103 protein-coding genes and 2 pseudogenes are annotated in these 114480 nt (G+C 59.4%); 51 read left to right on the top strand and 54 right to left on the bottom strand.

Features of this window, described 5'->3' with window-relative positions:
* Positions 1–362 precede the first annotated feature (362 nt).
* From AEQ67_RS06785 to AEQ67_RS06755, 7 genes are all read right to left on the bottom strand, one after another.
* Positions 363–4475 (bottom strand): bifunctional nitrate reductase/sulfite reductase flavoprotein subunit alpha, encoded by a 4113-nt coding sequence (locus AEQ67_RS06785; protein ID WP_059403128.1) that lies wholly within the window; start codon positions 4473–4475, stop codon positions 363–365.
* 289 nt (positions 4476–4764) lie between these two features.
* Complete coding sequence (locus tag AEQ67_RS06780) at positions 4765–5673, bottom strand: MurR/RpiR family transcriptional regulator (RefSeq protein WP_059403127.1); 909 nt, start codon at positions 5671–5673, stop codon at positions 4765–4767.
* Between the two features lie 288 nt (positions 5674–5961).
* Positions 5962–6726: an ABC transporter ATP-binding protein gene (locus AEQ67_RS06775; protein WP_059403126.1), complete on the bottom strand. Its 765-nt coding sequence runs from the start codon at positions 6724–6726 to the stop codon at positions 5962–5964.
* 18 nt (positions 6727–6744) lie between these two features.
* Entirely contained in the window at positions 6745–7857 is a 1113-nt protein-coding gene (locus tag AEQ67_RS06770) for a succinylglutamate desuccinylase/aspartoacylase family protein (protein WP_059403125.1), read from the bottom strand.
* Positions 7858–7865: 8 nt separating this feature from the next.
* Positions 7866–8564 carry an ABC transporter permease gene (locus AEQ67_RS06765; protein ID WP_059403124.1) on the bottom strand — a complete coding sequence of 233 codons (699 nt, stop codon included), beginning with the start codon at positions 8562–8564 and terminating at the stop codon, positions 7866–7868.
* A 13-nt stretch (positions 8565–8577) separates the two neighbouring features.
* Complete coding sequence (locus tag AEQ67_RS06760) at positions 8578–9267, bottom strand: ABC transporter permease (protein WP_059403123.1); 690 nt, start codon at positions 9265–9267, stop codon at positions 8578–8580.
* Positions 9268–9323: 56 nt separating this feature from the next.
* Positions 9324–10100 carry an ABC transporter substrate-binding protein gene (locus AEQ67_RS06755; protein WP_059403122.1) on the bottom strand — a complete coding sequence of 259 codons (777 nt, stop codon included), beginning with the start codon at positions 10098–10100 and terminating at the stop codon, positions 9324–9326.
* Positions 10101–10422: 322 nt separating this feature from the next.
* Here AEQ67_RS06755 and AEQ67_RS06750 point away from each other — a divergent pair, with 322 nt between their 5' ends.
* The gene (locus tag AEQ67_RS06750; RefSeq protein ID WP_059403121.1) at positions 10423–12099 is read left to right on the top strand and encodes an MFS transporter; all 1677 of its coding nucleotides are present in this window, start codon (positions 10423–10425) and stop codon (positions 12097–12099) included.
* Positions 12100–12272: 173 nt separating this feature from the next.
* On the opposite strand, the gene AEQ67_RS06745 is transcribed toward AEQ67_RS06750, so the two are convergent.
* From AEQ67_RS06745 to AEQ67_RS06715, 7 genes are all read right to left on the bottom strand, one after another.
* The gene (locus AEQ67_RS06745) at positions 12273–12842 is read right to left on the bottom strand and encodes a sarcosine oxidase subunit gamma (protein ID WP_059403120.1); all 570 of its coding nucleotides are present in this window, start codon (positions 12840–12842) and stop codon (positions 12273–12275) included.
* 3 nt (positions 12843–12845) lie between these two features.
* Positions 12846–15743, bottom strand: a complete 2898-nt coding sequence (locus tag AEQ67_RS06740) for a 2Fe-2S iron-sulfur cluster-binding protein (RefSeq protein ID WP_059403119.1) — start codon at positions 15741–15743, stop codon at positions 12846–12848.
* The gene (locus AEQ67_RS06735) at positions 15740–16042 is read right to left on the bottom strand and encodes a sarcosine oxidase subunit delta (protein ID WP_059403118.1); all 303 of its coding nucleotides are present in this window, start codon (positions 16040–16042) and stop codon (positions 15740–15742) included. Before AEQ67_RS06735 ends, AEQ67_RS06740 begins: the two co-directional genes overlap by 4 nt.
* A gap of 13 nt (positions 16043–16055) precedes the next feature.
* On the bottom strand, positions 16056–17297 hold the full coding sequence (locus AEQ67_RS06730) for an FAD-dependent oxidoreductase (protein WP_059403117.1): 1242 nt from the start codon (positions 17295–17297) through the stop codon (positions 16056–16058).
* The gene (folD, locus tag AEQ67_RS06725) at positions 17279–18184 is read right to left on the bottom strand and encodes a bifunctional methylenetetrahydrofolate dehydrogenase/methenyltetrahydrofolate cyclohydrolase FolD (RefSeq protein WP_059403116.1); all 906 of its coding nucleotides are present in this window, start codon (positions 18182–18184) and stop codon (positions 17279–17281) included. Before folD ends, AEQ67_RS06730 begins: the two co-directional genes overlap by 19 nt.
* A complete protein-coding gene (gene purU, locus AEQ67_RS06720) occupies positions 18181–19047 on the bottom strand; it encodes a formyltetrahydrofolate deformylase (protein ID WP_059403115.1) in 867 nt (288 codons plus the stop codon). Before purU (AEQ67_RS06720) ends, folD begins: the two co-directional genes overlap by 4 nt.
* A gap of 491 nt (positions 19048–19538) precedes the next feature.
* Positions 19539–20138 (bottom strand): helix-turn-helix domain-containing protein, encoded by a 600-nt coding sequence (locus AEQ67_RS06715; protein WP_059403114.1) that lies wholly within the window; start codon positions 20136–20138, stop codon positions 19539–19541.
* A 282-nt stretch (positions 20139–20420) separates the two neighbouring features.
* Between AEQ67_RS06715 and glnT the strand changes: the two genes are divergently transcribed.
* The 5 genes from glnT to AEQ67_RS06690 all read left to right on the top strand — a co-directional run bounded on the left by glnT (position 20421) and on the right by AEQ67_RS06690 (position 26284).
* Complete coding sequence (gene glnT / locus AEQ67_RS06710) at positions 20421–21755, top strand: type III glutamate--ammonia ligase (RefSeq protein ID WP_059403113.1); 1335 nt, start codon at positions 20421–20423, stop codon at positions 21753–21755.
* Between the two features lie 72 nt (positions 21756–21827).
* Positions 21828–22733 carry a class II glutamine amidotransferase gene (locus AEQ67_RS06705; RefSeq protein WP_059403112.1) on the top strand — a complete coding sequence of 302 codons (906 nt, stop codon included), beginning with the start codon at positions 21828–21830 and terminating at the stop codon, positions 22731–22733.
* 11 nt (positions 22734–22744) lie between these two features.
* Positions 22745–23428, top strand: coding sequence for a protein glxC (locus tag AEQ67_RS06700; protein ID WP_059403111.1), 684 nt, complete (start codon positions 22745–22747; stop codon positions 23426–23428).
* 15 nt (positions 23429–23443) lie between these two features.
* Positions 23444–24766: an FMN-binding glutamate synthase family protein gene (locus AEQ67_RS06695; RefSeq protein ID WP_059403110.1), complete on the top strand. Its 1323-nt coding sequence runs from the start codon at positions 23444–23446 to the stop codon at positions 24764–24766.
* A gap of 192 nt (positions 24767–24958) precedes the next feature.
* On the top strand, positions 24959–26284 hold the full coding sequence (locus AEQ67_RS06690) for an ammonium transporter (RefSeq protein ID WP_059403109.1): 1326 nt from the start codon (positions 24959–24961) through the stop codon (positions 26282–26284).
* Positions 26285–26823: 539 nt separating this feature from the next.
* Here the strand turns inward: AEQ67_RS06690 and AEQ67_RS06680 are convergent.
* The 9 genes and pseudogenes from AEQ67_RS06680 to AEQ67_RS06640 form a co-directional block, all read right to left on the bottom strand.
* Positions 26824–27750: a bifunctional 5,10-methylenetetrahydrofolate dehydrogenase/5,10-methenyltetrahydrofolate cyclohydrolase gene (locus AEQ67_RS06680; RefSeq protein WP_059403107.1), complete on the bottom strand. Its 927-nt coding sequence runs from the start codon at positions 27748–27750 to the stop codon at positions 26824–26826.
* Between the two features lie 73 nt (positions 27751–27823).
* Positions 27824–29502 (bottom strand): annotated as a pseudogene (locus AEQ67_RS06675) (APC family permease).
* Between the two features lie 146 nt (positions 29503–29648).
* Positions 29649–31991, bottom strand: a complete 2343-nt coding sequence (locus AEQ67_RS06670; RefSeq protein ID WP_059403106.1) for a DUF1989 domain-containing protein — start codon at positions 31989–31991, stop codon at positions 29649–29651.
* 14 nt (positions 31992–32005) lie between these two features.
* Positions 32006–33373 (bottom strand): NAD(P)-binding domain-containing protein, encoded by a 1368-nt coding sequence (locus AEQ67_RS06665; RefSeq protein ID WP_059403105.1) that lies wholly within the window; start codon positions 33371–33373, stop codon positions 32006–32008.
* Between the two features lie 43 nt (positions 33374–33416).
* Positions 33417–34283: a formyltetrahydrofolate deformylase gene (gene purU, locus AEQ67_RS06660; RefSeq protein ID WP_059403104.1), complete on the bottom strand. Its 867-nt coding sequence runs from the start codon at positions 34281–34283 to the stop codon at positions 33417–33419.
* Positions 34284–34314: 31 nt separating this feature from the next.
* On the bottom strand, positions 34315–35445 hold the full coding sequence (locus AEQ67_RS06655) for an aminomethyltransferase family protein (RefSeq protein ID WP_059403103.1): 1131 nt from the start codon (positions 35443–35445) through the stop codon (positions 34315–34317).
* Between the two features lie 33 nt (positions 35446–35478).
* The gene (locus tag AEQ67_RS06650) at positions 35479–36495 is read right to left on the bottom strand and encodes a heme-dependent oxidative N-demethylase family protein (protein ID WP_059403102.1); all 1017 of its coding nucleotides are present in this window, start codon (positions 36493–36495) and stop codon (positions 35479–35481) included.
* A gap of 9 nt (positions 36496–36504) precedes the next feature.
* Complete coding sequence (locus AEQ67_RS06645) at positions 36505–37434, bottom strand: PDR/VanB family oxidoreductase (protein WP_059403101.1); 930 nt, start codon at positions 37432–37434, stop codon at positions 36505–36507.
* The gene (locus AEQ67_RS06640) at positions 37431–37943 is read right to left on the bottom strand and encodes a dimethylamine monooxygenase subunit DmmA family protein (RefSeq protein WP_059403100.1); all 513 of its coding nucleotides are present in this window, start codon (positions 37941–37943) and stop codon (positions 37431–37433) included. The genes AEQ67_RS06645 and AEQ67_RS06640 overlap by 4 nt, the downstream gene beginning before the upstream one ends.
* Positions 37944–38131: 188 nt before the next feature.
* Here AEQ67_RS06640 and AEQ67_RS06635 point away from each other — a divergent pair, with 188 nt between their 5' ends.
* The 3 genes from AEQ67_RS06635 to AEQ67_RS06625 are packed head-to-tail and all read left to right on the top strand — an operon-like array spanning position 38132 to position 40658.
* Positions 38132–39277: an ATP-binding protein gene (locus AEQ67_RS06635; protein ID WP_177333633.1), complete on the top strand. Its 1146-nt coding sequence runs from the start codon at positions 38132–38134 to the stop codon at positions 39275–39277.
* On the top strand, positions 39246–39917 hold the full coding sequence (locus AEQ67_RS06630) for a response regulator (protein WP_059403098.1): 672 nt from the start codon (positions 39246–39248) through the stop codon (positions 39915–39917). Before AEQ67_RS06635 ends, AEQ67_RS06630 begins: the two co-directional genes overlap by 32 nt.
* On the top strand, positions 39918–40658 hold the full coding sequence (locus tag AEQ67_RS06625; RefSeq protein WP_059403097.1) for a PAS domain-containing protein: 741 nt from the start codon (positions 39918–39920) through the stop codon (positions 40656–40658). It abuts the gene before it with no gap.
* Positions 40659–40688: 30 nt separating this feature from the next.
* Here AEQ67_RS06625 and AEQ67_RS06620 read toward each other — a convergent pair whose 3' ends face one another.
* The 4 genes from AEQ67_RS06620 to AEQ67_RS06605 all read right to left on the bottom strand — a co-directional run bounded on the left by AEQ67_RS06620 (position 40689) and on the right by AEQ67_RS06605 (position 45157).
* On the bottom strand, positions 40689–41336 hold the full coding sequence (locus AEQ67_RS06620) for an HD domain-containing protein (protein ID WP_059403096.1): 648 nt from the start codon (positions 41334–41336) through the stop codon (positions 40689–40691).
* A 385-nt stretch (positions 41337–41721) separates the two neighbouring features.
* On the bottom strand, positions 41722–42684 hold the full coding sequence (locus AEQ67_RS06615) for a LysR family transcriptional regulator (RefSeq protein ID WP_059403095.1): 963 nt from the start codon (positions 42682–42684) through the stop codon (positions 41722–41724).
* Positions 42685–42856: 172 nt separating this feature from the next.
* Positions 42857–43831 (bottom strand): D-erythronate dehydrogenase, encoded by a 975-nt coding sequence (denD, locus tag AEQ67_RS06610; RefSeq protein WP_059403094.1) that lies wholly within the window; start codon positions 43829–43831, stop codon positions 42857–42859.
* A 15-nt stretch (positions 43832–43846) separates the two neighbouring features.
* Positions 43847–45157, bottom strand: coding sequence for an MFS transporter (locus AEQ67_RS06605; RefSeq protein WP_059403093.1), 1311 nt, complete (start codon positions 45155–45157; stop codon positions 43847–43849).
* 162 nt (positions 45158–45319) lie between these two features.
* On the opposite strand from AEQ67_RS06605, the gene AEQ67_RS06600 reads away from it, so the two are divergent.
* Complete coding sequence (locus AEQ67_RS06600) at positions 45320–46108, top strand: FadR/GntR family transcriptional regulator (protein ID WP_059403092.1); 789 nt, start codon at positions 45320–45322, stop codon at positions 46106–46108.
* Positions 46109–46191: 83 nt separating this feature from the next.
* On the opposite strand, the gene dmeF is transcribed toward AEQ67_RS06600, so the two are convergent.
* Positions 46192–47124, bottom strand: a complete 933-nt coding sequence (gene dmeF, locus AEQ67_RS06595) for a CDF family Co(II)/Ni(II) efflux transporter DmeF (protein ID WP_442965631.1) — start codon at positions 47122–47124, stop codon at positions 46192–46194.
* A 19-nt stretch (positions 47125–47143) separates the two neighbouring features.
* On the bottom strand, positions 47144–47419 hold the full coding sequence (locus AEQ67_RS06590) for a metal/formaldehyde-sensitive transcriptional repressor (RefSeq protein ID WP_059403091.1): 276 nt from the start codon (positions 47417–47419) through the stop codon (positions 47144–47146).
* Between the two features lie 254 nt (positions 47420–47673).
* Between AEQ67_RS06590 and AEQ67_RS06585 the strand changes: the two genes are divergently transcribed.
* Positions 47674–48579 (top strand): NmrA/HSCARG family protein, encoded by a 906-nt coding sequence (locus AEQ67_RS06585; protein ID WP_059403090.1) that lies wholly within the window; start codon positions 47674–47676, stop codon positions 48577–48579.
* 46 nt (positions 48580–48625) lie between these two features.
* Here AEQ67_RS06585 and AEQ67_RS06580 read toward each other — a convergent pair whose 3' ends face one another.
* Positions 48626–49537 carry a LysR family transcriptional regulator gene (locus AEQ67_RS06580; RefSeq protein WP_059403089.1) on the bottom strand — a complete coding sequence of 304 codons (912 nt, stop codon included), beginning with the start codon at positions 49535–49537 and terminating at the stop codon, positions 48626–48628.
* A 125-nt stretch (positions 49538–49662) separates the two neighbouring features.
* On the opposite strand from AEQ67_RS06580, the gene AEQ67_RS06575 reads away from it, so the two are divergent.
* Together AEQ67_RS06575 and AEQ67_RS06570 are read left to right on the top strand one after the other, a co-directional pair.
* Positions 49663–50577 (top strand): pirin family protein, encoded by a 915-nt coding sequence (locus tag AEQ67_RS06575; RefSeq protein ID WP_059403088.1) that lies wholly within the window; start codon positions 49663–49665, stop codon positions 50575–50577.
* A gap of 321 nt (positions 50578–50898) precedes the next feature.
* Positions 50899–53112 (top strand): putative bifunctional diguanylate cyclase/phosphodiesterase, encoded by a 2214-nt coding sequence (locus AEQ67_RS06570; RefSeq protein ID WP_059403087.1) that lies wholly within the window; start codon positions 50899–50901, stop codon positions 53110–53112.
* Positions 53113–53255: 143 nt separating this feature from the next.
* Here AEQ67_RS06570 and AEQ67_RS33585 read toward each other — a convergent pair whose 3' ends face one another.
* Positions 53256–53531 (bottom strand): hypothetical protein, encoded by a 276-nt coding sequence (locus tag AEQ67_RS33585; RefSeq protein WP_082377787.1) that lies wholly within the window; start codon positions 53529–53531, stop codon positions 53256–53258.
* Between the two features lie 316 nt (positions 53532–53847).
* Complete coding sequence (locus AEQ67_RS06565; protein ID WP_059403086.1) at positions 53848–54801, bottom strand: diiron oxygenase; 954 nt, start codon at positions 54799–54801, stop codon at positions 53848–53850.
* 199 nt (positions 54802–55000) lie between these two features.
* Here AEQ67_RS06565 and AEQ67_RS06560 point away from each other — a divergent pair, with 199 nt between their 5' ends.
* On the top strand, positions 55001–55957 hold the full coding sequence (locus AEQ67_RS06560; protein WP_059403085.1) for an AraC family transcriptional regulator: 957 nt from the start codon (positions 55001–55003) through the stop codon (positions 55955–55957).
* 130 nt (positions 55958–56087) lie between these two features.
* On the opposite strand, the gene AEQ67_RS06555 is transcribed toward AEQ67_RS06560, so the two are convergent.
* Positions 56088–57671: a winged helix-turn-helix domain-containing tetratricopeptide repeat protein gene (locus AEQ67_RS06555; RefSeq protein ID WP_059403134.1), complete on the bottom strand. Its 1584-nt coding sequence runs from the start codon at positions 57669–57671 to the stop codon at positions 56088–56090.
* Between the two features lie 250 nt (positions 57672–57921).
* Between AEQ67_RS06555 and AEQ67_RS06550 the strand changes: the two genes are divergently transcribed.
* From AEQ67_RS06550 to AEQ67_RS06530, 5 genes are all read left to right on the top strand, one after another.
* Complete coding sequence (locus AEQ67_RS06550) at positions 57922–58674, top strand: SDR family oxidoreductase (RefSeq protein ID WP_059403084.1); 753 nt, start codon at positions 57922–57924, stop codon at positions 58672–58674.
* Positions 58675–58716: 42 nt separating this feature from the next.
* Complete coding sequence (locus AEQ67_RS06545; RefSeq protein ID WP_059403083.1) at positions 58717–59130, top strand: cupin domain-containing protein; 414 nt, start codon at positions 58717–58719, stop codon at positions 59128–59130.
* A 96-nt stretch (positions 59131–59226) separates the two neighbouring features.
* A complete protein-coding gene (locus tag AEQ67_RS06540; RefSeq protein WP_059403082.1) occupies positions 59227–60324 on the top strand; it encodes an HlyD family secretion protein in 1098 nt (365 codons plus the stop codon).
* The gene (locus AEQ67_RS06535) at positions 60321–61916 is read left to right on the top strand and encodes a DHA2 family efflux MFS transporter permease subunit (protein WP_059403081.1); all 1596 of its coding nucleotides are present in this window, start codon (positions 60321–60323) and stop codon (positions 61914–61916) included. The genes AEQ67_RS06540 and AEQ67_RS06535 overlap by 4 nt, the downstream gene beginning before the upstream one ends.
* A gap of 81 nt (positions 61917–61997) precedes the next feature.
* The gene (locus AEQ67_RS06530) at positions 61998–62408 is read left to right on the top strand and encodes an arsenate reductase ArsC (RefSeq protein WP_059403133.1); all 411 of its coding nucleotides are present in this window, start codon (positions 61998–62000) and stop codon (positions 62406–62408) included.
* 159 nt (positions 62409–62567) lie between these two features.
* Here AEQ67_RS06530 and AEQ67_RS33580 read toward each other — a convergent pair whose 3' ends face one another.
* A complete protein-coding gene (locus AEQ67_RS33580; protein WP_082377786.1) occupies positions 62568–62729 on the bottom strand; it encodes a DUF2986 domain-containing protein in 162 nt (53 codons plus the stop codon).
* Positions 62730–63050: 321 nt separating this feature from the next.
* Here AEQ67_RS33580 and AEQ67_RS06525 point away from each other — a divergent pair, with 321 nt between their 5' ends.
* Positions 63051–63512, top strand: a complete 462-nt coding sequence (locus AEQ67_RS06525) for an HvfA family oxazolone/thioamide-modified RiPP metallophore (RefSeq protein ID WP_059403080.1) — start codon at positions 63051–63053, stop codon at positions 63510–63512.
* 229 nt (positions 63513–63741) lie between these two features.
* On the opposite strand, the gene phnX is transcribed toward AEQ67_RS06525, so the two are convergent.
* The 5 genes from phnX to phnA form a co-directional block, all read right to left on the bottom strand.
* A complete protein-coding gene (phnX, locus tag AEQ67_RS06520) occupies positions 63742–64569 on the bottom strand; it encodes a phosphonoacetaldehyde hydrolase (RefSeq protein ID WP_059403079.1) in 828 nt (275 codons plus the stop codon).
* 99 nt (positions 64570–64668) lie between these two features.
* Positions 64669–65541 (bottom strand): LysR substrate-binding domain-containing protein, encoded by an 873-nt coding sequence (locus AEQ67_RS06515; RefSeq protein ID WP_059403078.1) that lies wholly within the window; start codon positions 65539–65541, stop codon positions 64669–64671.
* Between the two features lie 56 nt (positions 65542–65597).
* Positions 65598–66893, bottom strand: a complete 1296-nt coding sequence (locus AEQ67_RS06510; protein ID WP_059403077.1) for an MFS transporter — start codon at positions 66891–66893, stop codon at positions 65598–65600.
* Positions 66894–67016: 123 nt separating this feature from the next.
* Positions 67017–68108, bottom strand: a complete 1092-nt coding sequence (gene psrA / locus AEQ67_RS06505; protein ID WP_059403076.1) for an iron-containing alcohol dehydrogenase PsrA — start codon at positions 68106–68108, stop codon at positions 67017–67019.
* Positions 68109–68223: 115 nt separating this feature from the next.
* Complete coding sequence (phnA, locus tag AEQ67_RS06500; protein ID WP_059403075.1) at positions 68224–69471, bottom strand: phosphonoacetate hydrolase; 1248 nt, start codon at positions 69469–69471, stop codon at positions 68224–68226.
* A 116-nt stretch (positions 69472–69587) separates the two neighbouring features.
* Here phnA and AEQ67_RS06495 point away from each other — a divergent pair, with 116 nt between their 5' ends.
* Positions 69588–70508 carry a LysR substrate-binding domain-containing protein gene (locus tag AEQ67_RS06495; RefSeq protein WP_059403074.1) on the top strand — a complete coding sequence of 307 codons (921 nt, stop codon included), beginning with the start codon at positions 69588–69590 and terminating at the stop codon, positions 70506–70508.
* An 11-nt stretch (positions 70509–70519) separates the two neighbouring features.
* Here AEQ67_RS06495 and AEQ67_RS06490 read toward each other — a convergent pair whose 3' ends face one another.
* On the bottom strand, positions 70520–71437 hold the full coding sequence (locus tag AEQ67_RS06490; RefSeq protein ID WP_059403073.1) for a LysR substrate-binding domain-containing protein: 918 nt from the start codon (positions 71435–71437) through the stop codon (positions 70520–70522).
* Between the two features lie 365 nt (positions 71438–71802).
* Here AEQ67_RS06490 and AEQ67_RS06485 point away from each other — a divergent pair, with 365 nt between their 5' ends.
* From AEQ67_RS06485 to AEQ67_RS06465, 5 genes are all read left to right on the top strand, one after another.
* On the top strand, positions 71803–72255 hold the full coding sequence (locus AEQ67_RS06485; protein ID WP_059403072.1) for an Ohr family peroxiredoxin: 453 nt from the start codon (positions 71803–71805) through the stop codon (positions 72253–72255).
* Between the two features lie 203 nt (positions 72256–72458).
* Entirely contained in the window at positions 72459–73778 is a 1320-nt protein-coding gene (locus AEQ67_RS06480) for an epoxide hydrolase family protein (protein ID WP_059403071.1), read from the top strand.
* A gap of 429 nt (positions 73779–74207) precedes the next feature.
* A complete protein-coding gene (locus AEQ67_RS06475) occupies positions 74208–74639 on the top strand; it encodes an Ohr family peroxiredoxin (RefSeq protein ID WP_059403070.1) in 432 nt (143 codons plus the stop codon).
* Between the two features lie 77 nt (positions 74640–74716).
* On the top strand, positions 74717–75169 hold the full coding sequence (locus tag AEQ67_RS06470) for an Ohr family peroxiredoxin (protein ID WP_059403069.1): 453 nt from the start codon (positions 74717–74719) through the stop codon (positions 75167–75169).
* A gap of 168 nt (positions 75170–75337) precedes the next feature.
* Complete coding sequence (locus tag AEQ67_RS06465) at positions 75338–75796, top strand: MarR family winged helix-turn-helix transcriptional regulator (protein ID WP_059403068.1); 459 nt, start codon at positions 75338–75340, stop codon at positions 75794–75796.
* A 331-nt stretch (positions 75797–76127) separates the two neighbouring features.
* Here the strand turns inward: AEQ67_RS06465 and AEQ67_RS06460 are convergent, their stop codons facing one another.
* The 3 genes from AEQ67_RS06460 to AEQ67_RS06450 are packed head-to-tail and all read right to left on the bottom strand — an operon-like array spanning position 76128 to position 79539.
* Positions 76128–77402, bottom strand: coding sequence for an MFS transporter (locus tag AEQ67_RS06460; RefSeq protein ID WP_059403067.1), 1275 nt, complete (start codon positions 77400–77402; stop codon positions 76128–76130).
* A 55-nt stretch (positions 77403–77457) separates the two neighbouring features.
* Positions 77458–78612 (bottom strand): acyl-CoA dehydrogenase family protein, encoded by a 1155-nt coding sequence (locus AEQ67_RS06455; RefSeq protein ID WP_059403066.1) that lies wholly within the window; start codon positions 78610–78612, stop codon positions 77458–77460.
* A gap of 60 nt (positions 78613–78672) precedes the next feature.
* On the bottom strand, positions 78673–79539 hold the full coding sequence (locus AEQ67_RS06450; RefSeq protein WP_059403065.1) for an IclR family transcriptional regulator: 867 nt from the start codon (positions 79537–79539) through the stop codon (positions 78673–78675).
* A 238-nt stretch (positions 79540–79777) separates the two neighbouring features.
* Here AEQ67_RS06450 and AEQ67_RS06445 point away from each other — a divergent pair, with 238 nt between their 5' ends.
* From AEQ67_RS06445 to AEQ67_RS06430, 4 genes are all read left to right on the top strand, one after another.
* On the top strand, positions 79778–80560 hold the full coding sequence (locus AEQ67_RS06445) for an enoyl-CoA hydratase (protein WP_059403064.1): 783 nt from the start codon (positions 79778–79780) through the stop codon (positions 80558–80560).
* 3 nt (positions 80561–80563) lie between these two features.
* A complete protein-coding gene (locus AEQ67_RS06440) occupies positions 80564–82093 on the top strand; it encodes a 3-hydroxyacyl-CoA dehydrogenase (RefSeq protein ID WP_059403063.1) in 1530 nt (509 codons plus the stop codon).
* Between the two features lie 80 nt (positions 82094–82173).
* On the top strand, positions 82174–83412 hold the full coding sequence (locus tag AEQ67_RS06435; RefSeq protein ID WP_059403062.1) for a CaiB/BaiF CoA transferase family protein: 1239 nt from the start codon (positions 82174–82176) through the stop codon (positions 83410–83412).
* The gene (locus tag AEQ67_RS06430; protein WP_059403061.1) at positions 83409–84815 is read left to right on the top strand and encodes an MATE family efflux transporter; all 1407 of its coding nucleotides are present in this window, start codon (positions 83409–83411) and stop codon (positions 84813–84815) included. Before AEQ67_RS06435 ends, AEQ67_RS06430 begins: the two co-directional genes overlap by 4 nt.
* 78 nt (positions 84816–84893) lie before the next feature.
* Here AEQ67_RS06430 and AEQ67_RS06425 read toward each other — a convergent pair whose 3' ends face one another.
* The gene (locus AEQ67_RS06425) at positions 84894–85706 is read right to left on the bottom strand and encodes an acetoacetate decarboxylase family protein (protein ID WP_059403060.1); all 813 of its coding nucleotides are present in this window, start codon (positions 85704–85706) and stop codon (positions 84894–84896) included.
* A gap of 30 nt (positions 85707–85736) precedes the next feature.
* Positions 85737–86135 carry a tautomerase family protein gene (locus AEQ67_RS06420; RefSeq protein WP_059403059.1) on the bottom strand — a complete coding sequence of 133 codons (399 nt, stop codon included), beginning with the start codon at positions 86133–86135 and terminating at the stop codon, positions 85737–85739.
* A gap of 156 nt (positions 86136–86291) precedes the next feature.
* Here AEQ67_RS06420 and AEQ67_RS06415 point away from each other — a divergent pair, with 156 nt between their 5' ends.
* Positions 86292–87170 (top strand): LysR family transcriptional regulator, encoded by an 879-nt coding sequence (locus AEQ67_RS06415; RefSeq protein ID WP_059403058.1) that lies wholly within the window; start codon positions 86292–86294, stop codon positions 87168–87170.
* Positions 87171–87207: 37 nt separating this feature from the next.
* Here AEQ67_RS06415 and AEQ67_RS06410 read toward each other — a convergent pair whose 3' ends face one another.
* Complete coding sequence (locus AEQ67_RS06410; protein ID WP_059403057.1) at positions 87208–88464, bottom strand: OprD family porin; 1257 nt, start codon at positions 88462–88464, stop codon at positions 87208–87210.
* Between the two features lie 251 nt (positions 88465–88715).
* On the opposite strand from AEQ67_RS06410, the gene soxR reads away from it, so the two are divergent.
* Positions 88716–89183, top strand: coding sequence for a redox-sensitive transcriptional activator SoxR (gene soxR / locus AEQ67_RS06405; RefSeq protein WP_059403056.1), 468 nt, complete (start codon positions 88716–88718; stop codon positions 89181–89183).
* Positions 89184–89334: 151 nt separating this feature from the next.
* Here soxR and AEQ67_RS06400 read toward each other — a convergent pair whose 3' ends face one another.
* Positions 89335–89550: a hypothetical protein gene (locus AEQ67_RS06400; protein WP_059403055.1), complete on the bottom strand. Its 216-nt coding sequence runs from the start codon at positions 89548–89550 to the stop codon at positions 89335–89337.
* Between the two features lie 551 nt (positions 89551–90101).
* Here AEQ67_RS06400 and AEQ67_RS06395 point away from each other — a divergent pair.
* The 3 genes from AEQ67_RS06395 (at position 90102) to AEQ67_RS36120 (ending at position 92366) form a co-directional block, all read left to right on the top strand.
* A complete protein-coding gene (locus tag AEQ67_RS06395; protein WP_059403132.1) occupies positions 90102–91013 on the top strand; it encodes a LysR family transcriptional regulator in 912 nt (303 codons plus the stop codon).
* Between the two features lie 157 nt (positions 91014–91170).
* Positions 91171–91995 carry an MFS transporter gene (locus AEQ67_RS06390; RefSeq protein WP_236710284.1) on the top strand — a complete coding sequence of 275 codons (825 nt, stop codon included), beginning with the start codon at positions 91171–91173 and terminating at the stop codon, positions 91993–91995.
* Positions 91953–92366, top strand: coding sequence for a hypothetical protein (locus AEQ67_RS36120; protein ID WP_236710283.1), 414 nt, complete (start codon positions 91953–91955; stop codon positions 92364–92366). Before AEQ67_RS06390 ends, AEQ67_RS36120 begins: the two co-directional genes overlap by 43 nt.
* A gap of 18 nt (positions 92367–92384) precedes the next feature.
* Here the strand turns inward: AEQ67_RS36120 and AEQ67_RS06385 are convergent, their stop codons facing one another.
* The 3 genes from AEQ67_RS06385 to speB all read right to left on the bottom strand — a co-directional run bounded on the left by AEQ67_RS06385 (position 92385) and on the right by speB (position 93923).
* Positions 92385–92630, bottom strand: a complete 246-nt coding sequence (locus AEQ67_RS06385) for a cysteine hydrolase family protein (RefSeq protein ID WP_201782076.1) — start codon at positions 92628–92630, stop codon at positions 92385–92387.
* Position 92631: 1 nt separating this feature from the next.
* On the bottom strand, positions 92632–92760 hold the full coding sequence (locus tag AEQ67_RS36470) for a hypothetical protein (protein ID WP_269084717.1): 129 nt from the start codon (positions 92758–92760) through the stop codon (positions 92632–92634).
* 179 nt (positions 92761–92939) lie between these two features.
* On the bottom strand, positions 92940–93923 hold the full coding sequence (speB, locus tag AEQ67_RS06380) for an agmatinase (protein WP_059403054.1): 984 nt from the start codon (positions 93921–93923) through the stop codon (positions 92940–92942).
* A gap of 236 nt (positions 93924–94159) precedes the next feature.
* Between speB and AEQ67_RS06375 the strand changes: the two genes are divergently transcribed.
* The gene (locus AEQ67_RS06375) at positions 94160–95053 is read left to right on the top strand and encodes a LysR family transcriptional regulator (protein WP_059403131.1); all 894 of its coding nucleotides are present in this window, start codon (positions 94160–94162) and stop codon (positions 95051–95053) included.
* Positions 95054–95062: 9 nt separating this feature from the next.
* Here AEQ67_RS06375 and AEQ67_RS06370 read toward each other — a convergent pair whose 3' ends face one another.
* On the bottom strand, positions 95063–95944 hold the full coding sequence (locus AEQ67_RS06370; protein WP_059403053.1) for a LysR substrate-binding domain-containing protein: 882 nt from the start codon (positions 95942–95944) through the stop codon (positions 95063–95065).
* Positions 95945–96079: 135 nt separating this feature from the next.
* On the opposite strand from AEQ67_RS06370, the gene AEQ67_RS06365 reads away from it, so the two are divergent.
* The 6 genes from AEQ67_RS06365 (at position 96080) to AEQ67_RS06340 (ending at position 101874) form a co-directional block, all read left to right on the top strand.
* The gene (locus AEQ67_RS06365) at positions 96080–96913 is read left to right on the top strand and encodes a transporter substrate-binding domain-containing protein (RefSeq protein ID WP_059403052.1); all 834 of its coding nucleotides are present in this window, start codon (positions 96080–96082) and stop codon (positions 96911–96913) included.
* A 10-nt stretch (positions 96914–96923) separates the two neighbouring features.
* Complete coding sequence (locus AEQ67_RS06360; protein ID WP_201782075.1) at positions 96924–97604, top strand: amino acid ABC transporter permease; 681 nt, start codon at positions 96924–96926, stop codon at positions 97602–97604.
* A 33-nt stretch (positions 97605–97637) separates the two neighbouring features.
* Positions 97638–98414 (top strand): amino acid ABC transporter ATP-binding protein, encoded by a 777-nt coding sequence (locus AEQ67_RS06355; RefSeq protein WP_152974806.1) that lies wholly within the window; start codon positions 97638–97640, stop codon positions 98412–98414.
* A gap of 8 nt (positions 98415–98422) precedes the next feature.
* On the top strand, positions 98423–99154 hold the full coding sequence (locus AEQ67_RS06350) for an MBL fold metallo-hydrolase (RefSeq protein ID WP_059403051.1): 732 nt from the start codon (positions 98423–98425) through the stop codon (positions 99152–99154).
* A 184-nt stretch (positions 99155–99338) separates the two neighbouring features.
* A complete protein-coding gene (locus AEQ67_RS06345) occupies positions 99339–100397 on the top strand; it encodes an Ldh family oxidoreductase (protein ID WP_059403050.1) in 1059 nt (352 codons plus the stop codon).
* A gap of 160 nt (positions 100398–100557) precedes the next feature.
* Positions 100558–101874, top strand: coding sequence for an MFS transporter (locus AEQ67_RS06340; protein ID WP_059403049.1), 1317 nt, complete (start codon positions 100558–100560; stop codon positions 101872–101874).
* Positions 101875–102024: 150 nt separating this feature from the next.
* Here AEQ67_RS06340 and AEQ67_RS06335 read toward each other — a convergent pair whose 3' ends face one another.
* Positions 102025–103299, bottom strand: a complete 1275-nt coding sequence (locus tag AEQ67_RS06335; RefSeq protein ID WP_059403048.1) for a flavohemoglobin expression-modulating QEGLA motif protein — start codon at positions 103297–103299, stop codon at positions 102025–102027.
* 432 nt (positions 103300–103731) lie between these two features.
* On the opposite strand from AEQ67_RS06335, the gene AEQ67_RS06330 reads away from it, so the two are divergent.
* Both AEQ67_RS06330 and AEQ67_RS33575 read left to right on the top strand, forming a co-directional pair.
* Positions 103732–105051 carry a hypothetical protein gene (locus tag AEQ67_RS06330; RefSeq protein WP_059403047.1) on the top strand — a complete coding sequence of 440 codons (1320 nt, stop codon included), beginning with the start codon at positions 103732–103734 and terminating at the stop codon, positions 105049–105051.
* A 66-nt stretch (positions 105052–105117) separates the two neighbouring features.
* Positions 105118–105258, top strand: a pseudogene (locus AEQ67_RS33575) (TetR/AcrR family transcriptional regulator); the annotation flags it as partial.
* Between the two features lie 42 nt (positions 105259–105300).
* Here the strand turns inward: AEQ67_RS33575 and AEQ67_RS06325 are convergent.
* A complete protein-coding gene (locus tag AEQ67_RS06325; protein WP_059403046.1) occupies positions 105301–106173 on the bottom strand; it encodes a LysR family transcriptional regulator in 873 nt (290 codons plus the stop codon).
* A 193-nt stretch (positions 106174–106366) separates the two neighbouring features.
* Between AEQ67_RS06325 and AEQ67_RS06320 the strand changes: the two genes are divergently transcribed.
* From AEQ67_RS06320 to AEQ67_RS06290, 7 genes are all read left to right on the top strand, one after another.
* Positions 106367–107596 (top strand): cyanate transporter, encoded by a 1230-nt coding sequence (locus AEQ67_RS06320; RefSeq protein ID WP_059403045.1) that lies wholly within the window; start codon positions 106367–106369, stop codon positions 107594–107596.
* Between the two features lie 84 nt (positions 107597–107680).
* Positions 107681–108451 carry an ABC transporter substrate-binding protein gene (locus tag AEQ67_RS06315; RefSeq protein ID WP_059403044.1) on the top strand — a complete coding sequence of 257 codons (771 nt, stop codon included), beginning with the start codon at positions 107681–107683 and terminating at the stop codon, positions 108449–108451.
* A gap of 101 nt (positions 108452–108552) precedes the next feature.
* The gene (locus tag AEQ67_RS06310; RefSeq protein ID WP_059403043.1) at positions 108553–109242 is read left to right on the top strand and encodes an ABC transporter permease; all 690 of its coding nucleotides are present in this window, start codon (positions 108553–108555) and stop codon (positions 109240–109242) included.
* Positions 109239–109952: an ABC transporter permease gene (locus AEQ67_RS06305; RefSeq protein WP_059403042.1), complete on the top strand. Its 714-nt coding sequence runs from the start codon at positions 109239–109241 to the stop codon at positions 109950–109952. Before AEQ67_RS06310 ends, AEQ67_RS06305 begins: the two co-directional genes overlap by 4 nt.
* Before the next feature lie 25 nt (positions 109953–109977).
* Positions 109978–110745 (top strand): ABC transporter ATP-binding protein, encoded by a 768-nt coding sequence (locus AEQ67_RS06300; protein WP_059403041.1) that lies wholly within the window; start codon positions 109978–109980, stop codon positions 110743–110745.
* 78 nt (positions 110746–110823) lie between these two features.
* Complete coding sequence (locus AEQ67_RS06295) at positions 110824–112023, top strand: amidohydrolase family protein (RefSeq protein ID WP_059403040.1); 1200 nt, start codon at positions 110824–110826, stop codon at positions 112021–112023.
* Complete coding sequence (locus AEQ67_RS06290) at positions 112020–113480, top strand: amidohydrolase family protein (protein WP_059403039.1); 1461 nt, start codon at positions 112020–112022, stop codon at positions 113478–113480. Before AEQ67_RS06295 ends, AEQ67_RS06290 begins: the two co-directional genes overlap by 4 nt.
* Positions 113481–113571: 91 nt before the next feature.
* Here the strand turns inward: AEQ67_RS06290 and AEQ67_RS06285 are convergent, their stop codons facing one another.
* Complete coding sequence (locus tag AEQ67_RS06285; protein ID WP_059403038.1) at positions 113572–114246, bottom strand: NADPH-dependent F420 reductase; 675 nt, start codon at positions 114244–114246, stop codon at positions 113572–113574.
* Positions 114247–114480: the final 234 nt, after the last annotated feature.

Below are 114480 nucleotides of genomic sequence, written 5' to 3'. Positions count from 1 at the left end.
GATAACTGATGACGTGAACGGCCAACCGGCCTGACGACAACCCTGAGCTGCTACACGGCTGAAAGGCCGTCACCCTAATTAGGGTCGTTAGGCATCGATTCTCATCGAGGCGCGGGGCCATAACCCCACTCAGACGCCGGATAGATGAAAGCAAGCCAAACACGCATCAAAAACAGTATTGCAGAAAAGGGGGTAACCATAGATGTAGCAGCTGCCGAAGGCTGCGTTCGGCTGCGAAGCAGTCGTGAAGTCAGACGACGCGGTGTGTCAGGAAAACCGCATGTGCAGGTTTTACGACTGCTTCGCAGCCGAACGCAGCCTTCGGCAGCTGCTACAGGGGAGCGCCGCCAGACCTCAGGCCGTCAGTAGACATCACGCAAATAGCGTTTCTGCTCGCTCAACTGGCGCCAGTAATCAGTGGCGCTTTCCGGGCTCAGGCCACCATGGTTTTGCGCAACCTGGCGCAAGGCCTGGTCGACATCCTTGGCCATGCGGCTGGCATCACCACAGATGTACACCTGCGCACCTTCCTGTAGCCAGCGCCACAACTGGGCACCCTGTTCACGAATTCGATCCTGCACGTAAATTTTCTGCGCCTGATCGCGGGAAAAAGCCAGGCTGAGTTGGGTGAGCAGGCCATCGCGCTGCATGCCTTGCAATTCTTCACGATAGTAAAAATCGGTCGCAGCGTGCTGCTCACCGAAAAACAGCCAGTTCTGGCCCTTGTCGCCCCGTGCACGACGTTCTTGCAGAAACGCCCGAAACGGCGCCACGCCCGTACCGGGGCCGATCATGATCATCGGCAGGTTGCCATCGGCGGGCGCGCGGAAGTGTTTCGATGGCTGGACGAAGACCGGGACGTCAGCGCTTTCTACGCGGTCGGCAAGAAAGGTCGAGGACACGCCCTTGCGTTTGCCATAACGCACGGCGGCAACGGTGAGATGGACTTCCTCAGGATGCGCCTTGGGGCTGGAGGAAATTGAATACAGTCGTGGTTGCAGGCGCTTGAGGGTGCCGAGCAACTCGCTGGCCGAGCAGTCGAGCGGAAACTCCTGCAACACGTCCGCCAGTTGCCGACCCCACAGCCAGTCTTTCAATTGGGCCTTGCGTTCACTGCCCAGCAGCTGTTTCAACGCCGGATTGCTGCTGCGTTCGGCGATGAACGCCAGGGTGTCGTTGTTGGGCCGGGCGATTTCAAAGTGCTCGGTGAGTGCCTGGTGCAGAGGGACTTCGCCGAGCTTGTCGATGTTCACGGTGGTGTCGGCACAGAGGCGGGTCAGATCGAGCAACTCACTCACCAGCTCCGGGCAGTTGCGTGGCCAGACGCCCAAGGCATCGCCAGCCTCGTAATTCAGTCCGGAGTCCGCCAGCGCCAAGGAAAACTGGCGGGTTTCCTTGTTGGCGCTTTGCTTGTTCAGGTGACGGTTGACCAGCAGCCGTGAAGCAAACGGGTTGGCCTTGCCGGGTGTCGCAATAGGGCTGGCGACAACGCTCGGGGTGGGCTCGACCGTTACCGGCAGCGCTGGAGTCAGCGTTTGTTGGAATTGGGCCAGCCACGTGTCCGCGCGCTCCTCGAATTCCGTATCGCAGTCGACGCGGTCCAGCAGCCGGGTGGCGCCCAATTCCTGTAGACGCTGGTCGAGCTTCTTGCCGTGCTGGCAGAACTGGTCGTAATTGGGATCGCCCAGTGCCAGTACCGCAAAGTGTAGGGAGTCCAGACGTGTCTCGGTGGTGCTCAAGGTGCTCCAGAAGCCTTCGCCATTATCCGGTGGATCGCCGTCGCCGAAGGTGCTGCTGATCAGGGCAAGATGGCGGGTGCTTGCCAGTTTGCTCGCAGGGAAGTCGGCCATTGCGCTCAGTTCTACGGTGATACCGCTATCGCGCAAACGCGAGGCAAAACGCTCCGCCAACGCTTCGGCATTCCCTGTTTGCGAAGCCCACAACAAAGTCACTGCGGGTGCTGTCGGCAGAGGCGAAGATTCAACGCTGCTGCCGAGTCGTGGAGTACCCGACTCGACCCGGCTGAACAACCCGCCCAACACACCGTCAAGCCACAACCGTGTGCCGTCGGCCAGCGGCGCGTTCGGCGGCAGCGCAGGCACGCCAGCGGCCTGGCGACCCGCCGTGGATTGCAGGCCACTGAGAAAACCGGCGAGGTAGGTGCGCTCGTTCTCGTTCAATGGCGGGGGCGGCAGACTGCTGATGCCGGCGAGATCGGCGAATGCCTCGATGCACGACATGGGAAGTTCCTCTGGTGAAGGCGAAGAAGGGGGGAGGTCGACAGCGGTAGGCACAGGTACGTCGAGAAAGGCATGCTCGATCAATTCAACCCGCTGCAGCGCGACCGCGCAGAATTTGAATTCAGGCTGTAGCGAAATCGGGTCGACGGCATCGTGGGTGACGGCATTGATCGCCAGGTTTTCGCCAAACACATCGTTCCAGTGAAACGGCGCAAAACAATTGCCCTGACGCACCCGGTCGGTCACCACGGCCGGTAACACGGCGCGCCCACGCAGCGAGCGGATCTCGACGTGATCCTTGTCCTTAATGCCGAAGCTGGCGGCGTCTTCCGGATGAATCTCAACGAACGGCCCCGGATTGAGCTTGTTCAAGGTCGCGACCTTGCCGGTCTTGGTCAGGGTGTGCCATTGGTGCTGCAAACGGCCGGTGTTGAGGACGAAGGGGAATACCTCGTCCGGCATTTCCGCTGGCGGCATGTGCGGGCGGGCGAGGAATATGCCCTTGCCGCGCTCGGTGGCAAACACGATGGCCGGCTGGCTGCCATCGGCCCCGACCTTGAGCGTCTGGCTCACACCATTGTTCAGGTAGCGGATCGGATTACGAGCCTCGGCGTCATCCGAGGCGCAGGGCCATTGCAACGGTTTTTCGCGCAGGCGCGCATAACTTGCACCGCGAATGTCATAGCCGGTCTTGGGGTTCCAGGCGCGTTTGATCTCTTCAAACACCTCTGCAGAAGAGGCGTAGGTGAATGCCTGTGCGAAGCCCATTTCGCAGGCGACCCTGGCGATGATCTGCCAGTCGGGCAACGTCTCACCGGGTGGCTCCACGGCCTTTTGCATCAGCGTCAGGTTGCGCTCGGAGTTGATCATCACCCCTTCGGCTTCGGCCCAGAGCGCACCCGGCAGGAGGATGTCGGCGTAGCGATTGGTCTCGGTGTCGAGGAACGCGTCCTGGGTGATGACCAGTTCGGCGGTCTGCAATCCTTCAATCACTTTCTGGCGGTTGGGGACGCTGGCGACCGGGTTGGTGCAGATGATCCAGCAGGCTTTTATCTGGCCGGCGCACATCTGTTCGAACATCGCCACGGTGCCTGCGCCGACGTCGCGAGGCAGGCTATCGTGCGGGATGCTCCACAAGTCCTCGATGAACAGCCGATCAGCTTCGACCAGCACTGAACGTTGGCCCGGCAGGCCCGGCCCCATGTAACCCATTTCGCGTCCGCCCATGGCATTCGGTTGCCCGGTCAGGGAAAACGGCCCGCTGCCTGGCCGGCAAATAGCGCCGGTGGCCAGGTGCAGGTTGCACAGGGCATTGGTGTTCCAGGTGCCGTGGGTGCTTTGATTCAGGCCCATGGTCCAGCAACTCATCCACTCGGCGGCCTCGCCGATCCATTCAGCAGCCTGGCGAATGTCCGCCTCGGGAATGCCGGTGATGGCTGCGACGTTCTCCGGTGAATAGTCCTCAAGAAAGTCGGGCATCGCTTCCCAGCCTTCGGTGAAGGAGGCAATGAAGTCCGGGTCGGTGTGGCCGTTTTTCACCAGCAAGTGCAGCAAGCCATTGAGCAGTGCCAGATCGGTGCCGGGTTTGATCGGCATAAACAGGTTGGCTTTGTCCGCCGTGGCGCTGCGCCGTGGATCGACCACGACCAGCTTCGCCCCGGCCTTGACCCGATCCATCATGCGCAGGAACAGAATCGGATGACAGTCGGCCATGTTCGCGCCGATGACGAAGAACAGCTCCGCGTGATCGAAGTCCTGATAAGAACCGGGTGGCCCATCGGCACCCAGCGAGAGCTTGTAACCGCTGCCTGCGCTGGCCATGCACAGGCGCGAATTGGACTCGATGTTGTGGGTCCGGACAAAGCCTTTGGCCAACTTGTTGGCCAGGTATTGGGCTTCCAGCGACATCTGCCCGGACACGTAGAACGACAGGGCGTCGGGGCCGTGAGCGTCGAGGATCTCGCGCAGCCTTCTGGCGGCTTCACTGATCGCCTGGCCCATGGCGATGCGCGACGGGCCTCGATTGCGCGCCTGGCGCAGGGAAGCGGTTTCCATCCGGCCCGACTCGGCGATGGCCTGGCCGCAGGTAGTGCCTTTGGTGCAGAGTCGACCGAAGTTGGTCGGATGGGTCTTGTCTCCGGTGACCTTGATCACCCGGTTGTTTTCAACCTGCATGACGATACCGCAGCCCACACCACAATAAGGGCACACGCTGCGCACGGTTTGGTTCGCCATCCTCGCCCCTCGAATCTCAGCCAGCAGCTGACCGGTCCAGAAACAAAAAAGGCGCCATGTGACCCTCCGTAGAAAACGGGGGTTACACGGCGCCTTTGTCGTATAAATGCAATCAGCGTTGACTGCGTGTCAGGTGATTGCAAACAGCGGGCCAGAATACTCCGGGCCCGGCTGTGTCGGGGTTTTCAGGCGGGTAGCGGTTGGGGATTGCGGGGTTGCTTGCACTTTTATATAGCGATTGGCAGCCCCGTGCACCAGTCCAAGGCGAGCGCGCTCAATGAACGCGACCTCACTTTTTCGACGATTTACTGCTGGTCGGTATGTGCAGATAAGCCATCACGCTTTCGGTCAGTTCGGTCGCCAGCTTCACGGCTTCCTTGTTGCGCGCCATCACGCCTGCAACCAAACCTTCGATCAAGGCGAGCACGGCGATGTTGGAACTGGTCATGACCGGGTGGTCGGCGGGGGCGAACAGCGTGTGTTCAGCGATGCTGGTGAGCGGTGAGGCGGGTGAATCGGTGATGGCCAGCACCGAGGCGCCGCGCTCGTTGGCGAAGCGGGCGAGCTGCAGGGTGTCGAGGGAATAACGCGGCAGGGAGATCGCCAGCAACACGTCCTGGTCGGTGATCGCGGCCAGGCGATAAGCGGCGTTTTCGTTGCCGCCCTCCATGCTGATGGCGGTGGCGTCGGCGCAGAAGGGCATCAGGGTCGAGGCGGCGAGGCCGGCGAAGTAGACGCTGTTGCCGAAGCCGAGGATGTAGATTTTGCGCGCGGTGGTCAGGCGCGTAACGAACGCTTCGAAGGTGTCTTCGTGGTTGTTGGTTGCTGCGGTAGCGAGGTTGCTGGTGGCGCTCTGGATTTGTTCATGCAGGCCAGACGCACCGCCGGGGCGATGGGCCAGTTCGTTGCGCAGCTTGTCGACCGGCGAGACCATCTGCTGCAAGGTCGCGACCAGCTCGGATTTCATGCCGGTGTAGCCACCCAGGTTCAAGGCCTTGGCCAGGCGGTTGACGGCGGCGGGTGAGGTCGAGGTTTCGTGAGCCATTTCTTCAATGGTCAGCGTCGCGGCTCGCAGCGGGTGACGCAGGATAAAGTCCGCCACCTTGCGCAGCGACGGCGGCAATTCGGTCACGATCTCCGCCAGTTTGCGCATCACCGGTGCGGCATAGACCGTGGTGTTTTTCGAGGGGGTCGGCATATGCGGCTCAACTATTCCTGAGGTTAATAACGCTGGCGGGAGTGTATCCGAAGCCGCCCTTCGGTTAAGCAATTTCAGCCGCAACGCAAACTTTGTAGCCGCTGGCGCGTTCGGCTCTGTAGCAGCTGTCGAGCTTGCGAGGCTGCGCTCGGCTGCGAAGCAGTCGTGAAATCAGGCAATGCGGTCCTTCAGGAATACCTCGCGCTCAGGTTTTACGACTGCTTCGCAGCCGAACGCAGCCTCGCAGGCTCGACAGCTGCTACAAAGTCTGTGTTGCGGCGGGTTGGGTTATTTCAGGCTTCCCGCCAGAAACTGTTGAAGACGCTCGGACTGCGGGTTGACCAGCACCTCGCGCGGATCGCCGCGTTCTTCGACCAAGCCCTTATGCAGAAACACCAGTTGGTTCGAAACCTCGCGAGCAAAGCCCATTTCGTGGGTCACGACCACCATGGTGCGGCCCTCAAGTGCCAGGTCCTGCATGACTTTGAGCACTTCACCGACCAGCTCCGGGTCGAGCGCCGAGGTCGGCTCATCGAACAGCATCACCTCAGGCTCCATCGCCAGTGCCCGGGCAATCGCCACACGCTGCTGCTCACCACCCGACATATGGGCCGGAAACGCATCCTTGCGATGCGCCACACCGACCTTGTTCAAGTAGTGCTCGGCCTTTTCCCTGGCCTCTTTCTTGTCCATGCCCAGCACATGCACCGGCGCTTCCATGACGTTTTCCAGCGCACTCATGTGCGACCACAAATTGAAATGCTGAAACACCATCGACAGTCGCGACCGCATGCGTTGCAACTGCTTGGGTTCGGCCGCCTTGAGCCCGCCGAGCTTGTTGCTCACCAGTTTCAGTGGTTCACCGTTGAGCACAATGTTGCCTGCGTTGGGCTGTTCCAGCAGGTTGATGCAGCGCAGAAAGGTGCTTTTGCCAGAGCCGCTGGAGCCGATGATGCTGATCACGTCACCGGCCTTCGCTTCCAGCGATACGCCTTTGAGCACTTCGTGGCTGCCGTAGCTTTTGTGCAGGTCCTGAATTTCAAGTTTGTACATAATTTCAACTCTCTGGAATCAGTCGCTGAGCAAGCGGCCTTGGCGAATCGGGGTACTGCCGGCCACTTTGGCCAACCACAAACCGGGCTGGGCAAAACGCAGGCGTTCGCGGGCATAAAGGATGCCGTCGGTGCTGGCGCACACCACACTGTGGCGATCGGTCAGCGGGTCAAGCACTTCGAACAGCGGGTCGCCAACCTTGACCCTCGCGCCCAGCGGTTGCAGAAAACTCACCACGCCAGGGTGCGGTGCGTAGGCGTACTGGGCACCGGCAAAGGGCGTTGCTTCGCAGCCTGATTCCGGCGCGGCAGGCCAGTCACCGCTGATCAAGCCCTGCTCGGCGAGATAGCCGAGAATCGCTTCTGCGCTGTCGATGCATGGCTCGCGCTCGGTGTCAGCCATGCCGCGCAGTTCAATGGTGGTCGCCACACAGGCCAGCGGAATGTTGGCCTGCGGGAAACGCTCGGCGAGCTGCAACCACGGTATCGCGCAAGCTTCATCGAATGCGTTACCGCCCGCGGCCTCGGCCAATAGGGCAACACCCGCGTCCAGGCGAGCGGCCAGTGAACGCAGGCGCGGCCAGTTTTGCGGCATGCTGTAAAGCAGCATGATCGACTCGAAGTCGCAGTGCAGGTCCAGCACCACATCGGCGTCGCAAGCGTGCTGCATCAACAAGCAACGCAAGCCGTCGAGTTCGGATGTCGGTGCCGGCATGTCCTTGAGGGATTCGCGCATGGCATGGCGGATCAGCGCGATGTTGGCGTCGGCATCGTCGCCCAGCTGTCCTTCCAGCAACGGTGCCACGGCGTCGGCCAACTCCGGGAAGTCGCGATTGAAATTCTTGCCGCTGGAGAATTCGAAACGGCCCTGATGGGTGGCCTGGAACATCTGCCCGATGCCGATCGGATTGGCCATCGGCACCAGCTCGATCACCCCGGTCAGGCGACCTTGTTCTTCCAGTTCGCGCAGGCGCCGCTTGAGTTCGACGGCAACGCGCATCCCCGGCAGTTCATCGGCATGCAAGGAGGCCTGGATGTAAGCCTTGCGCGGCCCGCTACCAAAACGAAACAGCGACAGGTGTCGTTCAGTGCCCGAGGCACTCCACGGCAAGAGGTATTGAATGTGCTTCATAAAATTCCTTAGTGCTTGCGCGGTGCCAGGTACGCCAGCCAGCGGCGCTCGGCCAGCTTGAACAGACGCACCAGGATGAAGGTCAGGGCCAGGTAGATGAGGCCGGCGGTGATGAACGCCTCGAACGGCAGATAGAACCGCGCACTGACCGTACGCGCGGCGCCGGTGATGTCCACCAGCGTGACGATCGACGCCAGGCTGGTGGTTTGCAGCATCATCAATACTTCGTTGCTGTACTGCGGCAGTGCCCGGCGCAACGCCGAGGGCAAGAGAATCCGCCGGTACAGGGTGAAGCGCGACATGCCCATGGCCCTGGCCGCTTCGATCTCACCGTGGGCGGTGGCCTTCAAACTGCCGGCCAGCAGTTCTGCGCTGTAGGCACTGGTGTTGATCGCAAAGGCCAGGCAGGCGCAAAAGGTGGCGCTGGAGAGGTATGGCCAGAGCACGCTTTCCCGCACCGCCGCGAACTGCGCCAGGCCGTAGTAGATCAGGAACAATTGCACCAGCATCGGCGTGCCGCGAATCACGTAGGTGTAGAGCCAGGCCGGGAAGTTGATCAGCGGTGACCGCGACACGCGCATCAGGGCTAACGGGATCGCCAGCACGAGGCCAAACGCCAGGGAAATCAGCAGGACTTTGAGGGTCAACAAGGCGCCATTAAAGTACAGCGGCAGGTTTTCCCAGATCAGGTTGTAGTCGAGAATCATGGGTGGCTCCCCCTCACAGTTCGGCGGCTTTGATGCCGACCGAGTAGTGTTTTTCCAGATAGCGCAGCACCAGCAATGACAGGCTGGTCAGCATCAGATAGAGCGCCGCCACCGCAAGGAAAAACGTGAACGGCTCATGGGTCGCGTCCGCTGCGTTCTTGGCTTTGAACATCATGTCCTGCAAGCCGATCACCGAGATCAGCGCGGTGGATTTGGTCAGCACCAGCCAGTTGTTGGTGAAGCCTGGAATGGCAAATCGAATCATCTGCGGCACCAGAATTCGCCAGAACACCTGCGTGCCACTCATGCCATACGCCGCACCGGCCTCGGCCTGACCTTTCGGGATTGCCATGAAGGCGCCGCGAAAAGTCTCCGAGAGATAGGCGCCAAAAATGAAGCCCATGGTGCAGACGCCAGCGATGAAGGGATTGATGTCGATGTAGCGGGTGTAACCGAGTGCCAAGGCAATGCGGTTCACCAGATCCTGGCCGCCGTAGAAGATCAGCAGGATCAACACCAGGTCAGGAATACCGCGAATCAGCGTGGTGTAGCCTTCGCCGAGCATGGCCAGCCATTTGAGCGGCGACAAGCGAAAGGCTGCGCCGATCAGACCGAGGGCAATCGCCATGGCCATGGAGGTCAGGGCGAGGTTAATGGTCAGCCAGGCGCCATCGAGAATGCTCGATCCGTAGCCGTGAAGCATGATGAAGTTCCTCAATCGAGCGCCGCAACGGGCGGCGCCAGGGGGCAGGCAGGCGTTTATTCGCCGTAGATATCGAAGGCGAAATACTTGCCCATCACTTGCTGGTACTTGCCATTGGCACGGATCGCGTCAATCGCGGCACTCAGGCGCGCAACGTTCACGCTGTCGCCTTTACGCACCGCGATCCCGGCGCCACGGCCGAAGTATTTCGGGTCGTTGATGTCTGGCCCGACCAAGGCGAAACCGTTGCCTGCCGGGGTTTTGATAAAGCTTTCATCGGTGTTGACGATGTCGGCGAGTGTGGCGTCCAGGCGACCCGAGGCCAGGTCGAGGAAGGCCTCATTTTGTGAGCCGTAACGCACCACCATGACCCCGGCTTTTTCAAGCTGCTCGGTGGCGAAACGGTCGTAGGTCGAGGAGCGTTGCACGCCGACTTTCTTGCCTTTGAGATCAACCGTAGGGTCGTTGATCACGTTGCCAGCCTTCATCGCGAACTTGCCGGGGGTGTGGTAATACTTTTTGCTGAAGTCGACCGACTTCATCCGGTCTTCGGTGATCGACATCGACGACAGCACCGCATCGATCTTGCGCACTTTCAGCGAGGGGATCATGCCGTCGAATTCCTGGATGACCCACTCACATTTCACCTTCATCTCTTCGCACAGGGCGTTGCCGATGTCGTAATCGAAACCGCTGACGTTGCCCTCCGGCGTCTTGAAGGAGAAGGGCGGGTAGGCGGCTTCGATACCGATACGCAGGCTGTCTTCGTCAGCGTGGGCCAGCAAACTTGCGGCGCACAGTGCCAGAGCACCTAGAAGTTCTGTCTTGTTCATATTGTTGACTCCCTGGGGGCGTGTTTTTGTGTGGCTATAAATGACACGTATTATTTCAGAAATCAACACGGTGAAAAAAAAGATATCAAAACGAGCTGCGAGAAAACCCGGACAACGGGTCAGCCCGGGGTTTAGCGGGAGGGCGAGTGGATATCTGCGCGAAGGTGATTATGCTTCTAGGCAACTTGCGGCGATGCGAGGCGGGCAGCCTGTTCCCATTCTTCGCGCAATCCGCGATCCGGTGACATCAGCCCAAGGGCCTGGGTGCGGCAAAGCGGGTGAGGTACTCCGGCCTACAACAAGAGCACGACGGAGAAGACTCATGGCCACAATCGACAGCACAACCACGGGCAGCGCGCCCCACCACGGGATCACCAAGGAGGAGCGCAAGGTCATTTTCGCCTCGTCTTTGGGCACTGTGTTCGAGTGGTACGACTTCTACCTTTACGGCTCCCTTGCGGCGATCATCGCCAAGCACTTCTTCGCCGGGGTCAACGAGACAACGTCGTTCATCTTCGCGCTGCTGGCGTTCGCCGCGGGCTTTGCCGTAAGGCCTTTCGGCGCCATTGTGTTCGGCCGGCTGGGTGACATGATCGGGCGCAAGCACACCTTTCTCATCACCATTGTGATCATGGGTATCTCCACGGCCGTGGTGGGCTTCCTGCCCGGTTACGCGACCATCGGCGTGGCAGCACCGGTCATCCTGATCACCCTGCGGCTGTTGCAAGGCCTGGCCCTGGGCGGCGAGTACGGCGGGGCGGCGACTTACGTGGCCGAGCATGCGCCGAAAGGCAAGCGCGGCTACTTCACGTCGTGGATTCAAACCACCGCGACCCTCGGCCTGTTTCTCTCGCTGCTGGTGATCCTCGCCTGCCGCACGGTCCTGGGCACTGAGGCCTTCGAAGCCTGGGGCTGGCGGATTCCGTTCCTGCTGTCGATCCTGCTGCTGATCGTGTCGGTGTACATCCGCCTGCAACTCAGCGAGTCGCCGGTGTTCCTGAAAATGAAGGCCGAAGGCAAATCCTCCAAGGCGCCATTGACCGAATCCTTCGCCCGCTGGGACAACCTGAAAATTGTGATCATGGCCCTGCTCGGCGGCACCGCCGGCCAGGCCGTGGTCTGGTACACCGGGCAGTTCTATGCGCTGTTTTTCCTGCTGCAAACGCTGAAGATCGACCCGCAGACCGCCAACCTGTTGATTGCCGGCTCCCTGCTGATCGGTACGCCGTTCTTCGTCATCTTCGGCAGCCTGTCCGACCGCATTGGCCGCAAGGGCATCATCATGGCCGGCTGTATTCTCGCGGCGGTGACCTACTTCCCGATCTTCCATGCGTTGACCCAATACGGTAACCCTGACGTGTTCATCGCGCAGGAGAAGAACCCGGTCACAGTGATCGCCGATCCTGATCAGTGTTCGTTCCAGTTCGACCCGGTGGGCAAGGCCAAATTCACCAGTTCCTGCGACCTCGCGAAAACCGTGCTGGCGAAAAGAGCCATCCCCTACAAAAACGTGAAGGCTGAACCGGGCACCGTCGCGCAGGTGCGCATCGGCGACAAGGTGATCCCGAGTTTCGAGGGCACCGGCATGCCGGCCGCCGACTTCAAGACGCGCAACGATGCCTTCGCCGCCACCCTCGGCGCCGGGCTCAAGGAAGCCGGTTACCCTGAGAAGGCCGACCCCGCTAAAACCAATTACCCAATGGTGCTGTTGTTCCTGACCATCCTGGTGATCTACGTGACCATGGTCTATGGCCCGATTGCCGCGTGGCTGGTGGAACTGTTCCCCGCACGCATCCGCTACACCTCGATGTCGCTGCCGTACCACATCGGCAATGGCTGGTTCGGCGGCTTCCTGCCGACGGTGGCGTTCGCCATGGTCGCGGCCACCGGGGATATTTATTACGGGTTGTGGTATCCGATCGTCATCGCCGTGATGACGGCCATTCTGGGTACGTTCTTCCTGCCGGAAACCAAGGATCGGGAAATTCATCACACGTAAATGACTTGGCAGCAACACCGATCCTGTAGCCGCTGGCGAAGCCTGCGTCCGGCTGCGCAGCAGTCGTAAACCCTGAGTGCACGGTGAGTCTGATGCACCGCGGTGTCTAATTTTACGACTGCTGCGCAGCCGGACGCAGGCTTCGCCAGCGGCTACAGGGATCGTGTTATGGCTCAACCAAACTCTTGCATCGCATCCAGTAGTGCCTCACGAAAATAGGTTTTCGACGCCCGATCACAAAGGATGTGAAAACCCGGCTGTTGCGCGGTGCTGGAGTTGATCACGATCACATTGATGCGTGCCGCCGAGGTTTGCGCCACTGCACCGGGGCCGAACGCCAGTGGGCTCAAGTCGACGCCGCAGAGCTTGGCCATGACCTCGGCCAGGGGTTCGCCGCTCAGTTGAAAACAGGCATGGCTGTCCTGGCGCGGCAGCAGGTAATTGGCCTGATGATCCAGCTCCCAACGGGCTTCTTCGTCGGCGATGCGCTGGCCCAGGTCCGAGGGACTGCCCAGCAGCAGATACTCGGTCTGGGACAGGCGCGCCACTTGGCTGCCATCGGCCTGGATGATGGCGCGATTGGGGGTGTCCGGCAGGACAAAATCGCGGCCTTGCAGGTACGTGGCGCTGTGCGCGCCACGAAAACCGACCCGAGGCAGGTCAGTCAGATCGGTCAGGGTGCAGCTCGGCAATGGCGCGAGCGCGTGCTGCCCGACGCTGTGTTGTTCTCTCAGGCTGGTCATGGCTTAAAGCTCCTGCCGTTGGTTATCGGGATCGAAGAAGGGCAGCTTCACCACTTCGGCCTGGAGCAGAATGCCGCCTTCGACACGGATCGGAATGCGCTGGCCGGGTTGGCTCTGGTCGATGTCGGCGTAGGCCAGGCCGATGATTTTCCCCAGGGTGGCGGAATACTCGCAGGAGGTGACGCTGCCGCTGATGTCGGGGCCGTTGAGCACCAGGTGGCCTTCAAGCGGTTGCAGGCTGCCCTTGGGCAGGGCGAACCCCACCAGTTTGCGTTTCAGCGGTTGGGCTTCGAGGATGTCCACCGAACGGCGGCCGACGAAGAACGGCTTGGTGCGACTGACCGCCCAACCCATGTCGATTTCTGCCGGGTGAGTCATGCCGTCGGTGTCCTGGCTGATGATCACGTGGCCTTTTTCCAGGCGCAACAGGCGCTGGGTTTCGACACCGAAAGGGCGAATGTCGTGTGCCTTGCCGGCCTCCATCAGCGCATCCCACAGTGCCAACCCGTGCCGTGCAGGAACGTGGATTTCATACCCCAGTTCGCCGACAAAACCGACCCGCAGCAAGCGTGCCTTGATCCCGGCGACCGTGCCCTGACGCACGCCCAGATAAGGGAAGGCTTCAGCGCTCAGGTCCAGATCGCTACAGACTTTCTCAAGCACTTTGCGCGAGTCCGGCCCGGCGACGTTGACCGCGCAGATGGCCGCGGTGACGTTGGCGACGTCCACGTCCAGGCGCCACTGTGCATTCCACTTGAGCATCTGCTGATAGATCCGGTCGACGCCGCTGGTGGTGGCCGTGACGTAGAAGTGGTTTTCGGCAAACCGCGCGCAGACGCCATCGTCGATCACTACCCCGTGCTCATTGGTCATCAACGCATAACGCGAACGGCCGATCGGCTGTTTGAGGAAGGCAAAGGTGTACATCCGGTTAAGCAGTTCGGCGGCGTCCGGGCCGCGCACGTCCAGGCCGCCGAGGGTCGAGACGTCGATGAGGCCGACCTTGTTGCGCACGTGCAGGGCTTCGGCTTGCATGCAGGCCTCGCGGTCCTTGGCGCTGCCGTAATAGGCCGGGCGCTGCCAGATGCCGGCGGGCATCATCTTCGCCCCGGCTTGCAGGTGGCGAGCGTGCATCGGCGTTTGTCGGTAGGGGTCGAAGGCACGGCCGGCGACGTGTGCCAGTTTCTCCGCGACGAAGGGCGGTCGTGCCGTGGTCACCCCGGTTTCGCTGATGTTGCGTTGGGTCGCCCAGGCCACCAGGCGTGCGGTTGGTAACGCCGAGTGACGGCCCTGGGACGGGCCCATGCCGACGGTGGAGTAGCGTTTGACCAGTTGCACGTCGCGATAACCGATCCGGGTGGCGTTGACGATATCCGCCACTTGCAGGTCCTCGTCGAAATCGACGAAGTCCTTGCCCTTGGGGTGAGGGAAGATCGGCCAGTTGAAGTTGACCCGGGCTTCTGCGGCGAAAGATGCACGCTGGGTGTCAACCGCAAGGCCCAGGGCGAGCGCCGCATCGGCACCGGCGTTGACGCCATCGGCGATAACGTTGTCCAGTCCATGGCGGCCATTGACCGAGCCTGCGACCGCGAGGGTGTTTGGCAGGCCGCTGAGGGTGAACTCGGCGCGTTGGTCATCGTAGGCCAGTTTGCCGCCGGCCTGGCATAGCAGTTGATAGACCGGCATGTAACCGGCGGACATGCACAGCAAGTCGCAGTCCAGGATTAGCCCGCTCTCGGCGACCTGACCTTGCGCGGTGATTTTGCGGATGTCGACGCCAGTGACATGACGCATCCCTTTTTCGTGCAGGGCTTCGTACACCGTGCTGTTGTTCAGGCAGCGGATCTTGCGTTGCGCCAACGCTCCGAACAGCGAGGTGTTTGCCGGCGCATGGCGCAGGTCCACCACTGCCGCCACTTCCACACCTTGATCATGCAAATCGAGCGCCGCGAGGTAACCGTCATCGTTGCCGGTCAGCACCACCGCGCGTTTGCCGGGTTTGACCGCATACAGTTTCATCAAGCGTTGCGCGGCGCTGGTGAGCATCACGCCGGGCAAGTCGTTGTTGCGAAAGATCACCGGCTGATCGAAGGACCCGCTGCACACCAGGCACTGGCGAGCGCGCACTTTATACATACGTTTGCCCTGGATCACTGGCAGGTAATTGTCGGTAAACCAGGCGTTGCAGGTGGCTTGGGTCAGCACCTGAATATTGGCGTGTTGTTGCACCGCCGTGAGCAGTTCGCGGCGCAGGGATTCAGCTCTTTTACCTTCGATGTCGAACCGTGCATAGGTCAGCGAACCACCAAGAATCGGCTGCTGTTCAATGAGCAAAACTTTTGCCCCCGCGTTGGCCGCTGTCAGCGCGGCGTGCAGCCCGGCAGGTCCGGCGCCGATCACCGCCAGGTCGGTAAACAGGTAAGCCTTGTCGTAATACTCGGGCTTGAAGGTCAGGTCGAGCACACCGAGGCCGGCCTTTTTGCGAATGATCGGCTCCCAGACTTTCCACATGCCTTTTGGCTTGTAGAAAGAGCGGTAATAGAAACCCACCGGCATGAATTTGGAGAACTTGCCGAGGTAGGCATCGCGGTCGTTGTCCAGAGAGCCGTTGACGTTTTGCGCGGTCACCTGCAAACCGGCGGACAGCGCGTGAGCATCGGCCAGCACATTGGGTTCTTCAGGCAACTGCACCAGGCTGTTGGCGTCCTGGCCAGCCATGGTCAGCGGGCCGCGCGGGCGATGGTATTTGAACGAACGGGAGATCAGGAAACGTCCGTTAGCCAACAGGGCGCTGGCGATGCTGTCGCCTTGCAAGCCTTGATAACGGTCGCCGTCAAAACTGAAATCCAGCGGCTGATCACGATCGATCAACAGGCCCATGGGGGCGGGTAGGCGGTTCATCCTGCGATCTCCTTGGCGGCGGCTTTGAATTCGACACGGGTGTTGAAGAGCTCTTTGGGATCGAAGGTTCGGAGGATTTCGTCGGTGACGGTGTGCCGCTCCGCGAGAAACCAGTAGCTGGAAGGCGTATGCATCCACCACTCACGTACGACGCCGGCGAGGTTGTCGGTGTTGAACACGTAATCGGCCCATTCACCGTCACTGCACGTCAGCGGGTCGGGCATGGGTTTGAATTCACCGCCATAGGTGAACTCGCTGATATTGCGCGGCCCGTTGAGCGGGCAAATCATGATTTTCATCGTCTGCTCTCCGTCAGTGGCTGGCCGCTGTGGCGCCCATTTCGTTGACTTGCTGGAAGGTCGAGAAACGCTCCAGGCTGAACGGCTTGATCAGCTCCGGCACCTTGCCGCCGCTGGCCACCAGTTCGGCCATGGTCTTGCCGCAGATCGGCGTGGCCTTGAAGCCCCAGGTGCCCCAGCCGGCGTCGAGGTAATAATTCTTCACCGGCGACAGGCCCATGATCGGGCTGTAGTCCGGGGTCATGTCGGTGATGCCGGCCCATTGGCGCATCAACTTGGCGTTGGCCAGGAACGGGAACATCTCGATGGCGTGCGCCAGCAGGCTTTCCTTGAGGTCCAGCGTCGAGCGTGTGTTGAACAGCGGATACGGGTCGGAACCGCCACCGAATACCACTTCGCCACGGCTGGTTTGCTGCACGTAGCAGTGCAGGGCGGAGGAACTCACCAGCGGATCAAGAAACGGCTTGAACGGCTGGGTGACCATCGCTTGCAGCGGGAAGGTCTGGATCGGCGAACGGATCCCGGCCTTGGCCATCAGCAAGGAACTGTGCCCGGCAATCGCCTGCACCGCACAGCCGCACTTGATGGTGCCGCGATTGGTTTTCACCGCAGTGATGGCGCCGTTTTCGATGATCAGGTCCTGGACTTCGGTGAGCTGATGGATTTCCACACCGCGTTTAGCCGCCTGTTTGGCGTAGCCCCAGGCCACGGCGTCGTGGCGCGCGGTGGCGCCGTCGATGTGCCAAAGCCCTGCGAGCACCGGCAAGTGGCCGGGATCGAGATTGAGGCTGGGCACCAGCTCGCGAATCTGCTGGCGGTCGATCATCTCGGTGCGCCCGCCGAAGTGTTTGTTGACCTCGGCGCGCTGGCGGAACGAACGCACGGTGGCATCGGTGTGGGCCAGGGTCAGTTGGCCGCGTTCGGAGTACATGATGTTGAAATCGAATTCGTTGGACAGCGACTGGAACATCCGCACCGACTCGGCATAGAAACGCACGCCTTCGCTGGTCAGGTAGTTGGAGCGGATCACCGCGGTGTTGCGTGCGGTATTGCCGCCGCCCAGATAGGACTTCTCCAGCACCGCGATGTTGGTGATGCCGTGGTACTTGGCCAAGTAGTAAGCCGTCGCTAGACCATGGCCGCCGGCACCGATGATCACCACGTCATAGCTCGATTTGAGTTCCTTCGGCGGTGGCAAATCCACTTCCACCGGGTACTCCGAACTCAGCCCGTATTTCAATAGATTGAATGGCATACGGCCTCCGATTGGCTGCGTTGGGCCTGGTGTTGCGCAAGGGCCGCGGTCACGGTGTTTTTCATCAGGAAGGCGATGGTCATCGGGCCGACTCCACCGGGGACCGGGGTGATCGCCGCGACTTGGGTCAGGGCGCTGTCAAAGTCGACATCGCCTACCAGACGGCTGCGGCCATCGTCCTCGATCCGGTTGATACCGACGTCGATCACCACCGCACCGGGCTTGAGCCAACTGGCGTCGATCAGCTGTGGACGGCCGACGGCGGCGATGACGATGTCTGCCTGGCGGCACAGGGCCTGCGCATCGAGACTGCGTGAATGCAGCACAGTCACCGAGCAGTCGGCTTGCAGCAGCAGGGCGGCCATGGGTTTGCCGACGATGTTCGAACGGCCGATCACCACCGCGTGCTTGCCGCGCAGATCGCCGCAGGTTTGTTCCAGCAAATACAGGCAGCCGCTGGGCGTGCAGGGCGCGAGTACGCTGCGACCCTGGCTCAGACCGCCGACGTTCTGACTGTGGAAGCCGTCCACGTCCTTGTCCGGGGCGATCGCTTCCAATGCGCGCAATTCATCGATGTGCGCTGGCAACGGCAGTTGCAGGAGAATGCCGTGGATCGAGCGATCGGCATTCAGTCGGGCGATCAGAATGAGTAACTGTTCCGTGCTGGTGTCCGTGGACAGCCGATGTTCCAGCGAGCGAATGCCCACTTCTTCGGCACGCAGGATCTTGTTGCGCACGTAGACTTGGCTGGCCGGGTCGCTGCCCACCAGAATCACCGCCAGCGCCGGTTGAAGGTCTTGCTCGCGCAGGCGCTCCACGTCCTTGCGGACCTGTACCAGCACACGGGCGGCGGTGGCTTTGCCGTCGATCAATTTATGCGTGTTCACCGGAAGATCACCGTTCTGTCCTGGTTGAGGAAAACCCGATGCTCCAGGTGGTACTTGACCGCCTTGGACAGGGCCACGGTTTCGGTGTCGCGGCCGGTGGCCACCAGATCGTCGGGCAGGTAGACGTGATCGACGCGCTGCACTTCTTGCTCAATGATCGGTCCCTCGTCGAGGTCGCTGGTGACGTAATGGGCGGTGGCGCCAATCAGTTTCACGCCACGCTGGTAGGCCTGGTGATAAGGCTTGGCGCCCTTGAAACCGGGCAGGAATGAATGGTGAATGTTGATCGCCCGCCCCGAGAGTTGTTTGCACAGGTCATCAGAGAGGATCTGCATGTAACGCGCCAACACCACGAGTTCGGTGCTGGTGTCGTCGACGATCTTCATCAGCTCGGCTTCCTGCCGGGCCTTGGTGTCTTTGGTGACAGGTAGATAGATGAAACGAATGCCTTCGCGTTCGGCCATGGGCCGCAGGTCGAGGTGATTGGAGACGATGGCGGTGATGGTCATGTCCATCTCGCCCTTGTGGTAGCGGTAGAGCAGGTCGGTCAGGCAGTGGTCGAACTTGCTGACCATCAGCAACACGCGCATCGGTTCGCGGGTGTCGTGCAATTCCCAGGACATGTCGAACGCTTGGGCGACGTCGGCGAAACCGTCCTTGATCTGTTGCAGATCGCCGACGTGGCCGTCGTTGAAACGGAAGACTGCGCGCATGAAAAAGCGGCCGCTGAAGTCGTCATCGAATTGCGCCATCTCCCCGATGTAGCAACCGTTGTCCGCCAGGTAAGTGGTGACGGCAGCCACGATGCCGGACACCGCGGGACAGGTGATTTTGATGATGAAATGGTTTTTTTCGTGTTGCATGACACGTCCTCGGGATGATGGCGGCAGCTCATCGCATAGCGAAAAAAGTGTCAGCGAACAGCGGGCTCATTCCTTGAGCGCATTTTCTTGTTAGGAATAAATTATTCCTGTTGGTGACTTTATAGGGGAAGTGGGGGCGTGGCGTCTAGGGGTTTTGTGAAAGTTTTTTAACTGGGGGGAATTTTTTGGATGGCGGGTTAGCGATTCCCTGTAGGAGCGAACTTGCTCGCGAAGGACTCAAATATGTTGCGTTCATCCTGTTGAAAACCGTCATCGTTAACGTTCTTCGCTGGCAAGCCAGCTCCTACATTCGACCGCGTTGGTCCGGGCAACCCGATCAACTGTAGGAGCTGGCTTGCCAGCGAAGATCTCAAATGCACCGCGTTTATCCTGCTGAAACGCGTCATCGTTAACGAACTTCGCTGGCAAGCCAGCTCCTACAGTTTGTTTGGGGTGCATCTGCGAGAGATTGGTTGGCTGTCAGGGCGCCTTTACTCTTTGTCACTCCCATAATTCATGATCGACAAAAGCCGAATCGGCACCTGTACCAACTCTTCCGGCCCATGCGGAATTTCACCTTCAAACGTCAAACTGTCACCCGCCTCCATGCGATACAGCTGATTCCCATGGCGATAAATCAGCTCACCCTCCAGCAGATGGAGGAACTCGGTGCCAGGGTGCGAAAAGGTCGGAAACTCCTCACTCGCATCATCCATGCTCACCATGTAAGCCTCAAAACTCTTCTTCGGCCCACGCGTGTGATTGAGCAGATGGTACGTATGGCCTTTCTCCGTACCGCGGCGCACCACTTCCATTCCCTGATCGGCCTTGACCAACAACGCACTGCCATCCTGCTGATCGTATTCGCTGAACAACTTCGACAACGGCAGGCCCAGCACATCGCACAGACGGCTCAGGGTATCGAGGCTGGTGGACACCTGGGCGTTTTCGATCTTGCTCAACATGCCCTGGCTGATATCGGCGATCTTCGCCACGTCAGACAGTTTCAGATCCTGCGCCTGACGCTGGCGCTTGATCTGCAATCCCAGGTATTGCTCAAGCTTGAGGCGCGGGGCGGTTTCGGTCGACATAGTCATCAGATCCTGCACACTTTCCGTTCAGTAATATTAGTTTCGCACTGAGAAAGTGCAAATCGCGGCGCTCGGCGCGCATCCCTCGGGCGGTATTCCCACTGGGAAAAGAATATTCCCATATATACAGCACAAAAGCGCCTCTCACGGCGTATCAGCGTCGCACTCGCGAATCTGGCAAGGGCCTTGCATTCCTATTGGGAAACTAACTTTCTTTTTAGGAATAAAAAGACAGTCACGGCCAATCCACAACGTTTTGCCTTTCGCGAGGAGTGACACGCAATGTTGCCAGCAGAAACCCAGCGCATCATCGACAAGCACGAGATCAAGTACGTGCTTGCGCAGTTTGTGGATATTCACGGTGCAGCCAAGACCAAATCGGTGCCGATTTGTGGTCTCAAAGCCGTCGCCGAAGAAGGAGCAGGTTTTGCCGGGTTCGCGATCAGCGGCATGGGCATGGAGCCCCACGGCCCGGATTTCATGGCTCGCGGTGACTTGTCGACCCTGACGCCGGTGCCTTGGCAACCGGGTTATGGCCGGGTGGTGTGCATCGGCCATGTCGACGGCAAGCCGCATCCGTATGACAGCCGCTATGTGCTGCAGCAACAAGTACAGCGCCTGGAAGAAAAAGGCTGGACCCTCAACACCGGCCTGGAACCCGAGTTCAACCTGATGCGCCGCGATGAGAGCGGCAAGCTGCAACTGGTCGACCCCAGCGACAACCTCGACAAGCCTTGCTACGACTATAAAGGCCTGTCGCGCTCCCGGGTGTTCCTTGAACGCCTGACCGAAGCCTTGCAGGCGGTGGATTTCGAGATCTATCAAATCGACCACGAAGACGCCAACGGCCAGTTCGAGATCAACTACACCTACAGCGACGCCATGACCTCGGCGGACCGCTTCACCTTCTTCCGCATGGCCGCCGGTGAGATTGCCAATGACCTCGGCATGATCTGCTCGTTCATGCCCAAGCCTGACCCGAAACGCGCCGGCAACGGCATGCATTTTCACCTGTCGATCAGCAGTGCCGACAACAAGAACCTGTTCCATGACGCCAACGACCCGAGCGGCATGGGCCTGTCGAAAATGGCCTATCACTTCGCGGCCGGTTTGCTTGCCCATGGCCCGGCGCTGTGTGCCTTCGCTGCGCCGACAGTCAACTCCTACAAGCGTCTGGTGGTCGGTAACTCGTTGTCCGGCGCAACCTGGGCGCCGGCCTTCATTGCCTTCGGCGCCAACAACCGCTCGGCGATGGTGCGGGTGCCTTACGGCCGCCTGGAATTTCGTCTGCCGGACGCTGGGTGCAATCCCTATCTGGTCAGTGCCGCGATCATCGCTGCCGGGCTGGACGGCATCGACCGTCAGCTGGAAATCGACCACGTCTGCAATGAAAACCTCTACAGCCTGAGCCTGGAGCAGATCGCTGCGCGCGGCATCAAGACCCTGCCGCAATCGCTCAAGGAAGCCTGCGACGCGCTCGAAGCCGACCCGCTGTTCGCCGAGGTGCTGGGCCCGCAGATCGTTGGCGAGTTCGTCAAGCTCAAGCGCATGGAGTGGGTGGAATACAGCCGCCACGTCTCCGATTGGGAGATCCAGCGCTATACCGAATTTTTCTGATTTGTTGCATCGACAACCATTCGGGCACCCGGCACGGCGCCGGGTGCTCAGTGCCTTCGAAGGAGACTTGATATGTGTGGAATCGTAGGTCTTTACCTGAAAAATCCGCAGCTGGAATCCCAGCTCGGCAAGCTCTTTGAACCGATGTTGCAGGCCATGACCGATCGTGGCCCGGACAGCGCCGGTTTCGCCATCTACGGCGATGAAGTGGCGGATGGCTGGGTCAAGCTGACGCTGCAAGCGACCACCGATGGCTTCGACTGGAAAACCCTGATGGGCGAACTGGAAGGGCGCCTTGGCTGTTCGCTGGACTGGTTCCAGAACGCCAGCGCCGCCGTGCTGAAGATCCATGCCGAAGAGGCGCCGGTCCGTCTGGCCCTCGCCGAACTGGCGCCGAGCGTGCGGATCATGAGTGCGGGGCAGAGCATCGAAATCCTCAAGGGCATGGGCTTGCCCCAAGAGATTTCCCAACGTTTTGGCCTGGCCAGCATGAAGGGCAGCCACATCATCGGCCACACCCGGATGGCCACCGAAAGTGCGGTGACCATGGAAGGCAGCCACCCGTTTTCCACCGGCGCCGACTTGTGCCTGGTGCACAACGGCTCGCTGTCCAACCACTTCCGTCTGCGCCAGGAACTCAAGCGCGAAGGCATCCATTTCGAGACCGACAACGACACTGAAGTGGCCGCCGGTTACCTGACCTGGCGCCTGCAACAGGGCGATTCGTTGAAGGAGGCGCTGGATCATTCGCTGGAAGACCTGGACGGTTTTTTCACCTTCGCCATCGGCACCCGCAACGGTTTCGCGGTGATCCGCGACCCGATTGCCTGCAAGCCCGCGATCCTCGCCGAGACCGACGACTACGTCGCCATGGCCTCCGAATACCAGGCGTTGTCCAGCCTGCCGGGAATCGAAAACGCCAGGATCTGGGAGCCGGCACCGGCCACCCTGTACATCTGGGAACGCGAGTCAGCTTAAGGAGCGCACACATGAAAACCATCGATCTTTCCACTGCCACCGTGCGCGACCTCAATCAGGCGCTGCATGACCAGGTGAATGCTGTTGAGGACCGTGAGTGGGTCGTCACTCATTCCAATGGCAAGCACAACCTCGCGGTCGGGGTGAACCAGGCCGTGTCCATCGATATCCAGGGCCACGCCGGTTACTACTGCGCGGGCATGAATCAAAAAGCCTCGATCACCGTGCACGGCAATGTCGGTGTCGGCTGCGCCGAGAACATGATGTCCGGCTACGTCCGGGTCAAAGGCAGTGCCTCGCAGGCGGCCGGTGCCACGGCCCATGGCGGGCTGCTGGTGATCGAAGGCGACGCCGGGGCGCGCTGCGGGATTTCCATGAAAGGCATCGACATCGTCGTCGGCGGCAGCATCGGCCATATGAGTTGCTTCATGGGGCAGGCCGGTCGTTTGGTGGTCTGTGGTGATGCCGGCGATGCACTGGGCGATTCGTTGTATGAAACCCACATCTACGTCAAAGGAACAGTTGAGTCCCTGGGCTCGGACTGCATCGAGAAAGAGATGCGCGCCGAGCACCTGGAAGAGTTGCAAGTGCTGCTCAACCGTGCCGGTTTCGACCACCAGGCGGCTGACTTCAAGCGCTACGGCTCGGCCCGTCAGTTGTACAACTTCAAAGTCGATAACGCGTCCGCGTACTGATCCAGGAGCCATAACATGAGCGAGAAAACCCCTCCGGTACTGCGTGAGTCAGCTACCTTCGACCGCCTGACCATCCAGGAAATCCAGCGTGCCGCGGAAACCGGCATCTACGACATTCGCGGCGGTGGCACCAAGCGCAAACTGCCACATTTCGATGACCTGCTGCTGCTCGGTGCCAGTGTTTCGCGCTACCCGCTGGAAGGTTATCGGGAGAAGTGCGGCACAGACGTGATACTCGGCAACCGCTTCGCCAAGAAGCCGATTCACCTGAAGATTCCGGTGACCATCGCCGGCATGAGTTTCGGCGCGCTGTCGGCCAATGCCAAGGAAGCCCTGGGCCGTGGCGCGACCATCGCCGGCACCAGCACCACCACTGGTGATGGTGGCATGACCCCGGAAGAGCGCGGCCAGTCGCAGCATCTGGTTTATCAGTATCTGCCCTCCCGTTATGGCATGAACCCGGACGATCTGCGCAAGGCTGACGCGATTGAAATCGTTCTGGGGCAGGGCGCCAAACCCGGTGGCGGCGGTATGTTGCTGGGCATGAAAGTCACCGAACGTGTGGCCGGTATGCGTACCTTGCCGATCGGTGTCGACCAGCGCAGCGCTTGCCGTCATCCGGACTGGACCGGGCCGGATGACCTGGCGATCAAGATTGCCGAGCTGCGGGAAATCACCGACTGGGAAAAACCGATCTACGTGAAGATTGGCGCGAGCCGGCCGTATTACGACGTTAAGTTGGCGGTGAAGGCCGGGGCCGATGTGATTGTGCTCGACGGCATGCAAGGCGGGACTGCGGCGACTCAGGAAGTGTTTATCGAGCACGTCGGCATCCCGATTTTGTCGGCCATCCCGCAAGCGGTACAGGCTTTGCAAGAGATGGGCATGCATCGCACGGTGCAGTTGATTGTGTCCGGTGGTATTCGCAACGGTGCCGACGTGGCCAAGGCCATGGCGATGGGGGCGGATGCGGTGGCCATCGGCACGGCGGCGTTGATTGCCTTGGGCGATAACCATCCACGACTGGACGAGGAACTGAAAAAAATCGGCTCGGCGGCCGGTTTCTATGATGACTGGCAGAACGGCCGTGACCCGGCTGGCATTACCACTCAGGACCCGGAGCTGTCCAAGCGTCTGGACCCGGTGGAAGGCGGCCGACGTCTGGCCAACTACCTGCGCGTCATGGTGCTGGAGGCCCAGACCATGGCCCGTGCTTGCGGCAAGTCGCACCTGCACAACCTTGATCCTGAGGATCTGGTGGCATTGACGGTGGAGTCGGCGGCCATGGCACGGGTGCCGTTGGCGGGGACTAATTGGGTGCCAGGTTCCAGATACTGAGGTGTAACCCCGTAGGAGCTGGCTTGCCAGCGAAGGCGTCCTTACGGCTTGTGCAAGGCTCAGGAATGCCTTCGCCGGCAAGCCGGCTCCTACAGGTATGGGTGTCAGCTATTCGAAGAGACCGAAAAGGTCCGTCGCTTTGCCATTTGCTCACTGCCAGGCACTTTCCATTTTTTTGCAGGAGCTTTGAACATGGTTAATCGTCTTCTCGGCAAATCCCTTCTTGGCTTACTGGCGGCCGGTGCACTCGTGCCACTGGCGCAGGCGGCCGATGCACCAACTTTGAACACGGGTAGCACCGCCTGGATGGTTACTGCCGCGGTGTTGGTGCTGTTTATGTGTCTACCGGGTCTCGCCTTGTTTTACGGCGGACTGGTGCGGGCGAAAAACATGCTTTCGTTGTTTACCCAGTGCTTCGGTATCGCCGGTCTGGTGGGTGTTTTGTGGGTGATTTATGGCTACAGCATGGTGGTCGACAGCACCGGCATGGTCGAGGGGCAGGTGACCTTCAACAGCTTTGTCGGCGGTTTGAGCCGGGCGTTTCTGGCCGGCATGACCCCCGAGAGTCTGGTCGGGGATATACCGGAAGGCGTGTTCGTGACCTTCCAGATGACCTTCGCCATCATCACCCCGGCGCTGATCGCCGGGGCGTTCGCCGAACGCATGAAGTTCTCGGCGGCGCTGCTGTTCATGGCGCTGTGGTTCACCCTGGTTTACGCCCCGGTGGCGCATATGGTCTGGGGCGGCTCGGGGGCGTTGATGCATAACTGGGGCGTGCTGGACTTTGCCGGCGGCACCGCGGTGCATATCAATGCCGGTGTCGCGGCGCTGGCGGCGTGCCTGATTCTCGGCAAGCGCAAGGGCTATCAAAATACCCCGATGCCGGCGCACAACCTGAGTTTGACCATGGCCGGTGCGGCGATGCTTTGGGTCGGCTGGTTCGGCTTCAACATCGGCTCCGGTGGCGGTCTTAGCGGCACCTCCGGCATTGTCATGCTCAATACCCAACTGGGCGCGTGTGCCGGCATTCTCGGCTGGATGTTTACCGAGTGGTTCAAGGTCGGCAAGCCGAGTGCGCTCGGTCTGGCCAGCGGTGCCTTGGCCGGTCTGGTGGGGATCACGCCAGCATGCGCGTATGTCGGTGTTGGTGGTGCGTTGGCCATCGGCCTGCTGTGCGGAGTGTTCTGCTATTTGAGCGTCACTGTGCTCAAGCGCCGCTTCGGCTATGACGACAGCCTTGATGTGTTTGGTTTGCACGGCATCGGCGGGATGATTGGCGCAGTGTTGACCGGGGTGTTTTGTGTGCCGTCGATGGGCGGTTTGGTCGAAGGTGTGACCATGGGCGCTCAGGTTGTGGCACAGGTCAAGGGTGTGCTGTTGACGACGGTTTACTGCTTTGCCATCAGTTGGGTCATTCTCAAGGTGGTCAACGCGTTGGTTGGCTTGCGTGCGGATGAGTCGGTGGAAGACATGGGGCTGGATCTGGCTGAGCACAATGAGCGTGCTTACAACCACTGATCCTGAGGGTTGATCGACTTGCGAAAAACCCCGTCGTTGTTGACGGGGTTTTTTGCGGGTGTACACCGACCAAATTGTAGGAGCTGGCTTGCCAGCGAAGGACTCGAATGCGCCACGTTTACCCTGTTAAAACGCGTCATCGTTAACGTTCTTCGCTGGCAAGCCAGCTCCTACAGTTGATCGAGTTGCCTGGACGAACGCGGTGGAATGTAGGAGCTGGCTTGCCAGCGAAGATCTCAAATGCGCCACGTTTATCCTGTTAAAACGCGCCATCGTTAACGCCCTTCGCTGGCAAGCCAGCTCCTACAGGGGGATGCGTACCCCCAACCAGGCCGGCCCGCAGGCCGCCGAGCTGTTGATTTTGATGCAGCGAGCCCACGGAGCAGGGCCGGAGCGAGGCACCGAACGAAAGGGGTAGAAGCCCTTGGTTACTTGGGGCTTTTCCAAGTGACTCGCTGTAAAAGCGAAACCAATAGCCGCCACGACCAAAAAAACGGATATGTACTCGTTACTTCAGCGGATCTCAGCCCAACGCCAGGTCACTGACCCACCGCAAAAGCCCCCGAGCCCAAAACACCACGCTGCAACTGACTGGCAATCAGCGTGTTCTTCAGCAGATAAGCAATCGTCATCGGCCCAACACCCCCAGGCACCGGCGTGATCGCACTGGCAACCGTGCGCGCACTGGCATAATCAACATCACCCACCAGATGACTACCCGATTCGTCGGTAATACGATTAATCCCGACATCAATCACCACCGCTCCAGGCTTAAGCCAACTGGCGTCGATCAAACCCGGACGACCCACCGCTGCGACAACGATATCCGCCAATCGGCACAACGCCGGCGCATCGACGCTGCGGGAGTGCACCACACTCACCGAACAATGCGCCTGCAACAACAAGGTCGCCATCGGCTTGCCGACAATGTTCGATCGGCCAATAACCACCGCATGCAAACCGCTCAAATCACCACAGGTTTCGTGCAGCAAACGCATGCAGCCGCTGGGCGTACAGGGCGTCAGGACCTCGATGCCTTGCACCAGCCCACCCACGTTTTCCCGATGAAAACCGTCCACGTCCTTGATCGGGTCAATGGCATGAATCACCGCCGCTTCGTCGATATGCCCCGGCAGAGGCAACTGCACCAAAATGCCGCTCACCGTGGCGTCGGCATTCAATTGGGCAATCAGTTCCAGCACTTGCGCCTGGCTGGCGTCGTCCGGCAGACGGTATTCAAGGGAGCGAATCCCGACCTCCTTGGCTCGCAGCAGCTTATTGCGCACATACACATGGCTGGCCGGATCATCGCCGATCAGCAGGACCGCTAATGCGGGAAAAATTTGCTGCCCGGCGAGGACCAGAAGCTCTTCGCGGACTTCTTCCAGAACCTTGGCGGCAATGGCTTTACCGTCGATATTCCGGGCCAGTGGTGGGGTATTGCTGTTCAAATGCGTCACCGTCATTGAAAGAATATCGAGGTGATCATCGAGACGCCGTAGCGCCTCGATGGTCCATAAGCGGCATGAAACCAGGGGCTCAGGTTACCAGTTGGTGGCAACCGTACACCACCAGCACGCCGGCGATTAGCGTGACATAGGGCAACCAACCTGCACGTTTGAGCCCGGCATCCGCCTGAACGTACAGGTCGCTGAGCATCGCGTCAGGGAAGCGGCCCTTGTCCTGCACATAGTGGCGGTAGCAAAAACCGGCAGGATCAACAGCCCCCGCAACAGGCCAGGCATCAACGTCCCCGCGCCCCCGATATCGGCGCCCAGACCCATGCAGGCCAGGTTGACGAAACTCAGTACGCCACCGGCCGCCAGTAACACGGTCGGTGCCTTGTACGGGCGCACCCAGTCAGGCCGGTCGAGGCGATGGATCCAGCCGGCATTCAGATTGAGGAAGTTGAAGATGATGTAGCTGACGTTCGACGCGGCGAGCACGAAGACATAGTCGGACATCAGCAACAGCACCAGGTTGAAGCACAGGTCGGTCCACATCGCCGCCGTGGGGGCGCCGTGTTCATTGGTGCGGCCCAGGTACTTCGGCAGCCAGCCATCCACCGACGCCTGATACAGGGTGCGCGAGGAACCGGACATCGAGGTCATGATCGCCAGCAAAGTAGCCAGGACCAGCATGATCAGCACGATGTTGGCGACCAGCTTGCCGCCGCCAATGCTGTCCGCCATTACCTGGCCAACGCCCATGCCGCTGTAGATCGCCGGCGACAACAGGCCGCTGTAGACCGCCGGTGTGACCACCGCGCCACTGGCGTCGAGCACCGCCGGCGTCACCAGTTGGCCAAGACCGAGGCTGCCCTGAAACGCCAGGGGCACCAGGGTGAACACCAGAATGCACAGCAGGCCGGCATAGAAAATCGCCTTGAACGTGTCACGCTTGGGGTCTTTGAATTCCCGGGTGTAGCACACCGCCGTTTCGAAGCCGTAGGTCGACCACGCGGCCATGAACAGCCCGCCGGCCATCAGCGACCAACCGGAAATATCCCACGGCCCGTCGATGACCTGACCCGCCGCATCATGAGCCAGCGGGTACAACGGCAAGAAATTGGCCTGGGCCGCGTCCCCGGTGAACAACGGCACGACGCCCACCAGCAGCAACGGAATCAGCGAGGTCACACCGAGCACCAATGTCAGGCGCGCCGAACGCAGGATGCCGCCATGCTGCACGGCGAACACCGTCAGCAGGATCAACAGGCCGATGGCGAAGGTCGCGTTGATCCGCAGCGACAGGCCGCTTTTGATCCAGCCCAGATCGAGCAAGGTCAGTTGCCAGGTGTTGATCAGCGCATCGGCGGGAAACAGCGCGGGGAGGATGTAACCGGCTGCCAACCCTGAACCGATGGACAACACCGGCGACCAGGCCAGCCAGTTGCACCACACCGAAACCGGTGCAATCAGCTTGCTGTAGCGCACCCAGGCCACCGCGCCGTAGACCGAGGCGCCCCCGGATTTATGTGGAAACAGCCCGGCGATTTCGGCGTAGGTGAAGGCCTGGATAAACCCGAACAGGATCGACACGATCCAGACGATCCATGCCGGTTTACCCACCGTGGCGGCAATCGCGCCGATCGAAAACAGCACCAGGGCGGGCACGCCGCTGGCGACCCAGAAAGCCCCGCGCCAATCGATCTTGCGGTGCAGGCTGCCGACTGAGCTGGCAGCCTGCGGTACGGTCTCGAACGTAGTCGCTTGCATCTTCGTATTCCCATGTCTGAGTAGAGCGGGACCTGTAGGAGCCGGCTTGCCGGCGATGGCATTTTTGAGCCTTGTGCAAGCTGTGAGGGCGCCTTCGCTGGCAAGCCAGCTCCTACAAGTGCGGGTATGGGCAGTCAAAAGGTTGATCAGCTACGTACCCGGCTCTTGTCCGGGTCGTAGAAAATCGCTGCGGTGACCGTGGCGCTGATGCGCTTCTGCAGGCCATCGACTTTGCCGATCTCAAGCGTCGTACCCACGTCCGCGCACGCCACATCGACCCGGCACAGGGCGATGTTGCTGGTCAGCAGCGGTGAGCGGCAGGCACTGGTGATCACCCCGACCTGGGCCCGGCCGCGATACACCGGGTCGCCGTGATGGGCGCCTTCGTTGCCGCTCAATTGCAGCCCCACCAACTTGTGCGCAGGATGCGCGCTGCGCCGTAACAGGGCATCGCGACCGATGAAATCATCGGTTTTGCTTTTCAATGGGACGGAAAAACCGATGCCCGCCTCGAAGGGATCGGTCTGGTCGCTGAACTCGTAGCCGGCGAAAATCAGCCCGGCTTCGATGCGCAGCATGTCCAGCGCTTCCAGGCCCAGCGGCACCAGGCCCAAGGGTTGGCCCAGTTGCCAGATCCGGTCCCAGACGCGCTCGGCGTCCTCGGGCTGGCACCAGACTTCGTAGCCCAGTTCGCCGGTGTAGCCGGTGCGCGAGATCATCAGCGGGCAGCCGTCGTAGCCGTCCAGACGGCCCACCAGGAAGCGGAACCAGCCCAGGGTTTCCAGGCTCGGTTGGGTCGGCGCGGTCCAGACCATCTGTTTGAGCAATTCGCGGCTCATCGGGCCCTGCACCGCCAGGTTGTGAATCTGCTCGCTGGCGGATTTGACCCAGACCTTCATGCCGAGCGTTTGCGCCTGTTCGCGCAGCCAGACCCCGGCGTAGTCCTCGCCGCAAATCCAGCGGAAATTGTCCGGTCCCAGGCGCAGTAGCGTGCCGTCGTCGAGCATGCCGCCGTGTTCGTGGCACATCGCCGAATACACCACTTGGCCCACCGCCAGGCGCCGCACGTCGCGGGTCAGGCAGTACTGCAACAAGGCTTCGGCGTCGGGGCCGATGATTTCGAATTTGCGCAGGGCGGTCAGGTCCATCACCGCGACGCGTTCGCGGCAACCGAGGTATTCCTCGATCGCGCCATAACCGTCGTAGCGCAATGGCAGCCACCAGTTGCGGTAGTCGACAAAGCTGCCGGTCAAGGCGCTGGTGCGTGAGTGGAACGCAGACTCACGGGTGAGAATCGGGTCGGCATCGGCCGTGGTTCGAGTGCTCATGGCGATGGAAAAACGCTCCTTTTCGCTGTAGATGCGGACCTGGATATCGGTCGGGTTCCAGCCATTGGCCGGGTCGATGTCATCCGGGCACGAGGTACGGCCACACAGCAGGTCGGTCATGGCCCGCAACAACACGTAGTCGCCGGGCCGCGACCAGGGTTCATCCAGGGTCATTTGCTGGTGCGCATCGATGCCGGTGTTGAAGAACAAATTGATCGCCGGCCAGCCGCTGCGAGCCTCGACTCCATGAGGCGCCAACGCCCGGCTCAGGTTGTCGCTGCAGTTGTCGTGCCCGAAGTAGCCATGGCTTTCGTAGTAGCGCGCGGCGCAGGCCAGGGCGAAGGAATCGTGGCGGCCGACGGTGTCACGCACCACCTCCAGCATCGGCTGCATCTGCCGGTCGAAAAACTTCGAGAACAGCCCCGGTGCCGGGTAGGCGCTGCCGTTCAGTGTGCGGGTGACGGTCTGGTCCAGATCCAGTTCGACGCCGCGATCCAGTGCCCGTTGATCGAGGGCGACGAAGTCCGAGCATTGCCGACCGGCGACGTCCAGCACCTGCACGTACTGGCCTTTGCCGACGGTGTAACTGCGGGCGGTGCCGGCGCTGAGGGTGAACTCGTCGAGTAACTCGCCCAAGGGTTCGGGCAACGCCGGAAGCAGCAGCGGCGAGGGAGTGGCCCGAGTCACCCAGACCCTGAGTTCGCTGGGCCGGTATTGCCGATCAACGCTCGTTGCCCCGGCGGGCGCGGCAACGATCACCAGCAACTCATCGCTGGCGACGAAATGGCGGCTGAAGTCGGCCGGGCTGTCCTCGTCCCAGAGTGACGCGGCACTGGGCAGGCGTTGCGGATCAATCCCGCGTCGGCTCAAGGCCTGATGGATGCGCCGAGCCTGCAAGGTCGGTTCGGCGAGCCGTGCGCCGATAAAACCGCAGGCTGGCGAATCGCTCAACGCCCAGGCCGACAGCGCACTGCGACCGTTGGCATCAATCGCCAGCAATTCGCAGGGTTGCTGCCCTTCAAGGTCGATCACTTGCAGGCTGTCGCCGGGCTGCAAAGCCACCAGCGTCAGGCCTCCCGCCGCCACCCGATAGCGTTCTTGCGCCGGGGCTCGGGCAAACAGTCCGGGCTCCAAGGGGCGAGATACACGAGGTGCATTCATGATGAACCTCCGGGTCAGCCGACCGACTTGATGGACGTCGGCGGCTCAGCGAGGTACGCCGCCATTGAGTCGTCCAGCGCATGCAGCCAGGGTGTGTGATGCGGCGGTGACTGGGTGCCGGTCATCAGCGAGCGGTAGGACTTGTCGCGATAACCCATGATGTTTTCCGCCTTGTCGTGCTTCCAGTGCAGGAAGGTTTCGTTGACGGCGGCGATGTCGAAATTCGGGTAATCAGTGGCGTCCACCAGGTGCTGGATGTAGGCGCCCTGGTACTCGAACATCTGCTGGTTGGTTGCCAGCGTCTGTTCCCGCGCGTGCCATTGCTGGCTGTCGGCGACCATCTCGGCGTGGCTCGGCAACTCAATGCGTCCGAGGATTACATCGCGGGCGTACCAGGCCTGGGCGTCGAACATGTTGAAGGAGTACCACTGGTCTTGCATGCCGAGGTAGATCAGCCGTGGGTTCGGTTCCCAAAACACGCCTTTGTACAGATTCATCGGCCACAGGCGGTTGTCGGTCTTGAGGCTGAGTTCGTCCGGCAGGAAAGGGAAGTGATGCTTGTAGCCGGTGCAGAGGATCACCGCGTCGATGTGCTTGCTGCTGCCGTCGACGAAGTACGCGCGGTTGTTTTCCAGGCGCTGCAGCAGCGGTTTCTCTTCCCAATTCTCCGGCCAGGCGTAGCCCATCGGCGCGGTGCGGTAGCAACTGGTGATGCTGCGCGCGCCGTATTTGTAGCATTGCGAACCGATGTCCTCGGCGGAATAGCTGCTGCCGACGATCAGCAGATCCTTGCCCTTGAACTCCAGGGCCTCGCGGAAATCATGGGCATGCAGGATGCGCCCGGCGAACTGTTCGAAGCCTTCGAAGTACGGCACCTTGGGCGTGGAGAAGTGGCCGCAGGCGTTGATCACGTAGTCGAATTCTTCGCAGGTCAGGGTGTCGCTGTTGTAGTCGTGGGCGTAAAGAGTGAAGCGCTGGCTGGTCTCATCGAAAGTGACCTGGCGCACCACATTGTTGAAGCGGATGTAGTCGCGCACGCCGGCTTTTTCGACGCGGCCCTTGATGTAGTCCCAGAGCACTTCCCGTGGCGGATAGGAACCGATGGGCCGGCCAAAATGTTCTTCGAAGGTGTAGTCGGCGAACTCCAGGCATTCCTTCGGTCCGTTTGACCACAGGTAGCGGTACATGCTGCCGTGCACCGGTTCGCCGTTTTCGTCGAGGCCGGTGCGCCAGGTGTAGTTCCACATGCCGCCCCAATCGTTCTGCTTTTCGAAGCAGACCAGTTCTGGAATGTCGGCGCCCTGGTCGCGGGCAGACTGGAAGGCTCGAAGTTGCGCCATGCCGCAAGGGCCGGCGCCGATGATTGCCACGCGTAAAGTCATGATCGTGCCTCGTGATGGCTCTTGAAATTAAAAGCAGGGGCGCTCAGCGAAAGATCACTGTCTTGTCCTGGTTGATGAACACCCGGTGTTCCAGGTGGTATTTCAGGGCTTTGGAAAGGGCCACGGTTTCGGTGTCGCGACCGATGGCGACCAGCGAATCGGGCAGGTGCGTATGGTCGACGCGCTGGATTTCCTGCTCGATGATCGGCCCCTCGTCGAGGTCGCTGGTGACGTAGTGGGCGGTGGCGCCGATCAGCTTCACGCCCCGGTCGTACGCCTGGTGATAGGGTTTGGCACCCTTGAAACCGGGCAGGAACGAGTGATGGATGTTGATGGCCCGTCCGGACAGCTGCTGGCACAGACCGTCGGAGAGAATCTGCATGTAGCGCGCGAGCACCACCAGGTCGGTCTGGGTGTCTTCGACGATGCGCATCAGCTCGGCTTCCTGGCTGGCCTTGCTGTCCTTGGTGACCGGCAGGTAGATGAAGCGGATGCCCTCGCGTTCGGCCATCGCACGCAGGTCCAGGTGGTTGGAAACCACGGCGGTGATGTGCATGTCCATCTCGCCTTTGCGGTGGCGATACAGCAGGTCGGTCAGGCAATGGTCGAACTTGCTGACCATCAGCAACACGCGGGTCGGCTGGCTCGAGCAGAACAGTTGCCACTGCATGTCGAAGCCGCCGGACAGGTCGCCCAGGTCTTCACGCAGCGCACCGATATCGCCGCTCACGCCGGTGTTGAAACGGAACACCGCGCGCATGAAAAACTGCCCGGTGAACTCGTCGTCGAATTGCGCCAACTCGCTGATGTAGCACTGCTGGCGGGCCAGGCAGGCGCTGATCGCGGCGACGATGCCCGACGCCGCCGGGCAGTTGATCTTGAGAATGTAATGTTCGCTGGAAGTGTCCATCGAAGGTTCCCTGATTGAAAGTGAGAGGGACTCAGCCCTTGGCCGTGCGCTTGGTTTTTTCCGGGTCGTCGAAAGGCAGCACGTGAGTCACGGCGGCGCTTTCCTGACTGCCACGGACCTGCAAGGCGATGCCGGGCACCGAACAGGCGACGCTCAGGCGGGCGATGGCCATCGAGCGTTTGCTCAGGCGCGAATACATGCCGCAGGTGATCACCCCGACTTGCTGATTGCCTTGCCACAAGGTGTCGCCGGCCTCGGCGGCGCGCACGCCTTCGAGCAACACGCCGGTGATCTTGAAGCGCTCCTGGCCGCGCAGGCGGAAGTGCTCTTCGGCGCCGCGGAACTCGCGTTTGTCCGGGGAGACGGTGAAATCCAGGCCCATTTCCCAGAGCGTGTCGCCGGCCTTCTGGTCGGCGAAGGGGTACATCTGCGAGTTGTCGTAGGGGAAAAACATCAACGAACTTTCCACGCGCAACCAGTCCAGCGCGGTAAAAGCACACGGGATGATGCCCAGGCCCGCGCCGTGTTCGAGGATGGCGTCCCACAGCGCCGGGGCATCGGCGGCCTTGCAGAAAATCTCGTAGCCACGTTCGCCGGTGTAGCCGGTGCGCGAGATCATCACCGGGCGGTCGAACAGGCGGGGTTGCAGGTGATGGAAGTACGGCAACTGGCGAATCCCGGGCACGTGCTCGGCGAGAAAATCCACCGCCAGCGGGCCTTGCAGCGACAGGTCGTGCAGGTCGTCGTCGAACAGGACCGCCACTTGCCGACCCTGAGATGAACGCACGAGCATTTCGGGACCGCTGCCGGCTCCGTGCACCACCATGAACGCGTTAGGCCCGGTGCGATAGACGATGCAGTCATCGACGAATTTGCCGTCCTCGTCGAGCATCGAGGCATACACCGATTTGCCGGGGTAGAGCTTGGCGATGTCGCGGGTGGTGGCCCATTGCAGCAGGCTCTCCGCGTGGGGGCCGACGTAGTGGACTTTTTTCAGCCCGGAAACGTCCATCAGGCCGGCACGGGTGCGGATCGCCTGATGGTGATCGGCCAGGTCGCTGGCATAGGTCCAGGCGGTGCCCATGCCATTCCAGTCTTCGAGGTTCGAACCGAGTGCGCGGTGGCGCTCGGCGAGTGCAGAAATACGCCATGAATGAGCCATGTGAAGGTCCTTGTCGGGGGAAAGTGCAAAGGGTCAGGCTTGCGGATCGAAGCGGCTCAGCCACTCCACCAGGGTCTGTCGGTAACGAGTCATGCCCTTGTAGTCGGCGATGGGCTCGGGCAGGTCGCGCAGCACGCGGTGCAGGCGGCAGCCCCAGCCGGGCTGAGTGACCAGCTCGTCCATGCTGATCAGGTAGGTGCGAATGCTGAACATCACGGCATTGCTGCGCGGCAAGCGGATCATCACTTGCAGCTCGACGCGCAAATGCACCTGCTGCCCGACGTTCTCGGCGGTGATGCGACCACGGTCGGCGCCCCACTGGTGAAAGGTTTCGGGCGAAGAATCGAGGCGCGGGTTGATCGTCAGCGTCCAGTTCAAACGCCGCACCGGCTGTCCCACTTGCAGGTTGAGCAGGTACTTGAGTGCGCGGTCGAAAATGCCCATCTGATGCGCCATCGGCACCGGCGAATGCCACTGCTTGAAACTCATCCCGGCGTCGAACGCCAGGGACCAGTCGGCCGGGCTGGTGACCATGCCGGCGTCCATGAACAGGTCGCCGTCACGCTGATCGAGCAGGGCGAAATCGCCCTGGGCTTGGCGGGTAATGAACTCCAGCGGTTCGCAGGGCAGGGTGCTGGCATCGCCGAAGACAAAGCGTTGATCGATATTCAGCACCCGGTTGCACCAGTGCCAATGGTTACCGTCACGCACCAGCGTGAAGCACTGCGGGTAATCGGCGGCGAGGTTTTCCATCAGCAGTTGCAGCGCATCCCAGGCCGCCACGTGCATGTGCGGCATCACCAGGTAACGGCGCGGATCCTTGTCCAGCACCAGGGCGCGTTCGGCCATTTCCGAACGGTAGTGTTCGTCGATGTCGAAGCTGTGCTGGTAAATCGAGCCGGGATCGCGGGAGGTTGCCGGTTCGATGTTCACCGAATACAGGTAACTGTCCTCGGTGAAAGGGAAGGGGAAACGACGGATCGCCGTCGGGCTGTTGCGAAAACTGAAGTCGTCTCGATAGCTCTGCACGGGGCTTGATTGAATGGTCATGGTCGACTCCTAAAGATCCAGCGAAACGCAAGGGCCGCAGCCGCGGGAGACACAGGGCATGAGAAATTCAGCCTGCTCGGCGGGGCTCAGAAAGCTGTCGCGGTGTTCGATTTCGCCGCTCACGTGGCGGGTCATGCACTGGCCGCACACGCCGCCACGGCACAGGTTGGGGATTTTCAAACCGGCGGATTCCAGGGCTTCGAGCAGGCTTTGTTCCGCTCCGACCTTGAGGCGTTGGCCGCTGCGCAGCAGTTCCAGGGCGAAGGGTTGGCCCGGTTGCGCGGCGTTGAAGGCTTCCCAATGCACCCGGCTTTTCGGCCAGCCAAGGGCCTTGGCTTGTTGCCGAACCGCATCGAGCAACGGTTGCGGGCCGCAGGTGTACACGTGGCTGCCCAGCGGCCGATCACGCAGGATCGGGTTCAGGTCCGGGCGGCAGGCGTAGGTGTGCAGTCGCGATCCCAGTCGCTGTTGCAACTCCTCGACATAGGCATCGCTCACGCCTGGGCGATTCAGGTAATGCAGTTCAAAGTCGGCCCGTTGTTGTTCCAGCGCCGCGATGTAGGCCATGAACGGCGTGATGCCGATGCCGCCGGCGATCAGGATGTGCAGGCTGGCGGTCGAGTGCAGCGCGAACAGATTGGCCGGCGGCGAGATCTCCAGCGTGTCGCCGACCTGGACCTGCCGGTGCAGATAGTGCGAGCCGCCGCGAGAGACTTCCTGCAGGCGTACGGCGATGCGGTAATGCTGGTTGTCCGCCGGGTCGCTGGTTAGTGAATAGGCATTGCGCACCTTGCCGTCGGCCAACGGCAGATGAACCTGGACATGGCTGCCGGGTGAGAATCCTGGCAATGCATCGGCGCAAGGCTGCAGGGTGAATTCACGCACCATCGGGGTGAGCATTTTCGCCGCGCTGACCCGCACCTTGAGCGCGGCACTCATGACCGGACTCCGGCGTAAGGCTGATCGGGATTAGTGCAGACACCGAGGTAAGCTCCCAAGCGACGGGAAAAGTGTTCGCGGACTTCCAGTCCGACTTCGCAACCGATGCAGGTCAACACCGGTTGTGGCCCGGCGGGTTGGGTCAGGCCGCAGTGCACGCAGTACACCTGGCGAGGGCCGGCAATCGTGCGGGTGATGTCGATCTCGTCATCTTCCAGCCCGGCATTGCGGGCTTCACCATGGATGCGCCAGATAAACGCCTCGTCGCCCATGATGTAGAGATGGCTGCCGACGGTGGCGTTGACCAGTTCCTGATGCAGGCGCCGGGCAAAATCGGCGTGCTCGCCATTCAACACCAGAGGCCGTTCAAGTTCGCCGACAAAGGCCGCACAGGCAGCTGCCGATTGCATGACCACGATGTGCCGGGTGGCCGTTTCGCGAGTGGGCGGCTGGCCATAGCGGGGGAGGCTGTGAAGTCGCTCGGGAGCGCTGCTGTGTCTATCCGTCATGCTGGCTTTCCTGGCTGGACAGGGAATTTTGTTTCCTGGTGGGGAAGATAATTTCCTATGGGGAAAATCTTCTCAATCTGGAAAAAGGGCTATGCCTTTGGAGATAAGCCGTGCGAGACCGGTGTTCGGGGCATGGAAGTTGCTGGTCTTTGCGCAAGGCTGAGCAACCGGACGGGGAGTTATCGAGAGTGCGAACACGACCGCAGTGGTGGCCGCTCTGGTTCGGGCGTATCCGCCCCGAACAGGCGCGCAGCGTGCGCAAGCTGTTGGCCGGGTTGCCCTTGTGTCAGGTGCACGCTGACGGTGCCTTGTCAGGTTTTCTGGACCGTTTCGAAGCACTGCTGCCGGGCTGCAAACTGAATCTGATCCTCGGTGGCGAAGACCTCGGACCGGCGCGGCGCGGTTTGATTGAGGGCTGCCAGGACGTGGAGCGCTGTCCGTGGCGTGACTCGACACTGGCTGCAACGGCTCAGGCCTGTGGCCCTTGCCGGCAACGGGGCGTGCATCGCCTGCTGTGTGCCACGGCGCAAAGCGACGATGCGAACAAAGGCGTGCTGGTGCTCGATAGCGCAAAACCGCTCGGCGCCAGCTGGCGGCAGTTGCTGGAGGAGGCGGCGCAGGCTGTGGGCGTGACCGTGCACGTGCTGCGTCACACCCGTGAGCAACAGCGCAAACAGGCCACGTCCCGGCACGGCGCACTGGCCCGCGAGCTACACGATTCGGTGGCCCAGCAGTTGGGCTACTTGTCGTTCCAGGCCCGTTTGCTGCAATCGCAATTGGGCGAACCCGCGCAGGCCAATACCGCGTTGCAGGAACTGTGCGGTGGCTTGAGCCAGCTGCAACGCCAAGTGCGTGAGCTGATCACCAGCGCTCGCCTGACCATGGACGGGCGCTCGCTGCGCCAGGCCTTGGCCGATTCCGTCGCGGAGTTCTCGCGGCGCTGCATCATCGTCTTCGAACTGGACAATCGCCTGGCCGACGATGCCCTCAGCCCGGAAACCGAATTGCAGATTCTGCAGATCATTCGCGAGGCACTGGCCAACGCCGTGCGCCATTCCCATGCGCGGCATGTGCGCATCGAGTTGCGTCAAGGCCAGGACAGCGATACCTCGGTGTCGGTGGAAGATGACGGCATCGGCCTGAGCCCGGCGTCAGGCGAGGAAAACCATTTCGGCCTGGCGATTATCCGCGAGCGCGCCGCGAGCATTGGCGCCCAGTTGAGCATTGAAGCAATCCGCCCGCACGGGGTGCGCGTCCACCTTGGCCTTTGTCGCCACCCAGACCTGCCACAGGAGAATGTCGATGGATTGCACGCGCTTATTACTGATCGATGATCACCCGTTGTTTCGCAAAGGCCTGGCGCAGCTGTTCAGCGCCAGTGACGACTTCGAAGTGGTGGGGCAGGCCGCCAGTGGTCGCGAAGGCATCAACCTGGCCGTGAGCCTGGCGCCGCAGCAAGTCTTGCTTGATCTGCACATGCCGGGCTTGAGCGGTTTGCAGGTGCTCGATGAACTGCGTCAGTTACGCCTCGACTGCCAGATTGTGGTGCTCACCGCGTCGATGGATCGCGCCGAACTGTTGAGCGCGCTGCGTCTGGGCGCCAGCGGTTATGTGCTCAAGGAAACCGAGCCCGATGCGTTACTGGCCTACATGCGCAATTGCCACAAGGGCGCGATCGTTCTGGATTCGACCCTGATTGCCTTGCTTGCCGACCAGCGCGAATCAGTGCACCGGTCAGCGCCGGATGCGGATCCGCTCGACACCGGCAACCTGACCGAGCGCGAAGGGCAGACCCTGGCCCTGATCGCCGCCGGCATGAGCAATAAACAGATCGGTCGGGAACTGGGGATTAGCGATGGTACGGTCAAAATCTACGTGCGCAACCTGTTGCAGAAGCTCAGCCTGCATTCGCGCCTGGAGCTGGCGGCGTGGGTGCACAACGGCGCGTCGGTGCGACACGAGGAGCGTTATTAGATGATGGAACATCCGCCGTTGCACCTGATGGATCGCTTTCCTGCGGCGTTGCTCGAACTGCGCGATAACGGTCAGATCGCGCACTTCAACCTGGCTTGGGTCGAGCTGATGGACCGGCCGGGGCAGGAGCGCAACCTCATCGATTACGTGCACCACGAAGACCGTTCGTTGTGGCGTCTGGCCCTGCATGAACTACGTCGACGCCCCGAGACCTCCTTCAACCAGCGGCTGCGCTTTGTTCATCCATCGGGGGAACTGCGCTGGTTCGAGGTCAGCCTGAAGCGTGGGCCGCAGGGTTTCTATCTGGTGGCGGGGGACATTACCGCGCACAAACGCCGCGAAATTGCCTTGCAGGCCAGCCAACGCAGCAGCATGAGCCTGCTCGACAGCATGCCGGGGCTGATCTATCGCGGCCGCAACAACCGCGACTGGACCATGGAGTTCGTCAGCGCCGGTTGCCTGCAACTGACCGGCTATCCACCGGAGCGACTGGTGGACAACCATGAGTTCACCTACAACAGCCTGATCCTGGCGCAGGATGCCGATTACGTCTGGCGCGAGGTGCAATATGCCCTGTCGCGACAGGAACCGTTCGAGCTCAATTACCGGATACGCTGCGCCGATCAGTCCATCAAGCACGTCTGGGAAAAGGGCGTCGGGATCTATGCCGACACGCGTGAAGTGCTGGGTATCGAAGGGGCGATTTTCGAGCGCAGCACTGGCCAGGGCTTGGGGCGCTGAGCGATGTGGTTGCGTGCGGAAAATACTGCTTTAACCCTGTTCCCAATGCGAACATAAAATGATGCTGCACAGATTTGTGCGCTTGAAGTCCGGATCCTTGAAGGCGAGGAAGTCGTCGTTGAAGGTCCCGAATGTACTGGCCGGCCGATGCTTCATCCCGTGATAAAACTCGTCGATCATCTTGTGGGCGAAATCGGGTTCGCGGGGATAGGCCGCGATCACCGCTCCACGCTGTTGGTCAGTGAACTGCTCGAAACCACGTCCCGCCACGTCCATTCCCGCTCCGGCTTGCAGCAGGGCAATTTCTGACTCCATGTGCTCTGGAATGCCCGGCGTCGTATGCAGCGCAATGGCGTTCCAGACCTTTTCCAGATCCCTTGCGCAAATGCCATGGCTGCGCAGAAAGTCACGCGCGGCATTCGCACCGTCCACCTCAAAGCGAAGTTGGCTGGTTTGGTACTTCGACGTCAGGCCGATGTCATGGAACATCGATGCGGCGTAAAGCAGTTCCGGGTCAAATGGCAGGCCCTTGCTTGTACCGATCAGGGCACCCCAAAAGTAGACGCGTGTGGAGTGGGAGAACAGCAATTCACTTTCGGTGTCGCGAATGAGCTGAGTCACTTCACGCGCCAAGGTGCTGTCGGGAATGCTCACGTCGAAAATATCGTGCAGTGCCATGATTTTCTATGTTTCCAATTAGGCAGAACATGGACTAATGCCGGTCATTTAGGCCATTACACAACTTGTAGCAGCCTGCGTTCGGCTGCTGTAGGAGCTGGCTTGCCTGCGAAGGCTGCCTTATGAGCAACGTAGAATGTGAGGACCCCTTCGCTGGCAAGCCAGCTCCTACAGCCGCCGAACGCAGGCTTCGCCAGCTGCTACAAGGAATGCGCGGCTGCTGAAATTGCTTAACTGATCGGCATCAAGAACATGGACTCATTATTCATCAGCTGATGTGTTCAGACCTCGATACCCTACGCCACAGAGTGATGGTTGATGAAGTGCAATTTTCATCAAATGAAAATGCATGCCGTGCACTGGGGCGAGCGACCCTGGTGGCGGACTACGAATCCAGATCTGTCACACGCTGTACCGCATTTGTCAGCATTTTGCGCAACCATTGGTGCCCCGGATCATGCGTATGGCGCTCATGCCAGACCATCTGCACGGCGCTTGGCGGCGCCTGCCACGGCAACTCCGAAGGGGAGGCGGAGCCTGATTGGTGGAAATGCTTCGCCAGCGTGGCGGGCACGATCGCGGCAGTCTCAGTACCCCTCAGCAGGCACGGCACAGCCAGGAAATGCGGTTGGACCATCTTGAAATCAGGAGATTTGCCGATCGAATTGAACGCCGCCGTCAACGCCTTGCGGTCGAACATTTCGGTGCGTCGCGTCAAGCCGCGTTCTGACAGCAGGCCATCCTCCGAGCCGCCCGTTGACACCACCAGCAACGGCAGGCGGGAAAGATCCTCCAGTCCAATCTCGGTGCCGGCCAGTGGATGGTCTGTGGCGACCACCATCATGTCCCGATCCTCGAACAACACTTGCTCGCGCAGTCGATGAGGGACGCTGGCGAAAGAACCCAGCGCGATGTCCACGCGCCCCACATCGATCTGCGCGGTCAAGTCAATCCTGCTGGCGGGCAAGACGGTGACGCTTGCATGCGGTGCAAGGTTTGACATTGCGCGCAGAAAGTTCGGCAGGATCACCGCCGTCATATGGTCGGTCGCGGCGATACAGAACTGGCGGTCAGTGAGGCCTGGATCGAACTCTCTAGGCCCGACCGCACGTTCGATCGTTACCAGCGCATCACGCACGAGGGGCGCCATTTCCAGCGCTCGAACGGTCGGCTCCATCCCGGCAGCCGTGCGCACAAACAGCTCATCCTTGAGCAACACCCGCAGACGCCCGAGTGCATGACTGACCGCTGACGGACTAAGACTGATCGCTTCGCCCGCACGGAGCACATTGCGCTCCCGGATGATGGCGTCAAACACCCGGAGCAAATTCAAGTCCAGATTTTTCATTTACAGGTCACCGCGTCTAAAAAGGTGGGTAGCGTTTGTCCTGCTGTTAACACGCGTCTGCCTGACGGGTTTACAGTAACTTTTTCCTACCTTCTCTCGCCTCGGGTTTCTGCAAAAATCCTGGCTGCACCTCGAGCCGGTGGCAGGCCAAATAGCCGTGCGCGCCTGCGGTTTATCCCGGCAGGTATTCATCCATAAACTGCTTGATCACCTCGGTGAAATTCTCATCCGCTGTGAACCCCAAATCCCGGGAGTAGGTGGCGCTGAAGGCGCCCGGCCACGAACCGACGATGCGCTCGATAGCAGGGTTGCACTCCATGCGAATCCTTCCGGCCACTTCTGCGCCTGCGGTCTGACGCAATGCATCGATCATCTGTTCCACGGTAATCGACAGGCCCGGCATGTTGATCACACGGCCCTGGGTCATTTGCTCGCTGGAGAGTTCATGCCCATGAATCAGGTTTCGAATCGCCAGCGCTGGCGACATTAGCCAGAGCCGGGTATCGAGCGGCACCGGGCACACGCTGTGCTGGCCGTTGAGCGGTTCGCGGATGATGCCGCTGGCGAAGCTGGACGCGGCCAGGTTGGGTTTGCCCGGGCGTACCACAATGGTCGGCATGCGCAGGCTGCGGCCATCGACGAATGCGCGTCGGCTGTAGTCGGCGAGCAGCAAATCGTTCATGGCTTTTTGCGTGCCGTAGGAACTCTGCGGCGCCCAGACGTGATCATCCTCGACACGCTCCGGCAATTGCCCGCCGAACACTGCGACGGAGCTGGTCATCACCCATTTCGGGCAGGTGCCGAGCAGGCGAATGCGTTCGAGCAGGTTCTGCGTTGCGGTGAAGTTGATGCGCATGCCCAGTTCGAAGTCGCCTTCGGCCTGGCTGGACACCACCGCAGCCAAATGGAAGATGCTGTCAGTGGATGCATCGATCAGGCTGGCCAGCACTTCTGGCTCAGCGATGTCGCCACACACCACCTTGACCCGAGGATCGTCGATCCCTTGGAGCGGAAACATGTCGAAGGCAACGATTTGCCTGATGGCTTGGGACTGGCCGGCGCGGTCGGTGAGCGAGCCACGCAGCAGCAAGGCTTCGATCAGACGGCGGCCGAGAAAGCCAGCTGCGCCGGTTACGAGAATGTTCATGAGTTACTCCAAACGTCAGTGGTTGACGAGTTTTCCGGGAATTCTGAAGACCAGCAGGGCGCCGAGGAACAGCGCGCTTGCCATCACATACATGCCGATCGTGGTGCTGTGGGTCGTGTCTTTGAGGAAACCCATCAAGTACGGCGAGACAAAGCCCGCCAGGTTGCCCCAGGAGTTGATCAGGGCAATACCGGCGGCCGCAGCCGTACCTCCGAGGAAGGCAGTCGGCAGGCTCCAGAACAGGGGCAGGGTGCTCATGGCACCCATGGAGCCAAGGGTCAGGCCGATCATGGAAACCGTGAAGTTGTCGCTCCAGGTGGCGGAGATGAACAGGCCGATACCGCCGAGCACGGCGGTCAGTGCCAGGTGCCAGCGACGCTCGCGCAGACGGTCAGCGCTGCGCGAAACCAGGATCATGGTCAGCGCTGCGGCGGCATAAGGGATGGCGGTGAGCATTCCGACCTGCAAGACATCGCTGACCCCAGCCTGGCGGATGAGTGTCGGCAGCCAGAAACCCACGGTGTAGAAACCGGCGATCATGCAGAAGTAGATAGCCGTCAGCAGCCAGATGCGCGGCTGCAGGAACACCTCTTTCAGGCTGTGCTTTTGATGGCCAGCGGATTCAGCGTCGATGCGGGTCTGCAGCAGGTGCTTCTCTTCGCGGGTGAGCCAGCCGGCCTTGGAGATGCGGTCGCTGAGGCAAAAAATCACCAGAATCCCGACGGCGATCGAGGGCAGCCCTTCGAGGAAAAACAGCCATTGCCAGCCGGCAAACCCGTGGGTGCCGTTGAAGGCGCTCATGATCCAGCCGGATAAGGGTGCGCCAATCAGTCCGGACAACGGCACTGCCGTGGCGAACAGCGCGTACATCTTGCCGCGACGATGGGTCGGGAACCAGTAGGACAAATAGAGGATGACACCGGGATAGAACCCGGCTTCGGCGAGCCCCAGCAGGAAGCGCATGATGTAGAAGGACATTGGCGTGTTAACGAGCGCCATGGCGGAGGAGATGATGCCCCAGCTGATCATGATGCGCGCGATCCACAACCGCGCGCCGACGCGGTGCAGGATCAAATTGCTGGGAATTTCCACGAGGAAGTAGGCAATGAAGAAAATCCCTGCGCCAAGACCATAGACGGCTTCGGAAAATTGCAGATCGTCGGACATCTGCAATTTGGCGAAACCCACGTTCACCCGATCCAGATAGGCGACGAGGTAACACAGCAACAGCAGCGGCAGGATTCGCCACGCGACTTTGCGATACGCCAAGTCCTCGAAGCGATCAGCGGGCACGATGGCACCGGTTTGAATCACTGATTCAGTCATGTGTTTCCCCCATCCTTATTTTTGTAGTGGGTGACTTAGTTTTTATCGGATTACATGAAGTGCCGGTTTTTTATCATAATACGTCATACGAATTCAAGGGCCGACACTCAAGGAGGACGGCGGCTCTAAAATGCAGTACCGTTCACCGATTTGAACCCAGAGATGCCTATGTCTACGCCTGATAAACCTTCCTGTGCCGCCGATGCGCTGGCTGTTCTGAAGGATTCCGCCAAGGGCACGCTGTCCGATCAGGTCACTGCGGCCCTCAAGGCTTACATCGCCAATGGCGAAGTGCTGCCCGGCGCTCGCCTGCCCACGGAGCCGGTGCTCGCAGAGCGTTTCGGGGTGAGCAGGACGGTCATCCGCGAGGCGATCTCGCGCCTGAAGTCAGCCGGTCTGGTCGAGGTCCGCCAGGGCAGCGGAACCGTGGTCAGCGAAGGCGCGCACATCAAGGCGTTCACGATTGATCTGGATGTTTGCGGGTCGATCGAGGCGGTACTGCGGGTTACCGAGTTACGCCGGGGTATCGAAGGGGAAGCGGCGGCACTGGCGGCGCAGCGCCATTCGCCAGTGCAGTTGGAGGCCATTCACCAGGCGCTGAAGGCCATCGATGCCGCCGAGCAGGCCGGTCGCGATGGCGTCGAGGAAGACCTGGCGTTTCATCACTCGATTTCCAAAGCGACGGGCAATCCGCTGTACCCGTCACTGCACGAATTCATCGCTCAATTCATCAAAGAGGCGATCCGCATCACGCGCTCCAACGAGGAGCGCCGCCGGGACCTGGCCAAGACTGTGCGGGTCGAACATTTTGCGGTGTACGCGGCGATCGCCGCACGTGACCCTGACGGCGCGCGCCATGCCGCGCTCAATCACATCAACAATGCGGTTGAGCGGCTCAAGAGTGCCGACCCCTCGTTTTGGCAGAATCCGGGGGCGAGAACGTCATTGTAGGAGCGAGCTCGCTCGCGATAGACGTCAACGATAACGCGTGATTGCTGGATAAACGCATCGGCCGCAAGCCCCGTCATGGGGCACTAAGCTGCAGAGACGGCACGAAACTCAACGGTAAGATGGCTCACTTCGTGGACAGGCTTCAAGCGTTCACGAATGCTGTCTGCACTCGTAGTGGACTGGCCCAGCACACTGACAATAGCCGCATGCGCTTCCGGCCCCACGCGCCAGACGTGCAAGTCTGTAATGGTCGCATCGCCAGGCTGCTCAACCCGTTCACGGATTTCCTGCGCAACATGATCATCAGTTTGATCCAGCAGCACGCCAGCAGTCGTCCTCATCAGACTCAACGCCCAGCGTGCGATAACAACGGCACCGACGATTCCCATCGCTGGATCCAGCCAGACCCATCCGAGATACCGTCCGGCGAGCAGGGCGACAATGGCAAGAACAGATGTCAGGGCATCGGCGATCACATGAATGTAAGCCGACCTCAGATTGTTATCGTTGCCATGGCGGCTGTGGTCATGAGTGTGTTCGTGTTCGTGAGTATGCCCATGGTGATGTCCGTGCCCGAGCAACAGCGCACTGACGATATTGACGACCAGGCCAACGATGGCAATGAGCGTTGCTGTACCGAATTGAACCTCGGTAGGCTGGAGCAGGCGAATGACAGACTCTACGCCGATTCCCAAGGCCACCAGTCCGAGAATCAAGGCTGACGCGAAGCCACCCAGATCTCCCACCTTACCGGTGCCAAAGCTGTATCGGGCGCTGGACGCGTTGCGCTTGGCATAGGCGTAAGCCGCAGCGGCGATGCCCAAGGCACCGGCGTGGGTGGCCATGTGGAAACCGTCGGCGAGTAGCGCCATGGAACCGGTGATGTAGCCGGCAGTAATTTCCCCGACCATCATGACGACGGTGAGCATGACCACCCAAAGGGTGCGTTTCGCATTCTCATCGTGTGCCGACCCGAGGAATACGTGCTCGTGTTTGTAGCTGATGTCGCTGTTCATTATGTTCAGGCCTGCGTCATCACTTCGAATAGCGACGGATAGCTTCAAGAAGCTCTTCGACGCCCTTGTTACGTTCCTCATCGCTGAGCGCTGGGTTAGCGACGTGCTCCCTGGCGTGCTCTTCGATGATTTCGTCCATCAACCCATTGATCGCTCCGCGCGTAGCGGCGACCAAATGCAGGGTTTTGGCACAGTCATGATCCGACTCCAAAGCCCTTTCAACGGCCTGTATTTGCCCGGCGATGCGCTTTACCCGTTTGAGTAGATCGTCTTTGTTTGCCGCTATGTGAGCCATACCATACCCCCCTTACCTATGCGAAATGCTCGCATACCCCACCCCCCTATGCAATGGCGCGATGCCAACCAACATCGCGTGGCATTGAGATCGAGCACGACCGGTCATTCCTTGCACATCTGGACGAGTGCAATCCAGTTGTGCCAACTAGTCACCCCATCAGCCTAACCCTATTGTTTCAGGCATCCGGTCGCGCGGCGAAGACGTGCAGCCGAACCGATTTCTCCCCCAAGACGATTCATTGGAGAACGACCATGCCAAACACCCAAAAACTCATCGCCGTCGTCGGCGCAACCGGTCATCAGGGCGGCGCCGTTGTGCGCGCGTTGCAGGCCAGCGGTGAATTCAAGGTCCGTGCGTTGACGCGCCATCCGGCCGAACATTTGCAGTTGGCTGACGAGGTCGTGCTGGCGGATCTGGATCGTCCGGAAACACTGAACGTCGCATTTGCCGGAGCACACGGAGTTTTTCTGGTGACCAATTTCTGGGAAGCGGGCACGGACGAGCGCACGCAGGCACTCGCGGCCGTTCGCGCGGCGAAAGCTGCCGGCGTTCAGCACTTCATCTGGTCGACACTGCCAAACGTGGAGACGATCAGTCGCGGCAAGCTCGATGTCCCGCACTTCACCGATAAAGCAAAAATCGACCGCATCGTGAGTGAGGCCGGATTCGCGCATCACACCTTCGTGATCGCGCCGTTCTTCTATCAAAATCTGCTCGGCGTCATGGCGCCGAAGCAGCAAGCAGACGACACCCTAGGTTGGGCGATGCCGCTTGATCCGCAGCAGCGCGTGATTCACATGGGCGACATCAGCGAACTCGGCCACGTGGTGGTCGGTGCATTCGCCCAGCCTGACCTCGCCGGGAATGGCGAATATTTGCCGCTAGTCGGTGACTTCCTGAGTTTCAACGAGGTCATCACCGAGTTGAATCGACTGGGGCACAATTTCTCGTACAAGCACATCCCGCAAGAAACGTTTGCCGGCTGGTTCCCGGGCGCCAAGGAAATCGCCGAGATGCTTGCCTACTTCGAGGCCCACACCTACCTCGGTGCAGATTCGCGCGACGCCATTGCGCTGGCCAACCGGGTCGCCGGTCGACAGCCAACGAAGTTTGCCGCGTGGGCTCGGGCAAATTTCCAGATCCCGGCACTCGCCTGACGCGTCGGTTCCAAATGCAATGGGGCAGGGGCCCAGCCGCCGCTCGCTACCGATACACCTGCGGTGCATCTGCCGCATTCATCTTCTCGATCACCAACCCGATGAACGCCGACACCGCAAGCGGCAGTTGTCGGCGACTCGGATACAGCACGTTCATGCCGTAGCCGTTGGGTTGGTATTGAGGCAGCACCGGCACGAGCATGCCGGCCTGAACGTCGAGCCTGGCCATCACGGGCGGCAGCAGCGCGATGCCGAGTCCGGCCACGGCGGCCTTGCGCAAGGCCTGCGCGGTATTGCCGCTGAAGCGCCCGGCCACTTGCACTTCTTCCTCACCGTTCGGGCCGTCCAGACGCCATGTGGCGTGACCGCTTGGGTGCGCAGAAATGACGCAGTCGTGGCGCACCAGATCCTGCAACGTGCGGGGTAAACCGCGCGCAGCGATGTAGGCGGGGCTTGCCACCATTCCGACGGCACGAGGATCAAGGATCTGTCGACCGACATAGCCTGAGTCGCGCAACGACCCGCCGCGAAAGGCAACATCGATCTGCTCTGCGATCAAGTCGGCCTTGGCATCACTAAGCACGAAGTCGAGCCGCACACGCGGATGCTTCGCCAGAAACTCGGTCACCCATTCCATCTCGAAGAAGTCGAAAAAGTCGGCCGGCGCCGCCACGCGCACCAGGCCGCTGGGCTCGCCGCTGCCCGTCGCCAACTCTTGCCCGGCTTCGAGCAAGCCGTCGACCGCTCCCGCACATCGTTCATGAAAATCTTGGCCCGCACTGGTGAGCGTGAGCTTGCGGGTTGAGCGTTGCAGCAGCCGCGTACCGAGATGCGCTTCGAGTTGCTGGATGCGGCGGCTCACGGTATTGGGCGGCATGCCCAGCCGCCGCGCCGCCTCTGCAAAGCTGCCGCTGCGTACCACTTGGACAAACATGGCAATGTCGTTGAGGTCGAGCATGGCGGGTCATTCCTGTCGATGATGGACGAGTGCAATCCAATTCTATCGACTTATCAAGCAATCGGCTTGGCCCTATTGTTCAGGTATCGGGCCGTTAGGCTGCCACTCTCCTGTGAGTAATCATCATGACCGTTCAGCAACAACCTCCTATCGGTATCGTCCCGGGTTCTGCGCGCGAAACCGTGACCCACCGTGCAATCAGCTATCGCACCACAGGCAGCGGGCATGGCGCTATTGTCCGACTGATGAGCCCTTCCAATCTGGGGCAGCTGGTCAAGCCTTTCGTTTTTCTGGATCTGTTTGAAGACGAGAGCTCATTCATCGGCGGCATGCCAATGCACCCGCACTCGGGGATTGCCACCGTCACCGTCATTACCGAAGGCAATTTGCGCTTCGAGGATGCAGAATCGGGCACGGGGATGATTGACTATGGTGGTGTCGAATGGATGCGGGCGGGCGGTGGGGTCTGGCACGGAAAGGAGATGTCGGCAGGGACATCGAAGCGCATTCAAGGTTTTCAACTGTGGGTTGCACTGCCGCCCGCGTTGGAAAACGCGAGTGTCGACAGCCAATACCTGGAGTCAAGCGTGATGCCTGAAGTGGGGCCTGCGCGTGTGATTCTTGGAGCGTACGAAGGTGTCCAAAGCCCGGTCCGCGCGCCTGCTGGAATGAACTACTTGCTGGTCACCCTACGCGTCGGGGAGTCGTGGACCTATGTGCCACCCAATGGGCATGAGTCATTGTGGTTGAGTGTCAGCCGGGGATCTCTTGGCGCACCAGGCCTTGTGACCGCGGGAGAAATGGTCATCTTCGAGCCAGGTAGCGGTGCTGTTACGCTGAAGGCAATGCATAAGGATGCGGTCTTTGTGATCGGTTCAGCTGCACCTCACCCCTATGACCTCGCGCTGGGAAACTACTCGGTCCATACCAACCCGCAAGCCTTGCGTGCCGGAGAAGAAAAAATCGCTGAGATTGGCGTTCGGTTGCGTGAGTATCTGCAAAAGCCAAACGAGTCAGCCCGCGTGCCGGTTTTCAAGTAACCCAAGCGTCTGGTCGAACCCGGAGGAATCATCTCTACCGTCCATGAAAAGGGTGACAGGGACTCAAGCCGATGCACGAACGCGATGCCGCTCCGGTGGTGGAAGACGTTGGCCGAGAAATTTTGGCCACGACTCGAGGGCAGCGGAGCCAGCCGAATGGGGACAATCTGATGCGGTTTTTTATCGTGTGTCTGAGCCTTTTTGTGGCTGGGTCGGTGCTTTATAAAGTGCGCGATCGGAGTGCGAGCGGACTGCGCCCGGCCGCCCACTTTTCCAGACTCTTTGAAGATCGGATGGTCTCGGCAGTCCTCAGGAACCACCATGAATACCCGCTGCACGAGCTTTCACAGCGTGGCTCTCTGCGAGTCGCAGCGTGACATTCTCGGCATGATCGCGACCAATCATCAGCTGGACGACATTCTTGCCGCCATCTGTTTGATGCTCGACGCACAAGATCCTGACACGCTTTGTTCGATACTGCTTACCGATGCGCAGGGCAAACATCTGCTGAACGGTGCGGCGCCTGGTCTACCGCCTGAATACAGTCAGGCGATCCATGGCATGCCCATCGGTCCGCATGAAGGGACCTGCGGCACCGCAGCATTCAGGCGCGAGTTGGTGGTCACCGTAGACATTGCCCGGGATCCGAGCTGGGAGCGTTTTCGGAGTCTGGCGCTGGGGCACAATCTGCGCTCTTGCTGGTCGTTGCCGTTATTCTCGCATCAGGGCTGCGTGTTGGGGACGTTTGCGCTGTACCAGGATCGAGCAAATGGCCCGAATGAGGCGCAGATTCAACGGCTGACCTGCGCGGCGCAACTGGCGGCCATTGCGATCCGCCATGAGCGTGACGGCCAGCGTCTGGAGGAAAGCGAACAACGTTTTCGTTCATTGTTTACCTACAACCCCAACCCGGTGTTCGCCCTCGATCTGGCCGGCAACATCCAGAGTGTGAATCCAGCAGGCCTGAAGCTAAAACCAGACACTGCGACCGATTTCATTGGTCACCACTTTTCCCATCTGGTGCTCGAAGAGGACCTGGAACGGGTCAGTCAGCATTTTTCCGCAGCCCGCGCCGGAGAGCCTCAACGCTTCGAGGCACGGGTTCTCGACGAGAGTGAAAAACTGTTGACCATGGACATCTCTAACCTGCCGATCATGGTCAACGGAGAGATCGTCGGGGTATTTGGCATTGCCAGGGACATCAGCGAGCAGAAGCATTACGAGCGCCAACTGAGCTTCAACGCCAGCCATGACCGGCTGACCGGTTTGCTTAACCGGGTTTCGCTTGAAGACCGGCTTATTCTGGATTGTCACATCAGTCGTCGGCGTAAGCGCCGTCTGGCGGTGATGTGCATTGATCTGGATGGATTTAAATCCATCAACGATTCGATCGGGCACTACTTCGGTGATCAAGTGCTGATTGAGGTGGCGCAACGCATGACCCAGCAGGTTCGTCCCGGCGATACCATCGTGCGCATGGGCGGTGACGAATTTATCGTGCTGCTGCCGGACTTGCTTCGTGATGAGGACGTTGTACCGGTGGCCGAGCGATTGATGGCCAGCATTGCCAGACCCTACTGCATCCAGGGCATTGACCTGCACGTGAGTGCAAGTGTCGGCATCACCCTGAGCGATGGTCACATCGAGCAGCCGATGCAACTGATCCAGCAAGCTGATATGGCCATGTACAAAGCCAAGCAACAAGGGCGCAACAACTTTCAGTGGTACACCAGCGATCTCAATCAGCGCGTTTGCGAGCACGCGAGCCTGCGCAATGACCTGCAAAAGGCTATCGAAACTCAATCGTTCAAGCTGCATTATCAGCCGCAGATAGAAGCGCGCTCGGGGCGGGTGGTCGGGATCGAAGCGTTACTGCGTTGGGAGCATCCGGAAAAAGGATTTATCTCACCCGCGGTGTTTGTGCCGGTGGCAGAGGACAGTGGTCAGATCATCCCGCTGAGCCTTTGGGTACTCGATACGGCCTGCGCGCAACTGCGCCAGTTAGACGAGCAGGGCATCACGGGCATCTCGATGGCCGTGAATATTTCGCCGATGCATTTCCAGCGTGGCCAGTTCGTCGAGTGTATCCAGGCAGTGCTGAGCAAGCACGGACTTAGCGCCGGGCAGTTGGAACTGGAGATTACCGAGTCGCTCTTGCTGCATAACGTTGAACAGGCGATCGACACGTTGCACCGCCTCAAGGCATTGGGGGTGCGCATTGCTCTCGATGATTTCGGCACCGGTTTTTCCAGCCTCAGCTACCTCAAGCGGTTGCCCATCGACAAGATCAAGATTGACCGCTCGTTCATCCAGGAAATCGCCACCGACCATCACGATGCCGCGATCACCCAAGGCATTATTTCCATGGCCCATCACCTCAGCCTGACGGTGGTCGCCGAAGGCGTGGAAACGGCGTCTCAGGTGGATTTCCTGAAGGGCAGTCGCTGCGATGTTTTTCAGGGGTATTACTTTGCCAAACCGATGCCCTATGCAGAAATCGAAGCTTTCCTGAGCCATCCCGCGCCCCATCTCTGACCGGCAATTCTGTCTGGTCTCTTGCCCTGCTACGAGGGAAGATCAGCATGGCGTGAATCTGCACAATGTGAACGAACATTCAGTTGTCAGCCTGATTTGGCCCTGAATTCGTAGGCACAGTCTGTTGGACCACAACACTTTTTTTATTTCAGTTCGGTTCTTATTTCGGTTCCGGGCACGAAATATTTACCGGGATCATTGGCCTTCTTCAAGTCAACCAGGGCTCGGCAAATGCAATGTGAGAATTGTTGCTGCAACGCTTCGGGGTCTTTCCATGCCATTTGCGATGATTGCAATGGTTGTCCTTCGGACGATTTATAGCAGACACAATTATCAACTCGGGTGATGCCGTTATCATTTGTGCTCTGACAAGCAGTGGTCAGCAAAGAGATCGCGACGAGCATGACGAAACGTTTCATGGGCTCCCCTCCGAGGCTGTTGTGAAGGGCTAACGCTAAATAGACCGCAGTGGGGTGATAGCGCCTTCACGGGTTGTTGGATAGCATTCGCTTGCCTTCTGATCAGGCAGGATGTTGTAACGGCGTGGTGACCGCTGAAGGCGGTCATACGCCATGGACGCAAAGCCCGATTTGCTCAATAAGCCCGGCGATAGAAGGAAGCTTAGCTCTCATTTTCCATCGCTCCATCCACTGCCTGTCTTTGGCTGTGGATTCAACCGGTCGCGCCACATCCAACCGTCGTGCGACCGACGCGCGGTCGGTCGCCTCCTGTCGATCAATGGCTCATGATGGGTGCCAGTGCGGTCTGAACCCTGGACATCTGCGCTGCAGTTGTCATGCGCGTCAGCAGCCGGCCAAAGTGTGGATGCTGCACGCCCGAGACAATGTATTGCCAGCGGTAGGCGCCCAGCACGCAGGCTTTGATTTGCGCTGTCTCATCGACATTGAACGGTCGTGAAGCATTTTGGATGAAGTAGTCGGCATCGGATGCCGATTGTGCCTGCAGGATTGCGTCGACGGCCGCCACCAGCGCAATCAGATCGTTCACTGCCTGGTCGCGCTCGGCTGGCGAGAGTTTCGCGTGCTCCGCCTCCCACTCCAGTTCATCGAGTACGACGTGCCGGCTTTCATCCTTCCAGTGAAACTTGAAGACGTCTTTGAAGAGTGGGCACAACTCCTCGCGCGGGGCGATGCTTTGCACGTAGTGCGTCTGAACAAACAGCTCGATATGACAGGTCAGCGCCAATACCGACCAGGTACTGGCCGCCAGTACCGCGCGCGCCACCTCGTTTGGATCGGCAACTTGACGATATCCCGCTGGCAATTGCGTCCCCATCATCGCCTCAATCCGCCGGAACAGCTCCTGATGCTTGATTTCGTCGTTGGAAAAGCGCACCAGCGCTTCGAGTGCGAGCTGATCGTCAAATACATGAGCCCGACCTTGATCGAGCATTTTGGCACTGATAAAACGCTCGACCAGGCCAAAGATGTACGCATAGGTTCGGCCCTGAATCTGGCTAAGCAGGCGCGCCTCGTCCGCCGCGAGAAAGGTCAGGCGGTCGATCCTCGATAGTCCATCGGGCAAGAATTTGCGCGAGAAGTCGAAGCTGCGCTGCTGTAGCAAGTCGCGATCGATCTGCCATTCCGCTTTCTTCGATGATCTGACAAGTTGAGCATAACGGGCGGCGTTGCCCGAATCCGAGCGGGGCAGGGTAGCTACGGTGTTCATAGTGATCTCCGGCTTGCGTGGTCGAGTTGCAATGGGCCAAGTACGGTTAACGCGGGAGTCAATGACCATCGGTGTAGCGTCTGAGGATCGTCTCGATCACTGAGTCCACGTTGGTGCTAATCTAGGCCTCGCCGTTCAGGCGGCGAATGACCAGTGCGCCTGATTACATGCTCCGGACTCCGGAAAGGAGGGCTGGCAATTGTTGGATGCGCTATCGGATGTATTGCGTGTGATTCGGCTGTCTGGAGGCGTCTTCCTTGAGGCGGAGTTCACTGCGCCCTGGTGCCTCAACGGAAGAATCTCTGCGGACGATTGCAAACCCTTCCTGGCGGCACCTCGACATATCATTGCGTCGCATTTTGTCGCGGCGGGGCACATGCAATTGCGCATCGACGATGGCGCCACCCTCGACGTGCGGGCAGGCGAACTCATTCTGCTTCCGCGCAATGACGTGCATACTTTTGGCAGTGATCTAAGCATTGCGCCGATGTCGGGGCGCGATGTAATTCAGCCACCGGAAGTCGGCGGCATTTCACGAATCAAGTACGGCGGGGGCGGCGAGGCCACACAGTTACTGTGCGGATTCCTCGGTTCTGAAACACCGTTCAGTCCGTTGCTTTCTTCGCTGCCATCCTTATTGAAGCTAGATGTGCGCGCGACGGCTTCGGGAGCCTGGATTGAAAGCTCATTCCGTTTCGCTGTCAGTGAGATCGCGGCAGGGCGCGTCGGCTCGACAACGGTCATCGCCAAGCTATCCGAATTGCTGTTCGTTGAAGCCGTCAGCCAGTATGTCGCGAACCTCCCCACTGAACGGCGCGGGTGGCTGGCGGGTTTGCGAGATCCGCATATCGGGCACGCACTGGCGCTGCTCCATGCCCGTCCAGCCGAGGGCTGGACGGCAGAAGCCCTGGCGCTTGAAGTGGGCATGTCGCGCTCGGTATTCGCGGAGCGATTCACGACATTGGTCGGACAGCCACCGATGCAATACCTGACGCTCTGGCGTATGCACGTGGCGGCTCAACACCTGCGCGAAGGTCGCGGTAATGTGGCGCAAATTGGCTTTGCTGTTGGCTACGAATCCGAAGCCGCGTTCAGCCGCGCATTCAAGCGCCAGTTCGGCACATCACCCGGCACCTGGCGCAGGCAATCAGCATGAGAAGGTCCGGTGCCTGAGGACACGCTGATCAAACCATGCAGAAAACGTCTCAACATGGCCGTTTTCAGCCTGTCGCGACCGGCTGAAAACAATCAAAATCAGGCTCAATGGCATCGCTACGGATGCGGGATCACTCGGGCAACCCGGCCAGCCGCAATCCCTCGGCGAACCGGGCGAAATCCTCGGGCCGCTGGATCGGCATCCAGTCTTTCAGGTTGCAGAGGCGCAAAGATGGGTCCAGTGCCTGCAAGCGCTGCATCGCCCACCTGGCTTTATCCATGCGCCCACTGAGCGCATAACTGGCCGCCACCAGAGCCACCGGGGCCAGCAAGCTGGGGAGGTTGCCCAACGCCTTTTCCGCCCAGTCCGCAGCGGTATCGAAGTGCCCGGCGAGGAAATGCGCGAGCGCCATCCCGACCTGCATCCTGAACATTTCCGGATCCAGCGGACTCAAGCGAACGGCATGGTTCAGATTCTCGATGGCGGCGTCTGTTTCACCGCGCAGAGCGCGCAGAATACCACCCAGAAACCAGGCGGGGGCGAGGTTGGGGTTGAGCAGCCGTGCCCGGTCGAGCAACGCAATGCCGCCGTCGACGTCTCCGGTTAAATGACTGAGCGCATGTCCACCGCGCGTCAACGCGACGGCATCATCGCGGCCCAGCGTTACCGCCAGACGCGCCAGCCGTGTGCCCTCGGCAGTCTCGGCAGTCCGGTCGGTCATCCAGCCATTGAGCTTGCGCCAGAAATGACACCAGGCGGCCATGCCATAAGCCGAGGCAAATTCCGGATCGAGATCGATGGCCTTGTAGAACATCGGCAAGGCTTCCTCGATGGCTTCCCGTGTGCCGGTGTGCAGTTTTGCCATGGCGCGCAGGTAGTAGTCGTAGGCGTCCAGACTTTCCGTGGGTTTGCGTTTGGCCCGTTCGATTTCTGCCCGTTCGAGTTGCGGTGCGATGGCGCCGACGACGCTTTCGGCGATTTGATCCTGCAGCTCGAAAATGTCATCGAGCAGGCCTTCGAATCGCTCGGCCCAGAGATGCGTCCCGCTTGTCGCGTCGATGAGCTGACCGGTGATGCGTACCTTGTTACCGCTCTTGCGCACACTGCCTTCGAGCACGTAGCGAACCCCCAGCTCCAGACCGACGCCTTTGGCGTCCATTCCCCGGCCCTTGAAGGTAAAGCTCGAATTGCGCGCGATGACGAACAGCCAGCGGATCCGCGACAGGGCGGCGATGATGTCCTCCACGACGCCGTCGGCGAAATAGTCCTGTTCCGGATCGCCACTCAGATTCTGGAAGGGCAATACGCTAATCGAGGGTTTTTCCGGGAGCGTCAGCGTAGAGGCGGGCGTTTGCCTGGAGGGCGCGGGGCCGTCGGTGTCAGGTTGTCGCGCTGGTCCGGTAGTGTCGACCGTGACTTGCCCGACGAAGCGGTAACCTTTACGGGGGATAGTGCGCACCAGGCGCTGTTCCTCGCCGCTATCGCCGATGGCCTTGCGCACCGCATTGATGTGACTGGTAATCGTCGATTCCGAGACAATCCGGTCGCTCCAGACCGCCTGCAGCAAGTCGTCTTTGCTGACGACGCGATCGGGATTGCTGACGAACAGCAGCAACAAATCGAAGACCTGCGGGCCGACGGCCACGACGTACCCGCGCAAGGTCAGCTCCCGGCGATCCTGATCGAGCACGAAGTCTTCAAACGCGAATTGCAAAGCAAGCATCTCCTGGCGAAACGCCCTCAACTCCGTGTCCCAGGCGGCTGGCGATTAGAACCTGACGCTGATCATACGGCAGCTCGAAACCCGCTGCACCGTCCGCGCCAAGGGCGGCTGGACGAACAACACCGTCCTTGGACGTAAATCCAAGCTAAACCCAAGCCCGGCGCAAGGACTTGCCTCATGCGCGCAGGCACTCTCTACCTACACCGACGCAATCGTTGCCGTCGACAAGTGGAGGAAAGCCATGAAAATCGTCGTCATTGGAGGCTCCGGCCTCATTGGATCGAAACTTGTGAACACCCTCCGTGCGCACGGCCATGAGGTGCTCGCCGCCAGCCCCAGCACGGGCGTGAACAGCATCACCCGCGAAGGCCTGGCCGAGGCGATGGATGGCACAGACGTGGTGGTCGACGTGGCGAACGCGCCGTCGTGGGAAGACCAGGCCGTGCTGGATTTCTTCGAAACCTCCAGCCGCAACTTGCTGGCCGCCGAAGCGGCTGCTGGCGTTGGCCATCACGTCGCGCTGTCGATTGTCGGCAGCGAACGGCTGCCCGACAGCGGTTATTTCCGGGCCAAGATCGCGCAGGAAAACCTGATCAAGGCCTCCGCCATTCCCTACACGCTCCTGCGGGCCACGCAGTTCTTCGAGTTTGTCGACGGCATCGTCCAGTCATTCGCCGTCGGCGAAGAGTTTCGTGTTTCGCCGGCGCTGATCCAGCCGATAGCGTCCGACGATGTGGTGGCGGCGCTGGCCGATGTGGTGCTGGCAGCACCGGTCAATGGCACGGTTGAAGTCGGCGGCCCGGAAGCCCTCCCGCTCGATGAACTGGCCAGGCGTTTTCTGCGGATCACCCAGGACAACCGCAAGGTCGTGCCGGACGTGAACGCGCGCTACTTCGGCGCCGTGCTTGACGATCAATCGCTGACCGCCGGCAAGAACGCGCGCGTGGGCGCGATCCACTTCGAAGACTGGCTCGCTGAGTCGAAGGCCCGGTAACGGATCGCACCCTCAAATCCCTACGCATCAAGGAGCAATCCCATGGTTACTCGAATCCTGTTGGCCGCGGTCTTTGCAGCGCTCTCGATCAGCGCCGCATCGGCCGCTGAGCCACCCGCCGGCAAGGTGACGGTCGTGTTCGATCGTCCCATTCCCAACATCCCAGGCAAGAGCATGAGGGGCGTGCTCGTCGAGTATGGGCCGGGCGCCGCATCGCCATCCCACACCCATCCGAAAACCGCCTTCATCTATGCAACGGTTTTGGAAGGCTCGTTTCGCATCAAAGTCAAAGGCGAGCCGGAAAAGATCTACAACGTCGGCGAAAACTTCGTAGAGGAACCGGGTTCCGTGCACTTGGTCAGCGCCAACGCCAGCGACACTCAACCGGCACGCCTGTTGGCGGTGTTCGTCCTCGACACCGACGAAACGGTGCTCGTCACACCGATCAAAAAGTAAGCCGATCAACGCGCTCATGAAGGGGCGACAAACGGGCGGCAGACTTCTGCCGCCCAGTGGCGGCTGTTGTATTGGCACTGAACAGGACATGAAAAAATGAACTCGCTCCAGGACAAGGCCGCCATGGCCGCCAGCGCAAATACCGGGGCGCCTGGCGTCGTGCAGGGGCGAAGCAAACGCAAGACTTTCGGACTGTTGCTGTGTGTCGGTGCCGTGGCGGTCGTTGCGGCTTGGGCAGCCATTGCGCTGTCGAGCGGCGTGACCTCGACCGACAACGCCTATGTCCGCGGTGACGTAACCTCGCTCGCCGCCAAGGTCGCCGGCTATGTCACGGCGCTGGAGGTCGAGGACAACCAGACCGTGCACGCGGGTGACGTGCTGTTCCGTATCGATGATCGCGACTATCGCGCCAAACTTGCGCAAGCCATGGCCAATGTCAGCGCTGCGCAGGCGCGCCTGATCCATGTTGATGCGCAGATCCAGCTGCAACGTGCGCTGATTCGGCAGGCCGAAGCGCAAAGACGCTCGGCCACGGCCGACATGACTCTGGCGACCAAGACCCATGACCGCAGCCGCAAACTGATCGTCAGCAACGCGGTCAGCCAGGCCCTGGTCGATGAAACCGGCACCGCGCAATCCAGAGCGGTGGCGTCGGTATCGGCCGCTTCGGCAACGGTCGAGGCGCAACAACAACACATCGCCGTGTTTATGGCTGAAAGAGAGGCGGCCGTTGCCGCCGTGTCCCAGGCAGAGGCCGCGCGTGACCTGGCCCAGATCGACCTCGACCACACCGTGGTGCGCGCACCGGTGGAGGGTGTCATTGGTAACCGCCAGATTCGTCTCGGCCGCTACGTGACGCCGGGTGTTTCCCTGCTCGATATCGTGCCGGTCAACCCTGTGTGGGTGGTGGCGAACTTCAAGGAAACCCAGCTCGAACACCTCCGCCCCGGTCAGCGTGTGCGCATCACGGTCGATGGCTACCCCGACGCCGCACTGGATGGCGTGGTCGACAGCTTTGCACCGGGCAGTGGCTCGGCATTCAGCTTGTTGCCGCCCGACAACGCCACCGGCAACTTTGTACGCGTCGTGCAGCGCGTCCCGGTGAAGATCCTGATGGCCGACAATCCGCTGCCGGGGCGTATCGTGCCAGGCCTGTCCGCGCGGGTGGAGGTGACGCTCGGGGACGGCACATGAGCACGATAACCCGCGCCATACCGAGCACCGCCCGGACCACCAACGACATCCTGCTCATACTGGGCATCGTGCTGGCCACGTTGACGGAAGCGATTGCCAGTACCGTTCTGGCACTCGGGCGCAGCGACATCATCGGTGACACCTATGCCACACCTGATGAGTTCGCCTGGCTGGATGTCGGCTACATCGCGCTGAAACTGACCGGGTTCATGACAGCTCCTTGGCTGATGCAGCGCTTTACTGCCCGCAATGTGATGATCGGCGCAACCTTGGCCATGGGCCTGGCGTGTTGTATGGCCGTTATCACCACCCGGCTGGAGTTGCTGATCGCGCTTCGCATCCTTCAAGGCTTCGCGGGCGGCGCGCTGCTGGTGTCAGGCCAGGCGATGATTTTCCGCGCCTATCCGCGCGCGCTTCAGCCGGTCCTGCAAGCCCTGTTTGCCATGGGCTCGGTGGTCGCGCCGGGGACCCTTGCCCCGGCCCTGCAAGGGTGGTTGATCGACAGCCAATCCTGGACCTGGATTTTCCTCGGCGTGGTGCCGCTGGCCTTGGCGGCGACCGGTCTCTTGCTCATCGTCGACCACCCCATGGCCGCCAAGGTGCGACAGCGTTCCTTTGATTGGCTGGGTTTCGCACTGATCGCTTCGACCCTGTTCTGTTTCACCTACGTGCTCAGCCAAGGCAGCCGCTGGGACTGGTTCGAGGAGCCTGTCATCCTGTCGCTGACGATGATCGGCGCCGCCGCGCTGCTGGCATTTATCGGTCAGCAGGTGTGGGTCAAGGGGCAGGGCCTGTTCGATTTCACGGTGTTCAAATCCAGCGATTTCACCTTTGCCTTTTGCGTCAGTTTCGTCGCCGGTGCTGCGCTGTTCGGCAGCGCGTACCTGATTCCGGCGCTCGCCGTGTCGGTACTCGCGTTCACGCCGACCGATGCCGGTCTGCTCCTGTTACCCAGTGGCGGTTTTTTTTTTGGCTCGCTGCTCCTTGCCGCGGTTCTTTTCAAAGTCCGTCACGTTCCGCCGGTGGCCACTGTGCCCTTTGGCATCCTGCTGATCATGGGGGCGATGTGGATGCTGTCCGGTTCCACCAGCGAAAGCGGCACCGACGACATGATGGCGGCCATCTTGCTGCGCGGCCTGGGGCTTGGCTTTCTGTTTCTGTCGATCACGCTGATCGCCTTTACCCATCTAAACAGTCGCAATCTTGCCTGCGGCATCGGCCTGTTTAATACGGGGCGCCAGCTAGGTGGCTTGATGGGTGTCGCAGGGCTCCAGACACTGATCGACCATCACATCGTCATCAATGGTGCAGTCCTCGGCGCCAACGTCACCCCGGGAGGCAACGCGCTGATCGAACGGCTGACCACCACCACGACGATGCTGGCGGGGAAGGGCATGGATGCAGTGGCCGCTGGCCGGGCAGCGACGAGCCTGTTGAGCAAAGCGATGTCAGGGCAGGCCACGGTGATTGCGTTCGATACCGCGTTTTTTGCGGTTGCCCTGTTGTTTGTATTCGCCGCCCCCCTGCTGGTCGGGATCAAGATTGGCCTGGCGCGCCACGCGAAAGCACGTGCAGCGCAAACTGTCGCCTGAGACAGCTCTGGACAGGCGTGCCGGAGCGGCCATCGTCGTCTACGATTACCAGTCCAACAGGTTGAGATGGGGGGAATGGTCATGACTGACAAATGTCGAGTGCTATTCGTTTGCGCAAAAAATGATGTTCGTTCACTCCTGGCAGAAGCGCTTCTTCGACACACTGACTCGCAGCACTTCGAAGCGTTCAGTGCAGGCCTTGCGGCCAGTGAGATCGACGCTCGCACCTTGGAGTCTCTCAATCATATCGGCGTAGACACCAAGGGGCTGCGCAGTAAAGCAATCGATGAGCTTGAGGGGCAGCCATTCGACTACGTAATCACGCTGTGTGATAAATCCTCCGAAGAGGCGTCTCGGATGCCATCCTCCGGCGAGGTGATCGTGTGGAGTTTTGAAGACCCGACAACCAGTGAGCGACATGAGCCTTTTCGTCATGCTCTTCAGGAAATTCACGACCGCATCAAAATGTTCGTCACCGTGAAGACCAGGTAGTGATCTTCTTCGATTTCCAGCCGACTCATTCGGGCGTTGTGACCAGGAGGAGGAATCGGCGCGTTAGACGATTCCTCCTCTGCCAGCTCATGGCGACGATCAGGCTTGCGCCACGCTCATCCTGTCAGTGGCCATGGATTTTTTCCGCTGGTGCGTACATCAGCTATCAGAGGAAATGATTGGGTCGTGGCTGGATTCGGCAGCTAGCTTCAGTCGGTCAGCTTTACTAATGTATTTAGACTTGCTTGGCGGTGCCAATTTGGCACTCGCCTTTTTGGCGTGAGCCTTCAGTAACTGCTGTATTTTTTTACGACGATTCATGTTTTTTACTCAGCTTGTGCATTCTTGAATGATATCTGAATCGCGCCTGGTTCCGTAGTCAGGTGTGAATGCACGCCAATGGTCCGCCAACACGATGCTGTTGGAAATGCCCAGCAGGGCCTGTGTATCGCTGTGTATCCAGAACCTCTGTGCGCAGACTGGCTTACAAATGCCCCTCGATCCGGATACATCCGGGATACACGGTTGCAGTCAAATAGCCCTGCCTTAGCGAGAAAGCAAACGCTCCTCGCACCACGGCTTACCGCCCTTGTGGCATTGACCCTAGCGGCCTGGCCTCACACTGTATCCGGAGTAATAACCATGTCCCGTATGTCGAACAAATCCCGCATTGGCCTGATCGCAGTTGCACTGGCCGGCAGCCTGAACCTCGCCTCAAGTGCCTTCGCCGCTGATGCACTGCCGCAAGGTTACCAACTCGCCTCGGCGGAAAAAACCAGCGAAGGCAAGTGTGGCGAGGGCAAGTGCGGCGCCAGCGAAACCGACGCCAAAGCCACCAAGACCAGCGAAGGCAAATGCGGTGAAGGCAAGTGCGGCGACGCGTCCTTCGCCCGTACCGACACTGACCATGATGGCCGCGTATCGCTGAAAGAATTGCTGACTGTGGCCCCGCAGGGTGGTGAGGAATTCAAGGCGATGGACACCAACAACGACGGTTTCCTCTCCGAAGGCGAGGTCTACAAGTTCCGCACCAACCAATACACCTCCAACGGCAAGAAAGTCCCGACCGAGCTGTTCACCAAATTGAGCAAAGCCCAGAGCTGATGGTTATGCGCCGCTCAAACCTCCCCGGGTTCGCGCTCGGGGAGGTTTTTTTATGGTGTCGTTGAGGACGCCATCGCGGGCAAGCCCGCTCCCACAGGGTTTTGGGACAGTCCAAAAAAGTGGATTCCCCCCAAACATTGTGGGAGCGGGCTTGCCCGCGATGACTATTTGAAGGGCGACACAGGAACACCTGCATCGCCCCCGGCTTTTTTAGAAGAACCGCATCGTGTCAGCAACCCTGCGGGGTTTCTCCACGCGCCAGTCGCGCGTTGATGTCGTCGATGACGGCCGGCAACTCCACGATGGTGTCGATCAAATAATGAGGGCGCGAGCCTTCGAACATCTTCGTGATGCGGGCGCGTTCTTCGGCCAGTTTGTCAGAAGTCAGGGCCTTGAACTGATCGTAGGTCAGGCCCAGTGCGTTGCCGGAGCAGGTCAGTGCGACCGTCCACATCCCGGCGCTACGGCCTTCGAGTATGCCTGGCCAGGTGTCGTCGACCTTCACACACGCGGCGACGTCGCTGATGCCCAAGGCAATCACGTTGGCCAATGCCTGGGCCGGGTGAGGGCGACCGTTAGGCACCTCGTCGGTCGCCACGACGTGGTCGGCGACGTAGCCATTTTGGCGCGCCAGTTCGACGACTTTTTCCATGACCACCGCCGGATAACCGGAGCAGGAACCGATTTTCAGGCCCTTGTCACGCAAGGCATCGATGGCGTCGAGGGCACCGGGAATCAGTGCCGAGTGCAACGCGATCTTCTCGATCTGTAGGGGCATGAAGCGCTCATACAGCGCGGTGACGTCGTCATCGGTCGGCAAGCGATCGAAGACCGCGCGATAACGTTCGGCGATTTGCGGCTGGTTGCACAGCGTGCGGATATGGTCCCACTTGCCCATGCCCATCGGGCCCCGGGCTTCTTCCAGAGAAACGGCCACACCGAACTCGGCGAACGCCTCGACGAAAATCTGCGTGGGCGCGAAGGAACCGAAATCAACGACGGTGCCGGCCCAGTCCAGGACCACGGCTTGCAGTTGGGTGGGTAGTTGGTAATGCATGATGAATCTCCACGTTTGGAACAGCTTTTTGGGTGTGGACAGGCCGTCCCTCTCGTCACCAAGAAGTAAGCCTGCTGAGGGTTGAAACGCGTTGTGGAATCAGGATGTCGGGGTTGGACTGGAGTCGAACAACTCCGCGATCATCGGTCGATTCCTGCGAATACCGAGGCAGCACAGGTGGTAGTCGATGGAAAACGGATGATTGACGAACGTGATCGGCTTTGTGCCTGGCGTTTCGGCGTACTCGACGGCAGACACAAAACCGATGCCGATGCCCTTGGCAATGGCATGGACGATGGCTTCACGACTGTTCAGCTGCATGACGCAGTTCAGGTCGACGCCCAGGCGCTTGCAGCTTTCTTCCACCAGTTGGCGGGTGCGTGAACTTTTTTCGCGAAGGACCCACTTCTCTTCACTGATCTGTTCGACGTGCACGTGTTTCTGCCGTGCCCAGGGATGGTCGTCGCGGACCACGGCAATAATCGGATAGCGTCGGTAAAGCTGCGTATCAAAGCGCTGGTCGAATTCGGAGAGCGCAAGAATCGCCACATCGATATCGAAGTTGAACAAGCGTTCCAGCGTTTCTCTTTCGGGAGAGAACGAGGTTTCCAGTTCGATATCGGGATGGCGCTGCATCAGTTCGTAAGTGAGGTTCATCGCAATCGGTGGGGAGACCGCGCCCAACCGCAGCATGCCGGTCTTGCGTTGCTTGAAACTTTGCAGAAGTTGCACGGCTTCATCCTCTTGGCCGAATAGACCTTGGGTGATTGCGTAAAGCTTGTGGCCTGCCGAACTCATCTCGATAAAGCGCCCGCGACGATGGAAGAGCTCCACGGAAAACTTCTTTTCCAGCGCGTTGACCTGCTCACTGACGGTCGGCTGGCCGACGCTCAGGTACTCGGCGGCGAGGGTGAAACTGCCGGTCTTCGCCACCGCGTGAAAGGAACGTAACCACTTGTGGTACTGGTACATGAAAAGATCCTGTTCCTGAGCCGTCGCCTGTCATTTCAAATGGCTATGCCGAGCACTCAGCGCCTGATGAACAGCGCGACAAGCGCACTGCACAGGCACGCCGAGGTGACCACGATGAAGATCAACGAGGTGTTCCCGGTACTGTCGAGCATACTGCCGATCAGGGGTTCCGCCAGGCCGGCGAACAGATAGGACGAGAAATTCATCACACCGGTGGCGGTGCCTGCACGCTTTGCCCCGACCAGGTCCGGGCACAGTGCCCAGAAGCTGGACGCCGGGCCGTAAACGAAGAAGCCGCAAAGGAACAACGCCACCAAACCCATCGCGCTGTGCGGCGCAAGGGTCCACATCCACAGACTGGTGCCGGCACCGAGGAACATGTAGAGCATGATCGCCAGGTAGCGTTTGGAGCCAAACAGCTTGTCTGATATCCAGCCATTGCTGAGGGCGCCGATGGCCATGCCGACCGGCAGGGCAACCGTGATCCATTTCGGATCGATCAGGCTGTCGCCGCTTTTCCAGTTGGCACCCAGAAAGTGCACCGGCACCCAGACGATCAGGCCATAGCGAGCGGCGTTCTGGAACCCCAGGGACACGGCGGCGATGATCAGGCGAAAGTTCTTCAGCACGGCTTTGTAGCGTTGCGCCGAGGTTTCGACTTCGCCGTGGGCCACTTCGTGATTTTTGTCTTCGGCGTTGGCGACACCGGTATCGCCAAGCGGTTCGAAGCCCAGGTCCTGTGGGCGTTCACGGGCTACCAGGTAGAAAATAATGCCGCCCGCCAGCATCAGCAGCACGGGCAAACGGAAGATCCAGCGCCACTCCAGATGCATCACATCGAGTACAACGATTGACGTCACGTACGACAGGACCGAGGCGCAGCCGGCGGCGAATACGTAAAAGCCATACACCTTGCCGCGCTCACCGGCGCTCCACCAATTGGAAATCAGCCGACTGCCCGGCGCCCAGCCCAGTGCCTGGAAGTAGCCATTGATGCCCCACGGCAGGATCAGCGCGGCGAAACTACCGGCGAAACTGGTCACCCAGTTGGCGCCACACGACAGCACGGCACCGAGGGTCATGATGCGGCGGCCGCCGAATTTGTCGGCGAGGTTGCCGTTGATGGCCTGGCCAATGGCGTAGGCCCAGAGCATGGCGGCCGATGCCCAGCCAAGGTGTTCCTTGGTAAAGCCGAACTCGGCCTGGATGCCCGGAATGGCGAAACCGAACGTCTGCCGGCCGGTGTAGAAAAACAGATAACAGAACATCGCGGCCAGCAGCATGCGCCACTGGGCGACGCGAAACGACGAGGTGGAGACTGCGAGACCTGGCATGGTTTGGGCACGATTCATGATCTTTTCCTTATTATTGTTCGGTCCCTCCGATTGGCGTCGGAGGGTGCACTCTTTTGTGGGTGCAGCAGGAAATCGCCGCGGCCCGTCACGCCGCTGGCAGTGCTTGGTTTAGGGGCGGCGCTAGGCGGCTTTTGAGCCGATGAAGTTTTTGCCGCGTGCGCCCTGCATCGCGAAATCAATCATTTCCTGGGCTTGCGACGCCGTTACGCCGTAGTCGGCAAACTCGGTTTTCACGTCGAGGCTGTGCAGGAAATCGCGCAATTGGGTCTGGGCTTTGTGCAGGTCATTGCCAAAAATCCGTTGCAGCGTTCGGTCGCGTGCTTCGTCATGGCCCCAGGCGAGCCCCAGCACCAGCGGCAGGGTGAAAGAGCAGGCGATACCATGGGGCAGGCCATAGCGCAGGGTCATTTCGTAGGAAATGGAATGGGCGAGGGCGGTTTTGGTATTGGAGAACGCTAACCCGGCCTTGAGTGCGGCCAATGCCATGCGTGAACGCAATTCCTGATTGGACAGGTCACGACGCAGCAGCGGCAGGCATTCCAGAATGTCGGCGATGGCGGACATCGCGAAGGTGTCGGAGATCGGATTGGCATTGATGTTCCACACCGACTCCAGTGCATGGGACAGGGCATCCAGGCCTGTGGAGACGGTGACACTTGCGGGCACCGTCAACATCAGTTGCGGGTCGATGATGGCCACTTTAGGCCAGGTGCATTCCAGGTGCAGGGAATATTTCTTGTGGCTGGCCGAATCCCAGATCGTCGCCCAAGGCGTGACTTCGCTGCCGGTGCCCGCTGTTGTCGGTGCCGCAATCAGCCACTTGCTGCGCGCCGGAACGAAGGGTTTACCCGTTGCCAGCAACGCGAGCAGTTCATCGAAGCGACCCGATTCGGTGCCTACGATCAACGCCTTGGCGGTATCGATCGCGCTGCCTCCGCCCACGGCGATGACCGCATGGCACTCGCCGGCCTCTTGCCAAAAACGCTCATAGGTATCACGCAGTTGAGCCACGTCGGGATTGGGCTGCACATCTTCGATCACGTAAACCAGCCGGTCGCCCAATAGATCTTGAATGCGATCCACCAAGCCCAACCCGCGAGCTTCGGGAAAGGTCACCAGGGCGACTTTCTGGTTTTCGGTGATGTCGGCCAGCTCGAGAAGGCTGCCCCAGCCGAAACGTGTATCAACTGGATTGTGGAATCGGGCAATCATGGCGGGTCCTTTGTTTTTGTTGTCGGAAGTGGCCCCATGCTCGCGGTCTGGTCACAACAGCACAAATCGATAATTCCTCGGTTTGAATCGGCTGGACCGATAATGGCGGGCGCCATTAATGCGCGCGACGCACGCCATTGAGTGCGAAGTCGAAAATGTCAAAATTGCGCAGACGCGTTGAAGCTGCCCGCTGCAGATAGACGTCGCTGACAGGATGAGACAGCAGGAAGGGCACTGACTGCTCGGAATAACCACCGTGGGAGCGCAGAGGGCGGTCGCCGATACCCGAAAGGTCATGCTCGCTGGCGCAAGAGCCAAGTACACAGGACTCGCTTGAAATCACCACGATATCCGCTTCGCGATCTTCTGGCAGACCGAGTTTCATTGCGGCTTGTTGGCGGCTCAACGTGTCTTCGATGCCGGACAAGCCACTGATGTAGTCGATCATGGCTTCGATGTTTGACGGGTCTTTTGCATACACCCTGACGAAGGAACCGAGGGCTCCGTGATGACGAACAAACGGGTCGGTTATCGGGCAAATCACGCGCGCGCTGTTTGCGCCGAACTTCTCCTCCAGTTTGTCTTGCAGGAACATCACGTTCGGTAGGCCGGCCGCGGTATTTTTATCGGACATGCCGTGATCGGCGACACAACCGACAATCGCGCCTTGCTCGGTAAATGCTTGCAGTCGGTCATCAATGGCTTTGAGAAAGTCGTTGGACTCTCGGGTGCCGGGCGCAAACTTGTGCTGGATGTAATCGGACAACGACAAGTACAGCACGTGAGCGCGCTTTTGTTTAAGCAGCGCCAGGCCGGCATCCAGTACGAACAGTGACAGATCAGCCGAATACATGTCGGGCAATGGGCGGCCGACCAAGGCCGGAACGTCATCGATGCCATGTTCTTCCAGGGTACAGGTGCCGGCTTTTTCCGAGGAGAAGCAGATGCCCTCAAGGTGATGGCCGAGCACTTTGCGCAGCTTGTCCTTGGCGGTGACCGCCGCCACCGCGACACCGGCCCGAGACAGTAGCGCCAGCAGGGTCTCGCCGCGCAACAGGCTGGCGTCGGTCATCATGATTTCCTTGCCGGTCTCGCGGTCCAGGTAATAGTTGCCGGCGATACCGTGTACTTCAGGTGCAACGCCCGTGACGATGGACACGTTGTTGGGGTTGGTGAAGGACGGCATCACACAATCGGCGGTACTGGCAAAACCCTGAGAGTGAAAACGCGCGATGGTCTGGCAGACGCCATCGGCGATGCCTTGTGCGATGTATTGCGGGTCGCAGCCATCAATGCAAACAATCACCACCGGTTGGGTTGGAAGAGCGTATCGGCGTTGGTACAGCGTTATTGAATGGGACATGACAGGCTCTCACTTGAGGGGGCGTGTTCAGTACACTATCGTGCAAACAATTAACGTGCTGTGCCGTTTTGGCGCCTATATGTGAGTTTTAGTCACAGTCAATTGATGGGATCATCATGACCCGCATTCCACCATTACCCGCCCTCAAGGCGTTTCTCGCCGCTTGCCGCGCCGGCAGTTACAGCGCCGCCGCAGAGGAACTGAACGTCACTCATGGCGCTGTCAGTCGGCAGATCCAGACCCTTGAAGACTGGTTGGGGCAAAAGCTTTTCGAGCGGGCAGGGCAGCGCATGGCCCCCACAGCCCATGCGCTGGCTTTCGCCCTGGAAGTCAGCGAGGCTTTTGAGCGAATCAACGACGCCGCGCAACGCTACGGCAAGGGCAGCGCCAGCATGCTACTGCGGGTCAGCGCGCCCGCGACCTTTGCCATGCGCTGGCTTATCCCGCGTTTGAACGACTTTCACCAGCAACACCCCGGCATGTTGATCCAGGTTCAAACAGCGACCAGCCAGCAAATATCGTTGGCAGGCAGCTTCGACCTGGCGATCCGCCGTGGCTCCCCGCAAACCGACCACTTCAGTGCCCAGCCTTTCCTGGATGAATGGCTCACGGTGGTAGCGGCTCCGAGTCTGTTGGCCCGAGTGCCGCTCAATTCACTGGCGGACTTGCGCAATCATTTGCTGCTGGAAACCGAGACGCGCCCAGGGGATTGGCAGCAGTGGCTGAATTCGGCAGGTTCGACCGAACACGGAAATACCGAGCGTCAGCGCTTCGATCATTTCTATGTGACGTACACCGCGCTGATTGATGGGCTTGGCCTGGGCATCGGCCCGATGCCGACCCTGGAGCATGACGTCAATGTCGGGCGCCTGGTGTTGCCATTCGCAAACATCCGCACCCCCAGCCGCCGCTATTACAGCCTGACCCCGGCAGGCGTGCCGAAGACGCTGATACATCGCAAGTTCGAGACCTGGTTGCTCGCTCAAGGGAACATCGAAGCGGCAAGACAAGACGCGCCAGCGACGAAAACACAGTGACCACTCAGCGTTCACCCCTTGGCGCGGTGACGCAGGCGTGAGTAAGAAATCAGCATGCTGGTCAGTTCTTGTGTGACTCGGCTGAACGGTGGCACGCGACGGCTGATCAAGCACACCTCACTCGATTCCAACGGCTCCCGAATCGAAATGCTGATAAGCGACGAAGAAAATAACTTCAGGCTGGGAAGCAGGCAGGGCTCAATGGTCAGGTAATCCGTTTCGGAGATGATGTGAAGGATTTCCAGCAGCGATTCGGTAGTGATCGCGATCTTCGGCGGTGGCAAGTCTTGGGCCTTGAACAGTTCGTTCAGATGGTTCTCCGCGCTACCGACAACCCCGGCTGGCCGAACGCTGATCCACTGGCAATCGGCTAATTCGCGCACTGAGCGAGCCTCTGCCAGGGGATGTCCCTTGCGGGCGATAACGCTGGCTTTCGAGCTGTACAGCCGCTCAATGTGCAGGTCGATATCGCAGGCTTTTGGATTCAGGGGGCACATCACGAAGTCGAGCCGACCTGTTCGAATCATCTCGATCAGCATTTTCGTCTTTCCGCTGGCGACATGCAGCTGCACGTTTGGAAATCTGCTGGTAAAACTGCTGAAGACCGGCATCAAACACGCCGCCAGTGATTCTGCTGTAACACCCAATGAGACTTGACCCTCAGGCACACCATTCCATTGGCGGACGTCTTGTACCGCGCAATCGCAATCGAGGATGATCGAGCGTGCCCGAGTCAGGAAAACCTTACCGGCCAGGGTCAGGCTGATGCCTTGACTGGAACGCACCAACAAGGTGACCCCGAGTTCTCTTTCCAGGCTTTGAATCGACTCTGTCAATGTACTTTGAGCAGCGTCCAGTGTGCGTGCCGCCGCACGAAAGCTGCCCATGTCGACCACTGAGCAGAAGGCTCGCAGCTGGATTAGCTTCATGAAGCACAGCCTTCAGGGGCGTGGTTGGTAGAGACAAAACATTTCTCGGCGCTTGCGGTGTTCATGGCTGAATTTTCAATGGAAAGGGCGTTGAAGATAGATATAAATCGTAAGCGATCAAATCGTACGTGATTTGTGAATGTTCAATTAAACACCTGACGATGTCAAAGCGGGCGTTGCTCGTTGGCGACGAGCGGTTGCGCAAGATTAAGAGCGAAGGGCAGTGGAGGGCGGGCGGAAAAGCCGAAGGTGATCGGTTTTTCCGTTCTATTCGGCGCCTTGAGCGTGCCTATAAAATCAGTCCTGTCAGATAGTTACGTTCTTTAGTTCTATTTGAATGTCATTAAAACAATTAGGAATCACTGATGAGCAAAATCGAAAAAGTCCTGGCAACCGGTAAATCGCACACCACCTTGAGCAGTTCCGGCAACACGTCGCGCGGGCACAACGGCAAACTCGACATTGAACTGTCAACGCCCGGTGCCGAGCAGCCGGCCCACGTGTTCGCAGCGACCCAACCGCACCCCACCGCCGAGCAGTTGTTTGCCGGTGCGTGGTCTGCTTGCTACATCGCAGCCCTTGGTCTTGCGGCCAAAACGTTGAAGGTGACGATTCCTGCGGATGTATCCGTCGACATCGAGATCGACCTGGGTCAAAGCGACAGCGGTTACCTGCTTCAGGCGGGGTTCAATGTGCATTTGCCAGGTCTTTCTCATGAGGTGGCTTCGGCTATCGCACATGCAGCGGATCAGATGTGCCCGTACTCGAAGGCAACGCGCGGCAATATTGACGTTTACTTTAATGTCCAGACGTCGTGACTGGACGAGTTGCTTAATTACCGAGCCAGGTAATACCGCTCTAATCAAACATTTCCGTGCCTGGTTATAGTGGATAGAAGTTTAGCTTCTGCTATGCCTGCCTGCTGTAATACGCCTTATTGAATCCAATTCAGCATGACCCCTTGTCGTTGGCACCTTTTAACAAGGCGCTCTACGCGTAACTTTGCGCCTCAGGAGCCTGTATGCCAAAACATGTAAAGCAACTCTCCCTGACCAGACGTACATTTTGCGGCGCTGCCGCCGTGGCCTGTGCTGTTGCGCCGTTAGGGTTACTCGGTTTCTCAAACAGGATTGATGCAATGCCTAAAACAACAAACACAAACAGTATTTCCAATGAAATACGCCCGTTCCATTTCAGTGCCAAAGATTCAGATCTTTCAGAATTACGCAGACGTATTCAAGCAACAAGATGGCCGGACAAGGAACTGGTCAGTGACTCCTCCCAAGGTGTACAACTGGCAACAATCCAGAAACTGGCCCACCACTGGGCGACAAACTACGACTGGCGAGTGATTGAATCCAAAATAAACGCAGTTCCGAACTTCATCACCCATATTGATGGCTTGGATATCCATTTCATTCATGTCCGCTCAAAACACCAGAATGCCTTGCCACTGCTGATGGCGCACGGATGGCCTGGGTCGATCATTGAATTGATGAAAGTCATCGGACCGCTCACCGATCCCACGGCGTACGGTGGCAATGCCGCCGATGCGTTCAGCCTGGTGATTCCGTCGATGCCCGGTTACGGCTTCTCCGAGAAACCGACCGAGCGGGGTTGGAATCCGGTGCGTATCGCCGATGCCTACATCGAGTTGATGAAGCGTCTCGGATACACCCGGTATGGCGCGCAAGGAGGCGACTGGGGCTCTATCGTTGTCGATCTGATGGCGGTGAAGGCACCAACCGGTTTGATCGGTATTCACTCGAACATGCCGGGCGTCATCCCGCCTGAACTTGATGCGGCGCTGTTTCGCGGCGAGCCAGTACCCGGCGGTCTTTGCGATGAGGAGAAGCTCGCGGCGGATCAACTCGCCAACACCTACAAGCACATCGGCTACGCCATCATGATGGGCGACAGGCCCCAGTCGCTGACAGGTCTTGCTGACTCACCCGTTGGTTTGGCGGCGTTCATGCTTGATCACGATCCTAAAAGCTACGAGATGATTGCGCGCTCCATTGACGGCCACGCGGAAGGGCTCACCCCCGATGACGTCCTCGACAACATCACCCTGTTCTGGTTGACCAATACCGCCGTTTCTTCAGGGCGGCTCTATTGGGAGAACAGGTCAACATTCTTCGCCGTCAAGGGCGTCAACATTCCGGTCGCGGTGAGCGTATTTCCGGATGAACTGTATGCGGCGCCGAAAAGCTGGGCGGAGCAGGCCTATCCCAAACTCGTGCATTACAACAAGTTGCCCAAAGGGGGGCACTTTGCGGCGTGGGAGCAGCCGGCGCTGTTCTCACAGGAAGTGCGGGCCGGGTTCAAATCTCTGAGGTAAGCGACAAGACCCCAGGCGACGAAGTCCTGATCCTGGTTGTATGAAGGGCAGGGTGGCTCGGTTCGGATTGTTGATCGCCATGCGTGAAGGGATCCGAATCGCGCCACCAGAATGTGAGGTCGCACCTACCGCTCGTCGTCTGTGCGAAAAATAATATTTGACATCGCCTGGGCTTTGATCGAATATTTATTCATCGCATACGACCAAATCGAAAGCGACAAGAAGCCCACGAGTTGCCGTTTGGAGATTCAGCCATGACCACCGAAAGCAGCTACAACATGTCCTTCTCTACCGATCACGCTTTCCATGGTCACAACGGCAACAACTGGATCACAGCAGCGGGCAATTGATAAACGTTGCCTTTTTTAATCACACAAATGACGCATGCGATTAAATCGTATACAGCAATTAACTTCTGAGGAAACACCCATGAGCAAAATCGAAAAAGTACTGGCAACCGGCAAAACCCACACCACCCTCAGCGGTCGTAACGGCAACCTCGATATCGAACTGTCTTCGCCAGGTTCCGCTCAGCCGGCCCACGTATTCGCCGCTACTCAGCCTCATCCGAAAGCCGAGCAACTGTTTGCCGGTGCATGGTCGGCTTGCTACACCGCTGCGGTCGGGCTGGTGGCCCAGGAACGCAACATCGTGTTGCCGGCGGACCTGGCCGTCGACATCGAAGTGGACCTGGGCCAGACTGGTCCGGCCTATTTCCTTCAGGCCCGTCTGACCCTGCGCGTGCCGGGGCTGGATCACGATGTAGCGACCGAACTGGCACATATCGCCGACTCCATCTGCCCGTACTCCAAAGCGACACGCGGCAATATCGATGTTGCCCTGAACGTTATTACGGCGTGATGCCGGGACGCATCAATATAGTCGCAAGCGATACAAGCGCGTACGAATCATAAACCTGTAAACCTGAGGGAATCATCATGAGCAAGATCGAAAAAGTACTGGTCACCGGCAAAACCCACACCACCCGCAACAGTGCGGGCAACACGTCGCGCGGCCATAACGGCAGCCTCGACATCACGCTTTCATCGCCCGGCAGCGCCAAACCGGAACACGAGCTCATCGCTGTCCAGCCGCACCCGAAAGCCGAGCAATTGTTCGCCGGTGCGTGGTCGGCCTGCTACATCGCAGCGGTGGGGCTGGCCGCCCAACAGATGAAGGTGACACTGCCGACCGACACGGCCGTCGACATCGAGGTTGATCTGGGCCAGACCGGGCCAGCCTACTTCCTCCAGGCTCGACTGACCCTGCGGGTGCCGGGTCTGGAACACGGTGTCGCGACTGAACTGGCGCACAACGCCGATCAAATCTGCCCGTACTCCAAAGCAACACGCGGCAACATTGACGTCGCTATCAACGTCCTCACCGCCTAAAGCACCGTCAGCTCGCCAGGGGCATCCCTGGCGAGCCGGTTGTCGACGTAAACAGATTTGATGGCCTTGGATAATGATTGCCAAAGGTGTGAGCACTTCCGACACCATCGTATGCGATGTATAGTTGGCGCCATGCGATCCACCCGCTTTTGGCCATAGAGAATGCTCATGAAATCCACTGAAAAGAAATCCGCACTGGACCTGAAGCTTTCCGATTTCCTGTGTTTTGCGGTGTATTCCTCAAACCTCGCTTTCGGCAAGGCTTATAAACCCATGCTTGAACGGCTTGGCCTCACCTATACGCAGTACATCACCTTGGTGGCGCTGTGGGAGGAAGACAACCAGACGGTTGGTAGCCTCGGCGAAAAACTGTTCCTCGAATCCAATACCCTCACACCGATCCTGAAGAAGTTGGAAGCGATGGGCTATGTGTTGCGCCAGCGTGACCCGAAAGACGAGCGCCAGGTGAGGATCAGCCTGACGAAAGAAGGGCGCAAATTGCGTGAAGGTTTGACGGAAGATGGCTTCCCGCAAACCGGTCTCGATCCTGACGACTTCGTGCAAATGCAGAAGGCCATTGTGAAATTACGCAGCAATCTGATCCGGACGACGAAAGACAGGGAGTAAGTCGTTTCGAGTAAAAGTTGTGAGTTGGCGCAGATTTTCGAGGTGCATCCTGATACGGGTTCCAAACCTTCCCGGGTTCGCACTCGGGGAGGTTTTTTTATGGCTGGGTTGTAGCGGGCAGGCAAAGCCCGCATCAGAGCGGCAGGGCGATGTTTTTGCTGTGTCGTTGAGGGCTCCTTCGCGAGCAGGCTCGTTCCCACAGGAGGAATGCGGCGCAAATGTAGGCGCGAGGCTTGCCCGCGAAGGCCATCACACGGTCTCGTGTCACCCAGTTCAGCGAGAGCCAACAGTGGCTCCCGTTGAGTGACCATTGCACGATGGAACGGAGGGACTATTGATTCTGTGGATCGAACTGCTTGTCGCGGATAAACAACGCCGGAATCACGCCACAAATGAAGTAGGCCGCGCCCATCACGATAAAGCCCATCCCGATCGAACCATGGGAGGCGAGGAAGCCGATGGATGCCGGCGCGATAGCTGCACCGAGACGACCAATGTTGTAGGCACCACCCACGGCGGAGCCACGCAATTTGACCATAAAGCTTTCGGTCATATAGGTGGCGTTCACACCATAGGGAATGCCGTACAGGAAGCCGAACACCACCAGCATCCACAGGATGTTTTCCTGGCTCTGGAACAACACGATTGCAGGCAGGAACACCGCCGTACCCAGTGCGCCAAAGGCGAACACGGCACGACGCCCGATACGGTCCGCCGCCAGGCCAGCGAGAATTTTCCCGAGGATCATGGCGGTATAGGTGCCCACCATGTAACCGGTCATTGAACTGAATTTCATACCCAGTTCACTTTCCAGGTACGTCGGCATCCAGTTGCTCACGCCGTAGTAGCCAAATTGCAGGAAGCCCGCCGTCAGCGCCCAGAGAATGAACATGCGGCGAGCCTGCGGGTCGCTGAAAATCTGCCTGAACACACTCTCGCGTTTTTCGCTCGACAGCTTGCTGCGGCCAGCGAGTTTCTGCCGCGCCCGCGCGGCTTGAGCATCGATCCAGGCTTGCGGTTCAGGAACGAAGCGTTGCATGGCCAGGGCGAGGACCACTGGGATGATGGCGATGTAAAACAGCCAGCGCCAGCCATGGACCGGCAGTATCCAGCCTGCCAGCAACGTCGCGACGATGTACCCCACCGACCAGCCTGCCTGCAGGGTGCCGAGCGCCGTGGTGCGGTATCGAGTCGGTACGTATTCGGACATCAGCGTGTTGCAGGCGACATAGAGGGCACCAATGCCCAGCGATGCCACGAACCGGATGATCGCGAACTGCCAATAGCTATGGGTGAGACCCAACACCGCCGACCCCACTGAAAACAGCGTGATACTCCAGACCACGGTTTTCACCCGGCCGAAGCGATCGCACGCCCAACCCCCGTAGATGCCACCGATGGCCATGCCGGCCAGGGTGAAGCTCCCGAGGCTGCCGGCCTCGACGTTGCTCAAGCCGAACTCAGCCTTGAGGCTGCCCAGGCTGTAGGAGAGCAGCATCAAATCAGCGCCGTCGATCAACAATCCAAGGAAGCAGAAGATAAACACCAGTACCCAGGTACTGGTTTTTGCATGCGTGGTCTCACCCACCTGAGCCGTAGTGTCCATAGCGTTACCTTGTTGTATTTATGAGAGGAACGATGTGAATCGGGGTTGAGGATTCTCAGAGCCTGGCGTCGCGGATCATGTTTCGGGCAATCACGATCTGTTGGATCTGGGTGGTGCCTTCATAAATGCGGAACAGACGAACATCCCGGTAGAAGCGCTCGATGGCGTATTCGCTGACATAGCCGGCGCCGCCATGAATTTGCACGCAACGGTCGGCGACACGCCCGCACATTTCGGTGGCGAACATCTTGGCGCAGGAGGCTTCGGTGCTGACGTTACGACCCTCGTCGCGTTTGCGTGCGGCATCGAGCACCATGCAGCGGCTTGCATAGATTTCAGCCTTGCTGTCGGCGAGCATCGCCTGGATGAGCTGGAATTCGGCGATGGGCTGGCCAAACTGTTTACGCTCAAGGGCGTAATGCAACGCATCGTCGAGCATGCGTTCTGCGGCGCCGACACTGAGTGCTGCAATATGCAGGCGACCCTTGTCGAGAACTTTCATCGCGGTCTTGAAGCCGACGCCTTCGACGCCGCCGATCAATTGGCTGGCAGGTATCCGCGCGTTCTCGAAAATCACGTCGCAGGTGTGCGCACCTTTGTGGCCCATTTTGTGATCGGGTTTGCCCAGGGAAACGCCTGGCGTGCCACGCTCGACAATAAACGCACTGATACCGCCGGCACCTTTGATCCCGGGGTTGGTGCGTGCCATGACCGTGTAGATGCTGGCATGCGGTGCGTTGGTGATGAAGCGTTTGGTGCCATTGAGGATGTAGCTGTCACCGTCGCGCACGGCGGTGGTTTTCAGCGAGGCTGCGTCTGAGCCGGAGTCTGGCTCGGTCAGGCAGAAGGAGCTGAGCAGTTCGCCACTGGCGAGCCTGGGCAAGTAGTGATGTTTCTGTTCTTCGGTGCCGTCCAGGAGGATGCCGATGGAGCCGATGCCGTTGTTGGTGCCGATGTAGGAGCGAAAGGCCGGTGACGTCCGGCCCAGTTCGAAAGCGATATTTACTTCCTCTTCCATGGTGACACCCAGACCACCGAAATCTTCCGGAAGCGTCAGGCCGAACAAGCCCATTTCCCGCATCTGCTCAACGATATCGTGCGGGATGGCGTCAGTTTCAGCGACCTCGTTTTCACGGGGGATCAGCACCTCGTTGACGAACTGGTGAAGTGAATTCACCAAAATCTGCAGCGTTTCGGTATCACGGATCATGGGCGCTCCTGGAGGCTCGTCAGCGAGCCGATTGTTTTAGGGCGCCGTTACTCCGTTGCCTCAGCGAGCAGCGGCGCCAATGTTGTTGACCATGTCGATCAGACGCGGTCCGATATCGTCCATGAGTTGCTCCCGCGGAAGCTGGAAGCTCGGTCCACCGCAGTTGAAGGTCAGCAACCCGAACTGCGGGTGTAGCAACGGCACGGCAACGGAGTTCACATCGCGGTGCCACTCTCCCATCGACAGGCAGAAGCCGTAGTCGGAGAAATCCCTGAATGCTTTGTCCAGCCCCTTACGGATGGCTGGCCATTGCTCCGTTTCGCGCTGGCGAATGTGGTCGAGCAAAAACTCCCGCTCGGTTTCCGGCATCGCTGCAAGGCACGCACGGCCCATCGAACTTTGGGCCATGGGCAGGTAGCTGCCGATCTGCCGCCGCATGGTTGTGTTGCCTTTGCCCTGGACGACATCCAGGTAAACCATCTGCAGTCGATCACGGGCGGCCATCGCGACGGCGGCCTGCGCATGATTGGCCAGTTCCTCCATCAGCGGATGAGCCAGCGAGCGAATCGACAGATTCGACAACATGGCGTAGCCGAAACCGAGCACACCGACGTCCAGTTGATACTTGCCCGAATGCACTTCACGTTTGAGGCAGCCCAGGCGCATGAGCGTATTGGTCAGACGTGTCACGGTCGGTTTGGGCAGCCCGGTCATTCGCGCCAGGTCCTGATTGCCCAACACGTTCTGGCGCGGCGTGAAGCACCTCATCAATTCGAGTCCTCGCGCCAGTGCAGTCACGAACTGGCCACCACTTTCGTCCTCGTTCAGTGCGCTGGCGGGATCGAGCATGCCTTTCTTCAGCAAGTCGATTTCATCCGTTCCTTTGGTGGTGTCCGCAGCGGGTTGGTCGGCTTTGTTGCGACTCATGGTAGAACCTCACTTTTGGGAAATGCAAGTAAATAAAATCAAGTTTCGCTAGGCGAAACTATAAATGTCGAACCTTTAAAAGCCAATAGATTTCTAAACTGAACACTAAGTCATTGAAAATAAAAGGTTAAAAGTAACGATCAATATTTTCTGTTTACAGGGATTTGGATGCGTATCTATGATTAATCACAAATACGGTATCTAGTTTCGTATAGCGAAACAACAATGAGAGGTAGGTATGGGTTCCCGAGAATCGGTAGTGGATCTGCACATCCGTGACGATGCCGTCGCTGTCGTACGAATTGATCGGCCCGAGGTCAAGAATGCACTTAACGGTGCAGTCCGCGAACAATTGGCCACGATTTTTCGCGCGCTGGCCGACGATGATCGGGTCCGTGCAATCGTCCTGACCGGCGGTGAGCAGTGCTTTGTTGCCGGTGCAGACATCCGCGAGTTTGCCGATGCGAGCCCTATCGAGATGTATCGTCGTCACACCGAGTACCTGTGGGAGGCGATCAGCCGCTGCCCCAAACCGGTGATCGCTGCGGTGAATGGGGTCGCGCTCGGTGGCGGCTGCGAGTTGGCAATGCATTGCGACATCATCGTGGCCGGGCAATCGGCCCGTTTCGCTCAGCCAGAAGTCAAGCTCGGCCTGATGCCGGGCGCCGGTGGTACGCAGCGCCTGATTCGCGCCGTCGGCAAGTTCCAGGCCATGCGTATTGCGCTGACCGGCTGCCTGGTAGCGGCGCGGGAAGCGCTGGCCATGGGCATGATCAGCGAGATGGTGAGCGATGAACAAACGATTCCACGCGCGCTTGCGCTGGCGGCGGAAATAGCTGCCTTGCCGCCTCTGGCTGTGGCGCAGATTAAGGAAGTGATGTTGGCCGGTGCCGATCTGCCCCTGGACAGCGCCCTGGCATTGGAGCGCAAGGCGTTTCAGTTGCTGTTCGACTCCAGGGACCAGAAAGAGGGGGCCCGTGCCTTCCTGGAAAAACGCAAAGCCATTTTCTCGGGAGAATGATTGATGACACACGAGATCAATCACGTCGCTATTGTCGGTGCGGGCGTCATGGGCAGCGGCATCGCTCAAATTGCGGCGCTGGCCGGTATTGATGTCCTGCTGTTCGATAATCGCGAAGGCGCCGCCCAGGCTGCCCGCGACAGCCTCAAGCGCACGCTCGACAAGCTGGTGAGCAAGGGCAAGTTGGCGGGCAGCGCGGCCCAGGTTGCAATCGATCGAATTCAGGTCGCCACCTCGCTGAGCGAACTCAAGGACGTCGACCTGGTCGTCGAAGCCATCATCGAGCGCCTGGATGCCAAACAGGCGTTACTCGCCGAACTTGAAGCGGTCGTCGCTGACGACTGTGTGCTGGCAACCAATACCTCTTCGCTGTCGGTAACCAGTATCGCCCGACTCTGTCGGATACCTGAGCGGGTTGCCGGCTTCCACTTCTTTAACCCGGTGCCACTGATGAAAGTGGTGGAGGTCATTGATGGCCTGGCCACTGACCGGCAGGTGGGTGATCGCCTGCAAGCGTTGGCGGCACGCATGGGCCACTGCGGTATTCGCGCCAAAGACACGCCAGGTTTCATCATCAACCATGCCGGACGAGCCTACAGCACGGAAGCCCTGCAAATGCTCAAGGAGGGCGTGACCGAGCCCGCCGAGATCGACCGAATCCTGCGTGAGGGGTTGGGTTTTCGCATGGGGCCGCTGGAGTTGTTCGACCTGACCGCCCTGGATGTCTCGCACCCGGTGATCGAATCGATCTATAACCAGTTTTACCAGGAGCCTCGCTATCGCCCCGCAGCGCTGACCCGGCAAATGCTTGAGGCTGGCTACGTCGGCCGCAAAGTCGGACGCGGTTTTTATCGCTACGCCGATGGCCAAATGGTTGATGCACCCCAGCCGCAGCCAGTACCGGTCGTGCAAGCGCTGCCGCCGGTGTGGCTCGGTACTGAAAACGAGGCTGATCACACCCGCCTGACTGCTTTGTTGGAGCAGTTGGGTGCGCAAGTGGAGCAGGGCACTACGCCGTCCAGCGAAGCACTTTGTCTGTTGGCGCCCTACGGTCTGGATGCCACGAGTGCCGCTGAGCGCTTTGCCACCGACCCGACCCGCACGGTGTGCCTCGACCCGATTCTCGACAGCGCTCGCTACCGCACGCTGATGCTCACGCCGGCCACGCGAATCGACATGCGCAATGCCGCACACGCCTTGCTGGCTCGCGATGGTGTCGGTGTCAGCGTGATCAACGACAGCGTCGGTTTCGTCGCCCAGCGCGTGCTGGCCATGATCGTCAACCTGGCCGGGGACATCGTCCAGCAACGGATCGCCACCGTCGAAGACCTCGAAGAGGGCGTGCGCCGGGGGCTGGGTTATCCGCAGGGGCCTTTGGCGTGGGGCGATAGTGTTGGCGCCAAACGTCTCCTGACCATCCTTGAGCGCATGACCGAGTTGACCGGCGATCCACGTTACCGCCCCGGCCCGTGGTTGCGCCGGCGCGCAACACTGGGCCTTTCGCTGCGCCACCTCGAACCGACACTCAGCTGAGTACCGCCCGTGCAGTGTCGGCCAAGGGCTGGCAATGGTTATTGAACGCGTCTGAATGCGTAAACAGAAGGTGATTTGAAATGGGTGCTTTAACGGGATACCGCGTTCTCGATTTGAGCCGCGTGCTGGCCGGCCCCTGGTGTGGCCAGACCCTTGCCGACCTGGGAGCTGAAGTCATCAAGGTCGAACGGCCGGGCATGGGTGATGATACCCGTGGCTGGGGCCCGCCCTGGATGAAGGGGCAGAATGACGAGACGACTCAGGAAGCCTCTTATTACCAGTCGACCAACCGCGGCAAGTTGTCGGTGGCGCTGAACCTGGCCAGCCCCGAAGGCCAGGAGATCGTGCGTGCCTTGGCCTCCAGCTGTGACGTGCTGATCGAAAACTACAAGGCCGGCTCACTGGCAAAATACGGGCTGGATTATGCAACCCTGTCCGAACTCAATCCGCGATTGGTGTATTGCTCGGTGACGGGTTTCGGGCAAACAGGCCCTCGGGCTGCCGAGCCAGGCTATGACTTCATCGTTCAAGGCATCGGCGGACTGATGAGCATCACCGGTGAGCGTGATGACTTGCCGGGTGGCGGTCCGCAGAAAGTAGGCGTGGCGTTCTCCGACCTGATGACGGGGCTTTACTCGACGGTCGCCATTCAGGCTGCGTTACTCAGTCGCGAGAAAACTGGCCTGGGCCAGCACGTCGACATGGCGCTGCTGGATGTGCAGGTTGCCACGCTATGCAACCAGAGCCAGAACTACCTGGCTTCCGGTAAACCGCCGGGGCGTTACGGTAACGCTCACGCCAATATCGTGCCGTATCAAGTGTTCCGCGCCAGCGATCGCGATTTCATTATTGCCTGCGGCAACGATTCGCAGTTTGTCGACCTGTGCCAGGCAATCGGCCTGCCGGACCTTCCTCAAGACCCGCGCTTCACGCGCAATGCTGACAGGGTCACCAATCGGGAGCAGATCATTGCCATCCTGGCGCAGCATTTCCTCTGTGGCACCGCCGATGAATGGGTAGGACGCATTCATCCGCAGGGCGTTCCGGTCGGCGCGATCAACAGCATCGCCCAGGCACTCGATGAGCCTCAGGTGAAGGCGCGCAACATGCTGGTCAACATTCCCCATCCGCTGAAGCCAGACTTCGTCACCGTCGGCAGCCCGATCAAACTGTCCGGCACACCGGTTGAATACCTGCGTCCAGCGCCGATGCTGGGTGAACACACCGATGAAGTTCTCAAGCGTCAGTTGGGGCTCGATGAGGCACGGCTTGCCGAGTTGAAGAGCCGCGGGGGGATCGAGCAGTTAAGCAAACAATGAGTGCCACGATCGATCCTCGCACGCGGCTTCTGCTCGAAGCGCCGATCGTCCCAACCGTTCTGCGCCTGGCGGCGCCCAATGTGGTGGTGATGATTGTCCAGGCCTCGATCGGACTGATCGAAACCTATTTTGTCGCCAAGCTCGGCACTGATTCGCTAGCCGCGATGGCGCTGGTGTTTCCGATTGTCATGCTGATGCAGATGAGTTCTGCAGGCGCGATTGGCGGCGGCATTGCTTCGTCGATTGCGCGGGCACTTGGCGCAAAACGCCGTGATGATGCGGATGCACTGGTGCTTCACGCGATAGTGATTGCGCTCGGGTTCGCACTCGCCTTCACGTTGGCGCTGCTGTTGGGCGGACGGTGGTTGTTTGCGCAGATGGGCGGTACTGGCGCGTCGCTTGATGCGGCGCTGGTCTATTCGCACTGGGTATTTGCCGGTTCCGTGCTGGTGTGGCTGTTCAACTCGCAGGCGGCGGTGATTCGCGGCACCGGAAATATGGCGGTGCCGGCCTACGTCACTGTCGCGAGTGCGGTGATACTCATCCCGCTGTCACCCTTGCTCATTTTCGGCTGGGGCCCCGTTCCGGGGATGGGCATTGCCGGTGGCGCGCTGGCGCTGCTGCTTTATTACCTTGGAGGAACGCTCGCATTCTGGATGTACCTGCGTTCACCGCGCAGCCTGCTCAAGCCGAGGCTGGTGGGCGTACGGTTTCGTTGGCCGCTGTTTCGCGACATCTTGCGCATTGGTCTCGTTGGCGCGATTGGGACAGCGGCCACGAATTTGTCGATCGGCATCGCGACGGCGCTGTCGGGACATTTCGGGCCGGGTGCGGTGGCGGGCTACGGCACCGCGGCACGCCTTGAATATCTGCTGGTGCCGCTGGCGTTTGGCTTTGGTGCACCGCTGCTGGCGATGGTCGGTACCTGCATCGGTGCCGGCAACCGTGAACGCGCCCTCAAGGCTGCATGGGTGGGCGCCATCATGGTCTTTTTAATCACCGAAGCGATCGGTCTGGCAGCGGCGTTCTTCCCGCACGCCTGGCTGATGCTGTTCGGCAACGAGCCTGACATGCTCAAGACAGGGACCCAGTATTTGCAAACGGTCGGGCCGCTCTACGGCTTCTTTGGTCTCGGGCAGGTGCTGCATTTCGCGTCGCAAGGGGCAGGGCGTCTGTTTTGGCCTGTGACAGGCAACCTCGCGCGGCTGGTTGTGGCTGGCCTCGGGGGATGGCTTGCCTTGCGTTGGGGCGGTGATCTGGTGCATGTGTTCGTTGCGCAGGGCGCAGCATTTGTGGTGTTCGGCCTCGTCATTACCGGTGCGATCGCTGGCGGCGCGTGGTTCGGCCGCGTGGGCTGGCCGCGCAGCACTGCCGCGTTGATGCGACGCATCCAGTCGACTTGATCGTCTCACTGACGTTTTATCAACCGTCTGGGCGAAACGGCTGAGCAACGCGCTCAGCCGCAATGCGCCTGCTATTTTTTAGCGTTCGATGGTGGCGTTCGGCAGCGCCTTGAGATCCGTTACGGTGTAAGACATCGAGGCTCTGAAACCCGCGCCTACGCGAGTGGGTGCAAGATCGGAAACCTCTTCGCCTTCCGCCTGGGGAAAGACCAGGTTCCCTTCGCCTGCCCACGCGTCGACAATGTTGGGATTGTCCATGACCGACACAACCAGCTCATGCACGGCCGGATCGTTATGCTGCCCTGTCGCGAGACGCGGAAAGTGGCGCAAATTGATCAAGGGGCGCGCGCCGAAGCCGAGTTTGGAAACGTCGTCAATTTTGTGTTGGAGCTGGACCTCTCCACGCGCGATTCGCTGACCGGCCGTTGATGCCGTCGCGGCAAAACGCGCGCCTGGTTCTACTTGAGCCGCCGCACGGCTGGGCGCCGAGAACGTGCGCGTTTGGTGGACAGCACCGAGTCGCTTTGGGAAGCCCTGGATGAGGCCGCGCATCAAGGCGGAATCATTGTCGACGAAGATGTAGGGGCAATATGAAACCGGCTGCCCTTCGTGCAAAGCGTCCAGCAGGATAAAAAATTCGCGATATTGGTATCTGGCCGGATCCAGCAGTTCATCGTTTTCACCCGTGAACTGCCAATCCACAAACACGGCGGATGCATGGCCTGGCGACGCGCTATCGACCGTCAATCCGGCAGGCAGCGTATTGGCCACCGCGATGGGATCCGCCCAGAACTCCACCACCAAAAAGTCACCGGAGTAGTGCCATGGCGGAGGAGGGGCAATGCTGGACAGGCCGCGAGGTGTGAGGGGGGTTGTGTAGGACTGGGTCATGAATGTCTCCGGATCAAATAAAAAAGTGGATTATGAATTTGCTGTTGCGACAGGGATTCGACCCGCCATGCCGTTGCCGGGTGACCAGTTCTCACTGGCCACTTCGATGAGGTTGATGAAGACATCTGCCGGGTTGACGCCGGGGGCAATGGCAAGACGCTGAGCCAGGTCCTGGTAGAACCGCTGCTTTTCCTCGGCGCACCGGCCCTCGGTCAACGTGATCTGTATCAGCAGGACGTCCGGGCTACGGGTAAACGGGTAAGTGGTGTTGACACGAAAGTCGGCGTCGTCGTGCTCCGTCACCGACATGAAATACGCTTGCGGGTGCACACCCAAGGTCTGATGCAGTGCGGCATGAATGCCTTCGAGGACGGCGGCGCGGTAGGCTGGCGGCTTGCCTTTGCGCATGGAGATGTGGGTCATTGGCATGGTGAGTTCTCCAGCAGTTGTTGGAGTCAATGCTAAGTCGCTCAAATCATTAAAAACAGAAATCACAGGATATTTCTGTAATGACAATTGTTAATCTATCGACGTCAAACCAGCACTCATGGCGAGTGCGGCCCCTTGGTCTGAGAGGTGATTGTTATGAGTGCCGAGCCCCTGCCGATCCGGCGGTTGCTGGATCTGGATGCCGTGCAGGCCTTCGTGCTGGTTGCCGAAATGAGCAGCTTTACGCGGGCAGCTGAAGTGCTCGAATCCACCCAGTCGGCGATCAGTCTGAAACTCAAACGACTCGAAAAGCGCCTCGGAAAACGGCTGCTGGAGCGCACGCCCAGACGCGTCAAGCTGTCCGCCGAGGGCGCTCAGTTTCTGATCGCGGCGCGAGAGCTTTTGAACGCCAATGATCGAGCGGTCGGTCTCGATATGAAGCCGCAGCGACGGTTGCGAATCGGCTTGATTGATCACACCGCTACTGACGATCTCATCCCGCTGCTTGAGCTTGTTTCCCGGCACGATCCGTCGTTGCGTGTCGAAGTGCGCATCGGTGCATCAAGCGAAATGCTGGCCGCCTATGATGTCGGTGAACTCGATGCGGCCTTCGCCAGGCTGGATACCACGCGCAACGACGCGGAAAAATTGTTTGAAGAGGCCTGCGGATGGTTTGCATCCCCGCTGTGGGTGCATAACCCGTCGGAGCCGCTGCGGATTGCTTCGCTCTCCGCGCCTTGCGGTGTGCGCGCCAGTGCGCTGAAGGCGCTTGATGAGTCAGGGATCGCCTGGACCGAAGTGTTTGTGGGCGGCGGTATCACGACTGTCGGGGCGGCAGTGATGGCTGCAATGGCCGTTGCGCCAATGACCCTCAAAGGGCGTCCATCGCGGTCGGTCGAAGTGGGGAGCAAGCTGGGTTTGCCTGCGCTTCCTGGTATCGAGATAGCGGTCTATACCCGCGTACGGGATCAGGCCATGAAGGAGGCCGTCCGTATCTTCGGGGCGTCGCTTCGCGCGGCAGCATCTTCTACGTAATGGGTTCAAGTTGCGCCGGGACACCCGGCGCAATTTGTCAGAGTAAATCCAGCGGATATTCGATGTATGCACGGACCTCATTCAGGTTCGCACCCACATCACGGTCAGCGCGATAAATCGAGTTACGAAGCTTGAATGACAGGTCCTTCAACGAGCCTTCCTGTACGACGTACTTGACCTGGTTGAAGAACTCCCGTTCCGTTCCATCCTGCTCGCCGCCCGCGTCAATGTTGCTTGCGCGAACGTAAGCCGTCTTGTAGGTCAGGCCCGGAATGCCGAACCCGGCGAAATCCAGCTCGTAGCTGAGCTGCCAGGACTCTTCATCTTTCAGATTGAAGTCGGAGTAGTAGGAGTTGGCCAAGTAGATCGCATTACCGCCATCACCATAATCATAGGCATAGCCGGCATCACCGCTGCTGCGCTGGTGCGCAACAGTAAAGGCATGAGAGCCAACGCTGTATTTTGCCGCCAGGCTCCAAATGGTGTTGCTGTCGTTATCGCCGTCACCCCCGAAATCAAGCGCTGCCTGGGCCCCGTCTTTGTAATCGGTACGGTAGATGTTGAAGTCGAGGTTCAACGCCTGCGCTTCAGTGACAGGCAATGTGTAGTTCACATTGCCGTAGGACTTCTTGTAGGTGTCCTCGACATCGGAATGGTAGGCAGCAACCGTCAGCTGTGGAGTAATGCTGTAGCTACCACCGACCACATCAATGCTTTTCAAATGGTTCGGGTCGCGTGATGAATCGCCCATCGGACTGTCAGCGGTGAAGCGCCCGGCATGGAGTGTCAAACCGTCGATTTCCTTGCTGGTGAGCAAGGTGCCTGTAAACGCCTGTGGCAGTACACGGGAGTCGTCGTAGGCCAGAACAGGCATCGTCGGGAATTGGTTGCCATAGCGAAGGACGGTATTGGATAGACGCAGCTTGATTGCGGCCCCGGCCTCAGAGAGGCTGTCAACCGGACGACCATCACTGTCGGTATCGAAGAACGCGGTGTAGTTGCGACCGCGACCACTGTCTAACTTGACCCCCAACAGGCCAAAGGCGTCGACACCGACACCGACCGTGCCCTGGGTGAAACCGGATTCGAAGGTGCCAATGAATCCCTGGCCCCAGACCTTGGCGTCATTTTTGCCGTTTTTGAAGTCCCGATTGAAGTAGACGTTGCGCAGTAACACCTTCAGATTGCTGTCTTCCACGAATCCTTTGGATTCAGACTGCTCACTTGCATAGGCAAGCGTCGTATTTATAGAGAATAAAGCACAGGCAAGTACGGCTCTATTTCGGACAAGCATAGATACTCCTTGAAGCGTTTTTTGTTTGTTGGTGTTGGCAGGAAACTGCATGTTTAGTTTTGCCCATGCAACGGGCTTCAGGATTATCGGGATCCCATCTTGCGGCTAATCGATCAATACTGTAGAGGCGTTAAAGGGTGAAGTTTTAATCATTGATTTTTCCAAAATCAGATAAAGACAAAGAGGGGGTTGCCTGGTTTTGAAACGACGATTATCTTTATAAAACCTGAACCAAACTTGAGGTCAATGCCGTGGACGAAAAAATCACCTCTGCCCAGAGTCTCAGCGTGGGTGAAGTGGCCAAGCGCAGCGGTTTACCCGTATCCACTCTGCATTTTTATGAGTCTAAAGGCCTGCTCAAGCCACAGCGTTCAGCTGGAAACCAGCGGGTCTACAGTCGCGGGATTCTTCGGCGCATTGCCATTATTCGAGTCGCTCAAGCCAGTGGCATTTCACTCGCGGAAATCAAGACGGCTTTAGAACCGATCCCCCATGACCGTAAAGCGACGGCCAAGGAGTGGGAAACAGTGTCAAAAATGTGGGCTACCTCGCTGAAGGAACGTATAGCGCGCCTGTCAAAACTGCAGACCAGTCTGGAAGGCTGTATTGGCTGCGGCTGTTTAACCATGGGGGAGTGTCCATTACTCAATCCACAGGATCTCCTGGGCCAGGATGCCTGCGGCCCTGTCATTTTCGATCGAGCGTTAACGCAAAAATAAGCGTTCATTAGTTACTCCGTTAGTGCATCCTTATTACGCAAGCGCCTCCATAAAACGCAATGCGTAATAAGGTGCCAAGCCAACAATCAATGCGGCTATGCAGTGTGGTTTAAAGGTTCAAGCGATACTGCTCTTCAGGCTTAATACATATTCACTGTTTTGAGAGGGTTTTTTCAGTCGTTGATTTTTGCTTTTCATCCTGAGTAATGGTTCTGTCTTTGGTTGCATCTGTGTTGACAGTTTGGCTTGTTGGCGGCTTTTTGGATCTCAAATGCCATTCAGCAAGTTTGTCACTGCCACCCTCCGCGAACGATACGGTAGGCAGGGTGAAAACAATCGACATCACAGCCGCTTTAAGTAAGGACATTTCACATACCTCTTTCTATTGGCAGGGGAGGTGAGTTGAAACCTGTCTTGCAGGTGTGAGTGATTTATAAAACCTCAACTATTGTTGAGGTCAACAGGCGAAAACAAAAAAATCATCTATTAGTTGGATTGGAAGGCTTAATCGACCACGGCCAAGTCGGCGGGCAGGCCCACGTGGCAGAACATCGTGAGAGGGCGGTCAGCCATCAGAGGTTTGCGAGGCGGGTGCTGATAGCGTCGAGAAACGCGCTGGTTTTCGTTGGAACATGACGTCTGGAAGGAAGCAGCGCATAGATAGGTGCCGACGGACTGTGCCAGTCACGCAGGACGACCCAAGAGGCCTTCGATCGTCAGCAACGGGTGGTGTATCCGGGGAGGTCCAGTGTACGCATCACCTCATGGTTGCCCCGTATTATTGCGCGTGGGCTTGCCGTTCGCGCCGCTGCAGCGGCGTCGCGCGGGATGGGGCTTCATTGAGTTGATTTCCTGTAGCATCGAATGTCCCTCGATGTTCTGCTCGTTGAGCATGAGGTCTTACAGGCGACAGCGACCATGAGTCATCTCAACTACTTACGCACCTTTTTGGAGGCCTATAGAACCGGGTCTTTTTCCAAGGCGGCCGATCATCTGGGAATCACCCAGCCCGCTGCTTCAATGCACATCCAGGCACTCGAATCACTGGTTGGAAAGCCGCTATTCGTTCGACGTGCACGGGGCGTTTTGGCGACCCCGGCTGCGGATGATCTGGCGCGGGCGATTGCGCCGCATCTGGATGGTCTGGAGGCAAAAGTCACCTCTCTGAGAAACGTGTCGACGCCGCTGGGCGGGACTGTGCACATTGTCGGGCCAGCGGATTTTCTCTACACGCATGTGGCGCGGGCCCTCGCTCCCCTGATCGCGCAAGGTGTGCAGTTGCGCTTTCATACAGGCAACCGCGAACGTATTTACGCTTTGCTCAACGACGGCACAGCTGATCTGGCGATCACCGCATCAGTTCCTGACGATATCCGACATGGGTACATTCATTTGGCGACCGAGCATTTGCTGTTGGTTGCCGCGCCCGCGCTTGCGCGCCAGATCGAAGAACGTCACATCATGGCGCAGACCCTTGAAAGCTTCCCGCTGATTGCTTATGACGAACAGCTTCCGTTGATTCGAAACTTTTGGCTGGAGGCTTTCAAGGTGCAGCCTTTGTTGCAGGCGGCCATCACAGTACCCGATATGCGTATTGTCGAATCACTGGTGCGGGCAGGGCATGGCTGGTCTGTTCTTCCGGGATATCTTTGTCACGCCAGCCTGGCTGCCGGGACATTGGTGCCGATCAAGTTTGCGTTGGCGCCGCCTGAGAATTCGTTTTACCTGGCATGGAACAAAGGAGCGCTGCGTAAGCCCCATATCGGTTTTATTCGTGATTATCTGGCCGAGCTTGTTCAACAAGGCGAGTTTGCATCGAGTCTCGATTGAACGCTCAAAGGGCAGTGGAGGAGGGCGGCGCAAGGTATAAAAATTCTTATGCATGATGCCTGTTTTGTTGATTTTAATAATGCATCACGACTGATTAGGATCGGCCCTTATCAAAGGTCGGGCACGTGGCCCGGCATCGAATAAGGAGTGTCCTGAAATGCCTTTCGTCATCTATATATTCGCCCTCAGCGCGTTTGCGCTGGGGCTGGCCGAGTTCGTACCGATTGGACTGGCCGACGTCATGGCGGGCAGTTTGAATGTCGACGTGGGGCAGGTGGGTAAGGCTGTGACTGCTTATGCATTGGGTGCCACAGTCTCGGCCCCGATCCTGAGTGCGCTGACCGCAAGTTGGTCGCGCAAGAATGTCATGTTGGTCACGGGCGTCATCTTCAGCCTGGGCAGTTTGATCGCCGCGTTATCGAGTGACATGACGACGCTGCTAGGGGCCAGGTTCATTGCAGGGTTGGGGCACGGTTTGTTTCTCGCCGTTGCATCGAGTACCGCGGCGAGGCTGGTGGGTCCAAGCCGGGCGGGCAGTGCAGTTGCGCTGGTGTTTGGCGGCTTTACCCTAGCCATGGCGATCGGTGTTCCTATCAGTACTTACCTGGGGAGTTTTGTTTCCTGGCGGCCGCTTTTCCTGTCCATTGCAGCGTTTGGTGCGCTCGGCTTTTTCGGCCTTCTGTTCGGTATGAAAGAGTCGCTTAAAGAGCCTGTCGGGCATCCAGCCAACAATGCAAAAGAAGGGTTGCGAGCACTGTTCAACACCAGGCTGCTGGCCGGGACCCTGATCACCGTCATGGCTTACGGCGGCACGTTTATTCTGTACACCTATATCGCACCGATCCTGATTCAGCTGACTGAACTCAGCATGTCTACCGTCAGCATTTTCATGATGATCTACGGTGTGGCAGCGGCGGTTGGAACATCATCGGCGGGGAAATGGCTGATCGTCTTGGCGTGGATAGGGCGAGCCTTATTTTAATTACTGGAATCGTGATGGTGCTGTTGGCGATGTGGCTGCTGGTCAGTTCGCCCATCAGCATGGCGATTCTCGTCGCATTACTGGGCCTGTTGAGCTTCGCCGCCGTACCCGCGTTGCAAGCCCGCCTGCTCGGCATCGCCGACACTCACGCTCCGGGCGCGCATAGCGTAGCGTCCGGCTTGAACATCGCCGGGTTCAACTCGGGAATTGCGCTCGGTTCGTTGTTGGGGGGAGCCACCATCAGCACCGTAGGCATTGCCTACACAGGGTTGACGGCAGCTGTTGTCTCCGGACTGGGCTTGTCATTGCTGTTGCTGCAAATCGCTCGCTCTAGACGCACCGAATACGCAGCGGTGGATAGTCGCGTCTAGGCTCGAATACGCGAAGGCTCAAGCCCCCCGGACCGCATTCAGGAACTCATCGATGGTCAATGTCTCATGGCCAAAAGTAGGGTAGGAAATCTCAAGCGCTGCGCGATGTGCCTCCTCGGTGAAGTCCGCCACGGCGTCCTTGAGAAAGGTCACGTGATAACCCGCCTCCAGGGCATCTCGCCCAGTGCCTTCCACGCAGGTCTGCGATGTCAGTCCGGCGAGAATGACTTTCTCGATCCCTTGTTCCTGAAGTTGCTTGTGCAAGTCAGTGCCATGAAAGGAACATGCCGGGAAGCAGCCCTGCAATCATGAAGCTTTCAGTACCGACGGCAAATGTGCCTAAGGCCAGCCAATACAGCGGCCGTTTGCCTTGGATGAATGGGGTTGAGTCCATGGGTATTCCTGCTGCGCAAAGTGGATGGACGCAGTGTAGGAATAGAAAGGCTCGGGAAAAATGCGCCAGAGGTCCGAACATTTCGGACATAGATGTCCGTGGTTGGACGTCTGGGTAATGTCGACCTGTTCCGGGGCACCCATTGTTATTGGATAAACGCTGGGACGGGCAGCTACAGGTCAATCAGTCTGCGGATAGTTCACGCGCGATTCAGCAAGCACGCAGAGCATTTCAAACATCAAAGTGGCTGCGTTCAACGCGGTAAATCCTGTTGGGTCCAGGTCCGGGGCAACCTCGACGACATCGCCACCGACAAGATTCAAGCCCCGCAGCCCCTTGATCAATCGCAGCGCTTCACGCATGGAAATACCGCCCGCTTCGGGCGTGCCCGTGCCTGGCGCAAAGGCAGGATCCAGGCCGTCGACGTCGAAAGAAATATAGGTTTTGCCATCGCCGACAACGCGTCTGATTTCCTTCAGCACGCCACTGACGCCCAGGTCATCGAACTCATCGATGAAAATGACGCGCATGCCGCATTCCAGGCTGTAGTTTGCAGTACCTGAGTGCTCGGAGCCTCGTATACCGATCTGGATGGTGCGCTTTGGATCGAGCAGACCATCTTCTACGGCTCTTCTGAAGGGGGCACCATGGAAAAACTTCGAGCCATACAGGCTGTCCATGGTGTCGGTGTGGGCATCGATATGGACCATGCCAATAGGGCCATCTTTTGCGATCGCCTTGAAAATAGGGTACGTGATGGAGTGATCGCCCCCCACGGTCAACGGCATGATATTGCGTTTCACAATCTCATGATAAAACTGCTCGATGTAACGATGGGCCGCCTCGAGCGAATACATTTGCTCGATAAACACATCGCCCAGATCCTTGACCCGGCACAACTCGAACGGGGCAATACCGGTCGTATGGTTTTTTGTTCTCATCAGACACGATTGTTGACGAACACCTCGCGGCCCCAAACGAGCGCCCGGTTTGAATGAAGTACCGCCATCAAAGGGCACGCCGATCATGCCGATGTCGACGTCGTCCAGACTGGAAGCGAGGGGGGCGCGCATAAAGGTCGCAATCTCGGAAAAGCGCGGGCGCTTCTGCGGATCATAGTCTGTGCCGTTGGCAAAGTTTTCGCGGCGAGTGTCATCAAACATGCGGCCTCCAATCATAGTTAGAGCTTGCTAACAGGCTAATCCGCACGAAATTGCACGAACAGCACGATTGAGTGGATTCTCGCTTGGCAATCACTGGAAGACCATTTCAAGGAAGCAAAAGTTTAGTTCAGGAAATGATAAACATAATGTCCCAGAGGGCCGCGCGGCCTGGCGTGAAGATGGACAACACTCAGCAGAACCGGTATCACTCAATAAAGTTTTTCGGTGATTCGACGATGAAAGAACCTCTCTACAAGCTGCGATTACTGCGTATTTTTGTATGCGTTGCACAAAACAAGGGTTTCTCGGCTGCCCAGCAAGCGCTGAAGATGTCAACATCGGCGATCAGCACCTACATGAGTCAGCTTGAAAGCCAACTGGGCATGCCGTTATGCAATCGCGGCCGCTCTGGCTTCAGCCTCACGAGCAAGGGGCAACTGATCTATCAGGAAGCGCTGGAACTTTTCTCACGGATTGATAACTTCGAACACTATGTTCTGGAATTAAAAGGTGATCTACGCGGCACACTGTCGGTGGGTATTCTTGACTCAATGCTCAGCGATCCAAAAATCAACATCGTTGAAATAATTGGCGAGTTCACCCAGCAAAATCCGCTGGTGCATATCAACTTGAAGATACTCAGTCCTTTTGAACTTCAGCGCGAGGTGATCGAGAGCAAACTTGATTTGGCCATTGGCTCCTTGCCGACGAAAATGAGCGGGCTTAAATATACTCATCTCTACATAGAGCAACACTGGCTCTACTGTAGTGATCGCCATCCGTTATTTAATAATCCCGAACTCACTGTTTCAGCGATAACCCACCAGAGGCTGGTTGACCGAGGTTACTGGTCCAGCACTGAAGCGCTGCGCCATGGTTTTACGGATAGTTCCGCCACCGTTGACAGCATGGAAGCGGAGCTGATTCTGGTGTTGTCCGGAAGCTACATTGGCTATCTTCCAGATCATCTGGCGCAACGCTGGGTCGATGAGCAACGCTTGAGAGTTCTGTTGCCCGATGTTTTTGGCTATCAGGCTGAATTTTCGCTCATCGTCAAAAACGGACGCACCCGAGAACCCTTGATCCAGGCATTGAGAAAAGGCATCAGCGAGAACTTCAACTCGCTCTAGGGCATCTCATCACGATTGCGCGATCAGCCACTCGATGAAACTGTTCACGTCCTCACGGTTGCGATTACCTTCGCTACAAACACAGTAATAGTTCTGCAATGCAGGCACGGTCAGCGCCAGAGGCTGGACCAGGCGTCCATCGTCCAGGTCGCGGGCGGACACGACCTCATCGCTGAGTGCCACACCGTAACCGTCACGGGCCGCTTGCAGCACCATGCCGAAGTCATCGAAGTAAATATCCGAATCGCCCAATTGCGTACTGCGGGCCTCGGACAGCCAGCGCCGCCATTGCGCGCCATCGTCTTCATGAAGCAAACGATAGTGGGCCAGGTCGGCAACCGTTCGAATAGCCTTTGGCCCGCGCAATAGCTGGGGGCTGCACACCGGCGTCATGCGGATCCCGTGGAGCAATCGCCACCAGAAGCCAGGCCAGGGTGGAACGCCATACACCACGGCCAGATCGGCTCGACGCCAGTCGACTTTGTTGAAGTAGCTCGCGCTGATGACGTTCAATTTGATGTGTGGATTCTCATCCATGAACGCAAAGAGCCGAGTGGCGAGCCACGTCACGCCGTGCACGCTCGGTATCGACAGGGTCAGCTCGATTTTCTGCCGTTCACCTTGATGAACACTGGACAGCTGCCGCACCCCATCTTCTATTTCGCCGATCGCACTGGCAACCCGCTGTTGGAGCAGGCGGCCGCTGTCGGTCAAGACTAATCGTCGACCGCGTTTTTCGAACAACTCCTTACCAAGGCCGCTTTGCAGCACCTTCAATTGCTGGCTGATAGCGCCCGTGGTGACGTGCAGTTCCACCGCGGCGGCAGCGATGTTGCCCAGTCTCGCGACACATTCGAAAACCCGAAAACTATGCAGTGGAGGAAGTGCCATCGTCACGCCTATATCTTAGTTTTACTAAATAATAACCCTATAAAAAGTTTAGCTTGTTTGCCTTCTTTGCCGCCAGCACCATTGTCCTGCGCTACCGGTTAGATCCTCCGAACAACAATAAATAAGAGAAATGCCATGAAGCATGCAGCAGCAATTTTTCTGAGTGTGAGCCTGAGTGTGAGCCTGGTCAGCAGCTTGGCCACTGCGGCTGATACAAGCAGTACGAAACCTTCGTTCATCCAGGGCGACACGCTAAAAGTCTGTACTGCTGCTGAATTTCCGCCGATGGAGTTCTACGCCAAGCCAGGCGACACGCAGGTGGTGGGTTTCGAGGTGGATGTGATGACGGCGCTCGCCAAGTACTGGGGAGCGAACCTGCAGTGGGTCGTGGGCGATTTCAAAGGGCTGCTGCCCTCACTCGACTCGGAGCGTTGTGATGTGGTGGCCAGCGGCATGCTCGTCACCACTGAACGTCTGAAGCGTTACGACGGCGTCGGCTACTTCAAGTCTTCCAAGGTCATGGTGACGTCGATGCGCGATGAGCAAACCCGCATGCCGGAAGACCTTAGCGGTAAGGTGATCGCCATCGAAGCCGGCTCCGCCTATGAGGCTACGGCAGCCGCGCTCAACAAACAGTTGGTGGAGAGTGGCCGTAAGCCCACCAGCGTGCAGACGTACCCCTCGGCTTCTGCGGTGATTCAACAAGTGCTGGTAGGACGCGCAACCGCGACGATCACCCAGGACACAACCGCGGCCTATCGCAGTCGCCAGGTTCCCGGTCAATTGCAGATCACCTATACCTACCCCGACGCGGACCTCTTTGGACTTTACCTGCGCAAGAACGCTGCCGATCTACAGCAACTCAACAGAGCGCTGGGTGCTTTGCAGCAAAGCGGGGAACTCAAGGCGTTGCTCGCCAAATGGAACCTGCCGACCCTGTCGACAGACGTCCAACTGGCCCAGCAGTAAGGTGAGCGTCATGGTGTTTGATTCCTCGTTATTCCTGGAGGCTGTATTCGGCTGGCCCCTGGCCAAAGGGGCGCTGCTGACCGTGGTGTTGTCGGTTGGCGTGATGGCGCTGTCGATGGGCATATCGCTGTTCACGGGCTCGTTGGCAACGTCGCCGCGGTGCGGTATCCGCTGGTCGATGGCCAGTTATGTGTGGCTGTTTCGCGGTGCTCCGGCATTGCTGGTTTTATTGTTTATCTGGAATGGACTACCGCAATTGTTCCCCAGTTTTCGAGGCGGCTGGTTCACGCCTTTTCTGGCGGCATTCGTGGCCCTGACGCTGATCCAGATAGCCTATTTGACCGAGATCTTTCGCAGCGCTTTTGCCGCCGTGGGTAGCGGTCAGCGAGAGGGTGCCGCGGCATTGGGGCTGCATCGCTGGCAGGTGTTCATGCTGGTGGTTTTGCCACAAGCCCTGCGCGTCGCATTGCCCGCCTTGGTCAACGAATTCATTTCACTGCTCAAGGCGACTTCCCTGGCCACCATCATCTCCCTGAATGAATTGATGACCACCACCCAGTTTGCAATCGCCACCAGCTTCCAGTTCCTGGAGTGGTACAGCGCCGCGCTGGTTTATTACATGGTGCTGGTATCGGTATTGACCGGCCTGCAGATGCGCGTCGAGCGTGTTCTTTCCAGTGGTTACCGCTAAGGGCGGTTTTTGCGCAAAACAGGAGATACCCGCATGACATTGTCCTTTGAGACGCCAAATGAACTGGCTGAGTCTCGGCCTACGGCTGTGCAAATTCGCGGTCTTGGCAAATGGTACGGGGCCTTTCAGGTACTCAAAAACATCGATCTGGATGTCCATCAGGGCGAGCGAGTAGTGATATGCGGGCCGTCCGGCTCCGGCAAGTCGAGCCTGATCCGCTGTATCAATCGGCTGGAGGAACACCAGGAAGGACGCATCGTGGTGGACGGCGTCGAGCTGACGGGGCAACTCAAACGCATCGACCGGGTGCGAAGCGAGGTGGGCATAGTGTTCCAGCACTTCAATCTGTTTCCCCACCTCACCATTCTCCAAAACTGCACCTTGGCTCCCCGATGGGTGCGCAAGATGCCGCGTCGCGAAGCTGAGGAACTGGCGATGCATTATCTGGAGCGCGTGCGTATCCCGGACAAAGCCCACTGCTACCCCTCGAAACTGTCGGGTGGTCAGCAGCAACGCGTCGCGATTGCACGCGCCTTGTGCATGAACCCGCGGGTCATGCTGTTCGACGAGCCGACCTCGGCCCTGGACCCGGAAATGATCAAGGAAGTGCTCGACACCATGGTTCAGCTGGCTGAAGAGGGTATGACCATGGTCTGCGTCACGCACGAGATGGGATTCGCTCGGAAGGTGGCCGACAAGGTGATCTTCATGGACGCAGGGCAGATCGTCGAATGTGGTGCGCCGGAGCAAATATTTACCCACCCGAGCCATGAGCGAACCCAGCGTTTTCTGGGCCAACTACTGCATTGAGGTGTCGCATGGCAGCTGACTGGTACACAACGCAGGACGTGGGCAATGGCATTACTCGCTTGAGCGAGCCTCATGTGCATCGCTACTTTTCAGCCAACCTCTTTCACGTGCGAGGACGCGACGCCGACCTGGTGATTGACTTCGGCATGGGCCTGGTTCCACTGCGACCCGCCCTGGACCTGGAAGCGTGCAAGCCGCTTATCGCGGTAGCGACACACATCCATGCCGATCATGTCGGCAGCTTCCATGAGTTCGACACTCGCCTTGGGCATGCAGCCGAGGCAGCGGCTTTTGCCCGGATGGCTGATCAAGACACCCTGGCCCATGTATTTCGCAGTCTGCCCGGCGCTGTAACACAGGCGCCTTACGTGAACTGGACGGCTAAATTCCATCACATAGCGCCAGCACCGCTGACCCGGACGGTGGGCGAGGGGGACATCATCGACTTGGGGGACAAACAGCTGCGGGTACTGCATTTACCCGGTCACTCCCAGGGTTCCATCGGCTTGCTCGACGAAGAGGCCGGCCTGCTGTTCAGTGGCGATGTGATCTATGTCGGAGGCTTGGTCGATGACCTGCCTTGCTCCAATCAGGCCCTCTACCGTCAGACCATGCAACGCTTGATCGATCTGGACGTGAGCTGGGTTTACGGTGGCCATGGCCCGACCATGTCCGCAGAGCTCATGAAGGCCATTGCCAGGCAATATCTGCACGGCACATCGGCCAAGGCGACGCTCTGATCGGGCAACCGATTGATTACAACCCTGCGATAAATCAATTTGATAACGCCAGGTTATCGATTGATCGGATCATCTCATTGGGAATCTTGGGGCCGGCTCAATACAGTTAGCGCAAATTCGCCCCTCATAAGGGCGAAGCCATAACAAGAAGTCGGCCGCACTGCCCTGAGAGGTCCCCGCAAGCATGTCTGAAGCCAAGCGTTACAACGTCCAAACGCTCACCACGTTCGTCGAGCAACTGTTCGAAAAAGCCGGGGCCGACGCGCAAGTCGCCCAAGTGGTGACCCGGGTACTGCTCGAAGGTGAACTGCTGGGCCATCGCACCCATGGCCTGAACCTGGTGAGTCGCTATCTCGGCGGCATGCTGACAGGGCAGGTTAAGGCCAGCGCCGACTTGCTCGAGCAGGTATCGGACAGCGGCATTTCGAGCCTGTTCGATGGCCACTATGTGCTCGGCCCTTATTGTGTCAGTCGCGCCCTGGATTGCGCGGCCAAGGGTGCCACGGCGCAGGGGATTGGTATCGCCGTGGTGCGCCGTGCCTCGCACATTGGTTGCCTGGCCGCTTACCTGAAACCTTTCACTGACCGTGGCCTGGTGGCGATGGTGTATTCCTCGGACCCATCGGTGGGCCTGGTGTCTGCCCATGGCGGGATCGACCCGATCTACACGCCCAACCCGATTGCCGCCGGGACCCCGACCCGGGGCGAGCCGATCCTGCTGGATGTGAGCATGTCCACCGTCACCCTGGGCCTGATCGGCCAGTGCCGCGATGCCGGCAGCACACTGCCGCACCCGGTGTTGATGAGCAACGAGGGTCAATTGAGCGACGACCCGAGCGACTTTTTCACTACGCCGCCGGGCAGCATTTTACCCCTGGGCGGCCAGGCTTTCGGCCACAAAGGTTTCGCCCTGGCAATTCTGGTCGAAGCCCTCACCTCGGGGTTGGCCGGCCATGGCCGCAAGGATGCTCCGGACCAGTGGGGCGCCTCGGCCACGGCCGTGGTGATTGACCCGCGCTTCTTCGGCGGGCTCGAAGCCTTCACCGACGAAAGTTCGTTCCTGAGCAAACTGATTCTGGGCAGCCGTCCGGTAGACCCCGAGCGGCCGGTGCGCTTGCCTGGCCAGGCCGGCCTGAAGCTGCGCGAGCAAGCCCTGCGCGATGGTGTCAGCCTGTCGCAAAAGGTGGTCGATGAACTCAACCAGAGCGCCGGGCAATTGCAGCTGCCAGCACTGTCTCACTAATACCTGTAGGAGCGAGCTCGCTCGCGAAAAACCCGAAGGCGCCGCAGGGCATCCGGTTTCACGCGTCATCGTTCACGACCTTCGCGAGCAAGCTCGCTCCTACAGGGCTGCGCTTCAGCCCTGATTTTTTCGCTGCAATAACAATAATAAAGGCCATCAGATGAACAAACTGAAGAAGTATCAAAGCATCACCGTTGTCTTCCTGCTATTGATCGGCATCGTCAACTATCTGGACCGGAGTGCGCTGTCGATTGCCAATACCTCGATCCAGAAAGACATGATGATCAGCCCCTCGCAGATGGGCATTTTGTTGTCGGCCTTCTCCATCGCCTACGCCTTTGCGCAGTTGCCGATGGGCCTGATCATCGACCGGCTGGGCAGCAAGATCGCCCTGGGTGCCTCGTTGCTGGCCTGGTCGGTGGCTCAAGCGACATGCGGCATGGTCAACAGTTTTGCCGGCTTCATGGGCCTGCGCGTGTTGCTGGGGATTGGCGAGGCACCGATGTTTCCCTCGGCGGCCAAAGCCCTGTCCGAGTGGTTCGACGCCAACGAGCGCGGCACGCCAACCGGGATCGTCTGGTCATCGACTTGCCTGGGCCCATGCCTGGCCCCGCCGTTGCTGACGCTGTTCATGGTCAACTTCGGCTGGCGCGGAATGTTCATCATCACCGGCGCGATCGGTATCGTCCTGGCGGGCTGCTGGTTGACCTTCTACAAGAGCAAGGCGCAGTACCTGGCCGAGCTCGCGGCTGAAGGCAAGCCGTTGCCCACCGAGAAAAAAGCCCAGCTTCAAGCGGCCAATTCGCAGGCGCCGAAGGTGTCGTACTTCGCCGGCTGGCTCGACCTGTTCAAACATCGCAGCACCTGGGGCGCGGTCCTGGGTTTCATGGGCGTGATCTACATGCTGTGGCTGCACCTGACCTGGTTGCCCGGTTACTTCGAGCGCGAGCACGGCATGAACCTGTACAAGACCGCGTGGCTGGTGTCGCTGGCCTATGGCTTCGGCGCGGTCGGCACCATCGTCGCCGGGCGTTTCTGCGATAGGTTGGTCCGTCGCGGCATGAGTGTTTTAGCCAGCCGCAAGTTCGGCGTGATCACTGGCCTGGTGATGGCGGCGCTGTTCACCTTGCCGCTGTCGTACGTCACCGGCCTGACCGGTTGCATCATCCTGCTGTGCCTGGCGCTGTTCAGCATCAACTTGGCCAGCGCCACGGCGTGGATGATCGTCAACACCATCGTCGACAGCCGCCGGGTTGCCTCGTTCGGTTCGATCCAGAACTTCGGCGGCTACATCGCCGGTTCCGTCGCACCGATCGTCACGGGCTTCAGCATCGAGTACTCGGGTTCGTTCAATACCGCGTTTATGATCAGTGCGGTGGTGGCGCTGTGTTCGGCCCTGGCGTACTACCTGCTGCTCAACGCGCCGATCGGCAGTGCCGAGCCTGCACCCGAGCACATCGTGGGTGTGACCGAGTAAGAAGTGGCAAGCGGCACTTGCCTGGGGGATTCCCGGATTGAAGTGCGCGCGCTGATTGGGTGGCTTGAAGCGGTGTTACGGGGTTACGACCGCTTCTGGCCGGACAGCGACGGCGGCGCGGTGAGCTCGTTACGCCGCTTGAGATTCAGGCTAGGCGCTGGCATCGGCTTCGTGCTCGTCGGCGAAGGCCATGAGCACCTCAAGATCGAGTACATCCAGCTTGATCCTGGCGATAAAAGCGGAGAAGGCCAGGTTGGCGGCGAGCAGACGCAGATCGGCGGCCCAGGCCGGGAGGTGAGCCGGCCCTTGGAGCCAGCCGGACTCAAAGAGCGGAGCCAGGCGTACGGTATCACCCAAGCTGAGGCGGCCCGCAAACAAATGGCCCACCAATTCCGGTCGGTTGTCGCGGATCGCGATGCGCAGCAGGGTATGAACGCCGAGCAAACCGGTCAGATAGGCGGCATCCTTGGTGAACGCAGAACCGCCGCGCAGGTCGGCGCCGCGGAAAACCCGTTGGGTCGAGCGGAATGACTCCTCTTGCGACTGACCGGCGGCAAGAAAACCTTCGAACACCTGGATGAAATCGGCGCCATCCAGCGCCTGCTGGACCGCGAGCACGCGCAGGGCAAGGCGGCGTAAACGGTTGATGTCCATGCTGCCAGTGAACAGCTCGGCCAAGGTGGCGATGCCTTCCTGAGTCTGTGTCGTGCGTGGCGCCCCGAGTCCCAGGCTTTTCAGGTTGGGTTGGAGCGCGCCGTTTTGTGCCGTGGCGACATGCACGAAGGCCTCGTGCTGCAATAACTGATTTTTGTCCAATTCCGAGAACAGAGCGCTGGCACGCAGGCGGATGCGGCTCGCCCCGGCAATGGCCTTGGCGGCCAGGGTCGAATCGAGCACGACCATGATCCGGCCCGGTCCGAAGAAACGGTCCAGTTCCGGCTGCATCCAGGCAGCGAAAGCCTCGGCCGGGATCTCTGCCGGGCTCGGTGGAATCCGGGCACCGCCCAGAAGGGCGTCGGTGGTCTTGAGGAAGAATTGCGCGGCGTCCAACATGCTCAGCTTTTGGCTCGGGTAGTAGAAGTCCGGGCGCCGGTACAGCGCTGACGAATATTGAGTAAAGGCGGGTGTACCAATGGCACCGAGCATACGTCCGGCTGTGGCGTAGCTACGTGCTGTCATGGCGAGGTAGTTCCCGGCCGGATGCCCCTCATCGCAACGGGCAATAAAGGCTTCCAAAGCGGCGATGTCAGCGCTGTGCTCGCGCGGGCGCATTTCGACTCTGGGCAACTCTGCTTCCCCTCCACGCCAATGTGCCAGGAAGACTTCCTCGACGCCATCAGGCCAGGACAGGGCATCCAGTACGCGGATCTTGCGAGCCAAACCGGGAAGAGCGGCATCGAGTTCAGACAGGGGCGCGGCGCTCATGGAGATCACCTTGAGAGACGAGGTTCATTCAAAAAAAGCTTAGCCGTTACCTATGTATTGCGTATTAACAGGTCAAGGGGGACCTGCTTTAGGCCACTACAGTCGTGGTGAAGAAAGCAATTCTCACATTGCATTTGCCGAGCCTTAATTGACCTGAAGAAGGCCGATGATCCCGGTAAATTTTTCGTGCCCGAAACCGAAATAAGAACGGAACTGAAATAAGAATGCCTGGGTTTTCAAGTGCGGCAGCTTTGGCATACCGTATGTCGGCGACCCTACACTCTGTTGGAGAAACGACTAGCTTGTTAGGACGTCGTTCCTTGATCAATCAAGGGCAAATGCTTTTGTTTGTCGATTGACACGATCCCGTCGATCGACAACTTTCTTCGGTTTATCAAGTGCTGATGGCGAGTCGCACAACGGAGACGCGGCATGTCGTTCTATTCTGAGCTTCTCGACACGGGATACCTTCCTGCGTGTGACAAGGGTGCAGCGAAGGCAGTGTTGATGTTGCGGGCGCTTTATGAGCAACCAACCGATCTGACCACTTCTCACGCTTTCTCATCCGAGCTCATCGAGCAGTGCGCCACTGACATAGACTTTCGCAGATTGGTGCGAGACCAGCGAATCCGGTTCAGGTTGCGACCGGGCACTCCCCTCGGTATGTCCCCTGGCGACGCCGTCAAGCACGCCATGATCGCAGCAATGGATGACAATCAATATAGATTCGAGAACTGGCCTGAACTCTTGCCCGACCCTCGTACGGGTGCGATGACCGCAGCACGAGAAAAGCGAGATTACATTATCGCCGTACTTAACCATAAGAAGCCGCCACAACCAATTTATCCGGTGATCGATAAGCGTCTCGACGTTCTCAATGAACTGTTCCGGAGCATCGAGCATTCCAAGTGCACGGTCATGGAAGACCCGCGAGCGGCTGCTTTCCAAGAGGAATTGTTGGAGGTCCATCTCCACGTTCCGGCATCCCATCCAGAGGTTAAGGAACTGCTCCGGAAGATCGGTTCAATGCAGCTTAAAAGTAGAAGCGAAGCCTATAACGCCATCGATCGGGAGGACTCCTTACTTGGAGAGTTCGCAGCAGACGCCAAAAGCGTCGTCGACAGCGTGCTTAACAAGACGCTCGCAAGCTCGCTTGGGCAGCGGCTACTCTGCATCGAGCGGCGAGTTCCTTTGATGCGGTCCTTCATCAGCAAAGAGCACGCAGTAGGTACGAGTATCACAGTCGTGGATCTCGCCGAAGATAGAGCAGACGAGAAACTTGATCGAGACGCTGCCGCGAGGATGAAGGCAGTCGTTGACATGAAAATAACATGGGCTGACGTGAGGATCGCGACGAACGATTTTAGAGTCCTCGTGCATCCCGACGATGTCGCCGAAGCACGGAAAAAGCTTGCGACAGCCATTGTCGAAAAACGGTTCGTCATTGCGCGGGACAGCGCATTGGCCGGTGCGGGCCAAGTAATTGATGCCCTGTCACCCAAGGTACTTGAAGCGATCACTCCCCTGGCGTTAGTAGGTGGCGGTTTGTTTGCTCACCACTTCGAGGGAGGCCTCGCGGACTTCGCAAACAGTATGCTTCCCTATCTTTCTTACGCCGGCGGCGCCGCTGTCGCCATGGCCGGCGCATGCATGTCTGACTATGCAAAGAAAAAGACGACTGACTGGCGAACGAAACAGGTTGAGCAAGTCATCAAGGGCTGCATGGACGATTGCACGCGACGATCTGTTTAGCCATCCGCAATATCGGCCATCGAACCAGTCGTGGATTTTTACACCGGAATGGGCAGCGCAGACAGCTGTGAACGACGTGCTCGCGCCATTTACACCTCTGTTGCCGGCGCTCAATTAATTGCCAGGACTCGGCTCGATATTGGCCTGTTCGACGATCTGATCCTCAGCTACCGGGAAGCGGGGCTGATTCCGACACCATTGGCCTGACGTGTCATGCCCGGCGCACTCCACCGTGTTTTTTTGCGCACGTCAGCCGACGTGGCCAGTCACCTGGGCGCACAGCCTTGTCAGCTGTTCGGCCAGATCGACCACGCGGCGTGGTGCGTCGGGGCGCAGGTGTAGCGCGATTTCCAGTGGCGCCAGTTCGGCGAAGGACTCGGCCACGCCCAACCGTCGGTGGCCGGGCAGTGCGAGTCGCGCCGGGAGCACGCTGACGCCCAGACCATCGGCGACTGCCGAGCGGACGCTCGCGAGGCTCCCACTGCTGTAGCCGATGCGCCAGCGTCGGCCGGCGCTCTCGAGCGCGTGGATCATTTCATCGCGATACAGGCCGCCGACCGGAAACACTACCAGTGGCAGCGGGTCGCGCTCGTACGTCGGCTCGCTGAGGCTGTCGAACCAGGCGAGCGGTTCGGGCCAGGCGGCGTGTCCCACTACCTGGCCCGGGCGCTGTTTGATCAGCACCAAGTCGTAGTCGCCGGCACAAAACTGTTGCCATAGCGTGTTGCTGAGCCCACTGCTGATTTCAAGCCTGATGGCCGGGTGCGCGCGTGCGAAGGCACCAAGCGTCGGCGTCAGCAAGTCTGACGCGAAGTCTTCCGGCACGCCGATGTGCACCTCGCCCTGTGCGTGGCCCTTGCGTAATTCTTCCACCACCTCTTCCATCAGCCCCAGGACCCGGCGCGCATAGCCGAGCAAGCGCTCGCCATCTTCGGTGGTGACGACGTAGCGCCCGCTGCGGTTGAGCAGTTCGCATTGGAGTTGCTCCTCAAGCCGCTTCAACTGCTGGCTGATGGTCGACTGGCTCAGGTGCAAGCGTTCACCGGCGCGCGTGAAGCTGCCGCTCTCTACCACCGCGACGAAGCTCTTGAGTAGCAACGGATCGATCAGTGTCGAAGGCATTACGTTTCCCACTAATTGTCATTCAATCATTTAATTTCCGAATAATAGCACCTGCTCTTAATCTACTGAACAGCTGCTGATGCGGCCTGTTGACCAGAATCCCGAAGGTAAATTGTGATGACAAGTGACGTGACGCTGACGCTGGAGATGCTGCCGAGCCTGCACCCGCACTGGCGGGAAAGAAGTGCTCGCCATGATTGATCGCGGATCGGCTTGCATCGCTACGGGCGTGTCGCGCACGAATGAGATTTCAGTGGCCGCACTGGTGCTCCTGATGCTGCTCGGCTTGAATTTGCGGCCATTCTTGACGTCGGTAGGGCCGGTACTCGATCTGGTGCGCGCCGACATCGGCCTGGATTTTCGCGCCGCTGCGATGCTGACCACCTTGCCCTTCGTGCTGATGGGCCTGGTGGCTTTCATTGGTATCGGGGTCGCACGTCGCTTCGGCGAGAGGCGGGCGCTGGCGGGCGCATTGGTGCTCTTGATGCTCGGGTGCGCGTCGCGCGCCGTGGTCAAGGACGGAGCTCAGTTGATCGTCGGCGCCGGTATCGCCGGCACCGGCGTGGCGGTGATCCAGGCCTTGATACCGGGTGTCGCCAAACGTTGGTTTCCTGAGCGGATAGCGATGGTGATGGGGCTCTACTCGGCGGCATTGGTCGGCGGCGGGGCGCTGGGCTCGCTGGCAAGCACCTGGCTGAATGCCTATGGCGGCTGGCGGTTAGGGTTGTCCATCTGGGCGTTGCCAGCGCTTGTTGTGCTCTTGCTTTGGCTGGTGTGTGCGCCACGCACACCACCGATAGCCGCTTGCGGACCTGCTCCGGTCTTGACCGGGAGCTTCTTCAGGAATCGGCGTGCGTGGCAGTTGGCCGCCTACTTTGGACTCACCAACAGCGGCTACTCAAGTCTGGTGGCCTGGCTGCCTTCCTTCTACCAACAGCAGGGCATGGGCCTGCCGGCCTCGGGCAACTTGCTCGCGTGGTTGGCGATGTTCCAGGCGACGGCAGCGTTCGCCATGCCGATGCTCGCCCGCCGCAGCGCTGACCGGCGCGCGGCCTTATGGCTGACGATAGCGCTGCAGGTCGCGGGCTTCGCCGGTTTCGCGCTGGCCGCTAACGCAGCGCCGTGGTTGTGGGTCGCACTGGCTGGGTTCGGCCTCGGCGGGTTCTTCTCGCTCAGCCTGATAGTCAGTCTCGACCACTTGTCCGGCGCACAAGCGGCCGGCACCTTGGCGGCCTTTGTCCAGGGTATCGGTTTCTTGCTCGCATCGAGTGCGCCCTGGTTGATCGGTTGGCTGCGCGATACCGGCGGGAGCTTCATCACCGGTTGGTGGTTGCACATTGGCGTGCTCGCAGTGATGGCGGTGCTGACGATCAAGTTCTCCCCGGCGAGCTATCGACGCAGCATGCAGGTGTCGCGAGATTAAGGTGCACGGCCCGGCGGACTTTAACCCCTATACAAAGTCGGCCACTTTTAAAACCTCAGTATCATTGTGTCTACGGAGATTGATATGAAGAAGCTTGCAGTTTCAGTTGTTCTGGCCTTGGCCGCCAGCGGCGTATACGCGAAAGACTTGCAAGTCATTCGCTTCGGCGTTGATCCCACTTACGCCCCGTTCGAGTCGAAGGCGCCCGATGGCACGCTTGTGGGCTTCGATATCGATCTTGGCAATGCGATCTGCGAAAAGCTGAAGGTCAAATGTGTATGGGTCGAGAACTCCTTCGACGGCATCATCCCGGCGCTGAAAGCCAAGAAGTTTGACGGCATTCTTTCTTCCATGAGCGTGACTGAGAAGCGTCAGGCGCAGATCGCCTTCTCCGACAAGATCAGTAATGTCCTGCCCCGTCTCATTGCGAAAAAAGGCTCCGATCTTCAGCCAACGGTCGAATCCCTCCAAGGCAAGCGTGTAGGAATCGAGCAGGGCTCCACGCAGGAAACCTATGCCAGGACTTACTGGGCGCAAAAAGGCGTCACCATCACGACGTACCAGAACCAGGATCTGGTTTATCAGGACTTGGTGGCCGGCCGCCTGGATGCAGCGCTGCAATCTTCAGTCCAGGCCGATCTGGGTTTCTTGAAAACCGCGAACGGACGTGATTTTGCTTTTGCCGGCCCAGAGTTGCGCGACCCGAAAACGCTTGGCGTGGGTGCGGGTATTGGTTTGCGCAAGGAAGACAATGAACTTCGCGAACAGATCAATGGGGCGCTGGCCGAGATTATCAAGGACGGCACTTACCAGACGATCTCCAATAAGTATTTCTCCTTTGATGTGTACAACTAATTAATTTTTAGTTGCTGGCAGGACGGCATTCAAAAACAACAAAAATACTATTGAACAAGATAGGCGGCGTCGGCCGAACTATCGTATTCAAGGAGAACGCAATGTCCTTGGTAGACTATGGGCCGCTGATCGCGAGTGGCACCTGGATGACACTAAAGTTGGCGATATTGTCGCTGCTGGCCTCGGTCGTGATTGGTTTGGCAGGCGCCAGTTCCAAGTTGTCAGGTCATCGGTGGCTGCGCACTATTGCCACCCTCTATACCACGCTGATACGCAGTGTTCCCGATCTGGTAACCATGCTGTTGCTTTTCTACAGCATTCAGATACTGCTCAACCAGGTCACCGAAGGGCTTGGCATGGATCAAATTGATATCGATCCCTTCCTCGCGGGTGTAGCGACACTTGCCTTTATCTACGGTGCTTATTTTACCGAGACCTTCCGCGGCGCTTTCCAGGCGGTCCCGCGCGGTCAGATAGAGGCGGCCATGGCCTATGGCCTCAGCCCATGGCAGGCGTTCTACCGCATTTTATTCCCGCAAATGATGCGTTTCGCCTTGCCCGGCATTGCCAACAACTGGCAGGTCATGATCAAGGCGACCGCGCTGGTGTCCATCATCGGCCTGTCCGATATCGTCAGGGCCACTCAGGACGCCGGCAAGAGCTCCATGCAGTTGTTTTATTTCACCGTCATCGGTGCCCTGATTTATCTGGTCATTACCACGGTCTCGAACGGAGTCTTGATGTGGCTTAAGCGTCATTACTCCGTCGGCGTTCGGGAGGCTCAACTGTGATCGCTATTATCCAGGAATACTGGCAAGCGTATTTGTGGTCGGACGGCGCCAGCTTTTCCGGCCTGGCAATAACCTTGTGGCTGCTGGTGCTGTCGATCGCAATCGGGTTCATGCTGTCGGTGCCGCTGGCCGTGGCTCGCGTGTCAAGACACCGGTTTATCCGACTTCCCGTCTGGTTTTACACCTATGTGTTTCGTGGCACGCCGCTCTATATACAACTGTTGATCATCTACACCGGTGTTTACAGCCTGAGCGTGGTGCGCGAGCACGAATTCCTCGACATGTTCTTTCGCGAAGGCTTCAACTGCACAGTGCTGGCGTTCGCGCTCAATACCTGCGCCTACACCACGGAAGTCTTCGCTGGCGCGATCAGGTCAGTACCGTACGGCGAGGTAGAGGCGGCCCGGGCCTTTGGCATGTCGGAGTTCACCCTGTACCGCCGGATCATCCTGCCCTCGGCGCTGCGTCGCGCACTGCCGTACTACAGCAACGAAGTGATCATGATGCTGCATTCAACTTCGGTGGCGTTTACTGCCACGGTTCCCGACATCCTGAAGGTCGCCCGCGACGTCAACTCGGCGACCTATGCGTCGTTCGAGGCCTTCTTCATCGCCGCACTGTTGTACGCGGTGATTGCGCTGTCGCTTGTCTGGCTATTTCGTCGCGGTGAAACCCGTTGGCTGGCCTTCCTGAAACCCCAGGCCGCCTGAAGGCCGCATACGTAGGGTCTATACCATGTACAAACTGACCGTAGACGATCTGTACAAGAACTATGGCAACCATGAGGTGCTCAAGGGTGTGTCGATCAAGGCCAAGGCCGGCGATGTGATCAGCATCATCGGCTCCTCCGGTTCGGGCAAGAGCACCTTCTTGCGTTGCATCAACTTCCTCGAGCAGCCGTGCGCCGGGCGCATCACGGTGAATGCCGAGGAAATCCGCACCGAGAAGGACAGGAACGGTGGGCTGCGCGTGGCCAACCAGAAGCAGCTGCAAAGCATGCGCACCAAGCTGTCCATGGTGTTTCAGCACTTCAACCTGTGGGCGCACATGTCGGTGCTGGAAAACGTTATCGAGGCACCGATGCATGCGCTTGGCCTCAGCCGCGAGGAGGCGGTGGCCCGCGCCCGCAAGTACCTGGCCAAAGTCGGCCTGCCCGCCAGCATGGAGGCAAAGTACCCGTCGCACCTGTCCGGCGGCCAGCAGCAGCGTGTGGCGATCGCCCGGGCCTTGGCGATGGAGCCGGAAGTGATGCTGTTCGACGAGCCGACCTCGGCGCTCGACCCCGAGCTGGTCGGCGAGGTGCTGAAGGTGATGCAGGCCCTGGCCGAGGAGGGGCGGACCATGGTGGTGGTGACGCACGAGATGGCCTTTGCCCGCGAGGTGTCCAACCACGTGATCTTCCTGCACCAGGGCAAAATCGAGGAAGAAGGCACCCCGGAGCAACTGTTCAAACACACCAGGAGTGAGCGCCTCAAGCAGTTCCTTGCCGGCAACTTGAAGTAGCCCTTTGGGTGACTCCGTAAAGAGCGCCCCGGTTGGCTATCGGGTGGCGGGGGCGCGCTCAAAAGTGATGAGGTTCAAATGATCAAATCGTTCTGGTTGCGTAATGTCCGCCCCTATGGCGGCGCAATTGAAGACATGCAGGTTGTTGACGGTCGTATCGGCGATCGTCGGCCGGCCAGTGGCAATCCAGTCGCTGATGCTGACCTTGACGGGCACGGTCAATTACTCGTTCCGTCACTGGTCGAAAGCCATATCCATCTGGATAAAACCCTGTGGGGGCAACCCTGGCGGCCGCACAGTGCAGGGCCGACGCTTAAAGCGCGCATCGCGAACGAGCGTCAAATCCTGCGCGAGCTTACATCACCCATTGCAGAGCGAGCGGGTGCGCTGCTGGAGCAATGCATCGCTCGCGGCTCGCTGACGTTTCGCTGTCACGTAGACGCCGATCCCGAGTTGGGTATCGAGCATGTGGAAGCCATGTTGGCGCTGCGCGAACGCTACGCCGACCTGGTGGATATCGAGTTCGTCACCTTCCCGCAGGTGGGCCTGGTTAACCGCCCTGGGGTTGAAGAATTGATGCGAGAAGCCTTGGCGCTGGGGGTTGAGGTAGTCGGGGGGCTGGACCCCTGCGGCATCGACAATGATCCCGTCGCGCACCTCACGATCCTGTTCGAGCTCGCGGACACGTTCGATCGCGGTATCGATATCCACCTGCATGACGGTGGTGAGCTAGGGCTCTGGCAGATTGCGCGGATCATTGATTTCACCGAGCGCTATCAGCGTCAGGGGCGGGGCATGATCAGCCATGCCTTTTGCCTGGGCATGAAAAACTGGGCGCAAGTGCAGCCGTTGGCTGAACGGTTGGCGGCCAATCGAATTTCACTCATGACCACGGCGCCCGCTGATATTGCCATACCACCTTTTACTGAGCTGCTGTCGGCGGGGGTAAACGTCTGCCTCGGTTCGGATGGCATTCGGGACGCATGGACCCCGATGGGCAATGGCGACATGCTTGAACGCGCAATGCTGCTCGCCTTGCGCTGCGGCATGCGAACCGACCCTGAAATCTGCGCAGCGTTCGAAGCCGCCGCCAGCAACGGGGCTCGGGCACTTGGGCGAACTGATTACGGCTTGGCAACGGGACAGACAGCCAACGTGTTGTTGCTGCCGGCAGAGACACTGAGTGAAGCCGTTGTGGCTCGCCCGCTTGCGCGGACGGTGATCAGCCGTGGAGTCGTCGTGGCGAAAAATGGCAGCCTGCTCCGGAGCCGCCTGTGAATCAAAATAATCCCGACACAGTCGACCTGCTGATCGAGCACGGCGTGGTCATCACCGTGGACGAGCAACGGCGCGTCATTCAGGACGGCGCCGTGGCCGTGCTCGGCAACCGCATCATCGCGGTGGGGCGCACGGATGAACTGCGGGCTCGCTTTACGGCTGAAAAAGTCATCGATGCACGCAACAAGGCGGTGCTCCCGGGCTTGATCGACAGCCACGCCCATGCCGGCCACGCCATGCTGAAAACCATCGGCGGCGGGGAGGGCGATGCCTGGATGGAGGCGTGCAAGATCATCTACACCTCGGCCTCCGGCGTCGAGTTCTGGGAGGTCGACGCCAGGTTGTCGGCACTGGAGCGGCTGAAGTGCGGCACCACCACCGGCGTGTCGCTATTGGGCGGGGGCGATTCGATCATGCGGGTCGACGACCCGGTTTACGCACAACGCCACGCCCAGGCGATCGCCGACATTGGCACTCGTTCGGTGGTCGCCGTCGGGCCGTCGGGGCCGCCAGCGCCGCGCACCTATTTGGACTGGTCGACCGAACCGCAGACCCGGCGCGACGTCAGTTTCGAGACCATGTTCGAGGTCTGCGAAGAAATCGCCAGGACTTGCGACGGTATGGGGGACGGCCGGGTGCGCATCGCCATCACGTTGCCGGTGTACGCGCCGCAATACGAGCCCAGCCATCGGCAGCTGGCACCGCTGTTCCGCCAGCAAGCACAGGATTACCTGGCACTGGCCCAGCGCTATGGCCTGACGTTCACCCAGGATGGCCACCGCGCCGGTACGCTGACGCTGGCCCACCGCGAGCTTGGCCTGCTTGGCCCGACATCGTTCATGTCGCACTGCATAGACTTAACCTCGGAAGACATCGCCCTGTGCCGCGAGACACAGACCAGGATCGTGCACAACCCGAGCGCCATCATGTCGATCCTGGGGCGCTGCCCGGTCCCGGAACTGATCGAGGCCAACGTAACCGTCGCCCTCGGCTCCGACGGCGCCGCTCCAGACCGCGGTTACGACATGTTCCGCCACATGTTCCAGTGCATGCACTACCACCGCCGCCATTTCCGCGACCCGGACATCCTGCCGCCGGGCAAAGTGCTGGAAATGGTCACTATCGACGCCGCCAAGGCATTGTCGATGGACCATGAGATCGGCTCGCTGGAAGTCGGCAAGAAGGCCGACATCATTCTGATCGACCTGTTCAAACCGCACCTGATGCCGATGAACATGCCCGTCCACCGTGTGACTTGCTTCGCCAACGGCGCGGACGTGTGTACGACCATCGTCGATGGCAAGATCCTGATGGAAGACTACGTCGTACGCGCCGTCGACGAGGCTGCTGTGCTGGCCTCGGTGCAAGCGGAGTCGGAACGCATGCTGGACCGTAGTGGCTTGCGCCATCTGACAGAAGAGTCGAAAAACCTCTGGCGGGCGGCACGGTATCTGTAAGTTCCGAATGAGCGCTTTTGCGCGGTGCTGCCTGTCGCGAAGGGCTGTAATCGACCCACAATGGCAGGGCTCGATACTCCGGCATTGCTCGCTAAAGGCCCAGCCGTTGCTTGAGTTCGGCCTCGCTCAAAACACCGCTGAGCGGGCCGCCCGGCAATCCTTCATTGGCTCGCGCGAGCGGGAGAAGCACCGGTACGAATCCGGCGTCGCGCACCAATCGGGCACCCACGTCCCGGGCCTGGGCGTCGTCGGCAAAAGTGGGAATCGCCTTGCCTTTGCCAGCTTCGCTTTTCATTGATGCGAAGCCGATGGCGTTGAACGCCCGCACCAGGTGCACCCCAGGCAGATATTGCTGGTCCGCCAGGGCGACTCCCAGATCCAGCGCCTTACGCCCGACGTCTCCGTCACGGCCGCTGAATGGGTTGCTGGTGCTGAACACCACTTTGCCGTCCAGCTTGCCCTTCAGCTGTTCGGACAGCGCCGGCATTGCGCCGTAGGGAACACTCAACACGATCACATCGCCCCATGCCGCGGCCTCGCTGACCGAGCCCGCCTGAGCGTTCGGGCCGGCAGTCCTGACCAGGTCGGTCAATTCCTCGGGGTGACGTGACGAAAACATCACCGAGTGCCCAGCCTTTACCCAAAGCGTGCCAAGCGTACCGCCGACATTACCGGCGCCGATCACGCTGATCTTAAGGCCGTCCGCCATCACCTGGCTGGTGCACAGGATCAGGCTGGCGAACATCAGGAAGAAGGCTCTGGACATGCGCGGCGCTCCCGGTTTGGTGTACGAAATGAATAGGCGGCCACTCTCGCTCAATGCAGGAGCTGGCTTGCCAGCGAAGATCTCAATGCACCCCGTTCATCCTGCTAAAACGCGTCATCGTTAACGTCCTTCGCGAGCAAGCTCGCTCCTACAGGCGATAGGTGTGTGAAATGAATAGGCGGACACACACGCTCAACGTAGGAGCTGGCTTGCCAGCGAAGATCTCAATGCATC

It is taken from the genome of Pseudomonas sp. RIT-PI-q (assembly GCF_001297125.1).
In the GTDB taxonomy this organism is placed as follows: Bacteria; Pseudomonadota; Gammaproteobacteria; order Pseudomonadales; family Pseudomonadaceae; genus Aquipseudomonas.
This window is presented reverse-complemented; position numbering and strand designations above follow the sequence as displayed.

Excerpts from the sequence above, each read along its gene's own strand:
- AEQ67_RS06695 (WP_059403110.1), top strand. The coding sequence starts at position 23,444 with ATGAGCGAGAAAACCCCTCCGGTACTGCGTGAGTCAGCTACCTTCGAC.
- phnA (WP_059403075.1), bottom strand. The coding sequence starts at position 69,471 with ATGTCCCATTCAATAACGCTGTACCAACGCCGATACGCTCTTCCAACC.
- AEQ67_RS06445 (WP_059403064.1), top strand. The coding sequence starts at position 79,778 with ATGGGTTCCCGAGAATCGGTAGTGGATCTGCACATCCGTGACGATGCC.
- AEQ67_RS06765 (WP_059403124.1), bottom strand. The coding sequence starts at position 8,564 with ATGATTCTCGACTACAACCTGATCTGGGAAAACCTGCCGCTGTACTTT.
- AEQ67_RS06490 (WP_059403073.1), bottom strand. The coding sequence starts at position 71,437 with ATGAAGCTAATCCAGCTGCGAGCCTTCTGCTCAGTGGTCGACATGGGC.
- AEQ67_RS06355 (WP_152974806.1), top strand. The coding sequence starts at position 97,638 with ATGACATTGTCCTTTGAGACGCCAAATGAACTGGCTGAGTCTCGGCCT.
- AEQ67_RS06340 (WP_059403049.1), top strand. The coding sequence starts at position 100,558 with ATGAACAAACTGAAGAAGTATCAAAGCATCACCGTTGTCTTCCTGCTA.
- AEQ67_RS06780 (WP_059403127.1), bottom strand. The coding sequence starts at position 5,673 with ATGCCGACCCCCTCGAAAAACACCACGGTCTATGCCGCACCGGTGATG.
- AEQ67_RS06335 (WP_059403048.1), bottom strand. The coding sequence starts at position 103,299 with ATGAGCGCCGCGCCCCTGTCTGAACTCGATGCCGCTCTTCCCGGTTTG.
- AEQ67_RS06655 (WP_059403103.1), bottom strand. The coding sequence starts at position 35,445 with ATGGCTCATTCATGGCGTATTTCTGCACTCGCCGAGCGCCACCGCGCA.
- AEQ67_RS36120 (WP_236710283.1), top strand. The coding sequence starts at position 91,953 with ATGGCTGATCGTCTTGGCGTGGATAGGGCGAGCCTTATTTTAATTACT.
- AEQ67_RS06585 (WP_059403090.1), top strand. The coding sequence starts at position 47,674 with ATGCCAAACACCCAAAAACTCATCGCCGTCGTCGGCGCAACCGGTCAT.
- AEQ67_RS06680 (WP_059403107.1), bottom strand. The coding sequence starts at position 27,750 with ATGACGGTGACGCATTTGAACAGCAATACCCCACCACTGGCCCGGAAT.
- AEQ67_RS06540 (WP_059403082.1), top strand. The coding sequence starts at position 59,227 with ATGAACTCGCTCCAGGACAAGGCCGCCATGGCCGCCAGCGCAAATACC.
- AEQ67_RS06615 (WP_059403095.1), bottom strand. The coding sequence starts at position 42,684 with ATGAAAAATCTGGACTTGAATTTGCTCCGGGTGTTTGACGCCATCATC.
- AEQ67_RS06455 (WP_059403066.1), bottom strand. The coding sequence starts at position 78,612 with ATGATCCGTGATACCGAAACGCTGCAGATTTTGGTGAATTCACTTCAC.
- AEQ67_RS06600 (WP_059403092.1), top strand. The coding sequence starts at position 45,320 with ATGCCTATGTCTACGCCTGATAAACCTTCCTGTGCCGCCGATGCGCTG.
- AEQ67_RS06310 (WP_059403043.1), top strand. The coding sequence starts at position 108,553 with ATGTCCTTGGTAGACTATGGGCCGCTGATCGCGAGTGGCACCTGGATG.
- AEQ67_RS06350 (WP_059403051.1), top strand. The coding sequence starts at position 98,423 with ATGGCAGCTGACTGGTACACAACGCAGGACGTGGGCAATGGCATTACT.
- psrA (WP_059403076.1), bottom strand. The coding sequence starts at position 68,108 with ATGATTGCCCGATTCCACAATCCAGTTGATACACGTTTCGGCTGGGGC.
- AEQ67_RS06475 (WP_059403070.1), top strand. The coding sequence starts at position 74,208 with ATGAGCAAAATCGAAAAAGTACTGGCAACCGGCAAAACCCACACCACC.
- AEQ67_RS06730 (WP_059403117.1), bottom strand. The coding sequence starts at position 17,297 with ATGCCATTCAATCTATTGAAATACGGGCTGAGTTCGGAGTACCCGGTG.
- AEQ67_RS06530 (WP_059403133.1), top strand. The coding sequence starts at position 61,998 with ATGACTGACAAATGTCGAGTGCTATTCGTTTGCGCAAAAAATGATGTT.
- AEQ67_RS06785 (WP_059403128.1), bottom strand. The coding sequence starts at position 4,475 with ATGGCGAACCAAACCGTGCGCAGCGTGTGCCCTTATTGTGGTGTGGGC.
- AEQ67_RS06620 (WP_059403096.1), bottom strand. The coding sequence starts at position 41,336 with ATGGCACTGCACGATATTTTCGACGTGAGCATTCCCGACAGCACCTTG.
- AEQ67_RS06395 (WP_059403132.1), top strand. The coding sequence starts at position 90,102 with ATGAGTCATCTCAACTACTTACGCACCTTTTTGGAGGCCTATAGAACC.
- AEQ67_RS06425 (WP_059403060.1), bottom strand. The coding sequence starts at position 85,706 with ATGACCCAGTCCTACACAACCCCCCTCACACCTCGCGGCCTGTCCAGC.
- AEQ67_RS06420 (WP_059403059.1), bottom strand. The coding sequence starts at position 86,135 with ATGCCAATGACCCACATCTCCATGCGCAAAGGCAAGCCGCCAGCCTAC.
- AEQ67_RS36470 (WP_269084717.1), bottom strand. The coding sequence starts at position 92,760 with ATGGACTCAACCCCATTCATCCAAGGCAAACGGCCGCTGTATTGGCTG.
- AEQ67_RS06535 (WP_059403081.1), top strand. The coding sequence starts at position 60,321 with ATGAGCACGATAACCCGCGCCATACCGAGCACCGCCCGGACCACCAAC.
- AEQ67_RS06295 (WP_059403040.1), top strand. The coding sequence starts at position 110,824 with ATGATCAAATCGTTCTGGTTGCGTAATGTCCGCCCCTATGGCGGCGCA.
- AEQ67_RS06645 (WP_059403101.1), bottom strand. The coding sequence starts at position 37,434 with ATGAGTGCCGCGCTCAAGGTGCGGGTCAGCGCGGCGAAAATGCTCACC.
- AEQ67_RS06580 (WP_059403089.1), bottom strand. The coding sequence starts at position 49,537 with ATGCTCGACCTCAACGACATTGCCATGTTTGTCCAAGTGGTACGCAGC.
- AEQ67_RS06715 (WP_059403114.1), bottom strand. The coding sequence starts at position 20,138 with ATGTCGACCGAAACCGCCCCGCGCCTCAAGCTTGAGCAATACCTGGGA.
- AEQ67_RS06510 (WP_059403077.1), bottom strand. The coding sequence starts at position 66,893 with ATGAATCGTGCCCAAACCATGCCAGGTCTCGCAGTCTCCACCTCGTCG.
- AEQ67_RS06400 (WP_059403055.1), bottom strand. The coding sequence starts at position 89,550 with ATGTCCTTACTTAAAGCGGCTGTGATGTCGATTGTTTTCACCCTGCCT.
- phnX (WP_059403079.1), bottom strand. The coding sequence starts at position 64,569 with ATGCATTACCAACTACCCACCCAACTGCAAGCCGTGGTCCTGGACTGG.
- AEQ67_RS06565 (WP_059403086.1), bottom strand. The coding sequence starts at position 54,801 with ATGAACACCGTAGCTACCCTGCCCCGCTCGGATTCGGGCAACGCCGCC.
- AEQ67_RS06440 (WP_059403063.1), top strand. The coding sequence starts at position 80,564 with ATGACACACGAGATCAATCACGTCGCTATTGTCGGTGCGGGCGTCATG.
- AEQ67_RS06640 (WP_059403100.1), bottom strand. The coding sequence starts at position 37,943 with ATGACGGATAGACACAGCAGCGCTCCCGAGCGACTTCACAGCCTCCCC.
- AEQ67_RS06365 (WP_059403052.1), top strand. The coding sequence starts at position 96,080 with ATGAAGCATGCAGCAGCAATTTTTCTGAGTGTGAGCCTGAGTGTGAGC.
- AEQ67_RS06435 (WP_059403062.1), top strand. The coding sequence starts at position 82,174 with ATGGGTGCTTTAACGGGATACCGCGTTCTCGATTTGAGCCGCGTGCTG.
- AEQ67_RS06650 (WP_059403102.1), bottom strand. The coding sequence starts at position 36,495 with ATGACCATTCAATCAAGCCCCGTGCAGAGCTATCGAGACGACTTCAGT.
- AEQ67_RS06665 (WP_059403105.1), bottom strand. The coding sequence starts at position 33,373 with ATGACTTTACGCGTGGCAATCATCGGCGCCGGCCCTTGCGGCATGGCG.
- AEQ67_RS06315 (WP_059403044.1), top strand. The coding sequence starts at position 107,681 with ATGAAGAAGCTTGCAGTTTCAGTTGTTCTGGCCTTGGCCGCCAGCGGC.
- AEQ67_RS06325 (WP_059403046.1), bottom strand. The coding sequence starts at position 106,173 with ATGCCTTCGACACTGATCGATCCGTTGCTACTCAAGAGCTTCGTCGCG.
- AEQ67_RS33585 (WP_082377787.1), bottom strand. The coding sequence starts at position 53,531 with ATGAAACGTTTCGTCATGCTCGTCGCGATCTCTTTGCTGACCACTGCT.
- AEQ67_RS06375 (WP_059403131.1), top strand. The coding sequence starts at position 94,160 with ATGAAAGAACCTCTCTACAAGCTGCGATTACTGCGTATTTTTGTATGC.
- AEQ67_RS06700 (WP_059403111.1), top strand. The coding sequence starts at position 22,745 with ATGAAAACCATCGATCTTTCCACTGCCACCGTGCGCGACCTCAATCAG.
- AEQ67_RS06760 (WP_059403123.1), bottom strand. The coding sequence starts at position 9,267 with ATGCTTCACGGCTACGGATCGAGCATTCTCGATGGCGCCTGGCTGACC.
- AEQ67_RS06625 (WP_059403097.1), top strand. The coding sequence starts at position 39,918 with ATGATGGAACATCCGCCGTTGCACCTGATGGATCGCTTTCCTGCGGCG.
- AEQ67_RS06300 (WP_059403041.1), top strand. The coding sequence starts at position 109,978 with ATGTACAAACTGACCGTAGACGATCTGTACAAGAACTATGGCAACCAT.
- AEQ67_RS06575 (WP_059403088.1), top strand. The coding sequence starts at position 49,663 with ATGACCGTTCAGCAACAACCTCCTATCGGTATCGTCCCGGGTTCTGCG.
- AEQ67_RS06690 (WP_059403109.1), top strand. The coding sequence starts at position 24,959 with ATGGTTAATCGTCTTCTCGGCAAATCCCTTCTTGGCTTACTGGCGGCC.
- denD (WP_059403094.1), bottom strand. The coding sequence starts at position 43,831 with ATGAACATTCTCGTAACCGGCGCAGCTGGCTTTCTCGGCCGCCGTCTG.
- AEQ67_RS06590 (WP_059403091.1), bottom strand. The coding sequence starts at position 47,419 with ATGGCTCACATAGCGGCAAACAAAGACGATCTACTCAAACGGGTAAAG.
- AEQ67_RS06320 (WP_059403045.1), top strand. The coding sequence starts at position 106,367 with ATGATTGATCGCGGATCGGCTTGCATCGCTACGGGCGTGTCGCGCACG.
- AEQ67_RS06755 (WP_059403122.1), bottom strand. The coding sequence starts at position 10,100 with ATGAACAAGACAGAACTTCTAGGTGCTCTGGCACTGTGCGCCGCAAGT.
- AEQ67_RS06390 (WP_236710284.1), top strand. The coding sequence starts at position 91,171 with ATGCCTTTCGTCATCTATATATTCGCCCTCAGCGCGTTTGCGCTGGGG.
- glnT (WP_059403113.1), top strand. The coding sequence starts at position 20,421 with ATGTTGCCAGCAGAAACCCAGCGCATCATCGACAAGCACGAGATCAAG.
- dmeF (WP_442965631.1), bottom strand. The coding sequence starts at position 47,124 with ATGAACAGCGACATCAGCTACAAACACGAGCACGTATTCCTCGGGTCG.
- AEQ67_RS06460 (WP_059403067.1), bottom strand. The coding sequence starts at position 77,402 with ATGGACACTACGGCTCAGGTGGGTGAGACCACGCATGCAAAAACCAGT.
- AEQ67_RS06630 (WP_059403098.1), top strand. The coding sequence starts at position 39,246 with ATGGATTGCACGCGCTTATTACTGATCGATGATCACCCGTTGTTTCGC.
- AEQ67_RS06570 (WP_059403087.1), top strand. The coding sequence starts at position 50,899 with ATGAATACCCGCTGCACGAGCTTTCACAGCGTGGCTCTCTGCGAGTCG.
- AEQ67_RS33580 (WP_082377786.1), bottom strand. The coding sequence starts at position 62,729 with ATGAATCGTCGTAAAAAAATACAGCAGTTACTGAAGGCTCACGCCAAA.
- AEQ67_RS06515 (WP_059403078.1), bottom strand. The coding sequence starts at position 65,541 with ATGTACCAGTACCACAAGTGGTTACGTTCCTTTCACGCGGTGGCGAAG.
- AEQ67_RS06480 (WP_059403071.1), top strand. The coding sequence starts at position 72,459 with ATGCCAAAACATGTAAAGCAACTCTCCCTGACCAGACGTACATTTTGC.
- AEQ67_RS06410 (WP_059403057.1), bottom strand. The coding sequence starts at position 88,464 with ATGCTTGTCCGAAATAGAGCCGTACTTGCCTGTGCTTTATTCTCTATA.
- AEQ67_RS06285 (WP_059403038.1), bottom strand. The coding sequence starts at position 114,246 with ATGTCCAGAGCCTTCTTCCTGATGTTCGCCAGCCTGATCCTGTGCACC.
- speB (WP_059403054.1), bottom strand. The coding sequence starts at position 93,923 with ATGTTTGATGACACTCGCCGCGAAAACTTTGCCAACGGCACAGACTAT.
- AEQ67_RS06450 (WP_059403065.1), bottom strand. The coding sequence starts at position 79,539 with ATGAGTCGCAACAAAGCCGACCAACCCGCTGCGGACACCACCAAAGGA.
- AEQ67_RS06750 (WP_059403121.1), top strand. The coding sequence starts at position 10,423 with ATGGCCACAATCGACAGCACAACCACGGGCAGCGCGCCCCACCACGGG.
- AEQ67_RS06360 (WP_201782075.1), top strand. The coding sequence starts at position 96,924 with ATGGTGTTTGATTCCTCGTTATTCCTGGAGGCTGTATTCGGCTGGCCC.
- AEQ67_RS06670 (WP_059403106.1), bottom strand. The coding sequence starts at position 31,991 with ATGAATGCACCTCGTGTATCTCGCCCCTTGGAGCCCGGACTGTTTGCC.
- AEQ67_RS06345 (WP_059403050.1), top strand. The coding sequence starts at position 99,339 with ATGTCTGAAGCCAAGCGTTACAACGTCCAAACGCTCACCACGTTCGTC.
- AEQ67_RS06330 (WP_059403047.1), top strand. The coding sequence starts at position 103,732 with ATGTCGTTCTATTCTGAGCTTCTCGACACGGGATACCTTCCTGCGTGT.
- AEQ67_RS06545 (WP_059403083.1), top strand. The coding sequence starts at position 58,717 with ATGGTTACTCGAATCCTGTTGGCCGCGGTCTTTGCAGCGCTCTCGATC.
- AEQ67_RS06430 (WP_059403061.1), top strand. The coding sequence starts at position 83,409 with ATGAGTGCCACGATCGATCCTCGCACGCGGCTTCTGCTCGAAGCGCCG.
- AEQ67_RS06485 (WP_059403072.1), top strand. The coding sequence starts at position 71,803 with ATGAGCAAAATCGAAAAAGTCCTGGCAACCGGTAAATCGCACACCACC.
- AEQ67_RS06550 (WP_059403084.1), top strand. The coding sequence starts at position 57,922 with ATGAAAATCGTCGTCATTGGAGGCTCCGGCCTCATTGGATCGAAACTT.
- AEQ67_RS06470 (WP_059403069.1), top strand. The coding sequence starts at position 74,717 with ATGAGCAAGATCGAAAAAGTACTGGTCACCGGCAAAACCCACACCACC.
- AEQ67_RS06465 (WP_059403068.1), top strand. The coding sequence starts at position 75,338 with ATGAAATCCACTGAAAAGAAATCCGCACTGGACCTGAAGCTTTCCGAT.
- AEQ67_RS06770 (WP_059403125.1), bottom strand. The coding sequence starts at position 7,857 with ATGAAGCACATTCAATACCTCTTGCCGTGGAGTGCCTCGGGCACTGAA.
- AEQ67_RS06605 (WP_059403093.1), bottom strand. The coding sequence starts at position 45,157 with ATGACTGAATCAGTGATTCAAACCGGTGCCATCGTGCCCGCTGATCGC.
- AEQ67_RS06745 (WP_059403120.1), bottom strand. The coding sequence starts at position 12,842 with ATGACCAGCCTGAGAGAACAACACAGCGTCGGGCAGCACGCGCTCGCG.
- AEQ67_RS06705 (WP_059403112.1), top strand. The coding sequence starts at position 21,828 with ATGTGTGGAATCGTAGGTCTTTACCTGAAAAATCCGCAGCTGGAATCC.
- AEQ67_RS06495 (WP_059403074.1), top strand. The coding sequence starts at position 69,588 with ATGACCCGCATTCCACCATTACCCGCCCTCAAGGCGTTTCTCGCCGCT.
- purU (WP_059403115.1), bottom strand. The coding sequence starts at position 19,047 with ATGCAACACGAAAAAAACCATTTCATCATCAAAATCACCTGTCCCGCG.
- AEQ67_RS06525 (WP_059403080.1), top strand. The coding sequence starts at position 63,051 with ATGTCCCGTATGTCGAACAAATCCCGCATTGGCCTGATCGCAGTTGCA.
- AEQ67_RS06370 (WP_059403053.1), bottom strand. The coding sequence starts at position 95,944 with ATGGCACTTCCTCCACTGCATAGTTTTCGGGTTTTCGAATGTGTCGCG.
- AEQ67_RS06775 (WP_059403126.1), bottom strand. The coding sequence starts at position 6,726 with ATGTACAAACTTGAAATTCAGGACCTGCACAAAAGCTACGGCAGCCAC.
- AEQ67_RS06735 (WP_059403118.1), bottom strand. The coding sequence starts at position 16,042 with ATGAAAATCATGATTTGCCCGCTCAACGGGCCGCGCAATATCAGCGAG.
- AEQ67_RS06740 (WP_059403119.1), bottom strand. The coding sequence starts at position 15,743 with ATGAACCGCCTACCCGCCCCCATGGGCCTGTTGATCGATCGTGATCAG.
- purU (WP_059403104.1), bottom strand. The coding sequence starts at position 34,283 with ATGGACACTTCCAGCGAACATTACATTCTCAAGATCAACTGCCCGGCG.
- AEQ67_RS06415 (WP_059403058.1), top strand. The coding sequence starts at position 86,292 with ATGAGTGCCGAGCCCCTGCCGATCCGGCGGTTGCTGGATCTGGATGCC.